The organism is Brevundimonas naejangsanensis DSM 23858, from assembly GCF_000421705.1.
In the GTDB taxonomy this organism is placed as follows: Bacteria; Pseudomonadota; Alphaproteobacteria; order Caulobacterales; family Caulobacteraceae; genus Brevundimonas; species Brevundimonas naejangsanensis.
In genome coordinates, this window is record NZ_ATXN01000006.1 from 113482 (window position 1) to 205692 (window position 92211).

The 92211-nt window shown below is 66.3% G+C and carries 76 protein-coding genes (1 of these 76 only partly in view); 31 read left to right on the forward strand and 45 right to left on the reverse strand.

The genetic code is table 11. From position 1 onward, the window contains the following. From H556_RS0112870 to H556_RS0112885, 4 genes are all read left to right on the forward strand, one after another. Nucleotides 1-1049, forward strand: partial view of a TonB-dependent receptor gene (locus tag H556_RS0112870; protein WP_024354825.1) — the final stretch only. It extends 1120 nt beyond the left edge of the window; 1049 of the gene's 2169 nt are visible here — the last part of the coding sequence; its start codon lies beyond the left edge, outside the window; the stop codon is at nucleotides 1047-1049. 65 nt (nucleotides 1050-1114) lie between these two features. Then, nucleotides 1115-2263 (forward strand): acyl-CoA dehydrogenase family protein, encoded by a 1149-nt coding sequence (locus H556_RS0112875; protein WP_024354826.1) that lies wholly within the window; start codon nucleotides 1115-1117, stop codon nucleotides 2261-2263. A gap of 16 nt (nucleotides 2264-2279) precedes the next feature. Next, nucleotides 2280-2705: a nuclear transport factor 2 family protein gene (locus H556_RS0112880; protein WP_024354827.1), complete on the forward strand. Its 426-nt coding sequence runs from the start codon at nucleotides 2280-2282 to the stop codon at nucleotides 2703-2705. 43 nt (nucleotides 2706-2748) lie between these two features. Then, nucleotides 2749-4104: a spinster family MFS transporter gene (locus H556_RS0112885; protein WP_024354828.1), complete on the forward strand. Its 1356-nt coding sequence runs from the start codon at nucleotides 2749-2751 to the stop codon at nucleotides 4102-4104. 65 nt (nucleotides 4105-4169) lie between these two features. Here the strand turns inward: H556_RS0112885 and H556_RS0112890 are convergent, their stop codons facing one another. From H556_RS0112890 to H556_RS0112905, 4 genes are read right to left on the reverse strand one after another with little or no spacing between them, the layout of a single operon-like run. Beyond that, on the reverse strand, nucleotides 4170-4907 hold the full coding sequence (locus H556_RS0112890) for a glutathione S-transferase N-terminal domain-containing protein (protein WP_024354829.1): 738 nt from the start codon (nucleotides 4905-4907) through the stop codon (nucleotides 4170-4172). Between the two features lie 48 nt (nucleotides 4908-4955). After that, nucleotides 4956-6488 (reverse strand): acyl-CoA synthetase, encoded by a 1533-nt coding sequence (locus H556_RS0112895; protein ID WP_024354830.1) that lies wholly within the window; start codon nucleotides 6486-6488, stop codon nucleotides 4956-4958. 8 nt (nucleotides 6489-6496) lie between these two features. Then, nucleotides 6497-8119 (reverse strand): long-chain-fatty-acid--CoA ligase, encoded by a 1623-nt coding sequence (locus H556_RS0112900; protein WP_024354831.1) that lies wholly within the window; start codon nucleotides 8117-8119, stop codon nucleotides 6497-6499. Between the two features lie 35 nt (nucleotides 8120-8154). After that, entirely contained in the window at nucleotides 8155-8772 is a 618-nt protein-coding gene (locus tag H556_RS0112905; protein WP_024354832.1) for an FMN-dependent NADH-azoreductase, read from the reverse strand. Between the two features lie 159 nt (nucleotides 8773-8931). Here H556_RS0112905 and H556_RS0112910 point away from each other — a divergent pair, with 159 nt between their 5' ends. Next, complete coding sequence (locus tag H556_RS0112910) at nucleotides 8932-10089, forward strand: CaiB/BaiF CoA transferase family protein (RefSeq protein ID WP_245559485.1); 1158 nt, start codon at nucleotides 8932-8934, stop codon at nucleotides 10087-10089. A 27-nt stretch (nucleotides 10090-10116) separates the two neighbouring features. On the opposite strand, the gene leuD is transcribed toward H556_RS0112910, so the two are convergent. From leuD to H556_RS0112925, 3 genes are read right to left on the reverse strand one after another with little or no spacing between them, the layout of a single operon-like run. Continuing rightward, nucleotides 10117-10728, reverse strand: coding sequence for a 3-isopropylmalate dehydratase small subunit (gene leuD / locus H556_RS0112915; RefSeq protein ID WP_024354834.1), 612 nt, complete (start codon nucleotides 10726-10728; stop codon nucleotides 10117-10119). Continuing rightward, nucleotides 10728-12134 carry a 3-isopropylmalate dehydratase large subunit gene (gene leuC, locus H556_RS0112920; RefSeq protein WP_024354835.1) on the reverse strand — a complete coding sequence of 469 codons (1407 nt, stop codon included), beginning with the start codon at nucleotides 12132-12134 and terminating at the stop codon, nucleotides 10728-10730. Before leuC ends, leuD begins: the two co-directional genes overlap by 1 nt. Before the next feature lie 10 nt (nucleotides 12135-12144). Then, nucleotides 12145-12903 carry an enoyl-CoA hydratase-related protein gene (locus H556_RS0112925; RefSeq protein WP_024354836.1) on the reverse strand — a complete coding sequence of 253 codons (759 nt, stop codon included), beginning with the start codon at nucleotides 12901-12903 and terminating at the stop codon, nucleotides 12145-12147. Between the two features lie 157 nt (nucleotides 12904-13060). On the opposite strand from H556_RS0112925, the gene H556_RS0112930 reads away from it, so the two are divergent. Then, nucleotides 13061-14608 carry a class I adenylate-forming enzyme family protein gene (locus H556_RS0112930; protein ID WP_024354837.1) on the forward strand — a complete coding sequence of 516 codons (1548 nt, stop codon included), beginning with the start codon at nucleotides 13061-13063 and terminating at the stop codon, nucleotides 14606-14608. Nucleotides 14609-14754: 146 nt separating this feature from the next. Here H556_RS0112930 and H556_RS0112935 read toward each other — a convergent pair whose 3' ends face one another. The 4 genes from H556_RS0112935 to H556_RS0112950 all read right to left on the reverse strand — a co-directional run bounded on the left by H556_RS0112935 (nucleotide 14755) and on the right by H556_RS0112950 (nucleotide 19823). Continuing rightward, nucleotides 14755-16926 (reverse strand): 3-hydroxyacyl-CoA dehydrogenase NAD-binding domain-containing protein, encoded by a 2172-nt coding sequence (locus tag H556_RS0112935; protein ID WP_024354838.1) that lies wholly within the window; start codon nucleotides 16924-16926, stop codon nucleotides 14755-14757. A 27-nt stretch (nucleotides 16927-16953) separates the two neighbouring features. Next, nucleotides 16954-18156, reverse strand: coding sequence for an acetyl-CoA C-acetyltransferase (locus H556_RS0112940; protein WP_024354839.1), 1203 nt, complete (start codon nucleotides 18154-18156; stop codon nucleotides 16954-16956). 22 nt (nucleotides 18157-18178) lie between these two features. Next, nucleotides 18179-19258, reverse strand: a complete 1080-nt coding sequence (locus tag H556_RS0112945) for a CaiB/BaiF CoA transferase family protein (RefSeq protein ID WP_024354840.1) — start codon at nucleotides 19256-19258, stop codon at nucleotides 18179-18181. Nucleotides 19259-19370: 112 nt separating this feature from the next. Then, nucleotides 19371-19823, reverse strand: coding sequence for a MarR family winged helix-turn-helix transcriptional regulator (locus tag H556_RS0112950; protein ID WP_024354841.1), 453 nt, complete (start codon nucleotides 19821-19823; stop codon nucleotides 19371-19373). 131 nt (nucleotides 19824-19954) lie between these two features. Here H556_RS0112950 and H556_RS0112955 point away from each other — a divergent pair, with 131 nt between their 5' ends. Beyond that, nucleotides 19955-21196, forward strand: a complete 1242-nt coding sequence (locus tag H556_RS0112955) for an acyl-CoA dehydrogenase family protein (RefSeq protein ID WP_162140914.1) — start codon at nucleotides 19955-19957, stop codon at nucleotides 21194-21196. A gap of 96 nt (nucleotides 21197-21292) precedes the next feature. Here H556_RS0112955 and H556_RS0112960 read toward each other — a convergent pair whose 3' ends face one another. Genes H556_RS0112960 through H556_RS0112975 form a run of 4 tightly spaced genes read right to left on the reverse strand, consistent with a single transcriptional unit; the run spans nucleotide 21293 to nucleotide 24367 of the window. Then, nucleotides 21293-22057, reverse strand: a complete 765-nt coding sequence (locus H556_RS0112960; RefSeq protein WP_024354843.1) for an SDR family NAD(P)-dependent oxidoreductase — start codon at nucleotides 22055-22057, stop codon at nucleotides 21293-21295. Continuing rightward, nucleotides 22054-22962, reverse strand: coding sequence for a hydroxymethylglutaryl-CoA lyase (locus H556_RS0112965; RefSeq protein WP_024354844.1), 909 nt, complete (start codon nucleotides 22960-22962; stop codon nucleotides 22054-22056). Before H556_RS0112965 ends, H556_RS0112960 begins: the two co-directional genes overlap by 4 nt. Next, a complete protein-coding gene (locus H556_RS0112970; RefSeq protein WP_024354845.1) occupies nucleotides 22959-23327 on the reverse strand; it encodes a DUF6285 domain-containing protein in 369 nt (122 codons plus the stop codon). The genes H556_RS0112965 and H556_RS0112970 overlap by 4 nt, the downstream gene beginning before the upstream one ends. Next, complete coding sequence (locus tag H556_RS0112975) at nucleotides 23324-24367, reverse strand: phosphotransferase family protein (RefSeq protein ID WP_024354846.1); 1044 nt, start codon at nucleotides 24365-24367, stop codon at nucleotides 23324-23326. The genes H556_RS0112970 and H556_RS0112975 overlap by 4 nt, the downstream gene beginning before the upstream one ends. 107 nt (nucleotides 24368-24474) lie before the next feature. Here H556_RS0112975 and H556_RS0112980 point away from each other — a divergent pair, with 107 nt between their 5' ends. The 4 genes from H556_RS0112980 (at nucleotide 24475) to H556_RS0112995 (ending at nucleotide 30065) form a co-directional block, all read left to right on the forward strand. Beyond that, a complete protein-coding gene (locus H556_RS0112980; protein ID WP_024354847.1) occupies nucleotides 24475-25626 on the forward strand; it encodes an acyl-CoA dehydrogenase family protein in 1152 nt (383 codons plus the stop codon). A gap of 79 nt (nucleotides 25627-25705) precedes the next feature. Next, complete coding sequence (locus H556_RS0112985) at nucleotides 25706-26197, forward strand: MarR family winged helix-turn-helix transcriptional regulator (protein WP_024354848.1); 492 nt, start codon at nucleotides 25706-25708, stop codon at nucleotides 26195-26197. A 173-nt stretch (nucleotides 26198-26370) separates the two neighbouring features. After that, nucleotides 26371-28548, forward strand: a complete 2178-nt coding sequence (locus H556_RS0112990) for a TonB-dependent receptor (RefSeq protein WP_024354849.1) — start codon at nucleotides 26371-26373, stop codon at nucleotides 28546-28548. Nucleotides 28549-28721: 173 nt separating this feature from the next. Next, nucleotides 28722-30065, forward strand: coding sequence for a serine hydrolase domain-containing protein (locus H556_RS0112995; protein WP_211216131.1), 1344 nt, complete (start codon nucleotides 28722-28724; stop codon nucleotides 30063-30065). A 264-nt stretch (nucleotides 30066-30329) separates the two neighbouring features. Here the strand turns inward: H556_RS0112995 and H556_RS0113000 are convergent, their stop codons facing one another. After that, a complete protein-coding gene (locus tag H556_RS0113000) occupies nucleotides 30330-31496 on the reverse strand; it encodes an alpha/beta hydrolase (protein ID WP_024354851.1) in 1167 nt (388 codons plus the stop codon). Continuing rightward, nucleotides 31493-32083, reverse strand: a complete 591-nt coding sequence (locus tag H556_RS0113005; RefSeq protein WP_024354852.1) for a VOC family protein — start codon at nucleotides 32081-32083, stop codon at nucleotides 31493-31495. Before H556_RS0113005 ends, H556_RS0113000 begins: the two co-directional genes overlap by 4 nt. 126 nt (nucleotides 32084-32209) lie before the next feature. Between H556_RS0113005 and H556_RS0113010 the strand changes: the two genes are divergently transcribed. The 6 genes from H556_RS0113010 to H556_RS0113035 all read left to right on the forward strand — a co-directional run bounded on the left by H556_RS0113010 (nucleotide 32210) and on the right by H556_RS0113035 (nucleotide 42265). Continuing rightward, a complete protein-coding gene (locus tag H556_RS0113010; protein WP_024354853.1) occupies nucleotides 32210-33529 on the forward strand; it encodes an acyl-CoA dehydrogenase family protein in 1320 nt (439 codons plus the stop codon). Next, the gene (locus tag H556_RS0113015) at nucleotides 33526-34008 is read left to right on the forward strand and encodes a MaoC family dehydratase (RefSeq protein ID WP_024354854.1); all 483 of its coding nucleotides are present in this window, start codon (nucleotides 33526-33528) and stop codon (nucleotides 34006-34008) included. The genes H556_RS0113010 and H556_RS0113015 overlap by 4 nt, the downstream gene beginning before the upstream one ends. An 89-nt stretch (nucleotides 34009-34097) precedes the next feature. Continuing rightward, a complete protein-coding gene (locus H556_RS0113020; RefSeq protein ID WP_024354855.1) occupies nucleotides 34098-34592 on the forward strand; it encodes a flavin reductase family protein in 495 nt (164 codons plus the stop codon). Nucleotides 34593-34645: 53 nt separating this feature from the next. Next, nucleotides 34646-36334, forward strand: a complete 1689-nt coding sequence (locus H556_RS0113025) for a sulfatase family protein (RefSeq protein WP_024354856.1) — start codon at nucleotides 34646-34648, stop codon at nucleotides 36332-36334. Between the two features lie 839 nt (nucleotides 36335-37173). After that, a complete protein-coding gene (locus H556_RS0113030) occupies nucleotides 37174-38985 on the forward strand; it encodes a DUF885 family protein (protein ID WP_162140915.1) in 1812 nt (603 codons plus the stop codon). A gap of 373 nt (nucleotides 38986-39358) precedes the next feature. Beyond that, complete coding sequence (locus tag H556_RS0113035; protein ID WP_029673644.1) at nucleotides 39359-42265, forward strand: TonB-dependent receptor plug domain-containing protein; 2907 nt, start codon at nucleotides 39359-39361, stop codon at nucleotides 42263-42265. A 124-nt stretch (nucleotides 42266-42389) separates the two neighbouring features. Here the strand turns inward: H556_RS0113035 and H556_RS0113040 are convergent, their stop codons facing one another. From H556_RS0113040 to H556_RS0113085, 10 genes are all read right to left on the reverse strand, one after another. Further along, nucleotides 42390-44177: a DUF885 domain-containing protein gene (locus tag H556_RS0113040; RefSeq protein ID WP_245559486.1), complete on the reverse strand. Its 1788-nt coding sequence runs from the start codon at nucleotides 44175-44177 to the stop codon at nucleotides 42390-42392. After that, nucleotides 44177-45910 (reverse strand): DUF885 domain-containing protein, encoded by a 1734-nt coding sequence (locus H556_RS0113045; RefSeq protein WP_024354860.1) that lies wholly within the window; start codon nucleotides 45908-45910, stop codon nucleotides 44177-44179. The genes H556_RS0113040 and H556_RS0113045 overlap by 1 nt, the downstream gene beginning before the upstream one ends. Before the next feature lie 82 nt (nucleotides 45911-45992). Next, a complete protein-coding gene (locus H556_RS0113050) occupies nucleotides 45993-47786 on the reverse strand; it encodes a DUF885 domain-containing protein (protein WP_024354861.1) in 1794 nt (597 codons plus the stop codon). Between the two features lie 100 nt (nucleotides 47787-47886). Continuing rightward, on the reverse strand, nucleotides 47887-50850 hold the full coding sequence (locus tag H556_RS0113055) for a TonB-dependent receptor domain-containing protein (RefSeq protein WP_245559487.1): 2964 nt from the start codon (nucleotides 50848-50850) through the stop codon (nucleotides 47887-47889). A gap of 90 nt (nucleotides 50851-50940) precedes the next feature. Then, a complete protein-coding gene (locus H556_RS0113060; protein WP_024354863.1) occupies nucleotides 50941-51348 on the reverse strand; it encodes a RidA family protein in 408 nt (135 codons plus the stop codon). Nucleotides 51349-51361: 13 nt separating this feature from the next. Beyond that, a complete protein-coding gene (locus H556_RS0113065) occupies nucleotides 51362-51856 on the reverse strand; it encodes a VOC family protein (RefSeq protein WP_245559488.1) in 495 nt (164 codons plus the stop codon). A gap of 107 nt (nucleotides 51857-51963) precedes the next feature. Further along, complete coding sequence (locus H556_RS0113070) at nucleotides 51964-53346, reverse strand: FAD/NAD(P)-dependent oxidoreductase (protein WP_024354865.1); 1383 nt, start codon at nucleotides 53344-53346, stop codon at nucleotides 51964-51966. Continuing rightward, nucleotides 53343-53630 carry a (2Fe-2S)-binding protein gene (locus tag H556_RS0113075; RefSeq protein WP_024354866.1) on the reverse strand — a complete coding sequence of 96 codons (288 nt, stop codon included), beginning with the start codon at nucleotides 53628-53630 and terminating at the stop codon, nucleotides 53343-53345. Before H556_RS0113075 ends, H556_RS0113070 begins: the two co-directional genes overlap by 4 nt. Continuing rightward, nucleotides 53623-54822 (reverse strand): NAD(P)/FAD-dependent oxidoreductase, encoded by a 1200-nt coding sequence (locus H556_RS0113080; protein WP_024354867.1) that lies wholly within the window; start codon nucleotides 54820-54822, stop codon nucleotides 53623-53625. Before H556_RS0113080 ends, H556_RS0113075 begins: the two co-directional genes overlap by 8 nt. Nucleotides 54823-54825: 3 nt before the next feature. After that, a complete protein-coding gene (locus tag H556_RS0113085; RefSeq protein ID WP_024354868.1) occupies nucleotides 54826-55749 on the reverse strand; it encodes a dihydrodipicolinate synthase family protein in 924 nt (307 codons plus the stop codon). A 138-nt stretch (nucleotides 55750-55887) separates the two neighbouring features. On the opposite strand from H556_RS0113085, the gene H556_RS0113090 reads away from it, so the two are divergent. Continuing rightward, nucleotides 55888-56805, forward strand: coding sequence for a LysR family transcriptional regulator (locus H556_RS0113090; RefSeq protein ID WP_024354869.1), 918 nt, complete (start codon nucleotides 55888-55890; stop codon nucleotides 56803-56805). A gap of 18 nt (nucleotides 56806-56823) precedes the next feature. Here the strand turns inward: H556_RS0113090 and H556_RS0113095 are convergent, their stop codons facing one another. The 5 genes from H556_RS0113095 to H556_RS0113115 form a co-directional block, all read right to left on the reverse strand. Beyond that, on the reverse strand, nucleotides 56824-58272 hold the full coding sequence (locus H556_RS0113095) for a sodium:solute symporter family protein (RefSeq protein ID WP_024354870.1): 1449 nt from the start codon (nucleotides 58270-58272) through the stop codon (nucleotides 56824-56826). After that, nucleotides 58269-58535: a DUF3311 domain-containing protein gene (locus H556_RS0113100; RefSeq protein ID WP_024354871.1), complete on the reverse strand. Its 267-nt coding sequence runs from the start codon at nucleotides 58533-58535 to the stop codon at nucleotides 58269-58271. Before H556_RS0113100 ends, H556_RS0113095 begins: the two co-directional genes overlap by 4 nt. 22 nt (nucleotides 58536-58557) lie before the next feature. Then, the gene (locus tag H556_RS0113105) at nucleotides 58558-59883 is read right to left on the reverse strand and encodes an amidohydrolase family protein (protein ID WP_245559490.1); all 1326 of its coding nucleotides are present in this window, start codon (nucleotides 59881-59883) and stop codon (nucleotides 58558-58560) included. A gap of 117 nt (nucleotides 59884-60000) precedes the next feature. Further along, nucleotides 60001-60651: a flavin reductase family protein gene (locus tag H556_RS0113110; RefSeq protein WP_024354873.1), complete on the reverse strand. Its 651-nt coding sequence runs from the start codon at nucleotides 60649-60651 to the stop codon at nucleotides 60001-60003. Further along, nucleotides 60641-61594, reverse strand: coding sequence for a carbon-nitrogen hydrolase family protein (locus H556_RS0113115; RefSeq protein WP_024354874.1), 954 nt, complete (start codon nucleotides 61592-61594; stop codon nucleotides 60641-60643). Before H556_RS0113115 ends, H556_RS0113110 begins: the two co-directional genes overlap by 11 nt. 102 nt (nucleotides 61595-61696) lie before the next feature. Here H556_RS0113115 and H556_RS0113120 point away from each other — a divergent pair, with 102 nt between their 5' ends. Both H556_RS0113120 and H556_RS0113125 read left to right on the forward strand, forming a co-directional pair. Next, nucleotides 61697-62824 (forward strand): cupin domain-containing protein, encoded by a 1128-nt coding sequence (locus tag H556_RS0113120; RefSeq protein ID WP_024354875.1) that lies wholly within the window; start codon nucleotides 61697-61699, stop codon nucleotides 62822-62824. A 12-nt stretch (nucleotides 62825-62836) separates the two neighbouring features. Then, on the forward strand, nucleotides 62837-63748 hold the full coding sequence (locus H556_RS0113125) for a fumarylacetoacetate hydrolase family protein (RefSeq protein WP_024354876.1): 912 nt from the start codon (nucleotides 62837-62839) through the stop codon (nucleotides 63746-63748). Between the two features lie 63 nt (nucleotides 63749-63811). Here the strand turns inward: H556_RS0113125 and H556_RS0113130 are convergent, their stop codons facing one another. From H556_RS0113130 to H556_RS0113145, 4 genes are all read right to left on the reverse strand, one after another. Further along, nucleotides 63812-64189: an acyl-CoA thioesterase gene (locus H556_RS0113130; RefSeq protein ID WP_245559491.1), complete on the reverse strand. Its 378-nt coding sequence runs from the start codon at nucleotides 64187-64189 to the stop codon at nucleotides 63812-63814. 20 nt (nucleotides 64190-64209) lie between these two features. Beyond that, a complete protein-coding gene (locus H556_RS0113135; protein WP_024354878.1) occupies nucleotides 64210-64677 on the reverse strand; it encodes a MarR family winged helix-turn-helix transcriptional regulator in 468 nt (155 codons plus the stop codon). Nucleotides 64678-64715: 38 nt separating this feature from the next. Beyond that, nucleotides 64716-67019 carry a bifunctional salicylyl-CoA 5-hydroxylase/oxidoreductase gene (locus H556_RS0113140; protein WP_024354879.1) on the reverse strand — a complete coding sequence of 768 codons (2304 nt, stop codon included), beginning with the start codon at nucleotides 67017-67019 and terminating at the stop codon, nucleotides 64716-64718. A gap of 97 nt (nucleotides 67020-67116) precedes the next feature. Next, a complete protein-coding gene (locus H556_RS0113145) occupies nucleotides 67117-67593 on the reverse strand; it encodes a MarR family winged helix-turn-helix transcriptional regulator (protein ID WP_024354880.1) in 477 nt (158 codons plus the stop codon). A gap of 122 nt (nucleotides 67594-67715) precedes the next feature. On the opposite strand from H556_RS0113145, the gene H556_RS0113150 reads away from it, so the two are divergent. The 3 genes from H556_RS0113150 to H556_RS0113160 are packed head-to-tail and all read left to right on the forward strand — an operon-like array spanning nucleotide 67716 to nucleotide 72136. Further along, a complete protein-coding gene (locus H556_RS0113150; protein ID WP_024354881.1) occupies nucleotides 67716-68501 on the forward strand; it encodes a cyclase family protein in 786 nt (261 codons plus the stop codon). A 6-nt stretch (nucleotides 68502-68507) separates the two neighbouring features. Next, nucleotides 68508-70649 (forward strand): thiamine pyrophosphate-dependent enzyme, encoded by a 2142-nt coding sequence (locus H556_RS0113155; RefSeq protein ID WP_024354882.1) that lies wholly within the window; start codon nucleotides 68508-68510, stop codon nucleotides 70647-70649. 5 nt (nucleotides 70650-70654) lie between these two features. Continuing rightward, a complete protein-coding gene (locus tag H556_RS0113160; protein WP_024354883.1) occupies nucleotides 70655-72136 on the forward strand; it encodes an indolepyruvate oxidoreductase subunit beta family protein in 1482 nt (493 codons plus the stop codon). Between the two features lie 81 nt (nucleotides 72137-72217). On the opposite strand, the gene H556_RS0113165 is transcribed toward H556_RS0113160, so the two are convergent. Beyond that, nucleotides 72218-73027 carry a hypothetical protein gene (locus H556_RS0113165; RefSeq protein WP_155802488.1) on the reverse strand — a complete coding sequence of 270 codons (810 nt, stop codon included), beginning with the start codon at nucleotides 73025-73027 and terminating at the stop codon, nucleotides 72218-72220. Between the two features lie 227 nt (nucleotides 73028-73254). Between H556_RS0113165 and H556_RS0113170 the strand changes: the two genes are divergently transcribed. Both H556_RS0113170 and H556_RS0113175 read left to right on the forward strand, forming a co-directional pair. After that, the gene (locus H556_RS0113170; RefSeq protein ID WP_162140916.1) at nucleotides 73255-75639 is read left to right on the forward strand and encodes a TonB-dependent receptor; all 2385 of its coding nucleotides are present in this window, start codon (nucleotides 73255-73257) and stop codon (nucleotides 75637-75639) included. Nucleotides 75640-75934: 295 nt separating this feature from the next. Beyond that, nucleotides 75935-78064, forward strand: a complete 2130-nt coding sequence (locus tag H556_RS0113175) for a TonB-dependent receptor (protein WP_024354886.1) — start codon at nucleotides 75935-75937, stop codon at nucleotides 78062-78064. Between the two features lie 154 nt (nucleotides 78065-78218). Here H556_RS0113175 and H556_RS15925 read toward each other — a convergent pair whose 3' ends face one another. After that, nucleotides 78219-79379 (reverse strand): class I SAM-dependent methyltransferase, encoded by a 1161-nt coding sequence (locus H556_RS15925; protein ID WP_024354887.1) that lies wholly within the window; start codon nucleotides 79377-79379, stop codon nucleotides 78219-78221. 92 nt (nucleotides 79380-79471) lie between these two features. Here H556_RS15925 and H556_RS0113185 point away from each other — a divergent pair, with 92 nt between their 5' ends. Continuing rightward, nucleotides 79472-80314, forward strand: coding sequence for a maleate cis-trans isomerase family protein (locus tag H556_RS0113185; RefSeq protein WP_155802489.1), 843 nt, complete (start codon nucleotides 79472-79474; stop codon nucleotides 80312-80314). 35 nt (nucleotides 80315-80349) lie between these two features. Next, a complete protein-coding gene (locus tag H556_RS0113190; protein ID WP_024354889.1) occupies nucleotides 80350-80643 on the forward strand; it encodes a hypothetical protein in 294 nt (97 codons plus the stop codon). A gap of 102 nt (nucleotides 80644-80745) precedes the next feature. On the opposite strand, the gene H556_RS0113195 is transcribed toward H556_RS0113190, so the two are convergent. Continuing rightward, nucleotides 80746-81945: an FAD-dependent oxidoreductase gene (locus tag H556_RS0113195; protein WP_024354890.1), complete on the reverse strand. Its 1200-nt coding sequence runs from the start codon at nucleotides 81943-81945 to the stop codon at nucleotides 80746-80748. A 230-nt stretch (nucleotides 81946-82175) separates the two neighbouring features. On the opposite strand from H556_RS0113195, the gene H556_RS0113200 reads away from it, so the two are divergent. Next, nucleotides 82176-83669: an aldehyde dehydrogenase gene (locus tag H556_RS0113200; RefSeq protein WP_024354891.1), complete on the forward strand. Its 1494-nt coding sequence runs from the start codon at nucleotides 82176-82178 to the stop codon at nucleotides 83667-83669. A 42-nt stretch (nucleotides 83670-83711) separates the two neighbouring features. Here H556_RS0113200 and H556_RS0113205 read toward each other — a convergent pair whose 3' ends face one another. Beyond that, nucleotides 83712-84536: a GntR family transcriptional regulator gene (locus tag H556_RS0113205; protein WP_024354892.1), complete on the reverse strand. Its 825-nt coding sequence runs from the start codon at nucleotides 84534-84536 to the stop codon at nucleotides 83712-83714. A 127-nt stretch (nucleotides 84537-84663) separates the two neighbouring features. On the opposite strand from H556_RS0113205, the gene H556_RS0113210 reads away from it, so the two are divergent. Next, on the forward strand, nucleotides 84664-85464 hold the full coding sequence (locus tag H556_RS0113210; RefSeq protein WP_024354893.1) for a GntR family transcriptional regulator: 801 nt from the start codon (nucleotides 84664-84666) through the stop codon (nucleotides 85462-85464). Nucleotides 85465-85554: 90 nt separating this feature from the next. After that, a complete protein-coding gene (locus H556_RS0113215) occupies nucleotides 85555-86247 on the forward strand; it encodes an isochorismatase family protein (protein WP_245559492.1) in 693 nt (230 codons plus the stop codon). Between the two features lie 127 nt (nucleotides 86248-86374). Here H556_RS0113215 and H556_RS0113220 read toward each other — a convergent pair whose 3' ends face one another. The 5 genes from H556_RS0113220 to H556_RS0113240 are packed head-to-tail and all read right to left on the reverse strand — an operon-like array spanning nucleotide 86375 to nucleotide 90878. Further along, nucleotides 86375-87289: a polysaccharide deacetylase family protein gene (locus H556_RS0113220; RefSeq protein ID WP_024354895.1), complete on the reverse strand. Its 915-nt coding sequence runs from the start codon at nucleotides 87287-87289 to the stop codon at nucleotides 86375-86377. Further along, on the reverse strand, nucleotides 87276-88226 hold the full coding sequence (locus tag H556_RS0113225; RefSeq protein WP_024354896.1) for a polysaccharide deacetylase family protein: 951 nt from the start codon (nucleotides 88224-88226) through the stop codon (nucleotides 87276-87278). The genes H556_RS0113220 and H556_RS0113225 overlap by 14 nt, the downstream gene beginning before the upstream one ends. Continuing rightward, nucleotides 88223-89110: an isocitrate lyase/PEP mutase family protein gene (locus tag H556_RS0113230; protein ID WP_024354897.1), complete on the reverse strand. Its 888-nt coding sequence runs from the start codon at nucleotides 89108-89110 to the stop codon at nucleotides 88223-88225. Before H556_RS0113230 ends, H556_RS0113225 begins: the two co-directional genes overlap by 4 nt. Then, nucleotides 89107-89595 carry a LeuD/DmdB family oxidoreductase small subunit gene (locus H556_RS0113235; protein WP_024354898.1) on the reverse strand — a complete coding sequence of 163 codons (489 nt, stop codon included), beginning with the start codon at nucleotides 89593-89595 and terminating at the stop codon, nucleotides 89107-89109. The genes H556_RS0113230 and H556_RS0113235 overlap by 4 nt, the downstream gene beginning before the upstream one ends. Further along, nucleotides 89592-90878, reverse strand: a complete 1287-nt coding sequence (locus tag H556_RS0113240) for a 3-isopropylmalate dehydratase large subunit (RefSeq protein ID WP_024354899.1) — start codon at nucleotides 90876-90878, stop codon at nucleotides 89592-89594. The genes H556_RS0113235 and H556_RS0113240 overlap by 4 nt, the downstream gene beginning before the upstream one ends. A 125-nt stretch (nucleotides 90879-91003) precedes the next feature. Between H556_RS0113240 and H556_RS0113245 the strand changes: the two genes are divergently transcribed. Further along, nucleotides 91004-92209 carry an acyl-CoA dehydrogenase gene (locus tag H556_RS0113245; RefSeq protein ID WP_024354900.1) on the forward strand — a complete coding sequence of 402 codons (1206 nt, stop codon included), beginning with the start codon at nucleotides 91004-91006 and terminating at the stop codon, nucleotides 92207-92209. Nucleotides 92210-92211: the final 2 nt, after the last annotated feature.

Genomic DNA, 92211 nt, shown 5'->3' on the forward strand with positions numbered 1-92211 from the left:
TGACCCAGGAATACGACATCGGCACGGGTCAGTTCGGCACGGTGTTCGGTTCGCCGACCGCCGGATCGACCATCTACACCCAGCAGAAGGCCGATTCCTGGGCCGTGTTCGGCCAGGCCGACTATGAGGTTCTGCCCGGCCTGACCGTGACGGCCGGCGGCCGCTACAGCAAGGAAGAGAAGACCTTCACCACCCAGCCGCTGTTCTATCCGAACGCGGAGACGTTCGAGGCCAGCTTCGACGATTTCTCGCCCAAGGTTGGGGTCAGCTACAAGTGGTCGGACACCCTGATGACCTACGCCCAGTACTCGCGCGGCTTTCGCGCCGGGGGATTCAACGGTCGCGCCGGGTCCTTCCTGGCCGTCGGTCCCTATGACTCCGAAACGGTCGACTCCTACGAAGTCGGCGTGAAGAGCGACCTGTTCGACCGCCGTCTGCGCCTGAACGCCGCCGTCTTCACCAGCGACTATCAGGACATGCAGCAAAGCGTGCAGCAGTTGATCCCCGGCACGCTGATCAACCAGACGCTGGTCTCCAACGTGGGCGCGGCCACCATCTCGGGCTTCGAGGCCGAGGCCACGGCGCTGCTGACCGACGTCTTCACCATCTCGGCCAGCGTCGGCTATCTGGACGCCAGCTATGATGAGTTCATGGCCGATCTGGGCGACGGTCTGGGCGTCATCGACCGCACCTATCTGCCGATGCCCTACGCTCCCAAATGGAGCAACAGCGTCACCTTCAACTACAAGGACGACTTTGACTTCGGCCGGGTCACGGCTCAGGCCAGCGTGCGGCACATGACCGACATGTACACCAGCTTCAGCACCCTGAACGCCACCACTGACCTGACCATGCGTCAGTCGAACACCGTGGTGGACGGCAGCCTGTCGCTGGAGCTGCCGGACGGCCGCTGGCGCGTCAGCCTGTGGGGCAAGAACCTGACGGACGAACTGGTGATCAACAACACCTTCGGCGTCGGCAACCTGCTGGCCTCGCGAGTCTATCAGCCGCCGCGCGAGATCGGCGTCGATCTCAGCCTGACGTTCTGATCATCGGGGGCCGACGTCGCCAAGGCGTCGGCCCCTTCGACCTCAACTTCGTCCTTCGAGCCGCCATGACTTCCTCCTCCGAACTGATCGGACGGGCGCACGATCTGCTGCCCACGCTCAAGGCCCGCGCGGCCGAGACCGAGGTCCTGCGCCGTCCGCACGACGACACCATTCGCGACCTAATCGATGCAGGCATCGTGCAGATGCTGGTCCCCAAGCGTTGGGGCGGCGCCGAATCCGATCTGAAGACGGTCTATGAAGTCGTCGACGTCCTGGCGCAGGGCTGCATCTCAACCGCCTGGATCGCCTCCTTCTACATCGGCCACAACCTTTACGCCGCCAAGCTGACGCCCCAGGCGCAGGATGAGTTGTTCGGTCCGCGCGGCTTCGTCCTGCTGCCGGCCGCCACCGCTCCGACCATGAAGGCCGAACCCGTCAAGGGCGGTTGGATCATCTCAGGCCGCGCGCCCTGGGGCTCGGGCGTGATGCACGCCGACTGGGTCATGGTCTCTGGGATGACGCACGAGAAGACGCCGCGCAGCTTCGTCATGCCGGTCGCGGACGTCGCCGTCGTGGACACCTGGCGCTTCACGGGCATGGCCGGAACGGGCTCCAACGACATCGTCGCCGAAAACGTCTTCGTGCCCGACCACCGCTCCATCGACGGCGTCGCCCTGCGCAAGGGGGCGACGGAGGGCACGGCGCTTTACGACAATCCGCTATACGCCATCCCCCTGGTGCCCATGTCCTACACGACGATCATTCCGGTGCTGACCGGCGGGCTGAAAGGCGCTCTGAGCGCCTTTGAAGCCATCGTCGACCGGCGCGTGCGCAACTTCTCGGGCGACGTGGTCAAGGATCAGCAGCACGCCCACATCGTCATGGGCGAGATGCAGATCGCAACGCGCGCCGTCGATGTTCTGGGCCGCGCCCACATCGACCGCACCGAGGCCCTGGTGCAGACCGGATTCACGACCGAGGATCGGATCGCCCTCAAGGGATCGGCCGCCTATCTGGCGCGCACCGGCCGCGAGGTCATACAGGCGATGATGGCCGCCGCCGGCTCGTCCAACTATCACCACGACCAGCCGATCCAGCGCTTCTGGAGAGATCTCGCGACCGTCACGTCCCACGCCTTCTGGGACTGGGACATCGCCCGCGAACAGGTCGGCCGACGCCATTTCGGCCTGCCCATCAACAACCCCATCGTCTGACCCGGAGCCGCCCCCGATGACCGCACCCGACGATGACCGCATCCTCGCCCTGGCCGATCGTTTCATCGCGGCCATCCAGGCCGGCGATATCGAGGCGGTGAAGGCCTGCTATCATTCCGAAGCCGAAGTCTGGCTGAACACCGCAGGCGTCGCTGTGAACCGCGAGGCCAATCTGGCCGTCCTCGCCGCCTTCGCCGCCAAGACTTCAGAGCGTCGTTATGAGGACCGCCGCATCCGCATCCTGCCCGACGGCCCGAACCGCCCAGGCGGTTACGTGCAGCAGCACGTGCTGCACGCCACGCACAAGGCGGGACCGGTTCTCGTCCTGCCCGCCGTTCTGGTCTGCCAGATTCAAGACGACCGCATCATCCAGCTGGAGGAGTATTTCGACTCAGCCCCGCTTATCGCCTGGCGCGCCCAGGCCGACGCGGCCGCCGCCTGATGCGCCCGCCCCCCTTCCCGCCCCAGTATCCAGGAGTTCGCGGATGACCACCGTCCCGCCCCCTTCCGCCGCGTCGCCCGCCGTGCCCGCGCGTCCGCGTTACGCCATCTACGTCGTCCTCGTGCTGATGGTCGCCTATATGCTGTCCTTCATGGACCGGGTGCTGATCAGCCTGATGATCGACCCGATCCGCAGCGAACTGGGCCTGGGCGACACCCAGGTCGGCCTGCTGGTCGGCTTCGGCTTCGTGCTGCTGTATTCGATCATGGGCGTGCCGTTCGGCTCGATCGCCGACAACGGCAACCGTCGGAACCTGATGGTCGGCGGCGTCCTGGGCTGGAGCGCGGCCACCGCCGTCAGCGGCTTCGCCGGCGGCTTTCTCAGCCTTCTGGCCGCCCGCGCCATGGTCGGCATCGGCGAAGCCACCCTGTCTCCCGCCGCCTATTCCACCATCGCCGACCGCTTCGAGAAGCGAAAGCTGGGCTTCGCCGTCAGCCTCTACAACATGGGGGTCTCGCTGGGCGGAGGCGCGGCCATGCTGTTCGGGGGCGTGCTGGTCGCCTGGGCGATGGCCACGGTCATCCCCATGCCCTGGGGCGAACTGACAGGCTGGCGCCTGGCCTTCGTCGCCGTGGGCCTGCTGGGCGTTCCCCTCGCCGTCGTCATGCTGCTGACCGTGCGGGAGGCGCCGCGCCGTCAGGGCGCCGCCAAGGCTCCGCCGCTGAGCGCCCTGTGGGCCCTGGCGATGAGGCACAAGGCCGCTTTCGGCGCGGTGGTCATCGGCTACTCCATCATCGTCATCGCCGCCTATGGCGCCATGCTGTGGGCGCCCGTCCATTTCGCCCGCGCCCATGGCATGAGCCCGGCCCAACTCGGCCTGGCCTTCGGCGTCATCATCGGCCTGTTCGGCACCATCGGCCTGGCGGTCGGCGGCCTGCTCTCCGACCGCTCGGCCAAGCGCGGTCATCCGGACGCCCCGGTGCGTGTGGTCGTGGCCTCGGCCATCATCCAGTTCCCCCTGATGATCGGCGCCTATCTGGTCAGCGATACGACCGTCGCCCTGATCCTGGCGGCCGCGGGCATGGCCACGGTCTCGACCATCGGCGGGCTGCAGGCCGGCACGCTGCAGATCCTGACGCCCGCCACCATGCGCGGGCGAATGACCGCTATCTATCTGCTTGTGGCCAACATGGCCGGCATGGGTCTGGGCCCGCTGCTCACCGGCTTCGTCAGCGAGCACCTGTTCGATGGCCCGACCAGCCTGGGCAAGGCCCTGGCCCTGGTGACCGCCGTGTCGCTGACCATCGGCGTCGTCCTGTTGCTGATCACCCGTAAGGCGATCATCGTCGCCGTGCAGGACAATGACCGCAACGAAGCCATCGCGGCCGACGCTGTCTGATCAGACGATCCATACCGACAGCAAAACCCCCGCCGGTCCGACCGGCGGGGGTTTTCATTTGAACATCAACCGGCAGCTGAGCCCTTCGGGGCGCCCTCGCGCACCGCCGACAGCATCTTGTCTCCGAACAACACCGACCACTGCTCGGCCGTCAGCGTCATTTGACGCGCGGCGGCCGGATGATCAGCGGCGACGGCGCCGGCCGTCTTCACGGCCTCACGCGCGCCGACGCGGTCGAACCACGCCTTGAGCATCGGCCATTCGGCTATGTCCATATCGATGGCGCGACTGGCGCGCACCCAGGGCCAGCAGGCCATGTCGGCGATCGAATATTCCTCGGCCAGATAGTCCGCCTGCGACAGCCGCGTCTCCAGCACGTCGAACAGGCGTCGCGCCTCGCGCGTGTAACGCTGGACCGGATAGGCGTCCGGCTCGGGGCAATAGCGCAGGAAGTGGTGCGCCTGGCCATGCTGCGGCCCCAGGCTGGCCATCTGCCACATCAACCAGGTGACCGCCGTATGCCGCAGACGCGGCGCGTCAGGCAGAAACCGCCCGGCCTTCTCGGCGAGATACAGCAGGATGGCGCCCGACTCGAACAGGGCCAGCGGCTCTCCGCCTCCGATCGGCATGTGATCCACAAGGGCCGGCAGGCGACGGTTGGGGTTGATGGCGCCGAACTCCGGCGTCAGGTGCCGCCCTTCGAAAAGGTTGTATTTGATGACGCGGTGCTGAAGCCCCGTCTCGGCGAGCATGATCGCCACCTTGTGCCCGTTGGGCGTGTCGCATCCGTGCAGGTCGATCAAAGCCGGCCTCCGTGAGATTGGGGTGTGTGAGTGCGTAAGGGCGGATCGTCAGGCGATCTTCGCGTCCTTCCAGTATTCGTCGCGGATCAGCCGCTTGTAGAGCTTGCCCGTGTCGTGGCGGGGCAGTTCGCGCATGAAGTCGAACTGGCGCGGCAGCTTGATCCCTGACAGCGACTGCCGGGCCCAGGCGGACAGTTCCTCAGCGAAGGCCGGCGTGGCGTCGGCCCAGTCGGCCGGCTGGATCACCGCCACCACCCGCTCGCCCATCTCGGGGCAAGGCGCGCCGATCACGGCGGCGTCGGCCACCTGAGGGTGCTGGATCAGCAGGTTCTCGATCTCTTGCGGATAGATGTTCACCCCGCCCGAAATGATCATGAAGCTCTTGCGGTCGGTCAGGAACAGATAGCCGTCCTCGTCCAGCCGCCCGACATCGCCCAGAGTCGTCCAGCCGCGCGCGTCATAGGCGGTCGCCGTCTTGTCCGGGTCGTTGTGGTATTCGAACGGGTGGTCGCCCTGGAAATAGATGTTCCCGACCTCGCCCGGCGGCAGCTCATTGCCCTCATCGTCGCAGATATGGACTACGCAGAAATTGGCCTTGCCCACCGAGCCCGGCTTCTGCAGCCACTCGTGCGAGTTGATGATGGTCATGCCATTGCCCTCGGTCCCGGCGTAATATTCGACCAGGATCGGCCCCCACCAGTCGATCATCGCGTGCTTGACCGGCACGGGGCACGGCGCCGAGGCGTGAATGGCCAGCTTCAGCGTCGAGACGTCGTATCTGGCGCGCACCGCGTCCGGCAGTTTCAGGATGCGGATGAAGTGGGTCGGCACCCATTGGCTGTGGGTGACGCCGTGACGGTCAATCGCGGCCAGGGCTAGTTCGGCGTCGAACTTGTCCATCAGCACCACCGTGCCGCCCAGATGCTGCACCGCCATCGACCAGCGCAGGGGCGCGGCGTGATACAGCGGGGCCGGGCACAAATAGACGCTGGCCTCGTCCACGCCAAAGCGGGTCTTGGCCACCACGGTCGTCATCGGCATGGCGGCGATGTCGCCATCCACGGGCAGTTCCGGCCGGATGCCCTTGGGCCGCCCCGTGGTGCCGGAGGAATAAAGCATCTCGCCGCCCGCCACTTCATCGGCGATGCGGGTCGCGGGGTGATCCGCGACCGCGTCCTCCCAGACGCGATAACCGGGCACGGCGCCGCCCAGCGAGAACAACATCAGGTCCGACAGACCCGCAGGCAGCGCCGCCGTGTGGGGCAAATCCGCGCCGGCGATCAGCACCTTGGCCCCGCAGTCTCGGGCAATGTAGTCGACCTCGGCCAGCGTCAGCCGCGACGACAGGGCGACGAAGTACAGCCCCGACCGCTGCGCCGCCCAGGCCAGGGTGAAATAGTCCGGCGTATTGTTCAGGCACACGGCGACGGCGTCGCCAGGCTTCAGGCCGAGGGACCGCAGCAGATGGGCCGCCCGGTTGGAGGCCTGTTCCAGTTCGCGGAAGGTCGTGACCGTCCCTGTCCGGGTCATGATCAGGGCGGGCTTGTCGGGGGTGACGGCGGCGAAGTGGCTGGGATGCATGGAACTGCTCAGTTGACGTTGCGCGCGCGCCCGACCCAGTAGGGCTGGCGCAGGATGTGTTTCAGGACCTTGCCCGTGACGTTGCGCGGCAGGGTCGCGACGACCTCGACCGAGCGCGGGACCTTGAAGCCGGCGAGGCTTTGGCGGCAGGCGTCGCGCAGGGCCTCTTCGCTGCTCGTCTGGCCGGGGCGCAGCACCACCAGCGCCTTGACCGCCTCGCCCCAGCGGTCGTCGGGCACGCCGATCACGGCGGCCTCGGCCACGGCCGGATGCTCGAGCAAGGCGCGCTCGACCTCAGCGGCATAGACATTCTCGCCACCGGTCACGATCATGTCCTTGATGCGGTCGCGAATATAGAGATAGCCCTCGGCGTCCAGGCAGCCCGCGTCGCCGCTGCGGAACCAGCCGTCGGCGTCCAGCGTCGCCCGCGTTTCGTCCTCGGCGCGCCAATAGCCCAGCATGATCCCCGCCGCGCGAATGGCGATCTCGCCCGTCTCGCCCGGCGCCAGACGCTCGCCCTCCGGCGACAGGATGGCCAGTTCGACGCCAGGAAAGGCCCGCCCAGTGGAGGCCAGGCGCGGATGGTCAGGATCGGCGTGGTCCGCCGGCGTCAGGCCGACCACGGCGCCCGTCGTCTCGGTCAGCCCATAAACCTGCATGAAGTCGCAGCCGATGACGCGTACGGCCTCGCGCAACAGCGGCGCGGGGATGGGCGAGGCGCCGTAGATGATCTGGCGCACGCGCGAGAAATCGACCTCGTGCACGCGCGGATCGTTCAGCAGGATCTGCAGGGCGGCGGGCACGACGAACAAGATCGTCGCCTGCTGCTGCTCGATGTCGCGCAGCAGGGCGGCGGGATCGAACTCTTTCAGGATGGCGTTGCGCGCGCCCCAGACCATGGCGTTCAGCGGCCCGACCGCCCCGCCGACGTGGCCCACCGGCATGGCCGCCAGGTTGACATCGTCGGGGGTGAAGATTTCCCAGGCCGCGCCCGCCTCGGCGTTGATCCGGCGCTGGGCCAGGATGTTGCGATGGCTGACCAGCACGCCTTTGGGCCGCCCGGTCGTGCCTGAGGTATAGACCTGAAGCACCGCCGCCGCCTCATCGACCGCTTCCCCACCGGTCAGGTCGCCCGCCCCGTCGCGCCACAGATCATAGGTCACGCGGCCCGGCGCACCGCCTTCGACGGCGACGACATGGCGAACGTCGGGCGCCGAGGCCAGGGCCGCGTCCAGCAGCGCCGCCTCCTCCGGCCCGACGAAGACCGCCTGCACTCCTGCGTGGTTCAGGATGAAGCCGACCTCGTCAGCGCTGAGCCGCCAGCCGATCGGCGTCATGACCACGCCCAGCCGCGCCGCGCCCAGCAAAATCTCGTAGAAGCGATCGCTGTTGCGGCCCAGCCAGGCGATGCGGTCGCCGGCCTTCAGCCCCCAGGCGAACAGGCCCGCCGCCACAGCGCCGGCGCGGTGCTCCAGTTCGGCAAAGGTCTGGTCCCGCCCCTCGAAGCTCAGGGCGATGCGGTCGGGACGCGCCGCCGCGTGATGCGTCAGCATCTGGTCCAGGGTGTCGAAATGGGGCGGCGCGCGCCCCTGCTCGCTTGAGATCGTCTCGATCTGGATCGTCTCGATCATGCGGCTCCCTCCCCAAGGCTGCGCGATGGCGGTGCTCAGAAGATGCGGGCCGCCGCGTCCGTCTGGGCGTCGAAGCTGCGGACGTAGGCTTCGCGCGCCTCCGCCCCCGGCCGGGTCGTCGCGGGAACGACCAGGGCGCGGATGTCACGGATGCCGATGGTCTCGAAGATGTGCTTCAGATAGGGCAGCTGGAAATCGACATAGTCGCCCGCCATCGTCGACGACCGCGTCAGGATCATCTGCATGGGCCGGTTTCGCAGCAGCCCGACATGACGCATCTCGTCGGCCTTGTAGCCGAAGGTCACGCGCGGCTGGACGATGATGTCGAGGTAGAGCTTCAGCGCCCAGGGGATGCTGTAATTCCACATGGGGCAGGACAGCAGGATGCGGTCGGCGCGATCCAGCCGGGCCACGGCGTCGGTGACGATGCGCCAGGCGTCGTCGGCCTCGGGCGAGACCGCCTCACCGAAGATGGGCGCGAATTTGCGAAAGGCGTGCTCGGCCTCGAAGCGCGGCAGGTCCTCTTCGAACAGGGCCAGGGTGTCGATCTCTTCATCCGGGTTCTGTTCCCGCCAGGTCGCGATGAAGCGATCCGCCAGCGACCGCGACGCCGACCTTTCCCCCTTCGGGCTGGCCACGATATGAAGCAGCATGATGTCTCCCGATGCGTCGGCTGCAGCCGATCTCTCGCTCATCTGGCCAAGAGTTTTGTCAATTTATTTGGCAATCACAAGCCCTGAAGCCGCCGTTGACTTTCGACCGTCACCTCGCCAGTGATTGTAAGATTAATTGACGTTATGGAGAATGCCCTCGTGACCAGCCAACCGGTGAACGGCCCTCTGCACGGGCTGAAGGTCGTCGAGATGGGCCAACTGATCGCCGGTCCCTTCTGCGGCCAGTTGCTGGGCGACATGGGCGCCGAGGTGATCAAGCTAGAAGCGCCGGGCGTCGGCGACCCGATGCGGCACTGGGGCCAGGGGAAGACGCCGACCTGGTGGCGCGTCATCGCTCGCAACAAATACTCCGTCGCGGTCGACCTGCGTGCGGCCGAGGGCCAGCAGACGGCGCGCGACCTGATCGCCCAGGCCGATATCCTGATCGAGAACTTCCGTCCCGGCACGCTGGAGAAATGGGGCCTGGCCCCGGCCGATCTGATGGAGGCCAACCCGCGTCTGATCGTGGTGCGGGTCTCCGGCTATGGCCAGTCTGGTCCCTATTCCTCGCGCGCCGGCTTCGGCGGCATCGGCGAGGCCATGGGCGGCTGGCGCGGCATCGTCGGCGAACCGGATCGCGCCCCGTCGCGCATGGGGGTGTCGATCGGCGACACTCTGGCCGCCACCTACGGCTGCATGGGCGCCCTGGCGGCGCTGCAGCACCGCGAGCGCACCGGCCAGGGTCAGGTGGTCGACAGCTCCCTGTATGAAAGCGTGCTGCAGGTCATGGAGAGCATGATCCCTGAATACGCCGTCAACGGGCACAAACGCACGCGCACCGGTTCGCTCCTGCCCAAGATCGCGCCGTCGAACGTCTATCCCTGCGCCGACGGCGAATATCTGATCGGCGCCAATCAGGACGCGGTCTTCGCCCGCCTGTGCGACGCCATGGGCCGCCCTGAACTGGCGATCGACGCCCGCTACGCCACCCATCTGGCGCGCGGCGAGCATCAGAGCGAGTTGGACGCGCTGATCGGCGAATGGACCGCGACCCTGACGGTGCAGGCCCTGGAAGACCTGATGATCGAACACGCCGTTCCGGCCGGCCGCGTCTTCGACGCCGAGGACATGATGGCCGATCCGCATTTCGCGGCTCGCGAAGCCATCATCGAGGTCGATGACCCCGTCCTGGGCAAGGTGCCGATGCAGGGCGTCTTCCCCAAGCTGTCGGCCACGCCGGGCTCCGTGCGCCGCCCCGCCCCGCTGGAGGTCGGTCAAGACACGGCAGACGTCCTGCAACGCTGGCTCGGCGTCTGACACGCAGCGCCGGTCCGACGGATAGTTCTAGACAGCGCCCAGATGCGGCGCCGCATAGCCGATGCGCGCCTCAAAGCGCTCGATCTCAGCCATCCGCGCCAGGGCGACATCAATCTCGTCCTTGCCTTCCAGCAGCTTGACCTTGTCGGCCGCGCCGATGTCGAACGACCAGACTCGCCCGCCCGCCGTCACCGTCTGATCCGGCAGGCTGATGCTGAAAAGCGCCGTCGCCGGATGGCGCGCCAGGTCCATCAGCGCCAGGCAGTCGGCCTCCGGCAGGATCAGCGACAGAACGCCGTTCTTCATGCAGTTGTTGCGGAAGATGTCGGCGAAGCTGGGGGCGATGACGCAGCGGATGCCGAAATCCGCCAAGGCCCAGGGCGCGTGCTCGCGGCTGGAGCCGCAGCCGAAATTATCCAGCGCGATCAGCACCCCCGCCCGGTCCCACGGCGACTGATTCAGAACGAAGTCCGAACGCGGCCGATCATCCGCGTCGAACCGCAAGGGATGCAGCAGGATGCGCCCCAGCCCGGCCCGCGTCACGCCCTTCAGAAAACGGCCTGGGACCAGTTTATCGGTGTCGATATTGGCGATGGACAGGGCCGCCGCGACGGCGTCCAGGGTGACGAAAGGCTGCATCAGACAAGGCTCCGGACATCGACCAGCCGTCCCGCCACAGCCGCAGCGGCGGCCATCGACGGCGACACCAGATGGGTGCGGCCGCCCGGTCCTTGACGGCCCTCGAAATTGCGGTTGGAGGTCGAGGCGCAACGCTCGCCCGGCGACAGCCTGTCGGGGTTCATGCCCAGGCACATGGAGCAACCCGGTTCGCGCCACTCGAAACCTGCATCGATGAATACCCGATCCAGCCCCTCGGCCTCGGCCGCCGCCTTGACGTGACCGGAGCCCGGCACGACCAGGGCGCGCACGCCCTCGGCGACATGACGGCCGCGCGCGACGGCGGCGGCGGCGCGCAGATCCTCAAGCCGGCCGTTGGTGCAGCTGCCGATGAAGACGGTGTCGATGGACAGACCGTCCAGAGGCTGATCCGGCGACAGCCCCATATAGGCCAGCATCTGTTCGACCTGGGCGCGCCGCCCGACGTCGCTCAGGGCGCTCAGGTCGGGGGTCCGGCCGCCAATGGTCGTCACCGCCTCGGGACTGCTGCCCCATGTGACCATCGGCTCGACGGCGGCGGCGTCGATGCGCACCACCTGGTCGTAGGTCGCGCCCGGATCGCTGGCCAGGGTACGCCAGTCGGCGACCGCCGCCTCGAAGGCCGCGCCTCGCGGCGCATGGGGGCGGCCTTTCAGCCAGGCGAAGGTCGTCTCGTCCGGGGCGATCAGGCCGGCGCGGGCGCCCGCCTCGATCGACATGTTGCAGACGGTCATCCGCCCCGCCATGTCCAGGTCGCGGATGGCCTGACCGGCGTATTCGATGATGAAGCCGGTCGCCCCATTGGCGCCGATCCGGCCGATGATCGCCAGAACCAGATCCTTGGACGTGACCCCGAAACCGAGCGCCCCCTCCACCTCGATCAGCATCGATCTGGCGCGCTTCTGCACCAGGGTCTGGGTCGCCAGAACATGTTCGACCTCGGAGGTGCCGATGCCGAAGGCCAGGGCGCCGAAGGCTCCGTGGGTGGCGGTGTGGCTGTCGCCGCAGACGATGGTCATGCCCGGCAGAGTCAGCCCCTGTTCCGGCCCGACGACGTGGACGATGCCCTGGTCGATGCTATCCAACGGAATCCACGGCAGGCCGAACTCGGCGGCGTTGGTCTGCAACTGCTCGATCTGCGCCCGGCTTTCGGGATCGAGGATTCCGGCAGCCCGGTTCAGGGTCGGAACATTGTGGTCGGCCATGGTCAGGGTTTGGTATGGCGCATGAACGCCAATGCCGCGCTGACGCAGGCCCTCGAAGGCCTGGGGGCTGGTGACTTCGTGGACCAGATGGAAGTCGACATACATCAGCATGTCGCCGCCGCCGAGGTCGGCGACCTGGTGCCGGTCGTATATCTTGTCCAGCAGGGTGCGGGGCTGAGTCATCGCGATCTCCTCAGCGGCCGGTGAACTGGGCCGGATGTCGGGCGATGAAGGCGGCGGCGCCTTCGCGGAAATCGGCGGTGCGGCCCGCCTGGCCCTGCGCCTGCCGCTCGACGTCGAGGGCCCGGGCGAAATCGAGGTCCAGCGCCGCGCGCGCGGTGCGGCGGAGGGCAGCGTAGGCCAGGGTCGGTCCAGCCGCCAGCCGTTCCAGCAGGGCCTCGGCCTCGCCCTCCAGCGCCTCAGGCTCAACCGCCTTCCAGGCCAGACCCCAGTCAACGGCCTGATCCGCCGTGATGCGCTCGCCCGTCATCATCAGGCTCATCGCCCGGTGCCAGCCCAGGGTGCGCGGCAACAGCCAGCTGGCCCCGCCGTCGGGGGCCAGCCCCACCTGCGCGAAGGCATAGGCCAGGAAGGCCGAGCGCGACATGACGATCATGTCGGCGGCCAGGGCGATCGACGCCCCCGCCCCGATCGCCGGCCCGTTCACCGCCGCGACGATGGGGATCGGCAGGTCCGCCAACTTGAGCAACAGGGGGTTGATGTGGCTCTCCAGAATCGCCCCGGCGTCCTCGGGCAAAGGCTCAGACAAGGTTCCGCCGGCGCAGAAGGCCCGTCCCGTTCCGGTGATCATCAAGGCGCGCGCGCCGGAGGCGACGGCGGCGTCCACAGCGGCGTCCAGAGCCTCGATCATCGGCTCGTTCAGGGAATTCATCCGCTGGGGCTGGTCCAGCCGGATCACCGCTCCCGCGCCCCTGCATTCAAAACCGATCATCGCACACCTCGCCAGCGCCGCCCCATCCGCGCAACCAGCGGACGGATGACGGAAAAACGCCTGAACATGAGTTGACAGACATGGTGCGGGGCGGGATTAGATGTCAATAGATTTGACATTCTTTCCGCCTCTCGGGGCGACCGGAGCACCCCTTTCGATGCGAGTCACCCAGGGCCTCGTCCGCGCCGTCGTCACGGCCGCGGGCCGCACCGCCACCATCGACGGCGAGCGTCGCCGCACCTGGCGCGAGGTCGGCGATCGCGTCGCCCGCCTGGCTGGCGGCCTGCACGAACAGGCCGGGCTGAAGACCCGCGACCGGGTCGCCATCCTGGCCCACAACTGCGACCTCTATTTCGAAACCTATTTCGGCGTGCTGTGGGCCGGCGGCGTACTGACGCCGCTGAACACCCGCCTGGCCACGCCCGAACTGGCCTTCCAGTTGAGGGACGCCGGGGTCGAGACCCTGTGCTTCGGCGAGGAGTTCGCCGCCGTCGCCGAACAGCTTCTGGCCGAGGGCGCGGTGCAGCGCCTGATCGCCCTGGACGGGACGCCGGGCGCGTCCCCGCACCTGACGCATGAAGGCCTGATCCAGACTTGCGAACCGGCCGAGGAGCACCTGGCCGCCGACGGCGACCTGGCGGGCATTTTCTACACCGGCGGCACCACCGGCCTGCCCAAGGGGGTGATGCTCAGCCACGGCAATCTGCACGCCATCGCCTCGAACCTGCTGATGACCATCCCGTTCGACGAGACGGGGGTCAATTTCCACGCCGCGCCCATGTTCCATCTGGCGGACATCGGCATCCTGTTCGCCACCATGACCGGGGCGACCCACGTCTTTCGCCGCAGCTACAACGCCGAGACCATGCTGGAGGCCATCGCCGAGCACGGCGTGACGCACTGCTTCACCGTGCCCGCCGTCATCGACCGCATGGCCAAGTATGATCGGCTGGATCAACTGGATTTGTCGCAACTGAAGATGCTGGGCTACGGCGGCTCGTCCCTGCCCGCCGCCACCCTGGCCCTGGCGCGCGAGAAGTTTCCGCACGTCGGCTTCATCCAGGGCTTCGGCCAGACCGAAATGGCCTCTGTCACCGTGCTGACGCCCCAGGACCACCAGTGCGCCGACGACCACCCGCGCCTGCGCTCCTGCGGCAAGGTGGCGCCGGGCTTTGAAATCCGCATCGTTGACGAAGCCGGAAACGAGGTCCCGCGCGGCCAAATCGGCGAGATCGTCGGCCGTGGCGACAACGTCATGCAGGGCTATTGGAACCGCCCCGAGGAAACCGCCGAGGTCATGCGCGACGGCTGGCTGCACACCCGCGACGCGGGGTGGATGGACGAGGACGGCTACATCTACATCACCGACCGGCTGAAGGACATGATCGTGTCCGGGGCCGAGAACGTCTATTCGATCGAGGTCGAGAACGCCCTGTCCTGGCACCCGGCGGTCGAGGAAAGCGCCGTCATCGGCATCCCCGATCCGGTCTGGGGCGAGCGGGTCCACGCCGTGGTGGTGTGCAAGGTCGGCGCCTCCCAGCCCAGCTTCGAGGAGTTGTCCGCCTTCTGCCGCCAGCGCATCGCCGGCTACAAGACGCCCAAGAGCGTCAGCTTCAGCGAAACCCGCCTTCCCCGCAGCGCCGCCGGCAAGATCCAGAAAAACCCGGTGCGCGAAGCGGTGCTGAGGGATCTGAACCTGGCCTGAAATCAGCGTCAGCGAAGAGGGGAAGAGGCGGACGAGGGGTTGTCCGCCTTTTTTCTTTATTCTGAAATCCAGAGATCGTTCATCCGGCATGAAAAAGGCGGGACGCTTGCGCCCCGCCTCTCCTGTTCACGTATCCGCCAAGGCGATCAGGCCGCCAGCGGCTTGGGCGCCGGATAGAAACGCTCCCCCATCTCGGCCATGGTCTTCAGCAGGGCCGGCGGCGCGAACCGCTCGCCGTACTGCGCGGCCAGAGCCTCGCAAGCGGCAGTGAACTCAGCCACGCCGACGCTGTCGATCAGGCTGATCGGGCCGCCCGTCCAGGGTGCGAAACCCCAGCCCAAGATGGCGCCGACATCGGCGTCGCGGGCGGCGGTGACGACGTTTTCGTCCATGCAGCGCGCGGCCTCGACGGCCTGGCGATACAGCAGACGCTGCTTCAGATGCTCGACCAGTTCCGGCGAAGACTGGCTGATCTTGACCGGATACATCTCGGCCAGACCGGCCCACAGGCGCTTGGGCTCGCCTTGCGGATAGTCATAGACGCCCTTGCCGTTCTTACGGCCCCAGCGCTCCTGCCCGACCATGTCGATCAGGAATTTGTCGGTGTCGCCCGCCACGGGCGCCGGCAGGTTCAGGTCGATGCGACGCTGGCCCGCCACGCGGTCCACCAGATCAATGGCCACGTCGTCCAGCAGCTCCAGCGGGCCGCGCGGCATGCCGGTCATGCGGCCGACGTTGTCGATGATGGCGGGGGCGATGCCCTCGATCAGCATCTCCAGACCTTCGCGGATGTAGGTGTCGAACACGCGGCTGGTGAAGAAGCCACGACTGTCGTTGACGACGATCGGCACCTTCTTCAGTTGCTTGCAGTAGTCCAGCGCCTTGGCCAGAGTCTCCTGCGAGGTGGCCTTGCCGACGATGATCTCGACCAGCTCCATCCGGTCGACCGGCGAGAAGAAGTGGATGCCGATGAAGTTGGCCGGGCGCTCGGCGGCTTCCGACAGGCCGGTGATCGGCAGAGTCGAGGTGTTCGAGGCGAACACGGCGTCCGGCCCGATCTGGGCCTCGGCGCGCTTGGTGACGTCGGCCTTGAGGGCGCGGTCCTCGAACACGGCCTCGACCACCAGGTCGGCGCCCTTGATGGCGTCATAGTCGGTGGTGGCGGTGATGCGGCCGACCAGTTCGTCGGCGGCGGCCTGGCTCATCGCGTCCTTGGCCACGGCCTTGGCGACCAGGGTTTCGGAATAGCCCTTGCCCTTGTCGGCGCCGGCCTGGGCCACGTCGATCAGGACGGTGTCGATGCCGACCCGCGCCTGAGCATAGGCGATGCCCGCGCCCATCATGCCGGCGCCGAGAACGGCGGCCTTCTTGATGGTGTAGGTCGGCACGTCCTTGGGACGGGCGCCGCCCTTGGCCAGGGCCCGTTTCGACAGAAACAGCGAGCGGATCATGGCCCGCGCCTGTGGCGACTGCTGGGTGTCCAGGAACAGCCGCGCCTCGACCCGCAGGGCGGAATCCATCGGCAGGTTGAAGCCTTCATAGACGCAGCGGGCGATGTTCTTCTGGGCCGGATAGTTGCCGTAGCTCTTGGCCATGATCTTGGCCGGCGTCAGGATGAAGCCCGCCGAACCGGCGTCCGAGTAGGGGCCGTCCGGCATGGCATAGCCCTTGCGGTCCCAGGGCTGGACACCCTCGCCGCCGTTCATGATCCAGGCCTTGGCGGCGGCCAGGGCCTGACCCGGCTCGACCACCTCGTCGACGATGCCGATGACCTTTGCCTTCTCCGCGTCGACCGGGGCGCCGGTCAGCATCAGATCCAGGGCGGCGGGCACGCCCGCCAGGCGCGGCACGCGCTGAGTGCCCCCGGCGCCGGGCAGCAGGCCGATGGTCACTTCCGGCAGGCCGACCTTGGCCTTGGTCGAGGCGACGCGGTAGTGCGCCGCCAGCGTGAACTCGAAGCCGCCGCCGAGCGCGATGCCCTCGATGGCCGCCGCGACCGGCTTGCCGACCGTCTCCAGCGCGCGAAGCGCCCGGCTCATGCGCGAGGTGGCGGGCAGCGCGGCTTCGCGCGCCGGGCCCTCGGCCTGACCGCCGGCGGTCTCGCCCAGTTCGCCCAGGTCGGCGCCGGCGCAGAAGCCGTTCGCCTTGCCCGAGGCCAGGATGGCGCCCTTGATTGAAGCATCGTCGCGAATCTTGGCGATGATGGCGTCGATGTCGGCCACGGCGCTGTCGGTGAAGGTGTTCATCGTGCGCCCCGGCACGTCGAACAGGAAGGTGGCGACGCCGTCGGCGTCCACCGAAACGGTGAAGTTGTTCATGTCGTTGTCCTGACTGTCAGATCGCGATCAGACGCGCTCGATGATGGTGGCGGTGCCCATTCCGGCGCCGACGCAGAGGGTGGCGAGGCCGGTCGCCTTGTCGGTGCGCTCCAGCTCGTCCAGCAGGGCGCCGAGGATCATGCCGCCGGTGGCGCCCAGCGGGTGGCCCATGGCGATGGCGCCGCCGTTCACGTTCATCCGATCGTGCGACACCTTCAGCTGCTGCATGAAGTACATGACCACCGAGGCGAAGGCCTCGTTCAGTTCGAACAGGTCGATATCGCCGATGCTCATGCCCGCGCGGGCCAGGGCCTTCTGCGTCACGGCGACCGGGCCGGTCAGCATGATGGTCGGCTCCGAACCGATCGAGGCCGAACCGACGATGCGGGCGCGGGGCTTCAGCCCCATCTTCTCGCCCATCTCCCTGGTGCCGATCAGGACGCCGGAGGCGCCGTCGACGATGCCGGAGGAGTTGCCCGCATGGTGGACGTGATCGATCGCCTCGATCTCGGGATAGCGCTGACGCATCACCGAGTCGAAGCCCGCCGCGCCCAGACCCGCGAACGAGGGCTTCAGGGCGCTCAACGTCTCGACCGTGGTTTCCGGGCGGATGAATTCGTCGTGGTCCAGCACCGTCACGCCCGCGTGCTTGACCGGGACGATCGAGGTCTTGAAGCGGTCGGCGGCCCAGGCGGCGGCGGCGCGCTTCTGGCTCTCGGCGGCGAAGGCGTCGACGTCGGTGCGGCTGAAGCCGGCCAGGGTGGCGATGGCGTCGGCGCCGACGCCCTGGGGCGCAAAGCCGGTGGTGAAGGCCACGTCCGGGTCCGCCGACCAGGCGCCGCCGTCCGAGCCCATCTTGACCCGGCTCATGCTCTCGACGCCGCCGCCGATGGCCGCGTCGGCCTCGCCGAAGACGACCTTGGCCGCCGCCGTATTCACGGCTTCCAGGCCCGAGGCGCAGAAGCGGTTCATCTGCACGCCCGCCACCGTCTGGGCCAGGCCGGCGTTGAGGGCGGCGACGCGAGCGATGTTGGCGCCCTGCTCTCCGATCGGCGCCACGCAGCCCAGGATCACGTCGTCGATCAGGCTGGTGTCGAGCGCATTGCGGTCGCGCAGGGCCTGAAGCACCTGGGTCGCCAGGGAGATGGCGGTCACTTCGTGCAGGCTGCCCTTGGCGTTACCCCGGCCGCGCGGCGTGCGCACGGCGTCGTAGATATAGGCTTGTCTCACAGGTCGGTTCCTCGTGCAGGGATCAGGCGTCGCCGGGCGCGCGCGGTTGCGGCGCAGGGGTCAGGGAGAAGCGGGGGGCCGGGGCCGGCTGCACCACGCCGTTCAGGGTGATGAAGGCCTCGCGGACCTTGTTGTGCGGATGCTCGGGCGCCTCGGTGAAGGACAGGACGGGGGCGAAGCAGGCGTCGCTGCCCTCCATCAGGACGCGCCACTCCTCGCGGGTCTTGCGGCGGAAGATGTCGGTCAGGCGGGCGCGGCGTTCCTCGATGCCGTCCGGGCCGTTCTGATCCAGGAACAGGGGATCGTCCGACAGGCCGGTCGCCTCCAGCAGCCGGGCGTAGAAGGGCGGCTCGATCGAACCGATAGCGATGAACAGGCCATCAGCCGTCTCATAGGTGTCGTAATAGGGCGCGCCTGTGTCCAGATAGTTTGCGCCCCGCGCGTCGGACCAGATGCCCTGGCCGCGAAAGCCCCAGATCATGCCCATCAGCAGGGAGGCGCCGTCCGTCATGGCGCAGTCGATCACCTGCCCCTGCCCCGTCGTGCGCGCCGACAGAATCCCCGCCAACATGCCGAAGGCCAGCATCATGCCGCCGCCGCCGAAGTCGCCGACCATATTGATCGGCGGGGTCGGCTTTTCGCCCGCCCGGCCAAAGGCATTCAGCGCGCCGGTGATGGCGATGTAGTTGATGTCGTGGCCGGCCGCCTTGGCCAGCGGCCCTTCCTGGCCCCAGCCCGTCATGCGGCCGTAAACCAGGCGCGGATTGTCGGCCAGAAGCAGCTCCGGCCCCAGGCCCAGCCGCTCCATGACGCCGGGGCGATAGCCCTCGATCAGGCCGTCGGCCTCTCGGATCAAAGCGCGGGCGGCCGCCCTGCCGGCGTCCGATTTCAGGTCCAGTTCGACCCTGCGGCGCGAGCGCGCCAGCACGTCCGACGGATCAATGCGGACGCCGGGACGAGCGATGCGGATGACCTCGGCGCCGTGGTCGGCCAGCATCATGCCGGCGAACGGGCCAGGGCCGATGCCGTCCATCTCGATGATCTTCACGCCGGCCAAGGCCCCACTGGAATGGCCGCCGCCGGTTTGGGCCGCCGCGCTCATCGGGGCGACGCCCCGCCGATGTGATCCGCCATGACCATTCCTCCCGCTGATCCCCTGTTCGGAGCTTCATGCGGTGATCGGACGGGCGACCAATCTTGTCAAGAAATTTGACTTAAGGGATTTTCGATCGCGGCTCGATAGAGGGCTCCAAGCCGCCCAGAAAATTACGCAGACCCTGGCGCAAGGCCTCCAAATTCTCACTTCCCACGGCGTTTTCCAGCTCGCTCTCCAGTTCGCGCAGCACCTTTTGGGCGTCGTCGCGAATGGCTTGGGATTCCGGCGCGAAGCGGACGATGCGCGCCCGCTTGTCGTGCGGGTCAGGCGCCAGCTCCAGCAGCTTGCGGTCGACCATTTCGGTCAGGAACTGGCTCATCGCCTGGCGCGACACGCCCAGGTTTTCGGCCATGCGCGCGGCGCGCGTCTCGCCGTTGGCGACATTGACCAGGATCAGCGACTGGGACCGGCCCAGCCGACTCCAACCCCGCGCGTCGAGGCGGGCCTGGAGCTGCTCGTCGAACCAGTAGAGGGTCCGCACAAGGTCGAGCATGAGCAAGGAACGATTCATGCCTCAGTCTCGCCGTCCGCCGACCGTCGGGGAAGCCCAAAACATCGTCATGTCGATTTTTAGTCAACTTACTTGACATTTAGATCGGTCCGACGCGAACCTGCCCGTCCCAGAAAGGGAGGAGTATGAACATGACGAGCGACAAGCTCGCGGACCGGCGCATTCCAGCCGGCAATGATTTTCTGGCCCCCGAGGCCGTCGCTGCGATGAGCCCGACCGAACTGGTCGCGCGGGTCACGGCGCTGAAACCCATGATAGCCGCCGCCTCGCAAGAGGCCGAGCGCCTGCGCCGCCCGGTCGACGCCGTGTGGGACGCCCTGCGCGCCACCGGCTATTTCTACATGTATGTGCCGCGCAAATTCGGCGGGCTGGAGTTCGATCCCCAGACCTATATCGACGCCACCCTGGCCATCTGCGAGGCCTGCCCCTCGACCGGCTGGACCGCCAGCTTCGCCGCCGAGCACAACTGGCTGATCGCCCAGTTCCCCGAGCAGACCCAGGCCGAGGTCTGGGGCCGCACCCCCTATGTCATCGCGCCCAGCGTCGCCGCCCCTCCGGGCAAGGCGGTGCGCGTCGATGGCGGTTTCCGCATCAGCGGCCGCTGGAAGTTCGGCACCGTGGTCATGCACGCCGACTGGGTCATGCTGAACGCCATGGAAAGCATGGGCGAAGGCAAGCCGCCCGTCGTGCGCATGGTGCTGGTCCGCGCCGAGGACGTGAAGGTGCTCGACACCTGGTTCATGAGCGGCATGGCCGCCACCGGGTCCAACGACATCGTGGCCGAGGACCTGTTCGTGCCTGAGGCCTACACCTTCGTGGTGTCCGAGGTCCGCACCGGACGCGGCAACGGCTCGCGCATCCATGACAACCCGCTCTATAGCGCGCCGATGCTGCCGCAACTCTGCGTCACGGCGGCCCTGCCGTCGGTCGGCGCCGCTCGGGCGGCGGTCGAACTGAGCCGCCAGCGGCTGACGGTGCACACCAAGATGGGCGGCCAGTCGACCCAGGTGGACAAGCCCGCCGCCCAGATGCGCCTGGCCCGCGCCGACCTGATGGTGCGCTCGGCCGAACTGTCGATCCGCCAGGCGGCCGACGAGAACCTGACGCTCTCTACTCTCAGCGACGAGGAGCAACTGCCGCACCGCCTGCGGCTGCGCGCCCAGATCGCCTATGCCGTCAGTCAGTGTCTGGAGGCGGTCCGCACCTGCTGCGATTCCTCGGGCTCGGGCCTCTATGCGCTCGACAATCCGATGCAGCGCATCCTGCGCGACATCGAGGTTATGGCCAGCCACATCGTCTACGACATGGACGTGTCCACCGAACTGCACGGCCGGTCGATGGTCGGCCTGGCGCCGAACTCGCTCCTGACCTGAGCGTTTATCTGATCCCTCACTCGGGGGCCGTTCGCGGCCCCCTTTTTTTGGCCGAGATCCGCCGCCCCTCGCCCGGGAGGAGAGGGGCTGGGACGATCAATCCACGTGTTGGGCGTCGTCGATCTTGATGACCGCGCCGGTGGTGTAGGCGGCCGCGTCCGAGGTCAGGAAGCCGATCACCGGCGACAGGGCGTCGATGGGCATCAGGCGCTTGCGCGGCAGTTTGGAGATCATCTTCTGGCCCGCCTCGCTGGTGAACCACTCTTCGTTGATGTCGGTCAGCATATAGCCGGGGCAGACGACATTGACGCTGATGCGCGCGCGCGACCACTCATTGGCCAGGGCGCGGCCCAGCATGACCGCCGACGCCTTGGAGGCGCAGTAGGCGACCAGGCCGGTCAGGGCGTGCAGGCCGCCCATCGAGGCCAGGATGACGACGCGGCCACGCTCGGACTGGCCGCTGGCCAGCAGGCGGCGCCCGCCTTCGCGCGCGGTCAGGAAGACGCCCCGGCTGTTGACCGCCTGGATCTGGTCGAACTCTTCGATGGACAGATCCGTGGCCGGGCCGTCGGCGTTGACGCCGGCGTTGGCGATGACGGTGTCGACCAGGCCGAAGCGCGCTTCGGCGGCGTCATAGCCAGCGATGACCGAGGCCTCGTCGGACACGTCCATGGACACGGCCAGGGCCTCGCCGCCCGCCGCCTCGATCTCGGCGACCAGGGCAGCCAGGCGGTCGGCGCGGCGTGCGGCCAGAACCACCTTGGCCCCGCCTCGCGACAGGACGCGCGCGAACTCGGCGCCGATGCCCGAAGAGGCGCCGGTGATCAGGGCCACGCGACCGTCATGGCTCAAGTGGGTCATGCTTGTTTCCTCTCGCTTTGTTCTTTTTGGGTGGCGGACAGCCAGGCGCGCGTCATGGCGCTGGTCCGGGTCCGCTGCAGCTTCTCGTTAAGCCAGACTGCCGCCGCGCACAGAGCGTCGACATCGACCGCCATCTGGCCGTTCAGGGCGTAGGTCACGTCCTCGGAGGCGACATTGCCCGCCGCGCCGGGCGCGAAGGGGCAGCCGCCCGTGCCGCCGATGGAGGCGTCCACCGTCACGGCGCCCGCCGCCACGGCCGCAACGGCGTTGGCGACGCCCGTGCCGCGCGTGTCATGGAAATGCACGCGCACCGGCAGGGGCCGCACCGCCTCGACCACCGCTGCGACCAGGCGCGACACCTCGTCCGGGCGGGCCACGCCGATGGTGTCGGCCAGGGCGATCTCCAGCGGACCGAAGGCGGCCAGGCGCCGCGCCATCTCCACGACCCGCGCCGGATCGACGGCGCCCGACAGGGGGCAGCCGAAGGCGACCGAAATCGTGACCTGGGCGTCGCGCCCTGCGGCGCGCGCCTGTTCGATCACACGCCCAGCCATGGCGAGGCTCGCGTCCACGTCCAAGCCCTGATTGGCCGTCCCGAACACATCCGAGGCGGCGACCACGATCCCCAGCTCATCCACGCTCGTCGCCAGGGCGCGCCCGGCGCCGCGCTCGTTCAGCACCAGGCCGATGGTCCGCACGTCGTCGCGACGCGGCAAGGCGGCGATCACCGCCTCGGCGTCGGCCATCTGCGGCACCAGCTTGGGATTGACGAAGCTGGCGACCTCCAGCCGCCGCGCGCCCGCCGCGATGGCCTTCTCGATCAGCTGCACCTTGTCCGCCGTGGACAGGATGGTCTTTTCGTTCTGAAGGCCGTCGCGGGCCGAGACCTCGACCAGTTCGATCATGCTCCGGTCTCCTTCGGCGCCGCCAGTTCGTGACGATAGCGCGGCTGGTCGACCGCCAGCATGTCCAGCGCCGTGCGGCGCAGATGGTCGAACACCACCGCATCGTCAGCGCTGACCGTCCCGTCACGCAGCGCCTCGGCCAAGGCGAGGTTCAACGCGGCGTAATCGCCGTCGCGGCCCAGGATGGCCTGCATCCGGGCCACGGCGGCGGCCTCGGCGGCGGGCCATTGCGTCAGTTCGCGGGTGACGATGCCCAGCGCATTGGCCGCCACCTTGCAGTGAAAGCCCTCGGCCGGAGAGGCGGCGTCGTTCAGCCAGGCGGCCGTCGCCTCCAGCAGTTCGTCCTTGCGCGGTCCTTCGATCATCGCGAGGCCTCCATCAGAGCCAGAAGGTCAACTTCGCATTCGCTGAGGCGTCGGCCGATCACCGCCCGCTCGACCGAGCGCGACGCGCCGGTGGCGAAGGTGCGGTACATCATCATCGTCACCACCGCCCATTTGAACGTGCCGACCGCCTGCCAGAAGCGCACGCGTTCGACCGACAGCGGTTCGCCCCCGGCCACACGATAGGCTTCGAGCAGGGTCTCCAGATCAGTGAAGCCGCCGACCGCGCGATGCGTCACGCCGAAGCGCCAACTGTTGACGCACAGCCAGCCCAGGTCCTCGGCCGGATCGCCCAGGTGGGCCAGCTCCCAGTCCAGAACGGCGGTCAGGCCGGTCTCGGGATCGACCATCAGATTGCCGTTGCGGAAGTCGCCGTGCACCAGACGCGGCGCGATGGGCTCGGGCAGGCGCGCCTCCATCCAGCGCAGCGCCGCCTCCATGACCGGACGCGGGCCGCTGCTCTTGCGATAGATGTCGGCGTAGCGCGCCAGAACGGCCCGCGCGTCCTGCGTCTCCAGCGGCGGCAGGGCGGACAGGTCGATGGCGTGGATGCGGGCCAGGGTCTCGCCGCACTGGCGGCCCAGGATCGCGCGGGCCGGGGCGAAGGCGGGATCGGCGGCGATGCGGCGGCCCAGGGTCTCGCCCGCCACCCGTTCGACCACATAGGCCTCGCCCAGCCCGTCGGCCTCGATGCAATCGCGCACCAGCCGGGCGACGGGCGCCCCGGCGGCCTCGGCGGCCTGCAGCAACTTCGCCTCGATAGGCAGCGGCAGGGAGGTCTCGAACACCTCGGCCTCGCGGCCCCCGCCGCGACGGCGCAGGATCAGCGGACGGCCAGCCCCCTCGCCTTCCCCCGCGCCCCGCACGTCGAAGGCCCAGGTTTCGAGGCTGGCGCCTCCGGTCAGGCGGCGCAGGCCTGTGGCGCGTTCGCCGCCAGGAGCCAGCAAGGGAGCCAGGGCGTTCAGCCGCGCCAGGACGAAATCGGTCGCGTCGGCGGCGCTGGAAGGATCGGATGCGGACATGGCTCGATTGATGGCCGCACAGGCCGATCTTTGTCAAATAGATTGACGTTTATTGCACACCCGGCACAGGATGCATCAAACGACCTTCCCTAGTTTGAGAGCCTCCGATGAGCGTCCACCCCGGCCCCGCCGCCTACACCCAGGAAGACATCGACCTGTTCCGCGAGGGCCTTTGCAAATTCCTCGACGCTGAATGCGCGCCGGAGAAGATCGAAGCCTGGAACCGCAACAAGATCGTCGAGCGCGAGATGTGGACCAAGGGCGCCGAGTTCGGCCTGTTGGGCCTGTCGGTTCCTGAAGAATACGGCGGCATGGGCGCTGACTTCCGCCACGAGCGCGTGCTGATCGAGGAGTTCGGCGCGCGCGGCATGGAGGGCTGGGGCGTGCCGCTGCACAACATGATCGTGGCCCCCTACATCATCGCCTTCGGCACCGAGGAGCAGAAGCAGGCCTGGCTGCCCAAGGTGGTCTCGGGCGAGATCGTCCTGGCCATCGCCATGACCGAGCCGGGGACGGGATCGGACCTGCAGGGCATCCGCACCCGCGCCCGGCTTGAGGACGACGATTGGGTGCTGAACGGCCAGAAGACCTTCATCTCCAACGGCCAGACGGCGGACCTGATCCTGGTGGTGTGCCGCACCTCGGACAACGGCTCGCGCGGCATCTCACTGATCGCGGTGGAAGGCGACCGCGCCGGGTTCACCCGGGGCCGCAACCTCGACAAGATGGGCCGCGACGCGCAGGACACCTCCGAGCTGTTCTTCGAGGACGTGCGCGTCCCGGCGTCGAACCTGATCGGCGGGGCCGAGGGCAAGGGCTTCGGCCAGCTGATGGCCATGCTGCCGCAAGAGCGTCTGGGCATCGCCGCCATGGGGCTGGCCATCCTGGAGCGGGCGCTGAGGCTGACGGTCGACTACACGCGCGAGCGCCACGCCTTCGGCAAGGCGCTGATGGAGTTCCAGAACACACAGTTCACCCTGGCCGACATCAAGGCCAAGGCGGTGATCGCCCGCAGCTTCATCGACACCTGCACCGGAAAACTGATCCGGGGCGAACTGGACGCGGCCACCGCCTCCATCGCCAAACTGTGGATCACCGAGACCGAGCTGGAGGGCGTTAACAAATGCCTGCAATTGTTCGGCGGCTATGGCTACATGAACGAATATCCCATCGCACAGCTCTACAAGGACGCCCGAATCGACACCATTCACGGCGGCACGTCCGAGGTCATGAAGCTGCTGATCGCCCGCACGCTCTGAACACAGGGGCCGCCAAGCGTCAGTTTACACTTGGCGGCTCAGCCGGAGCAGCGGCATAAGTCGATCCTGGGAGAATGCGATGATCTTGAACTCCGACTATCTGATCGTGCCGCTGCTGGCAGGATTCGAGTGGTTCGACGAAAGCCTGCAGATGAGCCTACGCGAGGCTGGCTGGCCGCACCTGACCCGGCCGGAGTCTATGGTGATGATGCACGTCCAGCTGAACATCGTGCGCCCGGCCGACATCGCCCGCAGCCTGCGCCTGACCCGTCAGGCGGTGCATTCGACCATCAACTCCCTGGTCGAGCGCGGCGTCTTCGAACTGGTGGACGATCCCACCGACGGCCGCATCCGCATCGTCCAGCTGACCGCCATGGGTCGAGCCATGCGCCAGGACGCCCAGAAGATCGTCGATCAGTTGTCCGGCGAACTGGGGCGGCGCATCGGGCCCAAACAGGTCAAGGCTCTGCGCGAGGCATTCGCCTCCGACTGGGGCGCGCCCTACCTGTGCAGCCTGGGCGAACCGGGCCAGCGCGGCGCCGATTTTCTTAAGGACGCCAATAAAGATTAGTAAAGTAGCTTGACGATCAACTCAGATCGAGTTTGTCTAATTTCTTGACAAGCAGCTCACCAAGAGGCCGCAGTCAGGAGGAAGGAAACCACGGTCGGATCGCGGCCGCACGCCTCCTCGTCACAAATATCGCTCCGGCCTTTTCAGGCAGGAGCCGCATGGGGAGGAAACGCATGCGCTACCGTTACGTCATGCTGCTCGCATCGAGCAGCCTCGTTCTCAGCTCGGCCGCCATGGCGCAATCCGAAGCGCCCGTGGCGCCGACGGACCAAGCCAACGCCACCACCGTCGCCGATATCCTGGTCACGGCGCGCAAGCGCACCGAACGCCTGCAGGACGTGCCGATCTCGGTCAACGTCACCAGCGGCGAGGAACTGGCCAGCCAGGACATGCGCAACCTGGAAGCCCTGTCGGGCTCGGTGCCGAACCTGCACATCCAGGCCACGCCGGGCAACAACGCCATCTACATCCGCGGCATCGGCTCTTCGCCGGGCAACCTGGCTTTTGAGCAGTCGGTCGGCTTGTTCGTCGACGGCGCCTACGCCGGTCGCGGCCGCCAGTTCGCCGCCCCCTTTCTGGACGTGGCCAGCGTCGAAGTACTGCGCGGCGCACAAGGCGCCCTGTTCGGCAAGAACACCGCCGCCGGCGCCATCAACATCACCTCCAACGGCCCGCGCGCCGAGCGTGAGCTCGCGACTACTATCACCGGCACGGTCGACGGCGACAACGGCTTCGAGATCACCCAGATCGTCTCCGGCCCGATCACGGACAAGCTGCTGGTCCGCCTGGCTGGTAAATACAGCGACAACGAGGGCTGGCTCGAGAACACAAGCACCGGCGACCACAATCCGGGCCGCGAGGATCTGATCGGCCGCGCCGTCATCGACTATCTGGCCAGCGACACCCTCTCCTTCCGGCTGAAGCTGGAAGGAGCCCGCCAGGAGTTGACCGGCCAGCCGATGAGCACCGTCGCCCCCGGCGGCTCCAAGTCCTTCACGCGCACGACCACACAGGGCGCGCCGGACTATGACGACACCAACAGCTTCAACGGCGTGCTGACGATCAACAAGGATTTCGCCAACGGCGTGACCCTGACCTCGATCACCGCCTATTCGGCCTTCGACTACGACAAGCAGATCGACAGCGACTTCACCACCACGCCGCTGCTGCGCACCGTCTTCCAGGAGGACTTCAAACAGATTTCGCAGGAAGTCCGCCTGACCTCGTCCAACGAGGGGCCGCTGACCTGGATCGTGGGCGCCTATGCCCACAAGAATGAAATCGACATGTATCAGGACACCTACATCCTGACCGGTCCATTCGACGGTCTTAGCGCGCGTCAATTCAACCAGACGAATGAGAGCTATTCGATCTACGGTCAGGGGACCTACGCCTTCAACAACCAATGGAAGTTGACCGCTGGCCTGCGCCAGACCTGGGAAGACAAGTCTGCTGACCAGACCCGCTGGATATCCGGCAGCGTCCCGCCGGCATGGCTAGACACGCCCATCAGCGGCGCGCGCAGCGAAAGCCAGCTCGATCCTTCGGTTCAGGTCCAGTACGCCCTGGATCGCGACACCATGTTCTACGTCTCATACGCCAAGGGCTCCAAGGCTGGCGGCTTCGTCGGCGGCCAAGCCACCAGCACCCCGGACAACTTCGAGTTCGAAGGCGAAACCTCTCAGTCGGTCGAGATCGGCACCAAGCTGACCTTGCTGGAAGGGCGCGCGACGCTCAACCTGGCGGCCTACACCTCCAAGTTTGACGACCTGCAAGTGTCGGGTTTCAATGCCGCGACCAACGCTTTTATCACCACCAACGCCGCCAGCGCCAAAAGCCAAGGCGTTGAGATTGAAGGCAATCTGCGCATCAACTCGTCCGTGAGCCTGTCGGGCTCGCTGGCCTATAATGACGCCAAATACGATTCCTATCCGACCGCGCCTTGCATCTATCGCAAGGGCGCCGCGCCCTCGGCTAACTGCGTCGAGGACATCGGCGGCACCCGCTTGCCGCGCGCGCCCAAATGGTCAGGCGCCTTGACGTTGAACATCGATCATCCGCTGGACAACGGGATGCGGATCCAGGCCGACGCCACAGTACGTGGCCGCAGCGGGACCTATCTGGAGGAGAACTTGAACCCCCTGTCCTATCAGGAAGGCTTCTCGAAGGCGGACCTGCGCCTGGGCCTGGTGTCGGCTGACGACCGCTGGACCCTGGCCGTCATCGGCCGCAACCTGACCAACGAATGGACCGCGTCGCACTCGTTCGGCACGCCCTTCCTGGCCGGGTCCCAGACCTATGTGGTCGATCCCGGCAGGGTCGTCTCGATCCAGTTGGGTCTGCGCTACTAACCAGTTGGGTCTGCGCTACTAAAGAGCCGCTCTCGGAAAATTTCCGTTCGCCTGAGACCGGATCGTCATTAGACGCTCCGGTCTCTTTTTGCCCTGACGCTGCACATGAACCCATGACGTAGAGGTTTTCTGGAGCGCGAATCTTAAACCTTAATTAAGGAGTCAGAATCGCCATGAAAAGATTGATGTTGTTCCTTTTGACGCCTGCCCTGGTCCCTGCCGTGGCGGTTGCCCAGACGACCGTCCAGCTTTCGGTCCAAGCCCCGCCCGCGCATCCGGATGCCCAGGCTACCGACCCGGTCGCAATGGGCTGGATGGTTGGTGCGCCGCCCCCGCCCGAGCGCCTCATTCAGCGCGACGACATGAGCTTCATGAAGTTCCCGCAGATTCGGTGGAGCTTCTCCCACTGGCGTGAATTTCTACCGACCGCGGAGATTTCACGCGGCGATGGCCCGGTGAGCCTTCTGCCCCAAACCCCGCGAGACGATCTGGATGATGTGACGTTCGCACCCCTCGGCAGCGACACGCCGATGACCTGGGCACAGTCGCTAAGCGCCAACTACACCGACGGCATTATGGTCATGCACCGGGGTGCCATCGTCTATGAGCGCTACTTAGGCGCGCTGAAACCTCAGGGTCAGCATATCGCCCATTCGGTAACAAAGTCGTTCGTCGGCACAGCGGCCGCCATGCTCATCGCTGAGGGACGGCTCGACCGTGACGCCAAGGTCGCGCGCTACATCCCCGAACTGGCCGACGGCGCCTTTGCCGACGCCACCGTGGGCCAGGTGCTCGATATGACGACAGGGCTCGCCTACTCCGAGGTCTACACCGACCCCGATTCCGACGCCTTTGCGTTCATCCTCGCCGGCGGCACGATGCCCCAACCGCCTGGTTATGACGGACCGAAGACCACCTTCGACTACCTCAAGACGCTGAAGAAGGCGGGCGAGCACGGTAAGGACTTCGCCTACAAGTCAGTCAACACCGAGGTCGTGGGCTGGCTCGTGTCGCGGGTCAGCGGCCAGCCCCTTGCCCAGGTGCTCAGCGAACGATTCTGGGCGCCGATGGGGATGGAGCGTGACGCCTATATCCAGGTGGATTCCGCCGGTGTCGGCTTCGCCGCCGGCGGGCTCAATCTTCAACTGCGCGATCTCGGCCGGTTCTGCGAAATGATGCGAAACAATGGGACCTTCAACGGCCGTCAGATCGTGCCTTCCGCCGTGGTCAGGGACATCGCCGGCGGGGGCGACCAGACCGCATTCGCGAGCGCCGGCTACACGACCCTGCCGGGCTGGAGCTATCATAACCAATGGTGGATATCTCACAACGACCACGGGGCCTATATGGCCCGCGGCGTTCACGGCCAGGCCTGCTACGTCGATCCCAAGGCTGAGATGATCATCGTGCGGTTTGCGTCGTATCCTCAGGCCGGGAATGCGCTTCTCGATCCAACATCTCTGCCCGCCTATCAGGCGATCGCCGAGCATCTGATCGCCACTGACCTGCAAGACTGAGGGCACGCTCCCTCTTCTTTCACGTCGGGAGAAGGCTGTCGAAATTGAGAACGGCCGCCCTGCGAAGGGTCGGCCGTTTTTTTGAGGCCAGAGGCTCTCTCCTCTACTCACGTCATCCCCGGGCTTGGCCCGGGGATCCATAAACTCGGGCTTTCGTAGTTTTCGCGCCGCGCCTCTGAGGCCGATCGTCGGCGTTTATGGATTCTCGGGACAAGCCCGAGAATGACGAAACAGAGATTCTTTCCTCAGCGGCCGTTCCCCGCATCAGAACGTCGTCTTTATCCACTCCACGAAGACCGCCGCCCCCTCGGCCGCCTTGTCGGGCTGGCCCGAGTAGTAGTGGTTGGCGCCCTCGATCACCGCGTGGGTCTGCGGCGCGTTGACCGCCGCCGCCATCAGGCGGGCGGCGTGGCTGGGGGTGCAGGCGTCATCGGCGCTGTTCTCGATGACCAGCATGGGCACGCTGATCCGCGCCGCGCATTTCAGGCCGTCGGCGTTGGAGTCGTCATAGGACCACTGCGACAGCCACGACCGCAGGGTCGAGAAGCGCGCCAGGCCAACCGGGCCGTCGTTGACCACGACGGGGTCGCCCAACATGCAGTAGTTGGGACGGCGGTCGCTGGGCTCCAGCGTCTCGTCGATGAAGCGCGGGTCAGCCATCGTCCCCTGCACGACGAAGCCGCGCTCGTGATTGTGCAGGCCCTGCGCCTTCAACTCCGCCAACTGGGCCTTCACCCAGGCGGTGATGCGACGGTTGCGGGCGATCTGGGCGTCGCGATAGCGGGCTACGTACTCCGGCGAATAGGGCGCCTGGTTCGGGTTGGCCGGGTCGTAGATGTTCAGTTCGGGATCGCGGTCGAACGGGCGGCTCTCGTCGGTGATCGAGGGGTCGATCCATTCGGTCAGGGTCAGGTTGCGCGACAGGTGCGCCGCCAGCAGGGCGATGCCGTCCGCCGGGATCAGGTTCGCCTTGGTCAGGTCGATCGGATCGCCCGCCGGGGTCTCAGTCACCGTCGGGTTCTCGGCTTCCGCCTGATAGAAGAGCGACAGGGCGCCGCCGCCGGACCAGCCGCCCAGGATCACCTTCTTATAGCCTAGGCGCTCCTTCGCATCCCGGACGCAGGCGCCCAGGTCCAGGGCGCACTTCTCCATGATCAGGGCGTTGTCGATGCCCCGATAGCGGCTGTTGCAATAGATCACGTGGACGCCCTGCTTGGCCAGGGCCGCCGGCAGGGGCAGCCAGGCGCCCCCGCCGATCGGGTGCATCATGATGACGACGGTGTCGGACGGCGTGTCCGGCTTCAGCAGGTGGGCCTCCAGCACCACCGAACCCTCGGCGCCGCCATAGGTGTCCTTGAACGCCGCCTGCTCCTGGAAGACGATCAGATAGGGGGTGCGCTGGTACTTCTTCTTCGTGGAGGCGCCGTTCATCCCTTGAGCTCCGACTGCGGTTTGCCGCGACGGTCCAGGACCTCGGCGCCGAACTTGGCTTCCTTCTCGGCGCGCGTCTGGGCGGTCCAGGCCTTCAGCACCTGCGGCAGGGCTGCGCCCTCTTCGGCCAGGATGCGGTCGTGGTCGGCGGTGCGGGTGGTGATCTCCACCTGGATGCCGTTGGGGTCGTACATGTAGACCGAGCGGACGAAGTGGTGCTCGACCGGGCCGAGGCAGCTGACGCCGTGCGAGCGGATGCGCTGCTGCATCTCCAGCATGTGCGCCTCGTCGCGCGCCTGGATGGCGATATGCATGTCGAAACTGTCCTTGCGCTTGAACCAGGCCGGATCGGCGGTCGAAGGCGCATCGAAGAAGGCGACAAAATTGGTGTCGCCCATCTCGAAGAAGATATGCATGTAGGGCACGGGATCGTTCGTACCCGGCACCTCGTCCAGCACGATGCCCGCCGAGGCCTTCATGCCCAGCACATCCTCGTAGAACCAGCGCGTCTGTTCGGCGTCGCGGCAGCGGAACGCCGCGTGGTGCAGCGAGCGCAGCCCGCTTTCAGTGGTGATCGGCGTGGTCATGAGACTGAACCTTCCTGTCGTTTCCTGTGTGGGATCGACTCCATACCCGCCGTCGATGTTTGTCAAATTGCTTTACGTTATTCACCCTCCGGCCTAGGCTCGCTTCAAACAGAAGGAGGAGCGCGCATGGACTTCGAACTGCCCGCCGAAATCACCGACTATCTGGCGGAATTGGACGCCTTCATCGCAGCCGAGATCGTCCCGCTGCAGGCTCAGGACGACAACGAGCGCTTCTTCGACCACCGCCGTGAATGGGCCCGCACCGACTTCGACAACGGCGGCCTGCCGCGCCACGAATGGGAGGCCCTGCTGGGCGAGGCCAAGCGCCGCGCCGACAAGGCCGGCCACCTGCGCTTCGCCCTGCCCGCCGAGTTCGGCGGCAAGGACGGGTCGAACCTGGCCATGGCCGTGATCCGCGAGCATTTCGCCGCCAAGGGCCTGGGCCTGCACAACGACCTGCAGAACGAGCATTCGATCGTCGCCAACTATCCGCAGGTGCTGATGTTCCGCGACTTCGGCACGCAGGCGCAGAAGGATGAGTTCATCGCCGGGATGCTGGACGGCGGCCGCTCGGTCTGTTTCGGCCTGACCGAGCCCGAGCACGGCTCGGACGCCACCCACATGGACACCATCGCCGAGCCCCAGACCCGCGACGGCCAGCCGGGCTGGCGCATCCACGGCGAGAAGATGTGGACCACGGGCATGCACGTGGCGACCCACGTCATGGTCTTCGCCCGCACCTCGGGCGAGGCGGGCGACGCGCGCGGCATCAGCTGCTTCCTGGTCCCGGCCGAGGCGCCGGGGGTCAAGGTCGAGGAATACCTCTGGACCTTCAACATGCCGACCGACCACCCGCGCGTCAGCTTCACCGATGTCTGGGTCGCCGAAGACGCCCTGTTCGGCCCCTTGGGCGGAGGGTTGGAGCTGGCCCAGCATTTCGTCCACGAGAACCGCATCCGCCAGGCCGCCTCCTCGCTGGGCGCCGCCGATTTCTGCGTGCGCGAGGCGGTGAAATATGCGCGTGAACGCAAGCCCTTCGGCAAGCCGCTGGCGGTCAACCAGGCGATCCAGTTCCCGCTGGTCGAACTGGCCACCCAGGTCGAGATGCTGCGCCTGATGATCCGCAAGACGGCGTGGGAGATGGACCGCATGTCCAAGCCCGAGGTGGCCTCCAAGCTCTCGGACCGCGTCTCCATGTGCAACTACTGGGCGAACCGCCTGGTCTGCCAGGCCGCCGACACGGCCATGCAGGTGCACGGCGGCATGGGCTATTCGCGCCACAAGCCGTTCGAGCACATCTATCGCCACCACCGCCGCTATCGCATCACCGAAGGCGCCGAAGAGATCCAGATGCGCAAGATCGCCGCCTGGATGTTCGGCTTCGCCGGGCCGAACAAGGTCGCCCGCGCGCCGAATCCGGACGCCTCATCTGGCGCCAAGGCATGAGCGAGCCGCTGATTGTCGCCTACGCCGACCTGCCCGGTCTGGCGGGACGCGACCTCGGCGTGTCCGACTGGCTGAGCCTCGACCAGGCCCGCATCGCCCGCTTCGCCGACGCCACCGACGACCATCAGTGGATCCACGTCGACGTCGAGCGGGCCTCGCGCGAGATGGGCGGTCTCATCGCCCATGGGTTCCTGACGCTCTCGTTGCTGCCGCGTCTTCAGGACGACCTGCTGCGTATCGAGGGCGCCGACAAGGTGCTGAACGTCGGCGTCAACAAGGTGCGCTTCGTCAGCCCCGCCCCCAGCGGTGCCCGCCTGCGTCTGCGTCAGACGGTGGCGGCGGTCGAAACGCGCGCCGGCGGCTGGCAGATCGTCAGCGACTGCGTGATCGAAGGCGAAGGCCTGGAGAAGCCCCTGTGCGTGGCTCAGAGCGTGATGCTGGCCCTTCCGGCGGCGGGATCGGAAGCGGTTGCGGCCTAGATAGTAAAGTAACTTGACATATTATTCTGCCATCGCACTATCAACCTCGTCATGTTCGGCAACGGACCAGACGTAGGGAGGACATCGCCATGGACGACGACATGCTGGCTCCGGCGCTGAAGAGCGCCTTGCGTAATCTGGTCCGCTCGGTCGTGGTGGTCACGGCCCAGCATGAGGGCCGCCCCTACGCCATGGCGGCCACAGCCGTCAGCGAGGTCAGCATGCACCCGCCGTCCATGCTGGTCTGCATCAACCGCAACGCCGCCATCTTCCAGGCCATCGACGCCGGGTCGGACCTGGTGCTCAACGTGCTCGGCTCGGACCACGAAGCGGTCTCGCGCGCCTGCGGCGGCGGGGTGCGCGGCGGCGAACGCTTCGCCATCGGCGCCTGGGACGACGGCGAGGACGGCCGCCCGCCGGCCCTGCGCGACGCCTGCGCCGTCATTCACCTGAAACAGGCCCATGTGGTCGACCACGGCAGCCACCGCATCGTCATCGGCGACGTTCTGCGGGTGGACCTGCCCTCGCCTACGCCTCCCCTCGCCTATTTCGCCGGCCGCTATGTACAGGTGGCGGCCGCCTGATCATTTTCATCCCAAAGGCCGCGCAGACGGCTGGGTTTCTAGTGGAGTGAGACATGCCCCGGATCGACCGTCGTTCCCTTCTAGCCGGTATGGCCGGCGTCAGCGCCGCAGGCGTCGCCCCGCCGGTGCGCGCCCGGCCCCGCGCCCCGCGTGACCCGAACCAGCCGCTGAACGTCCTCTTCATCGTCACCGATCAGGAGTTCGGCCTGCAGTCCTATCCCGACGGGCTGCTCGACTATCTGCCGGGGCACAAGGCGCTGCTGGAGCGCAGCCTGCACCTGCCCAACTACCATGTGCACACCACGCCCTGCACGCCGTCGCGCGCCGTCATCTACACCGGCCAGCACACCCAGAAAACCAAGGTCTATTCCAACGCCGAACAGGGCGCCGTGCTGACGCCCGAGATCGACACCCTGGGCGACATGATGCGGGCGGCGGGCTACTACTCGACCTACAAGGGCAAGTGGCACCTGTCGAAGCTGCCGACCGCCGCGCCGGGCTTCCAGCGCGAGTTCCCCGACACCACCGAGGCCATGGAGCCGTTCGGCTTCTCCGACTATAATTTCTACGGCGAAGAAATCGGTCTGACCTGGGCCGGCTATCGCACCGACCGCGCCGTGACCGGCGACGCCGCCATGCTGATCCAGGACCTAGCCAGGGACCCGAAGAAGCGCGAGGACAAGCCCTGGTTCATGGCCGTGAACCTGGTCAATCCGCACGACATCATGTTCTACGACGCCACCGGCGAACAGGCCGAGACGCGCGCCGTATGGAACCTGGCCGCGGTCATGCGCGCCGAGCCGGGCGATGAACTCTATCAGACGGACCTGGGCTTCCCCCTGCCCCGCAGCTTCTATCTGGACGACCTATCGACCAAGCCCGAAGCGCACAGCGGCATCGCGGCGCTGGACGTCAAGACCTATGGGGCCATGCCGCGCGATGACGAGGCCGCCTGGCTGCGCTTCGTCAACTACTACTGCAACTGCATCCGCGACGTGGATCAGAACATCCTGACCCTGCTGTGGGCGCTCGAGAAGTCGGGCCAGATGGACAACACCATCATCGTCTACACCTCGGACCACGGCGAGCGGGCCGCCGCCCACGGCATGCGTCAGAAGGGCGGCACCATCTACAAGGAAGAGACCAACGTCCCGATGTTCATCGCCCACCCGGACGGCGCGCGCGGCCTGACCAGCCAGGCGGTGATGAGCTCGGTCGACATCGCCCCGACTCTGCTGGGCTTCGCCGGCAAGGACGAGGCCTGGGCCAAGGCCAGCTTCCCCCAACTGGTGGGCCACGACCTGTCAGGCCTGACACGCACGCCCGACGCCCGCACCGCGCGCGACGACGAGGGGCATCTGTTCAACTACGGCGTGCTGCTGTCGTGGGACCGGCTGAACAAGAACTACCTCGACCGGCCGATCTTCGACCTGTCCAAGCGGCGCGTGCACCGGGGCGTGTTCGACGGCCGCTATAAATTCGCGCGCTATTTCGCGCCCAGCCAGCACCACACGCCGACCACCTGGGAACAGTTGATCGCCTACAACGACCTGGAGCTCTACGACACCCGCACCGACCCGGACGAGATCATCAATCTGGCCACGCAACCCGAGCGCCACAAGGACCTGATCCTGCGCCTGAACGCCATGACCAACGCCCTGATCGCCCGTGAGGTCGGCGAGGATCGCGGCGGCGAATACCCTGGCCCGGTTGAACAGTACAACACGCTGACGTTGAGCTAGTGAGTTTGTCAGCCCAAGCATGCCGCTTAGAACAACGACGAATTGGGCCCTTGCGATTTGCACCGACCATGCCCAGCAGCGGCCCAATGTAATAGTTGTGTCGCCGCTCCTTTGGCCGGACGAACGTCGGCCGCATCAATTGTCCGAATTCATCGAAAACCTTCCTCCTAAGAGGTGCGCGCTCAAGGTCGGGCGTGCGAGACTTCCACGTTGCGCCTCTCTGGAGAAGCAGCGCCCGGACGGTGTCAAATGTCTGTCTATCCACAATGGCCTCATGTCGGCCCTGGCAGGTCACGCTTTTGTGGCAGATCAACCCGAGATAGATTGGGTTCTTGTCAGGCCATCGCATCCTCCTGAAAAGGCGAAAGCGACGACTAAAATCACATAAGCCCCATAATAAATCTCCGTTTTCACAGCCGCTTATGGGACACTTATGGAGACTATTTACCGAATGACTGGGCCCGCCGCCACATCCCTGTCCATCGGCGTCCACAACTATCACCACTCCACCCGCTGCTCCCCTACGTCACGGGTCTTTTTCTTCCACCAGCGTCCATGAACGCCCACGGGCAGGGAGAGGGTTAGGAAGGCGACCGCTGCCGTCGTGACGCCTTGGTCCGGTTCCGCTCTCGGAACGGATACGGCTTCCTAAAACCCTTCTCATCAGTGTCACGCTCGATCCGCGAGCCGGGACTACGACACACTGGACGCGCCTCTCTATATGCGCGTCGATCAGGGGCCCGCCCAATCGTATTACGTTGATCGTTTTGTAGAACAGCCTCTCTCGACAATCCCTTCTTGATACGTATATCGTATACTAAATGGGAGGGAATGTTGAGATGAACAGATTTCTGATGGGTGGCGTCGCTACGGCAGTGTTGATGCTCAGCGGCGTCGCCGGCGCCCAGACGACCCAATATCAAGGCCAGCAAGCCTGGAGCGATGACCCGCCCGTCATCAGCTCCCTGATCGACTTCGCCAATAATGAAAGCAATCTGCGCACCGCCGTAGACCGTTATCTACAGGACAAGGCCGCCGTCGAGCGCCGATATCCGGTGCTGATGTCGCCGGTCCGTTCGACGCGTTTGCAAGCCTTCTATGCAGCATGGGCCGAACGCCTGGGCCAGACGGATTATGCGGCTCTGAACGCAGAAGGCCGCATCGACTACATCACCCTGCGCAACCGCATCGCCCACGATCAGGCCATGCTGAAACTAAGCGACGACCGCGCGCAGCAGATCGCGCCGCTGTTGCCGTTTGCGACCAGACTGGGGGCGCTCCAGGAAACACGTTTCGACCGCCAGCGCGTGAATGCCCGCGAAGCGGCCGGTCAACTGGACCAGATCGCCGCAGAAGTCGCTCAACTGACCCGCAACGTCGAAGAGTCCGCCGCGCGCAACAACGGCAAGGTCCAAATCAGCGGCGTCACGCCGGTCTCGGCTCGCCGCGCGGCGATCCAGATCGAGCACCTGCGCACCGTTCTGTCTGACTACAACACCTTCTACGACGGTTATGATCCCGACTATTCCTGGTGGGTGCGCGAGCCCTATGGCCGCATCGACGCCGCTCTGGAGAAATACGCCCAGACCCTGAACCGCCATCTGGTCGGCATCCGCGACGGCGAACAACCGCCGATCATCGGCGATCCGGTTCTGGCTCAGGGACTTCAGGCCGACCTGCAACTGGAAATGCTGCCTTATAATGTCGAAGAGCTGACCGACATCGGCCAGCAGGAGTTCGCGTGGATCGTGCGCGAACTGAAGGTCGTCTCCAACCGCATGGGCTATGGCGACGACTGGCACGCGGCGCTGGAGCATGTGAAGAACCTGGCCCCTGCCCCCGGCGAAGTGCCATGGGCCATTTTCGACATCGCCCGGTATTCTGAGGACTTTGTCGAGAAAGACGGCAGCATCACCATGCCCGCCCTGTCGCGCGAGGTCTGGCGTCTGGCCATGCAGACGCCAGAGCGTCAGTTGATCAACCCATTCTTCTCAGGCGGCGAGGTCACCCGACTGTCGTATCCGACTGACGGCATGACTCATCAGGACAAGATGATGTCGATGCGGGGGAACACCCCGCACTTCAACTTCGCCACGGTTCACCACGAACTGATCCCCGGTCACCACATGCAAAGGTTCATGAATGACCGCTTCAACACGCACCGGACCCCTCTGACCAATACGCCGGTCTGGCGCGAAGGCTGGGCGCTGTATTGGGAAATGATCCTGTGGGACAAGGACTTCGCACGTAACGACGCCGACCGTATCGGCATGCTGTTCTGGCGCCTGCACCGCGCAGGCCGGATTGTCTTCTCGCTGAAGTATCAGATGGGCGAATGGTCGCCCCAGCAGGCGGTCGACTACCTGGTCGATGAAGTGGGCCACGAGCGCGCCAACGCCGAGGCCGAGGTCCGCCGCACCACCATCGACGCCCCCTTCTATCAGGCGGCCTATATGATCGGCGGGCTACAGTTCTACGCCTTGCGCCGTGAAGTCGTGGACAGCGGACAGATGACCGAAAGGGAGTTCCACGACGCTGTCATGAAGCTTGGCCCCATGCCGGTCGAGATGATCCGCGCCCGCCTGCTCAACCTGCCCCTGACGTCGGACTACAAGAGCCAGTGGCGCTTCTATTCCGGCCCTGCGAACTGAGGGGCGCGAGATCACGTTCCCTGACGACGGCGCGGATAAGGCAGCCGCGCCATCGCTCAACAGGCTTGCCGGTTTGATTCAAAGTCGGCCCTGTTAGTCCGGCCACTGAAAACACAATCCCCGCCCCTGTGGCGGGGATTTTTTCATAACGCTATGAAATTTCAGTATTTAATTTTGAATATCTCGGCACACGGCAGGTTGACACACTTCTGATATGGGATATCGTATTTCGTATACAGTATTACAAGTTACGGTTTTGCGCTGAGTACAATCGATTCGCCGCGTATCAGGCTCGCTTGGCGCACCTGCTGCGGGTTCGCGTGAGCGGCCCGATAACAAAGGCCCGCAAGTGGCCAAATCTAGGGGCGAAATCATGACTACACGTCAAACCAGGCGCCGCGTTCTGCGCACGACATCCATGCTTACTGGCGCCGTCGCGCTGGGGGCCGCCTTCGCCGCCAGCGGCGCCCAGGCGCAGGAAACCACTTCGGTAGACGATATCGTGGTCACCGGGTCGCGTCTGGCCAGGCCGGACCTCAGCGCTCCCAGCCCGATCACCGTGGTGGGACAGGAAGATATTTCCAACTCTGGCGCGACCACCATCGAAGCCGTGGTCAACGAACTGCCGCAACTGTCCGCCGGCAACACGTCCAGCGTGAACTCGGGCGGCGGCTCGGGCGTCCTGACGGCCAACCTGCGCGGTCTGGGAGCAAACCGCACGCTGACCCTGGTCAATGGCCGTCGCTTCATTCCAGCCAACGGCTCGGGCAATGTCGATCTGGGCACCGTTCCCAGCGCCCTGGTCAAACGCGTGGAAATCATCACCGGCGGCGCCTCGGCGGTTTATGGTTCGGACGCCATCGCCGGCGCCGTGAACTTCATCCTGCGTGACGACATCCAAGGCATCGAAGCCGGTTACCAATACGGTCAGGCCGGCGAAGGCGACGCCGCCAGCCACAAATATGATCTGACCTTCGGGACTTCATTCGCCGACGGCCGCGGCAACATCATCCTGCACGGCAACTACCTGACCCGCGAAGGCGTGATGATGGAGGACCGCGAGTTCTCGCGGATTCCGCTGGATTCCAACACCATGGGCGTCACCGGCTCGGGCAACATCCCCGGGGGCCGGATCGCGCTGAGCGCCGCCCAGCTGGCCTCGCTGGATGTCGGCGCGGGCCCCGGCGTGCTGCCGCGCAATCCCTCATGCACCGCCCCGCAGAACGCCATCCGCTTTGGCGACAACGGTCAGGTGCTGCAGTACTGCTCGCCGGAAGACACATATAACTATGCCGACGGCAACTATCTGCTGCGTCCGTTCGAGCGCCAACAGTTCACCGGTCTGGTCAATTACCAGGTCACCGACCGCGTCGAGGCATTTGCCGAGTTCCACTACGTCAACACCCAGAACAACTTTCAGCAGGCCTCTGACTCGCTGAACGTGCTGACGCCGGATCAGTCCTACTTCGAGGTCGTCGACTATGCGACCAATCCGGTGCTGAGCGCCGCCGTCCGCCAGCTGTTTGTGAACAACGCAGCGGTATTCGATCCCAATGGCACCGGCAACGCCCGCATCTCGGGCGGCATCCTGCGTCGTTTTGATGAGCTGGGCCTGCGCAACTTCGCCTTTGAGCGCACCACCGTCGGGACCACGGCTGGCCTGAAGGGCGACTTCGACATGGGCTCCAGCGCCTGGAACTGGGAAGTCTTCGCCCAGTACCAACGCTCGCGCACCGACGAAACGGTCACCGGCATGATGTCCCCTGCCCGTCTGGGTCTGGGCCTGAACGCCGTGGTGAATGATCAGGGTCAGATCGTCTGCGCCAACAACATTCTCGGCTGCGTGCCGGTGAGCCCCTTCGGTCTGAACTCCATCACGCCGGAAGCCGCCGCCTTCATCACCCCGCACCGCTCGTCCACCGATGAGTTCGAGCGCACTGTCCTGGGCGGCTCGATCGCCGGCGAGGTCTTTGAACTGCCCGCCGGCCCAGTCTCGACCGCTGTCGGCTTTGAATACCGCAAGGACGACTATCAGTATCTGCCCGGCGCCACCGATCAGGCCAGAGAGTACGGCTCTTCGTCGCGTGGGATCACTTCAGGCGGCTATGAGGTCACCGAATTCTTCGGCGAGTTGCGCGTGCCGATCCTGTCGGGCGTCCAGTTCGCTGATGAGCTGTCTTTCGAAGGCGCCGTGCGTTATTCGGATTATTCCAACTTCGGCGGCTCCACCACGTGGAAAGCTGGCCTGGAATGGGCGCCGCTCGACTGGCTGCGCTTCCGCACCGCCTATAACGTCGCCAACCGCGCCCCATCGATCAGCGAGCTCTACGCCCCAGTATCAGTCGGCTATAATGCCGGCGCCGACCCGTGCGCCAAGTCCAACAATCCGTCCGCTGCGCAAAAAGCCCTATGCGTCCAGCAGGGCGTGCCCGCCAACGCCATTGACGACTTTGTGCCCACGGCTCTGGGCTTCAACCAGCGGTCGGGCGGCAACGCCAACCTGCAGGAAGAAACCTCGGAAACCTTCACCGCCGGTTTCGTGGCTCGCGTGCCGTGGGTGTCGCGCCTGAACATCGCCGTCGACTATTTCAAGATCGAGGTCGAGGACGCCGTTGCGACCCTCAGCGCGGCCGACACCCTGCGCGTCTGCTACCAACTGCTGGATATCAGCAGCGCCCCATGTCAGGCCATCACCCGCATTCCGGGCAATGGAGAAGTGTTCGAGGTCAACGCCTCCAGCAGCAACATCGGCTCGCTGTCAGTCGAAGGCGTGGATCTGTCGGCAGACTGGGGCGCAGCTCTGCCGGACTCGCTGGGCCTGAGCGGCCACGGCGCAGACCTCAGCGTCACCTTCCACTCCAACTGGATGTTCGAGCGCGTCAGCCAGTTGATCGGGGCCCAGCCCATCGATTGCGCCGGCTTCTACGGCACCTGCACTCGCATGGGCGCGGGCGGCACCCCGGCGTTCAAGGCCAATCTGGGCCTGTCCTACGTCAGCGGCCCGATCAGCGTGCGCAACCAGTTCCGCTATATCGACAAGCTGAAGCCGATGGCAGGGGTGAACGGTTCGGTCATCAACGCCGATGCCGTCGCCTATTGGGACCTGTCAGCGTCCTATACCCTGTCGGAGCGCTTTGAACTGTTCGGCGGGATCAACAACCTGCTGGATCAGGAACCGCGCATTCTGGGCCAGTCCCACGGCGGCGACTCCAACACCGACGTGACCCTTTACGACCCTATCGGCCGATATGCCTTCATCGGCGTGCGGGCGCGCTTCTAGGACCCCGAAGACCGCTATTCAGGAAACGCGACCAGGCCACAGAACTCCGGTTCTGTGGCCTTTTTCTTGGACGCTTTAGATTGACGGAGAGGCGCTCGTCCGTTCCTGACAGAACGGTTCACGTCTAGGTCAGGCGCGCCGCCTCGGCCAGCACGTCCATCGGAAGCGGCCCTGAGGCCAGGACGAAGTCGTTGTAGCGACGCAGGTCGAACCGCGCTCCAAGGCGGCGCCGGGCCTCTTCGCGCGAGGCGGCGATCTGCTGCTTGCCGACCATGAAGCTGCAGGCCTGACCCGGATAGACGCAGTAGCGGTCGATCTCGCGCTCGGCGGCGTCGCGATGCTCGCCCGCGTGGGTCACCATCCAGTCGATCGCCTGTTCACGCGTCCAGCGCGCATGGTGGATGCCGGTGTCGACGACCACGCGGCAGGCCCTGAAAAGCTGCCCCTGCAGATAGCCGATCCGACCGACCGGATCGCCCTCATAGGCGCCGATTTCGTCGGCCAGCTGCTCGGCGTAGAGCGCCCAGCCTTCGGTCCAGGCCGAGAAACGGACCGTCCGCCGGAACAGCGACAACTCCCCCGCCTCCCGCAGGACGCTGTCCTGGAAATGGTGCCCCGGCACGCCTTCGTGGTGCAGGAGAGTGGGAATGCGCCACAGGGCGTTTTCCTCGACCGAGCGCAGGTTGATGTAGATGATCGACGGCTGGGCGGGATCGCTGCTGGCGCTGTAGAAGCCGCCGGGCGCGCCGTTCTGGATGGCGGGCGAGACGCGACGCACCTCGACGGGCCGATCCGGGGTCACGGTGAACCCGCGCGACAGCAGGCCCTTGACGCGGTTCAGTCGCTGGTTGGCGTAGTCGATGATTTCCTGACGTCCGGCTTCCGTATCCGGCTTGAGGAAGCGCGGATCACGATCCAGGGCCGCCATACGCGCGCCGACTTCTCCTTGCGTCAGCCCCTCGGCTCTCAGCAGCCGGTCGATTTCGGCCGAGAGTTCGGCGACCCATGACAGGCCCAGTTGATGCAGTTCGCCCGGCGCATAGCTGGCGGTGGTGTTGGAATGAAGCGCAGAGGCGTAATAGGCCTCGCCGTCCGGCTTGGCCCAGACGCCGGCGCGGGCGTCGGCGCGGAGCTGCAAGGCGGCCAGGGCTTCGCTCTGGCGCTGTAGCGCGGGCCGTATCCGCTCGGCGAAGATCGCCGCCCCGCGCGTATCCAGACCGGCGATCCCGGCTTCGCGCGCACGCTCCAGCGCGGGCGCCGTCAATGCATTCCCCGTCGGCGAAGCATCCCGCAAAGCTGCAATCTGGGCCAGGGTCTTGGCCAGAATGAAGTCGGGGGGGATGACGCCGAGCCCCGCGTCATGACCGATCTGTTCGGTCTCCTGATCCAAGGCGACGGCGAACTGGTTCAGCTTGTCGAGATAGCGGTCGGCGTCGGCCGCGTCCTTCATCGGCGAGCGACCGCCGATGCCGTCCGGCAGCCAGTAGTAGGCGCCGTTCATCTGGCTGACGACATAGGGGCTGGGCCGCAGATTGATATCCGAGAAGCCGTAACGGCCATACTGGTCCGCCATCGCCTCATAGACGAAGCGGGCCGTGTCATAATCCAGGGCTGCGGCGGCCGAGAGCGCGACGCGGTTCACCCCACGCAGTTCCGCCAGCCGCTGCGCCGTCGCCTGTCCGTGGCGAGCGCGGGCCGCCAGCGAATAATCGGCCAGGCGGTCGCCGCCGCCCTCCTCGGCGCGCAGGGCCTGTGCGTGGCGTTCGAGCATGGCGGCCAGACGGGCGTCGTCGCCCCTCCCGCCCATCGCCGCGCCCGGCGAAACGGTCGAAGCGGCGCCCGTAGTGCAGGCCGCCAGAGGAGAAGCCAGGCCGAGCGCCGCAGCGCCGACCAGGAGATCACGACGACGCATCAGGCGGCGCTCCATTGCTGAACAAGGGCGTCCAGGACTTCCATCGGCAAGGGGCCGGAACGCAATACAAGATCGTTATAGTCGCCCAGGCGGAAACGACCGCCCATGACCTGTCTCGCCGCCTCGCGTGAGGCGACGATCTGTTGCTTGCCGACCATGAAGCAGCAGGCCTGCCCAGGGTAGACGCAGTAGCGGTTCACTTCGCGCTCGGTCGGTCCGCGCAGTTCGCCGACGGTGTCGACCATATAGGCGACAGCCTGTTCGCGGTCCCAGCGCTCGTGGTGCAGGCCGGTGTCGACCACCACACGCCCCGCGCGCCAGAGCTGCGCCTGCAGATAGCCGATCCGGCCGTAGGGGTCGGCCTCATAGGCGCCGATCTCGTCCGACATGGCTTCGGCGTAAAGGGCCCAGCCTTCAGTCCACGCGGAGAAGCGCGCCGCGCGCCGGAACGCCGACAAGCCGCCGACCTCGTCCAGCACCGCCGCCTGAGAGTGGTGGCCCGGCACGCCCTCATGATGGATCAGCGTCGGCAAGCGCCAGGACGGCAGATCGCTGGGCGTCTTCAGGTTCAGCAGCACCCCGCCCGGCGCGCCGCCCGACGGCCCATTGTAGAAGGCGACCGGAGAGCTGTCCTCGGTGGCCGTCGACATGCGGCGTACCTCGACCGGCGTATCGACCAGATGAGTAAAGGCCCGCGACACCCGCGCCCGCGACGCCGCCAGATAGGCTTCGGCCTGACGGTGCACCTCTGCCCGTCCGGCGTCGGTGTTCGGTTGCAGGAAACGCGGATCGACGTTCAGGGCGGCGATGCGTTCGCCGACCGAGCCCTGGCTCATTCCCAGCCGTTTCAGATCGGCGTCGATCTCGGCCGACAGGGCCCCCACCCACTCCAGGCCCTGACGGTGCAGTTCGCCCGGCGCCCGCCGGATCGTAATGTTGGCGTACAGCGACGAGGCGTAGAGCGCCTCGCCGTCCGGCTGCGCCCAGACCCCCGCCTTGTCCGACGCGCGCCCGACAAGGGCGTCCAGCGCCAGCGCCTGACGGTCCAGCGCAGGGGCGACGATCCGGCGGAACAGGGCCGCCCCTTCCTCGCCCAGGGCTTCGTCAACGCGGTAGGCGGGGGCCAGCACGGGATTGGCCTCCGGCGCGCTGTCGCGCAGGGCCCTGACCTGCGCCGCTGTCATCGCTAGAATAAAGTCGGGCGGAATGACGCCCTGCGCGGCGTCGTGGACGATGCGTTCGCTCTCCTGCTCGATGCCGCGCGCCAGGGCGGCGACGCCGTCCAGATAGACCTCTCGCCCCTTGATCGCCCGCGCGCCGATCCGCGGCGGCGACCAGTAGTAGGCGCCGTTCATCTGGCTGACGACATAGGGGCTGGGGCGCAGGTCCAGGTCCACGGTCCCCGGCCGCGCCAGATGATCATCCAGAACGCCATAGACGAAGGCTGCCGTATCGCGGTCGATGCGGGCGGCGGGCGACAGGGCCGCGCGATCGACGCCCTGAAGCTCGGCGATCCTTTGCGTGTTCTCAGCCCTGAAGCGGGCGCGTCCGGCGACGGAGCGGTCGCCCAGCGGATCCGCCTCGCTTCCTCCGTCGAACGCCTGAAGCGAGCGGGCGTGCCGCTCCAGCAGCGCCGCCAGCCGACCGTCGGCGCTGTCGAAAGCCGCAGCCGCAGGCGCGGCCGCAAGAGCGGCCGTCCCAGCCGCAGCCGTCAGCATCTGCCGTCTGTTCATGCCCTGCTCCCCTTCAGTCCCGCCCAGATAGACCCGGACCATTGTTCTGGGTTCAGTCGATTCCGACCGAACCGAAAATGATCTAGGCGGCGGCCAGCCAGTGGTCGATCTTGGCTTCCAGCACGTCCAGCGGCAGGGCGCCCGTGTCCAGCACCTGATCGTGGAAATGGCGGATGTCGAACCGGTCGCCCAGCTTTCGGGTCGCCCGGCCGCGCAGTTCCTGAAGCTTCAGCTCGCCCACCTTATAGGCGCAGGCCTGGCCGGCGTTGGTGATGTAGCGGTCGATTTCGACCACCACGTCGCGCTGCGCCATCGAGGTGTTGGCCAGCATGTAGTCGATGGCCTGCTGGCGGTCCCAACGCAGGGCGTGAAGTCCGGTGTCGACCACCAGACGCACGGCGCGGAGCATCTCCATGTCCAGATGGCCGAACCATTGATAGGGATCGGTGAACAGGCCCAGGTCCTTGCCCAGAGACTCCGCATAGAGGCCCCAGCCTTCGGTATAGGCGGTCGCGGGCGCCAGGCGGAAACGCAGCAGATCCGGCAGGCTTTCGTCTTCCTGCACCAGCGACGACTGATAGTGGTGCCCCGGCACGCCTTCGTGCAGCGCCAGGGTCTCCAGCGTCGGGATCGGCCGCGTGTTCAGCATCGCCATGTTGAAATACAGCACGCCAGGCTCGGAGGCGTCCGGCGGGCCCGAGCGATAATAGCCCGTGCCGCGTTGGTCCCCCAGCGCGGGCAGCGGACGGACCTCGAACTCAGCGCGCGGGCGGCGCGAGAACAGTTCGGGCATCCGTTGCCAGACCTTGGCCTCGATCCGCTCGAAGTGGTCGATCAGGTCCTTCGGCTCGGTGTAGTAGAAGCTCGGCTCGGTGCGGATATGTTCGAAGAAGGCGGGCAGATCGCCGGTGAAGCCCGCCGCCTTGCGCGACTCCTCCATCTCGGCGCGGATACGGGCCACTTCCGAAACACCGAGGCGGTGAATTTCTTCGGCGCTCATGGTGGTCGTGGTGTGACGCACAAGATCCGCCGCATACACGCGCGCGCCGTCCTTCATCGCCCACAGGCCCGCGCCGTCGGTCGCCGTCGGCAGATACCGCTCGCGCAGGAAGACGCGCCATTGGTCATAAGCGGGATAGGCGCCGTCCTGGACCGCCTTGCGATAGGCCGTCTCCAGTCGCGTGCGGTCGGCCGCCCCGATCGCGTCGGGAAAGCGCGTCGCCGGGGCATAGAGGGGATTGTCCTCGACCGGCAGGGCCAGGAAGGCCTCGACCTGCGCCAGGACGTTGGTCACCACGATCTTCGGCTGGTGATAGCCCTCGGCCATCCCCTGCTCCAGACGCTTCACCGTGTCGTTCATGAAGGCGGTGAAGCCTTCAAGCTGGGCCAGACCCAGCTCATAGTCCTGAACCGACTTGAACTGGGCGCTGGTCATATAGTCGGGGAATTCGACGTGCAGGCCGAACGAGGCGTTCAGCGGCGCCTTGTTGCGGATCGCATGCAGGCCGCTGTCGATCTCTTCGACCGCCTTTTCCGCTTGATAGCGGAAGACGTCATAGGCGATCTGATCGCCCTCAGGCAGGGACGCACGGTCGATGGCCGACAGGGCGTTCAGCTCCGCCCGCTTCTGGGCGCCGAACTGCCGGGCGTAGGCCTCGCCCTGAGGGTCGATGAAGACGTCGCCGGTCGGCCGCTGCCCCCGTCGCGCCAGGCGCAGCGGATTCAGGGCGTCGTCCGCCTTTTGGCTCTCCTTGACCAGGGCCGCGAACCGCTCGCGCGCGTCCGTCTGGCGCCATGCCGCCGCAGCGGGCGATGCGGCGGCGATGTTGAGCGCCGCCGCACCGGCCACGCCCAGAAGCAGTTCACGTCTTCTCATACTCGGTTCCCTCAACTCATACGTCCCGCTCAGAATTCAAAGCGCGACGACGACGGCCTCAGGAGGATGGCCGAACCGTCGCCGCCGCGCCTGATCGGGGTCAGAACTTAGCCGTCAGACCCACGAAGTAGCGCCGTCCCAGGATGTCATAGGTCGAGGGATCGGTGTTGGCCTGGATGCCCGGCGACCAGGTGCGCGGGTCCTGATCGGTCAGGTTGTTCACGCCCGCGCGCAGGACGACGCGGTCGCTCACTTCCCAGGTGCCCAGCAGATCGAAGTAGTTGATCGCATCCAGCTTGTTATCAGTGCGGTAGATATCCACCTCGCCGACCCGACGCCAGCGGGCGCCCACGCCATACGGCCCCTTGGAATAGTTGACCGAGGTCAGGAACTTCCATTCCGGGAAGGTGAAGCCGTTGGTGGAGTCGATGGTGCCTGCGCGCTCGTTGAACGGACCGCCCGCAGCATCCTGGCGCTGCCAACTATCCATCCAGCCGACCACGAAGTTCAGGTTCAGAGCGCCCCAGTCGGGCATGCCGGCGTCCATCAGGTCGAAGCCCCAGTCGACCTGAAGGTCGACGCCAGAGGTCTTCAGCGTGGCCAGGTTCTGCTGCAGGCCCAGGCTGTCCACCACATTGCCCGTCATGGCGTCGCGGCGGAACAGCTGGCAGTAGCCGTTGTTGGCGTCATAGCTGGTGTTGGTCACGCCCGTGGCGTTGAAGCAGCCCTGAAGCTGGTTCGCCGCCGTGATGGTGCCGACCACGTCGGTGATCTCAATGCTGTAGTAGTCGAGCGAGGTCGACAGGCGCGAGAACAGCGGGTTTTCCAGCTGCGGACGATAGACGAAGCCCAGCGTCCAGGTGTCCGCCGTCTCTTCCTTCAGGTTGCGGTTGCCGCCGACGAAGCCCTGAATTTGCGTGCTGTTGAAGACATAGCTGTCGACAGCGGCCGCCGACAGGCCCTGTGCGATGCAGAGGTCGCGGACCTTGGCCCCATCGGGTCCCTTGCGGTATGCGCCGCGGATGTCGCACGGGTCGCCGCCATAAACGGCCTGGCCTGCGGCGTTCACCGGGCTGCCGATCTGCGGCGAGCTGATGTCGCGGTTGCCGAACAGTTCGCCGATGGAGGGCGCACGCACGGCGCGCTGGACGCCGCCGCGAACACGCAGACCATCGACAACGGCCCAGTCGATGTCCGCCTTATAGGCCGAAACCCCGCCGACGGTGCTGTAGTCGGCGTAGCGATAGCCCAGGTTCAGGTCCAGCGACTGGACGAACGGCTGATCGGCCAGGACCGGGATCAGGGCCTCGATGAAGACTTCGGTCGAGTTGGTCGAGCCGGTCAGGGGCTGAACCGGGTTGAAGCCGGCGACTTCCACGCCGCCGATCTTGCCGCCGTCAGGCAGGCCGTCCGCGCCCAGGTGGTCGACGATCGGATTGCTCTGCGACAGGCCGGCGTCCGGACGGAAGGCGAAGGTGTCTTCGCGATACTGAGCGCCCAGGGCGACGCGGACTTCGCCGGCCGGCAGCTGGAACAGACCGCCCTGCATGGTCGCCTCGACGACGCTCTGCTCGCTGAGGGTCGCGTTCTTGCTGTTGCGGTTGATGTAGTTGATGCAGCTCTGCGACAGTTGCGTCAGGCCGAAGGGGTTGAAGCCGCCTTCGCACAGATTGGCGCCGCCGGCCGGATCATCCAGCAGACGCTGAACGGCGGAACGCGAGACGTTGCCCGACTGCTGCGTCTGGTTGTCGACGCGGCCGTACTGGGCGCTGACGTCATAGCGCCAGTCGCCGAACGGCAGAGCGCCGCGCACGCCGGTCGTCACCTGATAGACCGTGGTGCTGTCCTCGGCCAGGCGGCCGCCGATGGCGTTGAAGCGCTTGTTCAGACCGAAGGAGGCCGTCGGATTCGGACGCGCGTCCAGGAAGGCGCGCAGGTCGGGCGAGATGAACGGGTTGGTCGTCGGCACGCGGAAACCGTACGTCGGCGACGGCCCCGGCATCGGCGTCGGCGCCAGGATCACGTCCGAGCTGTACTGGGTGTACAGGACGTTGCCGTACAGCTCGACCGAGTCCGTCAGATCATAGCGGACCGCCGAGAAGGCGTTCCAGCGCTCCAGCGGAATGCTGAGCATGCCGGTCGCGCCGGTGTTGTAAGCCCAGGCCACGCCCGGCTGGTGATAGGCGTCCCATTCGGCGCCGCCGGGGCTCTTGAAGTTGTAAGCGCCGACGTGGCTGAACAGCGAACCATCGGTGTTGTAGCCGAACTCGCCGGTCGGAGTGACGCAGCTGGCGCAGTTCAGATAGCTGTTGATGAAGGCCTGGCTCGGCAGGTTGGTCGAATCGAAGGTCGTGACGCCCAGCGGCGAGACGCTGTTGCGGCCCGAAACGCGCGAGAAGCCGCGCGCATCGCTCATGATCGCCGAGCGGGTCGAACGGCCGATCGACAGCACCGCATTGCCGCGGCCATCGTCCAGGTTGCCGCCCATCGTGATGGTGAAGCTCTCGGTCGTGCCGTCGCCGCGTTCCGTCTGACCGTACTGGGCGTCGATCTGAACGCCGGAGAAGCTGTCGTTCAGGGTGAAGTTGGCCACGCCGGCCAGGGCGTCCGAGCCATAGGTGGCCGACGCGCCGCCTGAGATGACTTCGACGTTCTTGATCAGGGCCGCCGGGATCAGGTTGACGTCGACCGTGCCATCCGCGTTCGACGGCACGATGCGGCGACCGTTCATCAGGACGAGCGTCCGGTTGCTGCCGAGGCCGCGCAGGTTCAGGTTGGCCTGACCGCCATTGCCCGGGTTGACCGAGCCGTGGCTGTTGCCGGGCATGAACTGCGGCATGTCGTTCATCAGGCTTTCGACCGTCACCGATCCGGTCGCCTGCAGGTCTTCCTGGCCGACAGTTACGATAGGGCTGGTCGAATTATAGTCCTTCCGGACGATCCGCGAACCCGTGACGACGATCTCGCTGACCGAGGTGGGTTCGTCCTGAACCATGGCGGCGGCAGGCTGGGCGGCGAAGGCCGTCAGGGCGGCGACACCGCCGATAACAGTGGATGTCAGCAAACACTGACGCGTGTTGGGAGAGGTCAACGGAGGAACTCCAAGGGAATTTAGCGTGAAGGAATGAGCGATCAGGCGCGCGTCGCCGCGGCCTTAATCGCGGAACTGGGCGATAGCCTCGATCTCGACGAGGAAGTCCGGCAGGGCGAGGGACTGCACCCCGACCACCGTGTTGGGCGCCGGCGTTTCGTCGCCATAGAAGCGCTTGAGAGCGCCGACCACGGCGCCGAGGCGCTCCATGTCGTTGTCGACGATGTAGGTCCGCAGCCGGACGACATCCGACGGACCCAGACCTGAATGGTCGAGCACCGCCGCGATGTTGGCGAGCGCCTTGTCGACCTGGGCGGCGAAGTCACCGACGCCCACGACATTGCAATCGGCGTCCCAGGCGACCTGGCCGGCGAGATGAAGCACCCTGCCCCCGTCCTGAACGGCCGCATGAGAGAAGCCGAAAGGCGTGCTGTCGTAGAGCTCTGATGGATTGATTTTCGTGGTCGCCATGTCGCCCTCCCGGCTAGTCGACGAGTTCGAGCTGCAGCCCGAAAGGATCCTGGATGTAGAGGTTGGTCTTGCCGGCCAGCGGCCCGGCGTCGATCTCGATGGGGTCCAGCGGCTTGCAGCCCAGCTCCGCCAGCCAGGCGGCGGCGGCGGGAACGTCATCGACCCGGAACGCTAGGTGATGCCCGCCGATGTCGCAGTTGAGCGGCGGCTCCATCCGTCGCCCATCCGGGCTGTCGTATTGAACCAGCTGGACGCGGAAGCCGCCCGTAAAGGCGATCATCGCCAGGGTCAGACGCGCGCCCTGGACGCCCACGTGGGCCTCCATCCAGTCGCGCCCATCGGGACCCGTCGGCATCTCGGCCGCGTCCATCGGACCCATGCGGTAGAGCTCGTCCGCCCCCAGAACGCCGCAGTAGAACGCCAGCGCCTGATCGAGGTCAGGCACGGTCCTGGACACATGGTCCACCGTGAACAAGGGCCTCCCCTCATCGCGAGTATTTCCGGCCACGCTCCCCTCCATTGCAACGTGTTCCGACTTTTGATGAAGACAGTTTTGTGGCGTTCTGCCGCCGCAAACAATGACTGCTTTTGGAAAAATCGTTGCGCTGAACGCAATCAACGCGCGGCGAGATCGCCGATCCTTACGGGTCTCGCAGGAAAGCGCGCCGTGAACGCTGAGCGTTCGGAATGCGGCTCTCCCGCCAGGCTCAACAGGCTGTGCTCGCAGTTTCGGCCCTGGCACGCGCCCATGCCGCATCGGGTCGCCAGCTTGACGGAACCGACCTCGTCGCAGCGCGCCAGCGCGGCCTGCAGATCGGCCAGAACCACATCCTCGCAGCGGCAGATGATCGTGTCCGCATCAGGCAGGCGGGCGCTGAACGGCCCCGGGTCGGCGACGGCCTCGAGCAGGGCCGAAAACCACATCGCCGCCTCGCGCGCCTTGCGCCAGGGCCGGGCGCGACGACGCGCTTCATCCTGATCGATAAGGCCTTCGTCCAGGGCGACCGCCAGACCGGCCAGCGCGCCTTCGGCCGACGCTGCTTCGGCGCCCTTCACGCCTGTGGTCTCGCCCGCGACATAGGCGCCCCGGCGCGAGGCCCGCATCCACTCGTCGTGGTTCGTCTTCCAGCCGCCGGGTCGGGCAGGCGTCACCTGCAGGCCCGCCGCGCGCGGCAGGTCCGCCTGGGGCATGAAGCCGAAACAGAGGGCGGCCGCATCACACTCGAACCGCTCCGTCTGTCCCAGACGCAGGGCGGAAACCCTGCCCTGCCCCTCCACGCTCAGCGCCGGTCGGCCGAAACGCAGGGGAACGCCCGCCCTGAACAGACGCCAGGCGCTGCCCAGCGCCGAGAGCAGAACGGCCCCATGCGTCAGGGCGGCCCAGGGTCGGGTGATCGCGCGCCATACGAGCGTCGAGAAGGGCTGAATGAAGGCGACCACAGCCACCTCGCCACCCGCCTCCAGAGCCTGTTCGGCCACAAGCAGTTGCAGCGGGTGGCTGCCCGCGAACGCCAGGCGCTTGCCGGGGACCAGTTGCTGACTCTTGATGAAGGCCTGCGTCCCGCCCGCGCTCATGACGCCCGGCAGGGTCCAGCCGGGAATGGGAACAGCCAGATCATAGCAGCCGCCGGCGATCAGCACCCGGCGCGCCGACACCTCTTCGACGCCCGAGGGGCCGGACAGGGTCAGCGTCCACGCGCCGCCCGCTTCACGCAGGCCAAGCACTGAGCGCCCGCCCATGAAGTCGACGTTCGACAAGGCCTCGAAGGCGGCCAGCCGCGCCTTCAGCCCGCGATAGGCTCTGCCCGTCATCCAGTCGGCGACCGAAAACGCGCGCGGCGGCTGGCGCAGAATCTGGCCCCCCGGACGCGCCTGTTCGTCGATGACGGCGATCCGCAACGCCCCGTTGAGGCTCAGGCACGCCGCCTGCCCCGCGGGGCCTGCGCCGATCACGGCCAGGTCGTAATCTGGGCTCGCGCCGCTGAGGGACGAACTCATTCGCCGAGCCCCGTCTCGACTGTCATTCCCGGTTCAGCGGGAACCAGACAAGCGCGCAGGCGTCGCGAAACGTCGCCCTCCCGCACATGGACTAGGCATTCGCTGCAGACGCCCATATTGCAGAACAGGCCGCGTGCGCGACCCGAGCGATCGCGCCTGAACCCCGTGGCCTCCGCGGCCAGCATGGCGGCCGCGATGGTCTCGCCCGGATAGGCCTGGATCGCGTCGCCATCGACGCTGAAGGCGAAGGGCTCCCCGCGCGACACGCCTTGGGTCTTACGCAAGCCGACCTCCCATGAAGCTGTTGAGGTGGCCGAAGCGCGCCGGAGAGAAGATCGACAGGCGATCCTCGCGCTCATCCAGAATCAGTCTGGCGAGAAGACGGGCGAACACCGGCCCCAGGGTGAAAGCCGAACCGCCCGCCGCCACATAGACGCCCGGCGCCTGGGGGACCTCGCCGACCAGCGGGGTTTGATCAGCCGTGATGGCGGTGATCCCGGTCCAGCTGCGGATCAGATTCAGCTCGGCGACCGGCGGAAAGATCCGCGACGCGACCCCCAGATTGCCCGCCAGCGAGGGCGTCAGCAGTTCCGCCGACCGGTCCAGGTCGAACCGACCCGTGGCGTCCAGCCGCATACGAGACGGCCACCCCCCGCCGATCAGCATGTTTCCGGCGTGCGCCTGCTTCATCGACAGCCTTTGACCGACGTGCTGGATCAGTTGCTCCAGCATCGGCGGCGCCCGCTCGGTCACATTCATCAGCAGAGCGACCGGATAGATGGGAAGATGCAGGTTGAACAGCTCGCCGATCCGGCCGGTCCAGGCACCCGCCGCGATAAGCACCTTGCGGGTCGCAAGTTCGATGTCCGCCTCGCCCCGGCGCACGGTCAGACGATAGCCCTGCGCATCCGAACCGACCGCCGTCAGGCGCGCGCCCTGCAGCAGTTGGACGCCCGCCGTCTGGGCGCGCGTCATGAAGGCCGGCGTCAGGGCCTTCGGGTCGGCATGGCCTTCCGAGGCGAGATAGGCGGCCGCCGTCACGGCCTCGGACAGGCCCGGCGCAATGATTCGCGCTTCGGCGCCGTCGATCAGCCGGGTGTCCAGACCGCCCTCGACCTCGCGGGCGACCTTGCGCTCCAATGTGCGGACCTGGTCCGCCGTCTCGGCGACCATCAGGCCGCCGCGCATGTGGATGTGGAGATCCGGACCCATTTCGGCGTCCAGCCTCCGCCACTCCTCGATGGCGAGGCGGTTGAGACTCAACACCTGCGCCGCCTGATCGGCCAGCGCCTCGCCGTTCTCCAGGAAGCGGCGCTCCAGCTGAAAATGCAGAGACCCCGCATTGGCGCCGGACGCGCCGATATTGGGGTAGCCCGCCTCCACCACGGCCACCGAAGCCCCGGCCTGGGCGAGCCTGAACGCCGTGGCGGCGCCGACCAGGCCGCCGCCGATCACCACGACGTCCAGACGTTCCATTGATCAGGCGCGCCCGAGGGACGCCAGGGTCTCGCGAATGCGCTCCAGATCGGCTTCGCGCACGTCCAGCAGCGGACGGCGCACATAGCCCCCCGGCAGGCCCTGAATGTTGAGCGCCGCCTTCAGAATGGCGGGCCCCGATCCGAAGCGGCCGACAAGCTCAGAGGTGTACCAAGCGTCCATGATGACCCGGTCCTGACGGCCGCAGGCGCGCGCCGCCTCGAAATCCCCGGCCCAGACGTGATTGTAGAAATCCGGCTGGGTCCGCCCCAATACGCCGCCGGCCCCCATGGTGCCGTCGCCGCCCCCGCCCCTTAACAAGGCCAGGCCGCCGTCGTCCATGCTGTGGCCGAAAACGCGGATCTGATCGCACAGCCCGAAATAGGTCTGGACGAAGCGGCGCAGGTCGCCCGTCGACTGTTTGATGGCGACGACGTTCTCGATGTCGGCCAGACGGCGCAACAGGTCGAAGTCCATGTCCACGCCGGTGCCCGGAGGCCAGTTGTAGACGCAGATCGGCAGGGCGGAACCGTCCGACACCGTCTGATAGAAGCTGACGATCTCATCCGCTGAGGGACGAATATAGGGCGGCGGCGTCACCAGCACGCCTTCATAGCCGCAGGCGTGAGCGGTCTCGGCGAAATCAACGACCTCCTGCGCCGTAAAGGCGGTGCAACCGGCGATGAGAGAGATCTTGCCCTTCATCTGTTCGCCGACGGCGGTGATCAGGGCCTTGCGCTCCTGAGGGGCCAGACTGGTCCACTCCCCCGTGGTTCCGGCCACCACCAGACCGTGCATGCCCTCAGCGTGCAGCCATTCCAGCAACGTCCCGAGGCCTGACAGGTCAAGCTGTCCATCGACGTCGAAGGGCGTCGTGATCGCGGGGATGTAGCCGCGCCAGCCGACGCGCATTCTCTTGCCAGTCACAAACACCTCTAGATCAATACTGTGCGACAGAATGGCCCTGTCTCAAGCATTTCGTTTGGGCTCACAATACGGGACAAATGATCAATATCATTGCGTTTCACGCAACACGCGCTAGCCTCCACGTCCTAGGAGGACTCCATGCAGGGAAACGCGCTTTATTACTTCCACGAGGCCGCGCGTCTGGGCTCGATGCGCCTGGCCAGCGACAAGATCGGCGTCGCCGTCTCCTCCATCAGTCGTCAGATCGCACAACTGGAACGCGACATGGGCGTGGCCCTGATCGAACGGGGACGGCGCTCGATCCGCATGACCGAGGCGGGCCTATTGGCCTACGAATACTATCAGGGCTGCGTCGCCAACGAAGAAGCCTTCATGAACAGGCTTCACGAGCATCGACAGATGAAGGCGGGCAAGGTCAGCATCGCTGTCGGCGAGGGCTTTCTGGGCGGCTTCTTCTCCAAGGTCCTTGAGGAATTCCAGGGCCAGCACCCCGGCATCGCCGCGTCCGTATCGGTGCAGTCGACGACCGAAATCGTCCGGGCCGTCCTTGATGACAACGCCCACTTCGGCCTGATCTTCAACGACTGCGCCGAGCCCAAGATCCGCGTGCGCGCCGTGGCGGCCCAGCCCTTGATGGTGGTGTGCGCCCCTGATCACCCGGCGGCGAAGTTGAAGAGCGTCTCCCTGCCCGAACTGAGCGCTTTCGACCTGTGCCTGCCGGACATCGGCCTGAGAATCCGCCAGATTCTTCGCGAGGCCGAGCGGCGTGAACAGGTGTGGCTGGAGCCCGCCCTGACCACGACCTCCCTGTATGTGATGCGCGAGGCGGCGCGGGCGGGCCGGATGGTCACCGTGCTGCCGCGCATCGCGGTGACGAGCGAACTGGAAGAGGGAACCCTGGTGGTCCGCCCGCTCAGCGAGGCCAACCTCGAAGACACGACCATCAGCCTGATCCACCGGCTGGGGCGTCAGTTGGACGGCGCGCCCGCGCGCCTGCTGGCCGCGTTCGAAACCCGCATCAAGGGCTGGAACGAGACCGAGACAGGGCGCGACTGACGCGAACCGGAGGCGGGCTTAACGCCCGCCTTCAGGACGGCCACGCGTCGTCAGCAGCACGACGACGATCGCGACAAGGGCGTTGACGCCCATCGCCACCAGTCCCTTGTCCCAGCCCGGCAGCAGGGCCGCCCACAGCGACTGGGCGGACGGCAGCAACAGGGCCGCATAGCCCGCGCCGATGCCCGCCGCCACGCCGATCGCATTGGCGCGGGGCCACAGGAAGGCCAGGAAAACGCCGGGCGCCAACATGCCGATGGCGGCATAGGCGGCCAGGCCGATCTCGACCAGGGAAGAGGTCGCGCCGATCGTCAACCACACGGCCACCGCCGCGAAACCGACCATCGACAGCCGCGAAACCAGCAGACTGGCCCGATCGCTCAGGTCCGGCTTGAGCGGCATGACCACGTTGCGGCTGAAGATCGATCCCGCCGTCAGCAGCAGCACCGAACCCGGCACCAGCGCCAGCAGGCAGGCCGTCCCGGCCAGCAGGCCGATCATCCACGCCGGATAGGCGTCGGACACGAACTGCAACAGGGCGGCGTTGACGTCTCCGCCCGGCGGCGAAACCCCGGCCAGCAAGGCGCCGAAGCCCAGCAGGATGATGAAGAAGAAGGACAGGGAATAGATCGGCTGCAGCACGGCGTTGCGGCGGATGGCCTTGCGGCTGCCGGCCGCGTAGCAGAGCTGGAACATGTGCGGGAAGATCCAGGTGCCGAGGGCGACGTTCAGGGCCGCCGTCATCATCCAGGTCACCGTCAGGCCCGCTTCGGGGACCATGCCCGGAAAGACGCCGATGCCGGGATGCTGGTCCTGAACCCGCGCGAACACGTCCAGAATGGACGAGGCTCCGACCTTGCCCGCGACGGTGGCGCTCAGACCGACGACCAGGACGATCATCAGCACGTCCTTGACCCCCGCAGCGAAGGCGGCCGAGCGCAGCCCCGCCACATAGACGAAGGCCAGCATGATGCCTGCGGCGATGATGGCCGCCGCCGTCACCGACACCTCGGTCCCCAGCGTCAGGCGCAGGATCAGGCTCAGGGCCGTGATCTGGATCTGCACATAGACGACGATGGCGGCGATCCCCGCCAGACCGACCAGGCACCCCAGCCAGGTCGCCTTATAGCGGGCGGCGAAGAAGTCCGCCTGGGTGATGAAACCGCCCTGACGCCCCGCCTGCCAGATGCGCGGCATCAGCCAGTAGCCCAGCGTCGCCGCCAGCGAGACGGAGGTGAAGGCCAGATAGGCGGGCGCGCCATAGGCCCAAGCGTAGCCTGAAATGCCCAGAACGGCGAAGGTCGTGTAGATCTCGCCCGCATTCAGGAACCAGAAGATCAGGGTGCCGAAGCGACGGCCGCCGACCGCCCATTCGGTCACCGTCTTGGCCTTGGACTTCTGATGTCCGTAGAGCATGGCGCCGATCATGGTCGCCAGCACGATGCCGAGAGTCAGAGCCAGGGTCACGACAGACCCTCCCCGTCCTGATCATCGGTCAGACCCAGTTCCTTCTCGATGCGCTCATCGCGCCAGAAGACGAAGCCGATCACGGCGGTGGCGACCAGGATGCCCGCCATCTGCCACGCCATGGGAAGGGGCAGAGAGAAAACCCGCACCGACGCCGTATTGACCAGCGGCGTCAGGCCGATCTGCCAGATGAAGGGGATGACGAGCAGCCAGCGGTGAACATACCGCCGGTGCATCGCGCGGAACGAAGCGTACTGAGACATGGTCAAGGTTTCCGCGGCAGGCTCAGCGCGCCTGGCCGGACAGGCCGTGGTCGTCGCGCACGACCGCCCCGCCCTTCATGACGAAGCTGAGCGAGCGCAGGGCGCCGATGTCCTTGGTGGGGTCGCCGTCCAGGATGACGATGTCAGCGTATTTGCCGACCGTGATGCTGCCGATATCGGTGTCGCGGCGCATCATGCGCGCAGGCTGGATGGTGGCGGCCTGAAGCGCCTGAAGCGGCGTCATGCCCGCATCGACATAGAGTTCGGCTTCGCGCACCGTGGCGGTCGTGCCTTCATTGTCCTCGAACGGAAACTGATCGGTGCCCAGCGCGATCGGCACGCCCAGACGGATCGCCTGCTGCAGCACCGCCCAGTGATCCTTGCCCACGCTGTCGACCCGCGCCAGGTACCAGTCCGGCGAACCAATCCGCTGATAGAAGGCGCGTGCGCCGGGTTGGCTGACGACGATGGTCGGGATCAGCCAGGCCTCGTCCTTGGCCATGCGACGCAGCACCGGCTCGGTCAGGTGATAGCCGTGCTCGAAGGCGTCGATGCCGTATTCCAGCGCCTGCATGGCCGCCTGGGGCGAGCCGTTGTGAGCGGTGACGCGCACGCCGTTGCGATGGGCCACGTCGATCAGGACAGAAAGCTCTTCATCGGTCATCGGCGCGGCGGCGATGTCGCCGTGGGTGTCGGAAATGCCGCCCGAAATGGCGATCTTGATCCAGGAGGCGCCTTGTTTGATCTGTTCGCGCGCGGCGCGGGCGAAGGCGTAGGGACCGTCGACTTCGAGGAAGCCGTGACCGCCGGTCGGCACGATCAGCTCGCCCGCCGTCTCGATACGCGGGCCGACCGCCTCGCCGCGCTGGATAGCGCGTTTCAGGGCGAAGTCGTTGCCGTGCAGTTCGGACACCAGGCGCACGCTGGTCACGCCTGCGCGCAGCGAACGCTCGGCGTTGTGCGCCATGCGCAGAACCTGCTGGGCGTCCGTTTCATTCTGGAGTTCGGCCCCCGCCGCCCCCGGCAGCTTCAGGCCGAAGTGGACGTGCATGTTCATCAGCCCCGGAGCCAGCCAACGGCCCTCCGTCGAGATGATGCGGGCGCCGACCGGCGGCTGGACCTCGCTGCGCGGACCGACGCGGACGATGCGCTGACCCTCGACCACGACCACGGCGTCGGGAATGATCCGCCCGTCCTCGACCGAAACCACCGAGCCGCCCACCAGCGCCGTGACCTCTCCGTCCGGCTGCGCCTGGGCCGAGGCGGCCTGCGCGCTGAAAACGGCCAGGGCAGCAGCCGATGCCGCCGCCATCAGAGACGCGAAACGTGGAAGACGAAGCGAGTACATGTGAAATCCCCTCTAGGCCGGGCGCGCCGGAGCCTTGCACTGTCAGGAAATGCGATGAGCGTGACAATGCGGTTCGCTGATACAGTCTGTTGCGCTAATAGCAACGAAGATCAGAGATCAGGCATCCATACCGCAACCGGCAGCATGGAGGCGCAGGTCCTCGAAACGGGGACGGTTCCGCTGAATCCGGTCGGTCGAACGCGTGTACCAGCCGGCGCCGTGCATGCGCGCCATCAGTTGCATGGCGGGCGTATCGACATGCAGACGCTCGGGATCGACGAAGCGGTCGTCCATGTGCAGGGCCAGGACCTGTCCGATCACCACCGTGGCGGCCGGCGCAAAGTCCAGCGTCTCCACGACCCTGCATTCAAAGCTGACAGGCGCCGAGGCGATGCGCGGCGGCCTGATCATGGCGGACGGCGCCGTCGCCACCCCGGCGGCTGCCAGTTCGTCATAGCCCGCCGGGGCCTCGGCGCAGGTCCAGTTCATGGCGTCCAGATCGTCTTCGGACACCAGGTTGACGACGAATTCGCCCGTCGCGACGATGTTGGCGCAGGTGTCCTTGCGCTCGCCGTTCGGCTTGCGCATCAGACCAAGGGCGATCAGCGGCGGGTCGGCCGCCATCATGTTGAAGAAGCTGTAGGGGGCCGCGTTGCGCGCCCCGTCCGGCGCCAGGGTCGTCACCCAAGCGATCGGCCTGGGCGTGATGGACGAGGCCATCAGCTTGTAGCGATCGCCCGCTTCCAGCTGCGACAGGTCAAACAGCAAGATCGTCCTCCGCCCCGATGCGGCGCACCGGACGTTGCGGCGCCGTGTTGACGCTCAACTGGAAAACATCGGGGCGCGCATAGTGGCCCGCGACGTCGAAGTCGTATTTGGCGCGCGCGATCTCGGACAGGTCGATATCAGCGTAGAGGATCGTCTCGCCGGAATAGTCGGGGCCCGCCAGCACCTCGCCCAGAGGGGCGACGATCATGCTGCCGCCGCGCATCAACACCGTGTCGGGCGCGTCTCCAAGGGCGCAGTCATAGTCCGCCGGATAGGCGTCGCGCCGGATATGCTGGCAGGCGGACAGGACGAAGCAGCGACCTTCCAGCGCGATATGGCGCATGGATGCAGCCCAGCCGTCGCGGTCATCCGCCGTCGGCGCGCAATACAGGCCGATGCCCTGATCGTACATCGCCATGCGCAGCATGGGCATGTAGTTCTCCCAGCAGATGACGGCCCCAATCCGGCCCAGGGAAGTGTCGATCACCGGCATGGTCGAGCCGTCGCCGAAGCCCCAGATCAACCGTTCGGCGCCCGTCGGCATCAGCTTGCGGTGTTTGGAGATCAGGCCGCGCTCGCCGTCGAAAAACAGGACGGTGCAATAGAGCGTCGCCCCGCCGCGCTCGATGACGCCCATCACCACAAAGGCGCCGGTCTCGGCCGCCGCCTGAGCCAGGGCCGCGACCTCAGGTCCATCGAGATCAATCGCGCCTTCATAGTAGCGGCGGAAGTCCTCGCGGCCCGACGGCTTGCGCATCCCGACGGGCGTGCCGAACGAGGCGCCTTTCGGATAGCCGCCCAGGAAGGCCTCGGGAAAGACGATCAGCCGCGCCCCCTCGCCTGCCGCCTGACGGATCAGGTCCGCCGCCTTGGCCGCCGACGCCGCAGGATCGCCCGGAATCGACGCCGCCTGCACCACGGCCGCCTTGTAGGACTGAGACATCACGGCCCCCTCTTCATCCCTGAAACTTCGGCGCAGATTAGTTGCGTTTGACAGCAATTGGAAGATATTTTAGGTCTATAATATTAATCGAGGAGAGGGGTCATGACGAACCGTTTCGACCAATACCGCGAGGACGTCATCGGCCGCGCCAACGTCGCCGACACCCCCGAACTGGTGGACTACTATCGCCGCCTCTCAGAGCTGGGGACGGGCGCCCTGTGGACGGTGGCCAACAAGATCGAGCCCTGGGAGCCGGTCTCGACCTCCGTCCCCATGCTGTGGCGCTACGCCGACCTGCGCGACCATGTGCTGAAGGCCCTGGATCTGGTCACGCCGGAACAGGCGGGGCGCCGCGTCGTCTATCTGGAGAACAAGGGGCGGGCCGACGTGGTCGCCGCCGTGGGCTGGCTCTATTCAGGCCTGCAGGTGATGAAGCCCGGCGAATGCGCCTCCAGTCACCGCCACAGCGCCTCGGCCCTGCGCTTCATCATGGAAGGGCGCGGCGCCTTCACCAACGTCGACGGGCACAAGATGACGCTGGGGCCGAATGACTTCGTTCTGACGCCCAACGGAACCTGGCACGAGCACGGCGTGGCCGAGGACGGCGAGATCTGCATCTGGCAGGACGGCCTCGACATTCCGATGATGAATGCGCTGGAGGCCAACTTCTACGAGGTCCACCCGGACCTGAACCAGGCGGTCTCCTTCCCTGTCGACGACAGCACGGCGACGTGGGCGGGCGCGGCCCTGCGCCCGGCCTCGACGCCCTGGAACAAGCCCTATTCACCGCTGCTAAAGTATGAGTGGGGGCCGACTTATGAAGCCCTGCAACGCTTCGCCGCCGTCACCGACGGCAGCCCCTACGACGGCGTCCACATGGACTACGTCAACCCGAACACGGGCGGGCCGGTCATGCAGACCATCGGCGCCTCGATGCAGATGCTGCGCCCCGGCGAACGGACGAAGGCCCACCGCCAGACCGGCAGCTTCGTCTATCAGTGCGCCAAGGGGCAGGGCTATTCCATCATCAACGGCCGCCGGTTCGACTGGCGCGAGCGGGACATCTTCGTCGTCCCGGCCTGGATGTATCACGAGCACGCCAACGCCTCGGACACCGAGGACGCCTGCCTGTTCGCCTTCCACGACCTGCCGGTCATGCGCGCCCTGGGCCTCTATCGCGAAGAAGCCCTGGCCGAGAACGGCGGCCACCAACCCATCCTCTCCGAATAGGACTTAGAACCCATGCGTCTTGTTACCTATCGCGCCAGCGTCGAGGCCGAGGCCCGGCTGGGCGCCATCGACGGCGACCTAGTCGTCGACCTTGAAAAACTGGGCCAGGCGCGCGGCGTCGCCCTGCCGTCGACCATGCTGGCCTTCATCGACCTTGGCCCTCAGGCGGTATCGGCGGCGTCGGCCCTGATGGCCGAGGCCAAGGGCCTGTATCCGGTCGGCGTCGCCTCACCTCTGTCCAACGCCAAACTGCTGGCCCCCATTCCGCGCCCGCGCAAGAACATCTTCGGCATCGGTCTGAACTATACGGAACACGTCGCGGAATCGGCCAAGACGCTGGACACCTCGGCCGACCTGCCGCGCGAGCCGGTGATCTTCTCCAAACCGCCGACGACCGTGGTCGGACCGGGCGACCCCATCGTCCACAACGCCGCCATCACCCAGCAGCTGGACTGGGAAGTCGAACTGGCGACGGTGATCGGCTCGACCGCCAAGGGCGTCAGCCGCGAGGACGCGCTCAAGCATGTGTTCGGCTATACGGTGCTGATCGACGTCAGCGCCCGCGACTGCCGTCGCGCCGGTCAGTGGATCTACTCCAAGGGCCAGGACAGCTTCGCCCCGATGGGGCCGTGCATCGTCACGGCGGACGAGATTCCCGACCCGCAGACGCTGGACCTGACCCTGTCGCTGAACGGCGTCCAGAAGCAGAGCAGCAACACCGCCTATATGCTGTTCAAGGTCGATGAACTGATCGCCGACATCAGCAAGGGCATCACCCTGGAGCCCGGCGACATCATCGCCACCGGCACGCCCGCAGGCGTCGGCGCCGGCATGGATCCGCAGGAATGGATGTGGCCCGGCGATACGGTCGAGGCCGAGGTCGTCGGTATCGGCAAGCTGCGCCACCCCGTCGTCGCCGCCTGACGACAAAAGCCCGCCCCGGCGCAGCGCTGGGGCGGGCTTTTCATTTCAGCAGCAGGGCGAGGCTCAGGTCTTCGCCAGACCGTCGCGAACGTCATCCGGCCAGGGCGCCGAGCGCCCTTCAGCCAGGATCATGCAGACCAGAACGCCCTGCGCCGTCATCCGCACCTCGTCGCCGCAGGCCACCGTATAGGCCACGGCGCAGCTGGAGCGGCCAACCGATTTCACTTCGATGGTGATGTCCAGTTCGTCGCCGAGGCGGCTGGGCGCCGCAAACCGGCTGTCCAGGCTGACCGTGGGCACGCCCAGGCCGCGCGTCAGGTGCAGTTCGGCGAAATCAACGCCCACGCCTTCAGCGAACCAGTCCTCGACCGCCCCGTTCAGCATCTCGAAATAGCGGGGATAGAAGACGATGCCCGCCGCATCGACGTGTGCGAAACGCACCTTGCTCCGCGTCGTGAAGCTCATGTGTGAAGGTTCTCTCCGATCGACGCCTTGACCTTGGCCAACAGGGCGTGAAGCTGTTCCAGATCATCGGGCGCCACGTCGGACAGCGCCTGATGGATCCACGCATGGTGCGCCTTGGCCAGCACGTTGAAGCGGGTCTGTCCGGCCGCGCTCAGCCGCACGATGGATGATCGGCGATCTTCCGGGTCGGGGCTGACCACGACCTGACCCGCGTCCTGAAGCTGGCGCACGATGGCCGTGACGTTTCCGTTGGACACCAGAAGGGCGCGCGACAACTGTCCCATCGTCCGCCCCTGCGGATGACGGTCCAGGGCCGCCATCACGTCGAAACGCGGCAGTGTGGTGTCGTATTGCTCGGCGAAGCCGCGCCGCAGGCTCTTTTCGATCGTCATGGTGCAGCTCAGCATCCGCAGCCACGCCCGAACGTCGATCGGCCCCGCGCCGCCGTCATGCTTCTCGCGCATGGCGCGCCACTCCTCTGCGAACCGCCCGCCCGGCCCGGTCAGGCTCTAACGCCATCTGCGGCGCTTCGGGCCTGTCGCGCAAGCTGGTCGAAACTGGCGCGATAGACGCTGGGCGTCGGATGCTCGCGGCGGCCCGCGGCGGCCGCCGCCTTGAAGGTCCAGGCCGGGTCCAGCAGGTGCGGACGCCCCAGGGCGACAAGGTCCGCTCGCCCTGCCGCCAGGATGGCGTTGGCCTGATCCGCCTCGGTGATGGCGCCGACCGCCAGGGTGCGAACGCCCGCCTCGTTGCGGATGCGGTCGGACAGGGGCGTCTGGTACATCCGGCCGGTGACAGGACGCGCGTCCGGATGCGTCTCGCCGGACGAGACGTCGATCAGGTCCGCCCCGGCCGCAGCCAGCCGACGGGCGATCTCAACCGCCTCATCCGGGGCCAGACCGGCCTGGCCCATCCAGTCCTCGGCCGATATCCGCACCAGCAACGGCTTGGCCTCAGGCCAGATGGCGCGCACCGCTTCCAGCACCGACAGCGGGAAGCGCAGACGCCCGTCCAGATCGCCGCCATAGGCGTCCTGGCGATGGTTCATCAGCGGCGTGATGAAGCTGGACAGCAAAGTCCCGTGTCCGGCCTGTATCTCCAGCACGTCGAAGCCCGCCGCCTCCGCCCGGCGCGCCGCGGCGACGAAGGCGTCGCGCACATCGTCCATCCCGGATTCGTCCAGAGCGGCGGGCGCGAGGCCGCCCTCGGCCCAGGGCCGGTCCGAAGCCGCCACCAGCGGCCAGGGGTGATCCAGCGGCGTCGTCGCCGGACGGCCGCCCTGCGGCGCGACGCACGCTCCGCGCGGACCCGCATGGCCGATCTGGGCGCAGACGAGGGTTTCTCCCCCGGCGTGGATCAGGGCGTTGATGCGCGCCCAGCCCGCAATCTGATCGTCGTCATAGAGACCGGCGCAGCCCGGCGTGACACGGCCCTCGGGTGACACGGCCAGCATTTCGGTCATGAGCAGACCCGCGCCGCCCAGCCCTCGCGCGCCATAATGCGCCAGGTGGAAGTCCGTCGCCCGCCCCTGAGCATCAGCCTGATAGGTCTGCATCGGAGCCACGACGATCCGGTTGGACAGTTGCGCCTCGCGCAGGCGCAGGGGGGCGAACATCGGCGGCGTCCCCGCCCCTGCACCCGCCTGGCCGGCGAACCAATCCTCGACCCGTCCCAGCCAGGGGCCGTCGCGCAGACGCAGGTTCTCGTGGCTGACCCTCTGGCTACGCGTCAGCAGGGCGTAGGCGAACTGCTCGGCGTCGAAATCCGCATAGCGGTCGATGTTCTCGAACCATTCGATGGAGTTGCGCGCGCTGTTCTGGATCTTCAGCACCTCGACCTGGCGCTCGTCGCGATAATCCTTCAGCGCCTGCGTCAGCGCCTGTCGGTTATCGAGGCCCGGCCGGTCCAGCACCTCGGCCAGCTTGATCGCATCCTCCAGCGCTAGCTTCGTGCCCGATCCGATCGAGAAGTGCGCCGTGTGCGCGGCGTCGCCGAGCAGCACCACATTGTCGAAAGACCACTGGCCGCACAGCACCCGGCGGAAGTTGATCCACGACGCCGAGCCGCGCAGATGCGCCGAATTGCTCAGCAGCGGATGGCCGTCCAGATGGCGCGCGAAAATCCGTTCGCACGCCGCCAGCGTCTCTTCCTGGCTCATGTCCTCGAAGCCCAACCCCGCCCAGGTCTCAGGCGAGCATTCGACGATGAAGGTCGAATGGGTTTCGTCGAACCGATAGGCATGCGCCCAGATCCAGCCCGCCGGGGTCTTCTCGAAGATGAAGGCGAAGGCGTCGAACAGCTTCTGCGTGCCCAGCCAGGTGAACTTGTTCCGGCGCGTCTGGATGTCGATGTCGAAACGGTCGGCGTAGCGGGTGCGGATGCGGCTGTTGATCCCGTCGGCGGCGACGATCAGATCGAAGTCGGCGTAAGGCTCCAGATCATCGCCGAATTCGGTCTCGAAATGCATGACGACGCCGAGCTCGGCCGCCCGAGCCTGCAGAATCTGCAACAGCCGCTTGCGCCCGATGCCGATGAAGCCGTGGCCGGAAGACACCTCCGTGCGGCCGCCCAGCGCCACGGCGATGTCCTCCCAGTGCGCAAAGCTGTCCCGGATCCGATCCGCGCTGACCGGGTCGTTCGCCGTCAGATTGGTGAGAGTCTGGTCCGAAAAGACGACGCCCCAGCCGAAGGTGTCCCCGCTCCGGTTGCGCTCGAAGACATGGATGTCGTGCTCCGGGTTCCGAAGCTTCATCGAGATGGCGAAATAGATGCCGGCGGGACCGCCGCCAAGACAAGCAACACGCATGAGACGCCTCCAGTTGCTTTAGGTCTAAAATAAATGAAGGCGGCAGGCAAGCGGTTCATCTCCGCCGCCGACAGGGCGCTGCATCGCGGGAAGCGTCCTAGTCCGTCATGGCTTCCAGGTTGGCGTTCAGTCGCCCGAGCAGCGTCAGCAGCCGCTCAGCATCCCGCTCGGCGAAACCCGCCAGCGCCTGGCGATAGACGGGCGCCATCAGGACCCGGGCCTGCGCCAACCGCTCGCGGCCCGCCTGCGTCAGACTGACGTCGATCACCCGCGCGTCCGCCGCGCTGGGATTGCGCGACACCAGCCCGGCATTGGTCATCCGCTCCACGATCCGCATCATGGTCGACAGATTGATCACGCCCGCCCGCGAAATCTGACCGATCGAACGCGGCGCCTGCTCGCCCAGGATCATCAGGACCCGCCAGGTCGGGATGTCGACGTCGATCTTCCGCAGTTCGCGCTCGATGATCAGATTGTAGCGGCTCAGCACCCTGTTCACCTGGTAAAAAGGGTAGCGCTCAAGACGGAAATCTTCCGAACCGGGGTCGCCTGTCCGGCGCGTTTGCTCAGCCACGGCGCCGTCCCTCTCCGCCCAGAGCCAACGCCGGATCAGCGTCGGCGCTCAAGAAATTAGTTGCAGATGCAAGTTTCTTCGGCAAGGCTCGATCCTGAGGAAAAAGAAAAGGGGAGGGACGAATGTCCGCATCTGCACAAGCTCTGTCGCAAATCGCGGCAGGCATCGCCAGCGGTGATGTAAAGGTCGTCGACCTGACGCAAATCCTGTCGGAAGACACGCCGACTCTGGTGCTGCCGCCGCCGTTCGGCCAGTGCGCGCCGTTCAGCCGCGAGGAAATATCCCGCTACGACGAGCGCGGCGTCGCCTGGTACTGGAGCAATTTCACCGTCGGCGAGCACACGGGCACCCATTTCGACGCGCCCGCCCACTGGGTCACCGGCAAGGACCAGCCCGCCGGCACCGTGGACGTGGTGCCGCCGTCCGACCTGATCGCGCCCGCCGTCGTCATCGACTGCTCCGCCGAGGCCGCCGCCGATCCCGACTTCCTGCTGGAGCCCTCGCACATCGAGGCGTGGGAGGCTGTTCACGGCCGCATCCCGCCGCGCAGTTGGGTCCTTTTCCGCACGGACTGGTCCAAGCGTGACCCGGAGGCCTATGTGAACCGCCGCGAAGACGGCGCCCACACCCCTGGACCGTCGGTCGCGGCCGTCCGCCTGCTGGTCGAAGAGCGCGACGCCCTGGGCTTCGGCGTCGAAACCATCGGCACGGACGCCGGTCAGGCGCACCTGCTGGAGCCGCCCTACCCCGCCCACGCCCTGTTCCACGGCGCCGGCCGCTATGGTCTGCAATGTCTGCAGAACCTGCACGCCCTGCCGCCGACGGGCGCCGTGGTGATCGCGCCGCCGCTGAAGATCCGTGATGGATCGGGCAGCCCGCTGCGCGTTCTGGCTCTGGTCGCGGGCTGATCCAGGATGGCCGAGCGTTCGTTCAAGTCGGAAGTCCGCAAACTGACCGCGGGTGAAGGCGACGTCTTTCACGGCGAGGGCATCCTCGCCGTGACCAAGGCGCTGCTGCAATCCGGGGTCGCCTATGTCGGCGGTTATCAGGGCTCGCCCATCAGCCACCTGATGGACGTCTTCGCCGATGCCAACGACCTGCTTGAAAGCCTGGACGTTCATTTCGAGGCCAGCGCCTCGGAAGCCACGGCGGCGGCCATGCTGGCCGCCTCCGTCAACTATCCCTTGCGCGGCGCCGTGGCCTGGAAGTCCGTCGTGGGCACGAACGTCGCCTCTGACGCCCTGTCCAACGTCGCGTCGGGCGGGGTGACGGGCGGCGCCATGATCATCGTCGGCGAGGACTATGGCGAAGGCTCCTCCATCATGCAGGAGCGCACCCACGCCTTCGCCATGAAGTCGCAGATGTGGCTGCTCGACCCCCGCCCCAACCTGACCAGCATCGTCGACATGGTCGAAAAGGGCTTCGAGCTTTCCGAGGCCTCGCACACGCCCGTCATGCTGGAGCTGCGTGTGCGCTCCTGCCACATGACCGGAAGCTTCGTCGCCCGCGACAACCGCCGCCCGCCCCTGACCGTGGCCCAGGCGGCGGCCGCGCCCGTGCGCGATGTGGAGCGGATCGTCCTGCCGCCCGCCAACTTCCTGCATGAGGTCGAGAAGGTCGAGAAGCGCTGGCCCGCCGGCGTCGCCTTCGTGCGCGACAACAAGCTGAACGAGACCTTCGGCCCGGACGAGGGCGAGATCGGCCTGATCGTCCAGGGCGGCCTCTACAACAACCTGAACCGGGCGATGGAGTTGCTGGGCCTAGCCGACGCCTTCGGCGACAGCGCCCTGCCGATCTACTGCCTCAACGTCACCTATCCGCTGATCCCCGAAGAGGTGACGGACTTCTGTCGCGGCAAGAAGGCGGTACTGATCATCGAGGAAGGCCAGCCCGAGTTCATCGAGCATGAGCTGAACACCCTGATCCGGCGCGCAGGTCTTGAGACCCGCATCGTCGGCAAGGGCCCGCTGCCGCGCGCCGGGGAATACGCCGCCCACGTCATCCAGAAGGGGCTGAAGAGCTTCCTGGAGGAATGGAGCCCGAAACACGCTCCAGCGCCCGCACCGGTTTCCGCCGCCCCGGCGCCTGCGGCGGTCACAAGTCTGGCCGCCGAGGTTCCTGCCCGCCCCGCCGGTTTCTGCACCGGCTGCCCGGAGCGCCCGATCTTCACCGCCATGAAGATGGTCGAGCGCGAACTGGGCCCGTCGCACGTGTCGGCGGATATCGGCTGCCACCTGTTCTCTATCCTGCCGCCGTTCAACATCGGCAATACGACGATGGGCTACGGCCTGGGCGCCGCCGGGGCTTCGGCCTTCAAGCCGAAGGACAGGCGCGCGATCGCCATCATGGGCGATGGAGGCTTCTGGCATAACGGCCTGACCTCAGGCGTCGGCAACGCCGTGTTCAACAAGAACGACACCGTCACCCTGGTCGTCGACAACGGCTATTCGGCTGCGACCGGCGGCCAGGACGTGCTGTCCTCGCGCGCCGACAGCAAGACGCGCAGCACCCGAAATCCGATCGAGAAGGCGGCGCGAGGCGTCGGCGTGGAATGGGTGCGCTCCATCGACCGCACGTATGACCTGAAACGCATGAAGGACGCGCTGAAGGAAGCGCTGACCAGCCCGGAGAAGGGTCCGAAGGTCATCATCGCCCAGTCCGAATGCATGCTGAACAAGCAGCGCCGCGAGAAGCCCCTGCTGCGCAAGGCCGCTCAGGCGGGACGGCGCGTCTCTCAGGACCGCTTCGGCGTTGATCCCGACACCTGCACTGGGGACCACAGCTGCATCCGTCTGTCCGGCTGCCCCTCCCTGTCGATCAAGCCCAATCCTGATCCGTTGCGGCGCGATCCGGTGGCCCATGTCGACAACTCCTGCGTCGGCTGCGGCCTGTGCGGCGAGGTCAGCCACGCCGCCATTCTGTGCCCCAGCTTCTATCGGGCGCGGGTGGTGACCAACCCGGGACGCTGGGAGCGCTTCGTCAACGGACTGCGCCAACGCATCATCACGACTCTCCAGCGCGGAGCCGAGCGCCGCCTGGCGGCACGGGCTTTCTGAGAACCATGACACAGCAAAGAGATCGTCTCTGCATCGCCATTCTGGCGCTCGGAGGACAGGGCGGCGGCGTGCTGGCCGACTGGATTCAGAGCGTCGCCCGCAGCCAGGGCCAGCTGGCTCAGGGCACCTCCGTCCCCGGCGTGGCCCAGCGCACGGGCTCGACCGTTTACTATGTCGAACTGGCGCCCATGCCTGCCGACGGGCGCGCGCCCGTCCTGGCGCAGATGCCGACGCCCGGCGACGTCGATGTCGTCATCGCCTCCGAGCTGATGGAGGTCGGCCGCGCCATGGTGCGCGGCTTCGTCAGCGCCGAACGCACGACGCTGATCGGCTCGACCCATCGCATCTACGCCATCGCCGAGAAGTCGGCGATGGGCGACGGTCGCGCCGACAGCAGCAAGATTCTCGAAGCCGCCGCCAAGCGGGCGCGCCGCTTCGTCGGCTTCGACATGGACGCCGCCTCCGCCCGGTCTGGCAGCGTCATCAGTTCGATCATGTTCGGCGCCCTGGCGGGCAGCGGCGCCCTGCCCTTCCCGCGCGAAGCCTTCGAAGACGCGATCCGCGCCAGCGGCGTCGCGGTCGACAGCAACCTCAAGGGCTTCGCCGAGGGGTTCGACGCCGCCCGTCAGCCGGTCGCGGCGCCCGACGAACCTGCGGTTCCGACGCCGGAACCGACCACGCCCTTCGGCCAGGCGCTGGCGGCGCGGATTCGCGCCCGCCTGCCCGCCGCCGCGCACAGGAACGCCCTGCTGGGGGTTCAGCGCCTGATGGACTATCAGGATCAGGCCTACGCCGCCCTCTATCTCGAACGGCTGGAGCGGATCGCGGCGCTGGACCAGCCCCCGCACGCCCTGACCACAGAGACGGCCGCGGCCCTGGCGCTGTGGATGGCCTATGACGACACCATCCGGGTAGCGGACCTGAAAACGCGCGCCTCCCGCGCGGCTCGCGTCCGTGGTGAAGTGCGCGTCAAGAACGACCAGCTTCTCAGCGTCACCGAGTTCATGCACCCCCGTCTGCGCGAGATCTGCGAGACCCTGCCCGCCCCGATCGGGCGGCGCCTCCTGCACAGCACCGCCGCCGAAAAACTGCTGGGGCGCTTCTTCACCAAGGGCCGCCATGTGGAGACGACGAGGCTGCGCTGGTTCCTGATGCTGAGCCTGCTGGCCGCCATGCGTCCGTTGCGCCGCAGTTCCCTGCGCTACCAGGAGGAGCAGCAGCGCGTAGAAGGATGGCTAGCGGAAATTCAGGCTCGGGCGCCGTCGCAGCCGGATGTCGCGCTCGAAGTCGCGCGATGCCAGAACCTGATCAAGGGCTATGGCGAGACCTTCGATCGCGGCCTGTCCAGCTACGCCAAAATCCTGGGCTTCATCCGCTCCGGCGCGCCGACCGCCGACGACATCGCCACGCTTCGCCGTGCGGCCCTGGCCGACGAACAGGGGCAGGCGCTTAATGCTGAGCTCAACCGACTGGGCGCCGCAGCCTGACGGTCGCCCACGCGCCTTTGGCGTGATGCGCAACAGACATGGCCGGCGCCGCCGAGCGCGCCAGCCATGTCGTCATCTCGCCTAGCGCCCTTGAAGCGCTTTGATCTCTGCCAGATCGAGCGGCGGAGCCTTCCAGCGCGGCTGCTCCTGCACCACGAAATCGCGGATGGATGCGGGCAGATCGTCGAACGATTCATACCGCCAGCCCGCCTGGTGAAGGTAGGACGTGCCCGCGCCCAGCGCCGGCGGGGTCGGCACAGACGACGCGAAACTGACAAGGTTCTTATAGGCGGCTCCAGACGCCTCAGGCAGAACAAAGAAGTCATAGGTCTCAAAGGACTGGAGCCTCTGCCCGCCCGGCAAAGGGCGATCGCGATAAACAGGGACGGTGAAGTTGGCGATGTCCCCGATCCATCGCGCGCTGATCACTTCATGCGGCCCGGTTACGCTGACGCGCTCGCCCGTTCCCACCACAGAGATGGTCTGCAGCCGGTCGCCGTTCAGCCGATAATGAATCTGCTGATAATCGAACAGGATGGGTTCCAGAGGAACGCCGTTGAGTTCCCGCAAAAGCTCGCCCGTCTGCACATCGCGGTAGATGTACACCTTACGAGACAACTGGATAAAGCCGCCCGGATAGTCCGGATCCGGGACCAGACGGGCTGTATCAAAGCCCTCCACCTTGGCCAGAACCTTGCCCGTGGGGAACTCCGTGATTTCGCCGGTTGAATACCAGTAGACCGGCGATGCCCCCATTCCGCCTGTACGCGTCTGGAGCCAGACCTGAAAAAGCTGCGCATCAAATCCGTTCGCCAGCGCTGTCGTCGGCGTCATCATCATCAGTGCGCAGATCATCGCAGCAAGGCGCGATACTTTCCGAAACACCATCATTTCAACTCCCCTCCACAAGGCATCTTGTGCCTACTTCAATACAAGTCTAACGTTGATATCGCTGTGTCAACGACATTCAACGGCGTGACCCCTTAAAGGCGCCGTAGATCGTCCGAATGCCCCGGCGGGGAGGCCAGGGACGGATCAGGTCGATGATGCGGGACGTGCGTACGGGACGGAAGCCGGCGCGTTCGAGCGCCGCCTTCGCAGCAGGGGGGACCCACTGGATGAAGCAACCTCAATTTCTTTTGGCCACGGCGTCAGCGCTCGCCGTCGTCTGGACGTTTTCCGGCGCCGCGCAGGCCCAGGACGCAGAAACCTCAAGCGCATCAATCGTCGATGACATCATCGTCACCGCGCGCAAACGCGAAGAATCCGCACAGGACGTCCCGGTGTCAGTCAGCGCTATGGGCGCAGAGACCATGGCCGCGCTGCAGATCGAAACCGTCATGGACGTGGCGCGATATACGCCGGGCTTCCAGATGCAGTCGTCATTCGGCAGCTTCAACGACCGCCCCGTCATCCGCGGCGCCTCGAACCTTCTTCTGGCGGACGGCAAGGTCGGCCTGTTTATCGACGGCGTGCCGTGGTTTGGGTCCCTGTCCACCCTGGACATGGAAAGCTTTCAGCGCGTCGAAGTCATGCGCGGCCCGCAATCGTCTCTCTATGGCCGGGGAACCCTGTCGGGCGCGATCAACCTGGTCACACGATTGCCCGGCGACGCCTTCTCTGCGCGCGGCGCAGTGACTGCGGGCTCGGACGGACGTCTGGATTACAACGTCAGCCTGTCCGGGCCGGTCGATGACAGCCTGGGATTTGTGCTGGGCGTCAGCCACTCTGAATTCGACGGGCAGTACAGAAACGAGGCCGGCCTGGGTGAAATGCTGGGGGCCCGCTCTTCCGACACCTACAACGCCGGTCTGTATTTCCACCCTAACGACCGCTTTGAAGCGTCCCTGCGCTACTATGGCGTCCGCTCTGAAGAGACCCAGGCGCCGCTGATGCTCCAGCCGGCGTCGGCGAACAACTGCTTCCTGACGACCCGCCCCTATTATTGCGGCGACATCCGGACGCCTACCCGTTTCGCGGTGAATACGGACAAGGTGCTGTCGCCAGGAATCTTCCGCGATACGGACGCGATCATGGGCTCCGTCGCCTATCAGTTCGGCGACGAGGGGCCGCGGCTTTCCTATATGGCCGGCTGGTCGCGAACCCATCTCGAGACCGGGGTGGATCTCAGCTACGATGATCGTGACTTCTTCACCCTCGGCGCGGCGTGCGCCTTCGTGCCCATACCCAATCGCGACTGCAGCCGGTCCCTCTTCAATGATACGCGCGCGCAGGATCGGGATTCGGTCACGCAGGAAGTGCGCTTGGCCAGTTCGGGCGACCGCGCCCTGCGATGGTCCCTCGGCGTCTATTCGGGCAGCGACAAGACCACGCCGCTGAAGAAGTACCTGGAAATCACCGAGGTCGGCCCGGATGTGCTCGACGCTATCTATGAGGTTGAAAACCTGGCGGTGTTCGGCGGCGCCGAATACGACTTCACGGACCGTCTGACCGTCTCGCTGGAAGGGCGCTGGCAGCGGGACGAGGTGACGCAGACCGCCCAGTCCTATCGTGTCAGCGACTTCTTCAGCCCTGCAGCGATCGCGGCGCTGCGCTCTCCTCTTCCGAGCCAGGTCGTCGGCGCCAATGATGTGCGCAATGCGGTGTTCGAAACCTTCCTGCCGCGCGTCAGCCTGACATGGAAGCACGCTCCGGGCGTGAACCTCTATGCGCAATACTCGATGGGCAACTCGCCCGGCGGCTTCAACATCGTGACCGCTCCGGTCGCCACCTATGATGAAGAGCGCCTGACCAATTTCGAGATCGGAGCCAAAACATCCCTGTTCGGCTTCAGATATCTGAACGCCGCCCTGTTCCACAACGTCATCGAAAACCAGGTCCTCAGCACCACCTTCCAGACCCTGACCGCTGCGGCCAGCTACATGACCAATGTGGGCGAGACGGAGGTCAACGGAGTTGAAATCGAGGGCCTGCGGAACCTGACGTCAAATCTGTCGCTTCGTTTCGCCTATACCTATCTTGACACCAAGATTACTCAGGGCGTCGATAACGACGAAGCGATCCTGCACCTGGGCATCGCCTGTAAAAGCCAGCTTCCCGGCACGACCACCTATTTCGTCAACCTGACCCTACCGGGTTGTAGGGACGCCGGCTCCATCGTCGGCCGTCGTTCGCCGCTGGTGTCCGAACACACCGGCAGCGTGGGCCTGCGCTATGACGGCGCTACAGCTTGGAGCGATATCGACTGGTTCGCTTCAGCCGACCTGACCTACGTCGGATCATTCTATGCCCAGGTTCACAATCTGGCGCTGATACCGGCGTCGCAGCGCGTCAACCTCGCCGCCGGACTGTCACGAGGCAACCTGCAGTTGATGGTGTGGGCGCGCAATGTCTTCGATGACGATACCGCCACCGGAGCGCTGCGTTACGTTGACTACACTGCGCCGGCCGTACAATCGCCGGGCGGGGATCGCCCCCGCGCCTTTGGCGTCAGCGCGCCCGAACGGCGCACCTGGGGCGTAAGTCTGTCGGTCCGCTACTGAGACCGACGCGCAGCCAGTCATGCTGGCTGACCGGGCGCGGCAAACCGGGTCGGTGCTCCCTGCACCGGCCCGGCTTCCAGCCGCACGCCTGATCACAGGGCGCCAAGAAGTATTAATCTAGATACATTTCAACTCGCTCACGCGAGACAAGCCGAGTTAGGCGTGCCGAAGCATCATGGTTGATTGACAGAACAACCACATTGTGGCGACTATCACTCGTCTTCATAAAGATACATGCCAAGTCATAAGGGCATGAGAGGGAGTGACAGTGAGACATCGTACCCATGCCTTGGCCATGACCGCGATCGCGGCCGGCTTTTCCGTCCTGGCGGGCGCCGCCGCCGCTCAGGACGCCGTCCAGGTCGATGAGATCATCGTCACGGCCCGTAAGACAAGCGAGCGCCTGCAAGAGGTGCCGCTGTCGATCACAGCGCTGAACGCCGAGGACATGCAGCGTCGCGGCATCCGCGAAGTCACCGACCTTTCCTCGATCGCCCCGGGCCTCAACATCGAGAAGGACCAGGGCCGCCGCTTCGAGCGCCCGGTCATTCGCGGCCAGGCCAACGTCTTCGGCGCGCCCAACGCCGCCTCCTTCATCGACGGCGTCTATATCCCGGACAGCCTGTTCGCCACCGAAATGGCCTTCGTCGACCAGGTCGAGGTGATCAAGGGACCCCAGTCGGCCCTGTACGGCCGCCAGACCTTCTCAGGCGCGATCAGCTATACGACGCGCAAGCCGTCGCAGGACGTCGAGGCGCTGATCCGCGCCACCGCGGCCGAGCATGACGAATACAACTTCCTGATGGGCCTCAGCGGGCCGCTGGTGAAGGACGTGCTGTCGGCCCAGGCGTCCGTCAACTACTACACCTATGGCGGCGAGTACCGGAACAATGCGCCCGGCACGCCCAGCGACGGCAAGACCATCGGTCAGGAAAAGACTGTCGGCGGCACCCTGGCGCTGATGTACACGCCGACATCGGAACTGAGCTTCATCCTGCGCGGCTCATACGCTCACAACAATGACGGCCACGAGCCGATGGCGATCCAACGCTCGACCGCCAACAACTGCTATCTGGACACCCGCACCCAGTATTATTGCGGCGCCATCAACGTCACGCCTGACATGATCGGCCTGAATCTGGATGAAATCGGCGGCGGCGGCGTTGAACGCAAGACCGGCCGTCTGAGCCTGACCGCCGAATACGATCACGGCGGCTACACCCTGACCTCGATCAGCGCCTATAACGACTCCGAAGAGCACCGAAAGGCCGACCTTGATTACCTGCCCCAGCGCCTGCTGGGCGGTTCGCTGCATGTCGACGACCGGGTGAACATCAAGGGCTTCAGCCAGGAATTCCGCATCGCTTCGCCGCGCGGCGAACGCCTGCACTGGATGGCCGGGGCCTATTATTTCAACAGCGACCGCTGGGACGGGCGTTATCGCTATGTCTCACGCGCCCTGCAAGACAACGGCACGATCGAGACGGAAAACCTGGCCGCCTTCGGCCTGGTCGGCTTCGACTTCACCGACAAGCTGTCGGGCACGGCCGAAGTGCGCGTCGCCGAAGAAAAGCTGCACCTGACCGGCGGGGATTCCAACTTCGATTACGAAGCGACCTATCGCTCGACCAACCCGCGTTTCACCATGTCGTACAAGGCCACTGACGACCTGATGTTCTATGGCCTGGTGGCGCGCGGCAACAAGCCGGGCGGCTTCAACACCGACGTGCGCCTGAGCCCCGCCGATCGCTCCTACGGCGAAGAGACAGCCTGGAACTATGAACTGGGCTTCAAGAGCGACCTGTTCGACCGCCGCGTCCGCCTGAACGTCGCCGGCTACTATATCGACTGGTCGAACCAGCAGATGACCCAGGTGGCCAATCTGTCCTCGACCGAGACCGTCTCCTTCATCCGCAACGTCGGCGAGGTCGAGGTCAAGGGCGTCGAGGTCGAGGCCCAGGCCAAGATCACCTCCGACTGGTCCGTGCGCGGCACCTTCGCCTATGCGGATTCCGAATATACCAACGCGACCGACCCGGACTTCGCCACCCTGACCGGCGGCGACGGCGACGTCAGCGGCAAGGCGATCCCCAACGCGCCCAAGATCCAGTACTCCCTGGGCAGCAACTACGCCTGGTACGTCGGCGAGAACCGCTTCTTCGTCGACGGCACCTATTCCTTCCGCTCCAAGAAGTATGATCAGGTCGCCAACCTGGCCTGGGTGGACGGCCGCGATACCGCCAACGTGCAACTGGGATGGGAACGCGGCCCGCACCGGGTGATCCTGTTCGGCCGCAACATCTTCGACAACATCGATCCTGTCGGCATCGTCCGCTACTCGGACTTCACCACCAACCGTCGCGGCTTTGTGGGCTCCCTGCCGCGCGGTCGTCAGATCGGCCTGACCTACGAAGCCAACTTCTGACCTGCCTCCCAGAAGCTGGTTGGGCCCGCAGTTCACGCTGCGGGCCCTTTTTTCTTTGAGGCCCCGGCCTCGGCCAGCCTCTGCTCCAGAAAGCAAAAAGGCCCCGGACGGCGATGCGTCCGGGGCCTTTTCCATCATTTGATCGCCGGGTCGATCAGCCGGTGAGAGCCGTGCCGCGACGCCCCTCAGCGTCGGGCTTCTCGCCCAGCACGATATACCAGGCGCGCGGGCCGTCCCGCATCCGCACCGTCGTCTCCAGAACTTCGTCAGCCGCGAAACCCGCTTCGAGCATGACGTCCGGCGCCTGTGTCGCCAGGAACTCGTCCCAGAAGGGTTCATCGTTGTTCTTGGTCTGCCAGGCGAAGATGAACTTCTCGAAGGCGCTGAAATCGGCGCCCTTCATCGGCACGTCCTGGTGCACGACCACGCCGCCGGGGCGCAGAACGCGGCGCGCCTCGCTGAAAATGCGGCCGAGCGAAGCGCGCGAGACCTCGTGCATCATGTTGTGCGACACGACCAGATCAAAGCTCTCGTCCACGAACGGCATGGCGCCCGCATCCATCTGACGGAAGTGCGCCTTCAGCCCCATCGCCTCGGCCCGGATATGGGCGTAGCGCAGCAGGCCGGGCGCCACGTCGACGCCATAGACCTCGGCCTCGGGAAAGGCGGCCGCATAGCCGACCGTGGCGCCGCCCGAGGAACAGGCCAAATCCAGAATGCGACGCGGCTTAAAGCCGGGATAGCGCTCAGCCAGGAATTCGATGACGGCCGCAGACTTGGAGTCGCGCGTGCCGATGCCGACACCCAGCGAATAGGCGTTTCCGCCGCTCTCATAGAAGGCCCCGGCCGTGAAGTCGTCGGCCGAACCCTCGCCCAGCATATAGCCGCCGGGCTGGCCGTGGATGTGGCCGGCATAGGCGTCGGCCGGGGCCGCAAAGTCGGGGCTGGTTTCGCAGCTGCCACCCGCCGGCGCCTGGACCAGACCGGCGGCGACCTGCTTCATGCGCGGCAGTTCGCGATGAATGGTCTCGCCCACCGAGTTCCACATGACGTCCTGAGCGCTGCGGCTGAACGCGCTCCAGATCTGATAGAAGGGATCACGGACCATGGCCGCCGTGATGTCCTCGACGGTTTCGGGCGTCTTGCCCGACGCGGCTTCGAAGGCCGGCCCCGCGCGGGCGTCCAGGGCGACCTTGTTGGCGTCCTCATAGCGGCGGAGCCGGTTCTTCAACTGCACGATGTACTGGGTGCGCGCCGCCTCATCGTGAAGCGGCCGGGCCAGAAGTTCATGGGTGGCCGTACGGTCGATGATCATGCGCTCTCCTCCATGTTCGACTGGCGTTCAGTCTTTCATGATGTATTATCTCAAATACCTCTTATGCGAAAGTCTCTTCGTCGGATCGGACCATGCCTTCAATCTCGCCGCCCCCTCTTCGCCCTGCATCCGGTGTGGAGCGCGACCGGCCCGATCTGGGCGCGCGCGGCGTGGTCGCCCTGCTGACCCCGGCCGAAAATCCAACCGCCGAGCCTGAGCTGTCGCTGCTGATGCCGCCGGACGTGAACCTGCTGACCGCGCGCATGTATGCGCCCGCTTCCGAGATGAGCGCCAGGCTCAGGGCCTATGAGACGCGGCTTGAGGAATGGCTGGCCCCTTTCGGCGACGCGCCTCTGGACGCCGTTGCGTTCGCCTGCACCGGCTCGACCTATCTGCTGGGCCCTTCGCGGCGTCGGCCGGAAGCGCTGAAGCGCCGCCACGGGCCCTGTCCTGTCGTCTGCGCCGCCGATGCGCTGAAGGATGGCCTGCAATCGCTGAGAGCGCGGCGCATCACCCTGGTCAGCCCCTACCCTTCAGCCTTGACCGAGGCCGCTCAGGACCATTGGCGCGGGGCGGGATATGATGTGGCCGCTGTCATCCAGTCGCCCCTCGCGCATGGCGCGGCTCACCCGATTTACGGCCAGACGGCCGCCACCCTGCTGACAGGGCTGCGCCAAGGCCTGAAGGCGGGCGTCGCCGACGCCGTGATCGTCATGGGAACGGGCGCGCCAAGCCTGGCCGCCCTGGCCGTCGCCAGCGAGGAAACGGATATTCCGATCCTGTCCTCCAACCTGGCCACAGCCTGGTCCGTCGCGCATCAACTGGGACTGGAAGAGCGGCCGCTGATCACGGAATGGCTGGCGCCCGACGCCCCCTGGCGCGAACGGTTATGGAGCCGTTTCCCCGCCGTTCGCGCCCGTCTGAAGAGCACCTGACGCCCTATTCTGATTTCGTTTCGAGGAGTTTCCTGATGTCTACGCCCAAGCCGCCCCGCCCGACCTTCTTTGAGGACACCGCCAACGACCGGCTGACCGCCATCATCACCGCCCTGGTGACTGAGGTGGCCGGGTTGAGCGACCGGGTGGCGACGTTGGAAAACCTGCTGGCCGCCCAGGGCGTGCTGTCGCCGGACGCGGTCGATCATCATGTCCTGACCGAGCAGGAACAGGCCGCGCGCCGCGCGCGCCACGCGGCGCTGACCGACCGCGTGTTCTACGTGCTTCAGGAAGAGGTCGACGCCCTCAAGGGACAGTTGGGCGCCTGATGCGAAAACGGGCCGGGACGCCCTGCGCCCGGCCCGTCGCCCCTCGCCCCGCTCCGCTTTCGCCGATGCTCCCTCAAGCAGCGACGTGCGGAGGAGCTCGCCTCAGGCCAGCGTCGCCGCCTTGCGCAGGCCGTCGATCATGGATGAGCGCATCACATAGTCCTTGTGCCGCACAGGATCGGCCAGCATGGCCTGCATCTCGGCCATCATGACCTTGCGGCGTTCCGGGTCGCGCTCCTGCATCCGCCCACGGTTGCGATCCGCCTGGGCCAGGATCTCCTGCTCGGCGATAGGGCGGCGCTGGCGGGTGTAGAGATCCAGCAGCCTCTCGTCGGCGCCTTCCAGCACGGCCTTCAGCTTCTCGGTCAGGTTGAAGGCGTCATGGACGCCGCCGTTCATGCCCATCCCGCCGGACGGGCTGTTGATGTGGGCGGCGTCGCCCGCCAGCACGACCCGTCCGCTGCGGTAATCAGGCGCGATCCGCATGTGCACGCGATAGGGACGGATCTCCAGCACCTTGTATGGTTCGTCCCTTGCGACGATGGCCTGAAGCTTGCGCTCGATGCTGGCGGAGTCCAGCGCGTCCTCGATGGACTCTTCGCCGCGCGGATAGAGGCTGCAGCGCCAGAAATCCTTCAGCTTGAGCAGGGAAAAGGTGCCGCCGTCCGTCCAGCAGTAGTTGACGTTCGACAGCCCCTCCAGATGGTCTTCGAAAGGGAAGTCCGTGATCGCGAGGATGGTCGTCTCAGGATAGGTCTTGCCGTCAAGCTCCCACCCCAGCAGGGTCCGCACCGCGCTACGGGCGCCGTCCGCCCCGATCAGATAGCGACAGCGCAGAGTCTGCGCCTGACCGCCCTGCTCATAGGTGACGTTGACGCCGTCTCCGTCCTGATCCACGGCGCACACCGTTGCGCCCATGCGGATTTCGACATGACGCGCATCCGACAGGTGGTCGGCCAGGATACGGCACAGACGAAATTGCTCGCACTGCAGCCGGAAAGGATGCTGGGTCTCGCCCTGCAGATAGGACAGGTCGAAGACGGCGCGTTCGCCGGTTTCATGATGACGGATCTGCCACTGTTCGCACTTCAGCCCCTGAGCGATCAGCGGCTCGGCCAGTCCGTACTGCGCCAGCATGTCCAGCGTCGGGGGATGAAAAGTCGACGCCCGCAGGTCTTCAGGCAACTCCGTTTCGGCCTCAAGCACAATGGCTGAAATCCCGAAAGCTTCCAGCCTCAAGGCCGCGCTCAACCCGACCGGGCCGGCGCCGACGATGACCACTTGGGCGTCCCATTGCTGCATATTGGCGACCTCATGCCTACTTGTATCTGACTTAATACATTTGTTCGGCATTCCGGCAAGGGAAGAGTCGCAGACTTCCCTGCAGCCTCGCGCATTTATGGAAACTTCGACGCCTCAAAGGGCCAATGAAGCAGCTTTTGCCTCACCGCGCCCTCTCGCCTTGCGATCCGCATCGATCACGTATTAGCTTAAACACAACACAAGTCGCCACAGTATCAGGATGACCGCTCATGTCCCTCCCCGCCTCCCCGTTCGACTGGGCTCCCAAAACGGTCACCAGCCTGATTGACGGCGCCTATGTCGCAGAGCGCGGCGGCCATCGCCTGCCCGCCTATTATCCGGGCAACGGCGAAGTCATCTCCGAACTGCAGGAAGCCGACGCCGAGGAAGTCGATCGTGCCGTCCGCTCCGCACGACGGGCCTTCAACGATCCGGCATGGCGCGAAATGTCGGTAGAGGCCCGACAGACGATCCTTTATCGAATCGCGGACGCCATCGACGCCCACGCCGTGGAACTGGCGACGCTGGAAACACTGAACGCCGGCATCGTCCTGCGCGACGTTCTCAGCCGCCAGGTCGTGCGCGCAGGCTATAATTTCCGCTTCTTCGCCGAGGCGATCAGCCAGCAGCCCGGCCAGGTCTGGCAGCAGATCAAGGATCACCTGACATTCGTCACGCGCCACCCTGTGGGCGTGGCCGCTCTGATCGCGCCATGGAACTCGCCTCTGGCGCTGGCGTCGATGAAGGTCGCCTCGGCCATCGCCTTCGGCAACACCTGCGTGCTGAAGCCGTCGGAGCAGACTCCGCTGTCGCTGGCCCGCATGGTCGAGATCATCAACACCATCACCCCGCCGGGCGTGGTCAACCTGGTGAACGGGCGCGGGGCGGTGACGGGCGCCGCCCTGGTGGATCATCCCGAGGTCGATCTGATCGCCTTCACCGGCGGGACCGAGACGGGCCGCCACATCATGCAGGCGGCCGGGCGACGGCTGAAACCGGCGGCGATGGAGCTGGGCGGCAAGTCGGCCAACATCATCTTCGCCGACGCCGATCAGGAGCGGGCCCTGGACGGTGCCCTGATCTCCATCTTCTCAAACAACGGGCAACAGTGCCTGGCCGGGTCGCGCATCCTGGTCCAGGATTCCATCTTCGATGAGTTCGTCGATCGCTTCGTCGAGCGGGCGCGAAAGATCCGCGTCGGCGACCCGCTGGACGACGCCACCGAGATCGGCCCCATCGCCTCGGCCCGCCACCGTCAGCACATCCTGTCCTATGTCGACATCGCCAAAAGTCAGGGCGCGACCCTGTTGACCGGGGGCAAGGCGCTGGACCGACCGGGTTATTTCATCGAGCCGACCGCCGTCCTGGCGCCCAGCAACAGCGACCGCGTCTGTCAAGAGGAAATCTTCGGACCCTTCGCCGCCTTCGTGAAGTTCAGCGACATGGAGGACGCCGTCCGCATGGCCAATGAAAGCCAGTTCGGTCTGGTCGGCTATTGCTGGACGCAGAACGTGGACAAGGCCCTGCGGGTCAGTCAGGCCGTTCGCACGGGTCTGATGTGGGTCAACACCCCGATGGTGCGTGAACTGCGCGCGCCGTTCGGCGGGGTGAAGGATTCGGGTCTGGGCCGCGACGGCGCCGCCGCCTCCATGGCCTTCTTCACCGAAGAGAAGACGACGACCATTCCTCTGGCCGACGTGCCGCTGCGCAAGTTCGGCGCCTGATCCCGACGGGGTTGCGGCGGGCCTGTCCCGCCGCGCTTCGCCTCAACCGATGTGACGCCACTGCGGACGGGCCGAGCTGTTATCGCGCGTCAGCAGCATGTGGTACTCATACTGATCGGGATTATAGAGGCCGACCTGGTGCTCGAACGGGCGGCCGTCGCCGTCGAACACCGTCCGGCGCAGGCGCAGCAGCGGCGCCCCGATAGCCACATTCAGCTTATTGGCCGCCGCGTCGTCGGCTGGAATGGCGCTGATAGTCTGTTCAGCGCGCTGAGCGCGTATCCCGCCGCTTTCCAGGATACGCATGATCGGCCGGTCGTCGATGACGCTCCGAGGCGCCAGGGAGGCGACGGAACGAGGCAGCCACACCGTCGTCACCGACAAGGGCTTGTCCTTGAAGAAACGCAGGCGCTCGATCCGCAGCGCTCGCTCGTCGGCGGGAAGGCCCAACGCCTGAAGCACGGCGGCCGGCGTCGCCGCCTCTGGTTCATAGGCCAACAGCCGCGCCGTCGTCTCAAGCCCCAGAGTGATGAGGTTCTCAACTAGGCCCGACACCCGGCTTTCCTCTCGTTGCGCCTCATCAGCGCGCGGGGCGACGAAAGTGCCGACGCCATGCTTGCGTCGAATCCAGCCTTCGCGTTCCAGCAGATCCAGCGCGCGCCGCACCGTCACGCGCGACACGTCATAGGCCGCCGCCAGCTGCATTTCGGACGGCAGCGGCTGCTCCGGCGCAAAGGCGCTGTCCTTGATCTGCTGACGCAGAATGGTGGTCAGCTGGTGGTAGATCGGCAGGCTGCTGGAACCGCCGTCCGCCTTGAGGCTACGCCGACCGATATCGGTCCCTGCCTCAGCGCCCTGTCTGGCCAAGCTCATCCTCCACACGCTGGCGTCAGGGCCTGCGTCGTCAATTAGCGAACTTGTGCTTATTATCAGACCTTAGCGGCTTGACCACTCCGGCTTGTCTCCGTCGCCGCCGCAAGCCACACAAGGCGGTATGACATCATCCCCGCCGACAGACGACGCCCTGGATCTGCGTCCCGAGCTTCTGGACGACCGGCTGCCGATCCCCCTGTATCATCAGGTTCGGCTGCTGCTCGCCGAGCGGATCCGGCGCGGCGTGTTTCCGCCCGGCTCCCTGTTACCCGGTGAGCATCAGATCGCTGAACTGCTGGGCGCGTCGCGAATAACGATCAAGCGCGCCATGAATGAACTGGCCGATGCGGGCCTGGTCACGCGCCATCGGGGCCGCGGCACGGTGGTGGCGCCGCAGGTCGAACTGCCTGTGGTGACAGGGTCCTTCTCCACCCTGATGGATTCGCTCAAGACCATGGGGCACGAAACCCAGGTCGAGTTGCTGGAAAGCCGGTCTGTCGCAGCCGATAGCGACGTCGCGCACGCGCTGGCGGTCATCCCCGGCGCCCCTGTGCGGCGCATCACCCGCCTGCGTCGGTTGGGCGAGACGCCGTTTTCCTATCTTGTGTCGTGGTTGCCGGAGTTCGTCGCCAGCGGATGTGACGACGCCGCCTTTGCTGAACAGTCCATGCTGGACCTCCTGGAGCGAGCCGGGGCGACGCCGCATGAGGCTGAACTGTGGATATCGTCAGTCGGAGCAGACACCGCTGCTGCTTCGGCGCTCCAGGTGGCGATCGGGTCGCCCCTGCTCCGGATCGAGCGGATCATGCGCCGGGCCGACGGCGAACCTGTCCAGTACATTCACGCCCATTATCACGCCGACCGCTTCCGCTATCACCTGCTCAGCCGCCGCGAAGAAGGAAACTGGCAGGACGGCGCCTGATTTCCACTGCTCCGTCTCAGGATCGGCTGGCGCCCGCCGCAGGACGGTCTATAGTTGGCCTATCTTTATACCATTAAGGACGGACCGACCGTGAGCGACCTTGTCTTCGAACCGACCATGATCTGCGAGAACAAGACCGCGCGCGAACTGTTCGAGGCGGTCAAGGCCAATCCCGCCCGCGCCCGTTTCGGCTTCGGCGAGAAACTGGCCGTGGTGAACGTCGATTTCCAGCAATCCTACACCCGGCCCGATCTGTTTCCGAAGACGGCCTATGTGACCCACCCTGACCAGATCGGCTTCACCAATCGCATCTCGGCCGCCGCGCGCGCCAAGGGGATGCCGGTGATCTGGAGCCATGTCGCCTACAAGGCCGACGCGGGCGACGCCGGGGTCTGGGGCACGCGCACCGATACGCCGGACAGCCTGCAGAACATCAAATACGGGTCCGAACGCCACGCCCTCGATCCGCGCTGCCGGATCGATGAGGCTGTGGACCTGATCTACACCAAGCGGATGCCCTCGGCCTTCTTCGAGACGCCGCTGAACTCCTACCTGCGCTGGCACAAGGTGGATACGGTGCTGGTGACAGGCGGCTCGACCTCGGGCTGCGTGCGCGCCACGGCGGTGGACAGCCTGTCCTATGGTTTCCGCACCATCGTCGCCGAGGAGTGCGTGGCGGACAAGCACGAGAGCTACCACTACGCCAATCTGACCGACCTTCAGCTGAAGTACGCCGATGTGGTGTCGGCGCAGGAAGTGCTGGACTGGCTGGCCGCGCGCTGAGCTGACGGCAGCCTGAAGAATCGAAGGGCGGCGGACCGAAATCCGCCGCCCTTCTTTTTACGCTTTTACGCTTCCCGGCCGAAGGTTGGGGGCGACGGCCGAGCCTGGAGCCGGGACGACGGCGGCCTCAGCCGCGCGCCGCCTCGACAATCTCTGAGAGGCCGGCGGTCCATACGGCGTCGTCCTGGGCCAGACCGTCCAGCACGCGGCGGACAGTTTTCATCCGGAACGGCAGGCCGCTGACGTAGGGGGTCAGGGTGAAACCGACGACCTGGCCGCCGAAGCGGTCGGCCTCGGCCTTGTGCAGGCGGATCGCCTCCAGCACCTGATCGGCCCATTCGTCCTCGGTCTGAAGGCGCACGGTCAGCAGGGTGCGGTCATCCAGTTCATTCGACAAAGGGGCCGCCCAGACCACGCCCTTGTCGGTCTGCATCGGCACGGGAACCGTGTCCTGCTCCCAGTCCAGACAGATATCGAAGCCCGCGTCGGCGATCAGCGCCAGCGTCTGGAACGACTGCTGCCGCGCCGGGCTCATCCAGGCGCGCGGCTTCAGCCCCGCCCTGTCGAAGGCGTCGCGCGTGCGGCCGATCCATTCCGCTTCGACGCCTTGCTCAAGCCCGCTCCAGTGGATGCAGTCCGCCTCCCAGCCATAGGCGGCCATCTCATGCCCGCCGGCGAGGATGGCCTCGACCAGCGGCCGAACGCGTTCCAGCAGGACCGCATTGATCGGAAACACCGCCTTCAGCCCTCTCGCCTTCAGCGCATCCAGAATGCGGAACACCCCGACCCGATTGCCGTAGTCGCGGGTCGTGAAGTGGCGCAGATCCGGATAGGTCGTCTGCATGGCGCCGGGATGCTTGAACGGCTTGCCTTGCGGGTTCAGGCGATGGAACTCCAGCGGGACCACGATCATGGCGGCGGCCGTCTTGCCGTCCGGCCAGGCGATCTTCGGCCGCTCGGTCGCCGGACGCCACGGATACAGCGTCTGATCCATGCCGTAGGAGCGGTGCGGATAGGTCAGATAGTCCTCAGGCAGCGCCATGGCCGAACCCCTTTCCTCCGGTCGCGCAGCCCTTGGCCGCGATATCGGCCTGCGTCTGGTCCCAGCAGTGGTCGCGATAGTAGCCCGCGATCTCGGCGCCGGTGGCGAACCACACGTCGTCGGCGTGGCCCATCACGTGTTTCAGCGCCTCTTCGAACGGGCCGATGCGATGGGGCTGGCTGACCAGATAGGCGTGCAGGGGAATGCACATGACCGTGCCGCTCTGCTCGCCCTCTTCCAGCAACTGGTCGAAGTGCCGCTTCAGGATGTCGGTGTAGCGCGCCGGGCTCATCCCCAGGGCGCCGTAGGTGATGACGTCGTTCACCTCCAGCGAATAGGGCAGCGAAATCAGCTTGCCTGACGCCGTCTTCACCGGCTGCGGCTGGTCATCCTGGAACAGGTCGCAGGTGTACCAGAAGTCGTTCTCGGCGATCAGGTCCAGCGTCCGTTCGGTGTGCGTCAGAGCCGGAGCCAGATAGCCGCGAATACGCTGGCCGCTGGCCTTCTCGACCGTGCGGATGGCGTCGTCGATGATGGCGCGCTCCTGCGCCTCGTCCATGCCGTAGGAATAGCGGGTATTGTAGATGCCGTGCGAAAAGAACTCCCAGTTCCGCTCGACGCAGGCCTCGATGATCTCAGGATGGTGGTCGCACAGGGCGACGTTCAGCGACACCGAGCCGCGCAGGCCGTATTTGTCCAGCAGTTCCATCAGCCGCCAGTGGCCGACGCGGTTGCCCCAGTCGCGCTGGGAATAGGCGACGACATCGGGCGCAGGCTTGGGCCAACCGGCGCGGCCGGGGTTCTTCGCGGGGTCGAACTCATAGAACTCGATGTTCGGAGCGACCCAGAAGGCCAGTTTCTTGCCGCCGGGCCAGACGATCTTCGGCCGGTCCCGATAGGGCCAGTAGTCGTAGAGGTTGGGGTCTGCGACGGTCATGCCTTCTCCTCTTCCTGCGCTTCGTATCGCTGTCCCAGCGCCATCATCTCATCCAGGCCGATGCGGGCGTTGACCCCCATCAGGTCGGTCATGTGCGCCCGGTGCGCCGCCGTGCCGCCATCGCGCTTCAGCACCGACAGGAAGGCTTCGACAGCCGGAATGACGGCCCGCACCATCGCGCCCGGCGCAATGACCAGACGATAGCCAAGGTCAGACAGGCTGTCGGCCGAACTCAGCGGCGTGTCTCCGCCCTCGACCATATTGGCCAGCAGAGGAACGCGGGCGGCGAAGCGTTCGGCCACCGCCCGCATCTGCTCCAGATCGCGCGGCGCCTCGACGAACAGGACGTCGGCCCCGGCCTCAAGGAACAGTTCGGCGCGATCCATCGCCGCTTCAAAGCCTTCGACCGCGATAGCGTCGGTGCGAGCGATGATCAGGGTGTCGTCGTCGTGGCGCGCATCGACGGCGGCGCGAACCTTGCCCGCCATCTCCTGCGCCGAAATCACGCCCTTGCCGCGCAGATGGCCGCACCGCTTGGGGAACGTCTGGTCCTCGATCTGGATCGCGCGGGCGCCCGCACGCTCGAACAGCCGCACCGTCCGGCCCATGTTCAGGGCGTTGCCGAAGCCGGTATCGGCGTCGACAATCAGAGGAATGTCGATCCGCTCGGTGATGCGCGCCGCCACGTCAACGACGTGATCCAGACTAACCAGGCCGATATCCGGCCGCCCCAGCTGGGTATAGGCGACCGAGGCGCCCGACAGATAGGCCGCCTCGAATCCGGCCTGCTGGATCAGCAGGCCGGACAGGGCGTCATAACAGCCCGGCGCCAGCAGGGCGGGCGACTGCTTGAGCCGACGACGCAGGTTCAGACGCTCGCTCATGCGGCGCCCGCCAGCTTCTTCTTCAGGTGCGGCATCAGCCCCCCGTCATCCATCATGGCCATAAGGTGCGGCGGCAGGGGCGTGAAATCATAACCCCGCCCCGTCGTCAGATTCGTCAGACGCCCGACCGCCAGATCGACCTCCAGCCGGTCGCCTGCGGAAATCTCGCCCGCCTGTTCAAGGGTGATGCACGGCACCCCCAGATTGATCGCATTGCGCCAGAAGATGCGGGCGAAAGAGCGCGCGATCACGGCGCGCACGCCCAGCAGGCTCAAGGACACCGCCGCCTGTTCGCGCGACGAGCCGATGCCGAAGCTGCGACCGCCGACGACGAAGTCGCCCTTGGCCACCGTGCGGGCGAAGTCAGGATCGACAGCGGCCAGACAATGCTGCGCCAGTTCCTCGGGCGGCAGCTTCATCAGCGTGCCCGGCGCCATGACGTCGGTGTCGATATTGTCGCCGAAGACGAAGGCCCGACCGCTCATGCCGCCTCTCCCAGGAACTGACGCGGATCGGCGATGCGGCCTTCAATCGCGGCAGCGGCCACGGAATAGGGCGAGCCGAGATAGACCTGCGCCTCCTTGGATCCCATGCGTCCCTTGAAGTTGCGGTTGGTCGAAGAGATGCAGACCTCGCCATCCGCCAGCACCCCGGCGCCATAGCCAGCGCAGGCGCCGCAACCGGACGGCAGCAGGACCGCCCCCGCCTCCATCAGCGTCTGCAAGGTGCCGTCCTGCGTCGCTGTCGTCGTGGTTTTCTGAGACGCCGGAGCGATCAGCAGGCGGGTGTCCGGCGACACCTTGCGGCCCTTCAACACGGCGGCGGCCATGCGCAGGTCTTCGATCTTGGCCCCGACGCAGGCGCCGATATAGCATTGATCCACCTTGATCCCGGCGTGTTCGGTCACGTCCTGAGTGCGTGACGGATCATGCGGCGCCGCGATCTGCGGCTGCAGCGTCGCCGCATTGAAGCGGTGGACGGCGGCGTAAACAGCATCGCGGTCCGACGCCAGCGCCAGGGCCGCCGCCTCGTCCTCCACCGGACGCCCGGCCGCGCGCAGATAGGCAAACGTCGTCCGGTCCGGCGCCACGACCCCGGCTTCGCAGCCCAGTTCGGCGGCCATGTTGCACAGGACCATGCGTTCGGCCATCGACAGGCCCTCGACCGTGTCGCCGCCGTATTCAATGGCCTTGAAGGCGTTGTCCATGCCCAGTTCGCGGCACAGGAACAGCATGATGTCCTTGGCCGCAACGCCCGCGCCGAACCGGCCCGACCACTCGACGCGGATCGTCTCAGGCACGGCCAGCCAGGTTTCGCCGGTGGCGACGATGGCGGCCATGTCGGTGGCGCCATAGCCTGCTGCATAGGCGCCGAAGGCCCCCGCCGTCGGCGAGTGACTGTCGCCCCCCGCCACGAAGGCGCCCGGCCGGATCAGGCCATGCTCGGGCAGAACCAGATGGCAGATGCCCACCATGTCGAAGAAGGCGCCCACCTGGTGTTCGGCCGCAAATTCTCGCGCCAGCTTCAGGATACGGGCGGATTCAGCGTCCACCGCTGGGACATAATGGTCCGAGACTATGGCGACCTTCTGCGGATCCCAAAGGCCCACGCCCAGTTCACGCAGCATCGGCGCCCAGCGGCGCGGCCCCGAACTGTCGTGCGCAAAGGCCAGATCGACCTGAGCCGTCACCAGTTGGCCGGGCGCGACCCGGTCCACGCCGGCCGCCCGGGCGATGATCTTTTCAACGAGGGTGGAGCCCCGGCCCATGCCTTCTCCCGATGATGCGCCGCACAAGGGCATTGCTGGATCAAATGATATAGTTTTATATCATCTAAACGCGCAGCCTTGGCAAGCGCATTCCCGCATCTTCCAGTCCATCAGGAACGCTCATCATGTCGAACCCCGCCGCTTCTTCCGCCCCAAAACCCTCGGGCCAGACGTTCCGCTGGGATGATCCTTTCGACCTGACGGGGCGGCTGACGGACGAGGAGCGGATGGTTCAGGACGCGGCGCGGTCCTATGCGCGCGAGGCCCTGCTGCCGCGCATCGTCGCCGCCTTCCGCGACGAGGTCTTCGACCGCGCCATCATGACGGAGATGGGCGAGATGGGCTTCCTCGGCGCCATGCTGCCGGAACAGTACGGCGGTTCCGAAGCGTCGCACGTCGCCTATGGCCTGATCGCGCGCGAGGTCGAGGCGATCGACAGCGGCTATCGCTCGGCCATGAGCGTGCAGTCGTCGCTGGCCATGTACCCGATCTACGCCTTCGGCTCCGAAGAGCAGAAGATGAAGTTCCTGCCCAAGATGGCGGCGGGCGAACTGGTCGGCTGTTTCGGCCTGACCGAGGCCGACGGCGGGTCCGACCCGGCGTCGATGAAGACCACGGCGGTGGCGGTCGACGGCGGCTATCGCCTGAACGGCGGCAAATACTGGATCACCAACTCGCCCATCAGCGACCTGGCCATCGTCTGGGCCAAGCTGGACGGGACCATCCGGGGCTTCATCGTCGAGCGCGATTTCGACGGCTTCACCACGGGCAAGATCGGCGACAAGCTGTCGCTTCGCGCCTCGATCACCGGCGACATCGGCCTGAACGACGTCTTCGTGCCGGAAGCCAACATCCTGCCGGGCGTGCAGGGTCTGCGCGGGCCGTTCTCCTGCCTGAACAAGGCGCGTTTCGGCATCGCCTGGGGGGCGATGGGCGCGGCGGAATTCTGCTTCCACGCCAGCCGCGACTATGTGGCCGAGCGCACCCTGTTCGGCCGCCCGCTGTCGGCGCGCCAGCTGGTGCAGAAGAAGCTGGCCGACATGCAGACCGAGATCTTCCTCGGCTTCGAGGGCGCCTATGCCCTGGGCCGCCTGCTGGACACAGGGGCCTGGGTTCCCGAGGCCATCAGCCTGATGAAGCGCAACAACTGCGGCAAGGCCCTGGCTGTCGCGCGCGAGGCCCGAGACATGCACGGCGGGGCCGGGATCACCGGCGAACTGCACGTCATGCGCCACGCCATGAACCTGGAAACCGTCAACACCTATGAAGGCGCCCACGACGTCCACGCCCTCATCCTGGGCCGCGCCATCACCGGCGAAGCCGCCTTCTGATC

Bases quoted from the DNA above. Each gene is read 5' to 3' on its own strand.
- H556_RS0112875 (WP_024354826.1), top strand. From the start codon at position 1,115: ATGACTTCCTCCTCCGAACTGATCGGACGGGCGCACGATCTGCTGCCC.
- H556_RS0112880 (WP_024354827.1), top strand. From the start codon at position 2,280: ATGACCGCACCCGACGATGACCGCATCCTCGCCCTGGCCGATCGTTTC.
- H556_RS0112885 (WP_024354828.1), top strand. From the start codon at position 2,749: ATGACCACCGTCCCGCCCCCTTCCGCCGCGTCGCCCGCCGTGCCCGCG.
- H556_RS0112895 (WP_024354830.1), bottom strand. From the start codon at position 6,488: ATGCATCCCAGCCACTTCGCCGCCGTCACCCCCGACAAGCCCGCCCTG.
- H556_RS0112900 (WP_024354831.1), bottom strand. From the start codon at position 8,119: ATGATCGAGACGATCCAGATCGAGACGATCTCAAGCGAGCAGGGGCGC.
- H556_RS0112905 (WP_024354832.1), bottom strand. From the start codon at position 8,772: ATGCTGCTTCATATCGTGGCCAGCCCGAAGGGGGAAAGGTCGGCGTCG.
- leuD (WP_024354834.1), bottom strand. From the start codon at position 10,728: ATGCAGCCTTTCGTCACCCTGGACGCCGTCGCGGCGGCCCTGTCCATC.
- leuC (WP_024354835.1), bottom strand. From the start codon at position 12,134: ATGACTCAGCCCCGCACCCTGCTGGACAAGATATACGACCGGCACCAG.
- H556_RS0112925 (WP_024354836.1), bottom strand. From the start codon at position 12,903: ATGATCGGTTTTGAATGCAGGGGCGCGGGAGCGGTGATCCGGCTGGAC.
- H556_RS0112930 (WP_024354837.1), top strand. From the start codon at position 13,061: ATGCGAGTCACCCAGGGCCTCGTCCGCGCCGTCGTCACGGCCGCGGGC.
- H556_RS0112935 (WP_024354838.1), bottom strand. From the start codon at position 16,926: ATGAACAACTTCACCGTTTCGGTGGACGCCGACGGCGTCGCCACCTTC.
- H556_RS0112945 (WP_024354840.1), bottom strand. From the start codon at position 19,258: ATGAGCGCGGCGGCCCAAACCGGCGGCGGCCATTCCAGTGGGGCCTTG.
- H556_RS0112950 (WP_024354841.1), bottom strand. From the start codon at position 19,823: ATGAATCGTTCCTTGCTCATGCTCGACCTTGTGCGGACCCTCTACTGG.
- H556_RS0112955 (WP_162140914.1), top strand. From the start codon at position 19,955: ATGACGAGCGACAAGCTCGCGGACCGGCGCATTCCAGCCGGCAATGAT.
- H556_RS0112960 (WP_024354843.1), bottom strand. From the start codon at position 22,057: ATGACCCACTTGAGCCATGACGGTCGCGTGGCCCTGATCACCGGCGCC.
- H556_RS0112965 (WP_024354844.1), bottom strand. From the start codon at position 22,962: ATGATCGAACTGGTCGAGGTCTCGGCCCGCGACGGCCTTCAGAACGAA.
- H556_RS0112970 (WP_024354845.1), bottom strand. From the start codon at position 23,327: ATGATCGAAGGACCGCGCAAGGACGAACTGCTGGAGGCGACGGCCGCC.
- H556_RS0112975 (WP_024354846.1), bottom strand. From the start codon at position 24,367: ATGTCCGCATCCGATCCTTCCAGCGCCGCCGACGCGACCGATTTCGTC.
- H556_RS0112980 (WP_024354847.1), top strand. From the start codon at position 24,475: ATGAGCGTCCACCCCGGCCCCGCCGCCTACACCCAGGAAGACATCGAC.
- H556_RS0112985 (WP_024354848.1), top strand. From the start codon at position 25,706: ATGATCTTGAACTCCGACTATCTGATCGTGCCGCTGCTGGCAGGATTC.
- H556_RS0112990 (WP_024354849.1), top strand. From the start codon at position 26,371: ATGCGCTACCGTTACGTCATGCTGCTCGCATCGAGCAGCCTCGTTCTC.
- H556_RS0112995 (WP_211216131.1), top strand. From the start codon at position 28,722: ATGAAAAGATTGATGTTGTTCCTTTTGACGCCTGCCCTGGTCCCTGCC.
- H556_RS0113000 (WP_024354851.1), bottom strand. From the start codon at position 31,496: ATGAACGGCGCCTCCACGAAGAAGAAGTACCAGCGCACCCCCTATCTG.
- H556_RS0113005 (WP_024354852.1), bottom strand. From the start codon at position 32,083: ATGACCACGCCGATCACCACTGAAAGCGGGCTGCGCTCGCTGCACCAC.
- H556_RS0113010 (WP_024354853.1), top strand. From the start codon at position 32,210: ATGGACTTCGAACTGCCCGCCGAAATCACCGACTATCTGGCGGAATTG.
- H556_RS0113015 (WP_024354854.1), top strand. From the start codon at position 33,526: ATGAGCGAGCCGCTGATTGTCGCCTACGCCGACCTGCCCGGTCTGGCG.
- H556_RS0113020 (WP_024354855.1), top strand. From the start codon at position 34,098: ATGGACGACGACATGCTGGCTCCGGCGCTGAAGAGCGCCTTGCGTAAT.
- H556_RS0113025 (WP_024354856.1), top strand. From the start codon at position 34,646: ATGCCCCGGATCGACCGTCGTTCCCTTCTAGCCGGTATGGCCGGCGTC.
- H556_RS0113030 (WP_162140915.1), top strand. From the start codon at position 37,174: ATGAACAGATTTCTGATGGGTGGCGTCGCTACGGCAGTGTTGATGCTC.
- H556_RS0113035 (WP_029673644.1), top strand. From the start codon at position 39,359: ATGACTACACGTCAAACCAGGCGCCGCGTTCTGCGCACGACATCCATG.
- H556_RS0113040 (WP_245559486.1), bottom strand. From the start codon at position 44,177: ATGCGTCGTCGTGATCTCCTGGTCGGCGCTGCGGCGCTCGGCCTGGCT.
- H556_RS0113045 (WP_024354860.1), bottom strand. From the start codon at position 45,910: ATGAACAGACGGCAGATGCTGACGGCTGCGGCTGGGACGGCCGCTCTT.
- H556_RS0113050 (WP_024354861.1), bottom strand. From the start codon at position 47,786: ATGAGAAGACGTGAACTGCTTCTGGGCGTGGCCGGTGCGGCGGCGCTC.
- H556_RS0113060 (WP_024354863.1), bottom strand. From the start codon at position 51,348: ATGGCGACCACGAAAATCAATCCATCAGAGCTCTACGACAGCACGCCT.
- H556_RS0113070 (WP_024354865.1), bottom strand. From the start codon at position 53,346: ATGAGTTCGTCCCTCAGCGGCGCGAGCCCAGATTACGACCTGGCCGTG.
- H556_RS0113080 (WP_024354867.1), bottom strand. From the start codon at position 54,822: ATGGAACGTCTGGACGTCGTGGTGATCGGCGGCGGCCTGGTCGGCGCC.
- H556_RS0113090 (WP_024354869.1), top strand. From the start codon at position 55,888: ATGCAGGGAAACGCGCTTTATTACTTCCACGAGGCCGCGCGTCTGGGC.
- H556_RS0113100 (WP_024354871.1), bottom strand. From the start codon at position 58,535: ATGTCTCAGTACGCTTCGTTCCGCGCGATGCACCGGCGGTATGTTCAC.
- H556_RS0113105 (WP_245559490.1), bottom strand. From the start codon at position 59,883: ATGTACTCGCTTCGTCTTCCACGTTTCGCGTCTCTGATGGCGGCGGCA.
- H556_RS0113115 (WP_024354874.1), bottom strand. From the start codon at position 61,594: ATGTCTCAGTCCTACAAGGCGGCCGTGGTGCAGGCGGCGTCGATTCCG.
- H556_RS0113120 (WP_024354875.1), top strand. From the start codon at position 61,697: ATGACGAACCGTTTCGACCAATACCGCGAGGACGTCATCGGCCGCGCC.
- H556_RS0113125 (WP_024354876.1), top strand. From the start codon at position 62,837: ATGCGTCTTGTTACCTATCGCGCCAGCGTCGAGGCCGAGGCCCGGCTG.
- H556_RS0113135 (WP_024354878.1), bottom strand. From the start codon at position 64,677: ATGCGCGAGAAGCATGACGGCGGCGCGGGGCCGATCGACGTTCGGGCG.
- H556_RS0113140 (WP_024354879.1), bottom strand. From the start codon at position 67,019: ATGCGTGTTGCTTGTCTTGGCGGCGGTCCCGCCGGCATCTATTTCGCC.
- H556_RS0113150 (WP_024354881.1), top strand. From the start codon at position 67,716: ATGTCCGCATCTGCACAAGCTCTGTCGCAAATCGCGGCAGGCATCGCC.
- H556_RS0113155 (WP_024354882.1), top strand. From the start codon at position 68,508: ATGGCCGAGCGTTCGTTCAAGTCGGAAGTCCGCAAACTGACCGCGGGT.
- H556_RS0113160 (WP_024354883.1), top strand. From the start codon at position 70,655: ATGACACAGCAAAGAGATCGTCTCTGCATCGCCATTCTGGCGCTCGGA.
- H556_RS0113165 (WP_155802488.1), bottom strand. From the start codon at position 73,027: ATGATGGTGTTTCGGAAAGTATCGCGCCTTGCTGCGATGATCTGCGCA.
- H556_RS0113170 (WP_162140916.1), top strand. From the start codon at position 73,255: ATGAAGCAACCTCAATTTCTTTTGGCCACGGCGTCAGCGCTCGCCGTC.
- H556_RS0113175 (WP_024354886.1), top strand. From the start codon at position 75,935: ATGACCGCGATCGCGGCCGGCTTTTCCGTCCTGGCGGGCGCCGCCGCC.
- H556_RS15925 (WP_024354887.1), bottom strand. From the start codon at position 79,379: ATGATCATCGACCGTACGGCCACCCATGAACTTCTGGCCCGGCCGCTT.
- H556_RS0113185 (WP_155802489.1), top strand. From the start codon at position 79,472: ATGCCTTCAATCTCGCCGCCCCCTCTTCGCCCTGCATCCGGTGTGGAG.
- H556_RS0113190 (WP_024354889.1), top strand. From the start codon at position 80,350: ATGTCTACGCCCAAGCCGCCCCGCCCGACCTTCTTTGAGGACACCGCC.
- H556_RS0113195 (WP_024354890.1), bottom strand. From the start codon at position 81,945: ATGCAGCAATGGGACGCCCAAGTGGTCATCGTCGGCGCCGGCCCGGTC.
- H556_RS0113200 (WP_024354891.1), top strand. From the start codon at position 82,176: ATGTCCCTCCCCGCCTCCCCGTTCGACTGGGCTCCCAAAACGGTCACC.
- H556_RS0113210 (WP_024354893.1), top strand. From the start codon at position 84,664: ATGACATCATCCCCGCCGACAGACGACGCCCTGGATCTGCGTCCCGAG.
- H556_RS0113220 (WP_024354895.1), bottom strand. From the start codon at position 87,289: ATGGCGCTGCCTGAGGACTATCTGACCTATCCGCACCGCTCCTACGGC.
- H556_RS0113225 (WP_024354896.1), bottom strand. From the start codon at position 88,226: ATGACCGTCGCAGACCCCAACCTCTACGACTACTGGCCCTATCGGGAC.
- H556_RS0113230 (WP_024354897.1), bottom strand. From the start codon at position 89,110: ATGAGCGAGCGTCTGAACCTGCGTCGTCGGCTCAAGCAGTCGCCCGCC.
- H556_RS0113235 (WP_024354898.1), bottom strand. From the start codon at position 89,595: ATGAGCGGTCGGGCCTTCGTCTTCGGCGACAATATCGACACCGACGTC.
- H556_RS0113240 (WP_024354899.1), bottom strand. From the start codon at position 90,878: ATGGGCCGGGGCTCCACCCTCGTTGAAAAGATCATCGCCCGGGCGGCC.
- H556_RS0113245 (WP_024354900.1), top strand. From the start codon at position 91,004: ATGTCGAACCCCGCCGCTTCTTCCGCCCCAAAACCCTCGGGCCAGACG.